The 115,009-nt window shown below is 64.0% G+C and carries 105 protein-coding genes and 1 tRNA gene (1 of these 106 cut by a window edge); 48 read left to right on the top strand and 58 right to left on the bottom strand.

Annotated elements, in window-relative coordinates; genetic code table 11:
* The first annotated feature begins 224 nt into the window (after window positions 1-224).
* On the top strand, window positions 225-2,075 hold the full coding sequence (locus LK535_RS01295; protein ID WP_227770096.1) for an ABC-F family ATP-binding cassette domain-containing protein: 1,851 nt from the start codon (window positions 225-227) through the stop codon (window positions 2,073-2,075).
* 148 nt (window positions 2,076-2,223) lie between these two features.
* Here LK535_RS01295 and LK535_RS01290 read toward each other — a convergent pair whose 3' ends face one another.
* Window positions 2,224-2,685 (bottom strand): DUF1465 family protein, encoded by a 462-nt coding sequence (locus LK535_RS01290; protein WP_227770095.1) that lies wholly within the window; start codon window positions 2,683-2,685, stop codon window positions 2,224-2,226.
* An 81-nt stretch (window positions 2,686-2,766) separates the two neighbouring features.
* Window positions 2,767-2,964, bottom strand: a complete 198-nt coding sequence (locus LK535_RS01285; RefSeq protein ID WP_227770094.1) for a YdcH family protein — start codon at window positions 2,962-2,964, stop codon at window positions 2,767-2,769.
* A gap of 184 nt (window positions 2,965-3,148) precedes the next feature.
* On the opposite strand from LK535_RS01285, the gene LK535_RS01280 reads away from it, so the two are divergent.
* A complete protein-coding gene (locus LK535_RS01280; RefSeq protein ID WP_227770093.1) occupies window positions 3,149-3,304 on the top strand; it encodes a YdcH family protein in 156 nt (51 codons plus the stop codon).
* Window positions 3,305-3,346: 42 nt separating this feature from the next.
* On the opposite strand, the gene LK535_RS01275 is transcribed toward LK535_RS01280, so the two are convergent.
* The 4 genes from LK535_RS01275 to LK535_RS01260 are packed head-to-tail and all read right to left on the bottom strand — an operon-like array spanning window position 3,347 to window position 6,208.
* Entirely contained in the window at window positions 3,347-4,756 is a 1,410-nt protein-coding gene (locus LK535_RS01275; protein ID WP_227770092.1) for a coniferyl aldehyde dehydrogenase, read from the bottom strand.
* 18 nt (window positions 4,757-4,774) lie between these two features.
* Window positions 4,775-5,218: a hypothetical protein gene (locus LK535_RS01270; protein ID WP_227770091.1), complete on the bottom strand. Its 444-nt coding sequence runs from the start codon at window positions 5,216-5,218 to the stop codon at window positions 4,775-4,777.
* A complete protein-coding gene (locus LK535_RS01265) occupies window positions 5,215-5,964 on the bottom strand; it encodes a prepilin peptidase (protein WP_227770090.1) in 750 nt (249 codons plus the stop codon). Before LK535_RS01265 ends, LK535_RS01270 begins: the two co-directional genes overlap by 4 nt.
* On the bottom strand, window positions 5,957-6,208 hold the full coding sequence (locus LK535_RS01260; RefSeq protein WP_227770089.1) for a hypothetical protein: 252 nt from the start codon (window positions 6,206-6,208) through the stop codon (window positions 5,957-5,959). Before LK535_RS01260 ends, LK535_RS01265 begins: the two co-directional genes overlap by 8 nt.
* Window positions 6,209-6,298: 90 nt before the next feature.
* On the opposite strand from LK535_RS01260, the gene LK535_RS01255 reads away from it, so the two are divergent.
* From LK535_RS01255 to LK535_RS01240, 4 genes are all read left to right on the top strand, one after another.
* Window positions 6,299-7,483 (top strand): acetyl-CoA C-acyltransferase, encoded by a 1,185-nt coding sequence (locus LK535_RS01255; RefSeq protein ID WP_227770088.1) that lies wholly within the window; start codon window positions 6,299-6,301, stop codon window positions 7,481-7,483.
* 3 nt (window positions 7,484-7,486) lie between these two features.
* Entirely contained in the window at window positions 7,487-8,242 is a 756-nt protein-coding gene (gene ppk2 / locus LK535_RS01250) for a polyphosphate kinase 2 (RefSeq protein ID WP_227770087.1), read from the top strand.
* Window positions 8,243-8,337: 95 nt separating this feature from the next.
* On the top strand, window positions 8,338-10,158 hold the full coding sequence (locus tag LK535_RS01245) for a flavin-containing monooxygenase (RefSeq protein WP_227770086.1): 1,821 nt from the start codon (window positions 8,338-8,340) through the stop codon (window positions 10,156-10,158).
* A gap of 140 nt (window positions 10,159-10,298) precedes the next feature.
* Window positions 10,299-11,423, top strand: a complete 1,125-nt coding sequence (locus tag LK535_RS01240; RefSeq protein ID WP_227770085.1) for a zinc-binding dehydrogenase — start codon at window positions 10,299-10,301, stop codon at window positions 11,421-11,423.
* A 20-nt stretch (window positions 11,424-11,443) separates the two neighbouring features.
* On the opposite strand, the gene LK535_RS01235 is transcribed toward LK535_RS01240, so the two are convergent.
* The 13 genes from LK535_RS01235 to LK535_RS01175 form a co-directional block, all read right to left on the bottom strand.
* Window positions 11,444-13,162 carry a glycogen debranching protein gene (locus LK535_RS01235; protein ID WP_227770084.1) on the bottom strand — a complete coding sequence of 573 codons (1,719 nt, stop codon included), beginning with the start codon at window positions 13,160-13,162 and terminating at the stop codon, window positions 11,444-11,446.
* Window positions 13,163-13,283: 121 nt separating this feature from the next.
* On the bottom strand, window positions 13,284-14,903 hold the full coding sequence (locus tag LK535_RS01230) for an alpha-D-glucose phosphate-specific phosphoglucomutase (RefSeq protein WP_227770083.1): 1,620 nt from the start codon (window positions 14,901-14,903) through the stop codon (window positions 13,284-13,286).
* The gene (gene glgA, locus LK535_RS01225; RefSeq protein ID WP_227770082.1) at window positions 14,900-16,333 is read right to left on the bottom strand and encodes a glycogen synthase GlgA; all 1,434 of its coding nucleotides are present in this window, start codon (window positions 16,331-16,333) and stop codon (window positions 14,900-14,902) included. Before glgA ends, LK535_RS01230 begins: the two co-directional genes overlap by 4 nt.
* A 130-nt stretch (window positions 16,334-16,463) precedes the next feature.
* Window positions 16,464-17,723, bottom strand: coding sequence for a glucose-1-phosphate adenylyltransferase (gene glgC, locus LK535_RS01220; protein ID WP_227770081.1), 1,260 nt, complete (start codon window positions 17,721-17,723; stop codon window positions 16,464-16,466).
* Window positions 17,724-17,823: 100 nt separating this feature from the next.
* Window positions 17,824-19,992, bottom strand: coding sequence for a 1,4-alpha-glucan branching protein GlgB (glgB, locus tag LK535_RS01215; RefSeq protein ID WP_227770080.1), 2,169 nt, complete (start codon window positions 19,990-19,992; stop codon window positions 17,824-17,826).
* Window positions 19,989-22,418, bottom strand: a complete 2,430-nt coding sequence (locus LK535_RS01210) for a glycogen/starch/alpha-glucan phosphorylase (RefSeq protein ID WP_227770079.1) — start codon at window positions 22,416-22,418, stop codon at window positions 19,989-19,991. Before LK535_RS01210 ends, glgB begins: the two co-directional genes overlap by 4 nt.
* Window positions 22,419-22,485: 67 nt before the next feature.
* A complete protein-coding gene (locus LK535_RS01205) occupies window positions 22,486-22,839 on the bottom strand; it encodes a HesB/IscA family protein (RefSeq protein ID WP_227770078.1) in 354 nt (117 codons plus the stop codon).
* On the bottom strand, window positions 22,839-23,309 hold the full coding sequence (locus LK535_RS01200; protein ID WP_227770077.1) for an SUF system Fe-S cluster assembly protein: 471 nt from the start codon (window positions 23,307-23,309) through the stop codon (window positions 22,839-22,841). The genes LK535_RS01205 and LK535_RS01200 overlap by 1 nt, the downstream gene beginning before the upstream one ends.
* 10 nt (window positions 23,310-23,319) lie before the next feature.
* The gene (locus tag LK535_RS01195; protein WP_227770076.1) at window positions 23,320-24,543 is read right to left on the bottom strand and encodes a cysteine desulfurase; all 1,224 of its coding nucleotides are present in this window, start codon (window positions 24,541-24,543) and stop codon (window positions 23,320-23,322) included.
* Window positions 24,540-25,619, bottom strand: coding sequence for a SufD family Fe-S cluster assembly protein (locus LK535_RS01190; protein WP_227770075.1), 1,080 nt, complete (start codon window positions 25,617-25,619; stop codon window positions 24,540-24,542). The genes LK535_RS01195 and LK535_RS01190 overlap by 4 nt, the downstream gene beginning before the upstream one ends.
* Window positions 25,616-26,359, bottom strand: a complete 744-nt coding sequence (gene sufC, locus LK535_RS01185) for a Fe-S cluster assembly ATPase SufC (protein ID WP_227770074.1) — start codon at window positions 26,357-26,359, stop codon at window positions 25,616-25,618. Before sufC ends, LK535_RS01190 begins: the two co-directional genes overlap by 4 nt.
* 64 nt (window positions 26,360-26,423) lie before the next feature.
* Entirely contained in the window at window positions 26,424-27,887 is a 1,464-nt protein-coding gene (sufB, locus tag LK535_RS01180; RefSeq protein WP_227770073.1) for a Fe-S cluster assembly protein SufB, read from the bottom strand.
* Window position 27,888: 1 nt separating this feature from the next.
* On the bottom strand, window positions 27,889-28,350 hold the full coding sequence (locus LK535_RS01175; protein WP_227770072.1) for an SUF system Fe-S cluster assembly regulator: 462 nt from the start codon (window positions 28,348-28,350) through the stop codon (window positions 27,889-27,891).
* A gap of 143 nt (window positions 28,351-28,493) precedes the next feature.
* Between LK535_RS01175 and LK535_RS01170 the strand changes: the two genes are divergently transcribed.
* From LK535_RS01170 to LK535_RS01160, 3 genes are read left to right on the top strand one after another with little or no spacing between them, the layout of a single operon-like run.
* Window positions 28,494-29,522, top strand: coding sequence for a quinone-dependent dihydroorotate dehydrogenase (locus LK535_RS01170; RefSeq protein WP_227770071.1), 1,029 nt, complete (start codon window positions 28,494-28,496; stop codon window positions 29,520-29,522).
* Between the two features lie 32 nt (window positions 29,523-29,554).
* The gene (locus LK535_RS01165) at window positions 29,555-31,297 is read left to right on the top strand and encodes a gamma-glutamyltransferase family protein (protein WP_227770070.1); all 1,743 of its coding nucleotides are present in this window, start codon (window positions 29,555-29,557) and stop codon (window positions 31,295-31,297) included.
* A 34-nt stretch (window positions 31,298-31,331) separates the two neighbouring features.
* A complete protein-coding gene (locus LK535_RS01160; protein WP_227770069.1) occupies window positions 31,332-33,125 on the top strand; it encodes an AMP-dependent synthetase/ligase in 1,794 nt (597 codons plus the stop codon).
* A 232-nt stretch (window positions 33,126-33,357) separates the two neighbouring features.
* Here LK535_RS01160 and LK535_RS01155 read toward each other — a convergent pair whose 3' ends face one another.
* Complete coding sequence (locus LK535_RS01155) at window positions 33,358-36,294, bottom strand: M16 family metallopeptidase (protein WP_227770068.1); 2,937 nt, start codon at window positions 36,292-36,294, stop codon at window positions 33,358-33,360.
* 165 nt (window positions 36,295-36,459) lie between these two features.
* Between LK535_RS01155 and LK535_RS01150 the strand changes: the two genes are divergently transcribed.
* Window positions 36,460-37,332: an aspartyl/asparaginyl beta-hydroxylase domain-containing protein gene (locus tag LK535_RS01150; RefSeq protein WP_227770067.1), complete on the top strand. Its 873-nt coding sequence runs from the start codon at window positions 36,460-36,462 to the stop codon at window positions 37,330-37,332.
* 11 nt (window positions 37,333-37,343) lie between these two features.
* On the opposite strand, the gene LK535_RS01145 is transcribed toward LK535_RS01150, so the two are convergent.
* Window positions 37,344-38,495 carry a winged helix-turn-helix domain-containing protein gene (locus LK535_RS01145; protein ID WP_227770066.1) on the bottom strand — a complete coding sequence of 384 codons (1,152 nt, stop codon included), beginning with the start codon at window positions 38,493-38,495 and terminating at the stop codon, window positions 37,344-37,346.
* A 99-nt stretch (window positions 38,496-38,594) separates the two neighbouring features.
* On the opposite strand from LK535_RS01145, the gene LK535_RS01140 reads away from it, so the two are divergent.
* The 5 genes from LK535_RS01140 to LK535_RS01120 all read left to right on the top strand — a co-directional run bounded on the left by LK535_RS01140 (window position 38,595) and on the right by LK535_RS01120 (window position 41,481).
* Complete coding sequence (locus tag LK535_RS01140; protein WP_227771026.1) at window positions 38,595-39,167, top strand: NifU family protein; 573 nt, start codon at window positions 38,595-38,597, stop codon at window positions 39,165-39,167.
* A gap of 96 nt (window positions 39,168-39,263) precedes the next feature.
* Window positions 39,264-39,857 (top strand): malonic semialdehyde reductase, encoded by a 594-nt coding sequence (locus LK535_RS01135; protein WP_227770065.1) that lies wholly within the window; start codon window positions 39,264-39,266, stop codon window positions 39,855-39,857.
* Between the two features lie 53 nt (window positions 39,858-39,910).
* Entirely contained in the window at window positions 39,911-40,528 is a 618-nt protein-coding gene (gene tsaB / locus LK535_RS01130) for a tRNA (adenosine(37)-N6)-threonylcarbamoyltransferase complex dimerization subunit type 1 TsaB (protein WP_227770064.1), read from the top strand.
* Entirely contained in the window at window positions 40,525-41,001 is a 477-nt protein-coding gene (locus LK535_RS01125) for a GNAT family N-acetyltransferase (protein ID WP_227770063.1), read from the top strand. Before tsaB ends, LK535_RS01125 begins: the two co-directional genes overlap by 4 nt.
* A gap of 57 nt (window positions 41,002-41,058) precedes the next feature.
* On the top strand, window positions 41,059-41,481 hold the full coding sequence (locus tag LK535_RS01120) for a Fur family transcriptional regulator (RefSeq protein ID WP_046411805.1): 423 nt from the start codon (window positions 41,059-41,061) through the stop codon (window positions 41,479-41,481).
* Between the two features lie 84 nt (window positions 41,482-41,565).
* Here the strand turns inward: LK535_RS01120 and LK535_RS01115 are convergent, their stop codons facing one another.
* Genes LK535_RS01115 through LK535_RS01105 form a run of 3 tightly spaced genes read right to left on the bottom strand, consistent with a single transcriptional unit; the run spans window position 41,566 to window position 43,476 of the window.
* The gene (locus LK535_RS01115) at window positions 41,566-42,105 is read right to left on the bottom strand and encodes a superoxide dismutase family protein (RefSeq protein ID WP_227770062.1); all 540 of its coding nucleotides are present in this window, start codon (window positions 42,103-42,105) and stop codon (window positions 41,566-41,568) included.
* Between the two features lie 52 nt (window positions 42,106-42,157).
* Window positions 42,158-42,610: a MaoC family dehydratase gene (locus LK535_RS01110; protein WP_227770061.1), complete on the bottom strand. Its 453-nt coding sequence runs from the start codon at window positions 42,608-42,610 to the stop codon at window positions 42,158-42,160.
* Window positions 42,610-43,476 carry a CDP-alcohol phosphatidyltransferase family protein gene (locus LK535_RS01105; protein WP_227771025.1) on the bottom strand — a complete coding sequence of 289 codons (867 nt, stop codon included), beginning with the start codon at window positions 43,474-43,476 and terminating at the stop codon, window positions 42,610-42,612. The genes LK535_RS01110 and LK535_RS01105 overlap by 1 nt, the downstream gene beginning before the upstream one ends.
* A gap of 139 nt (window positions 43,477-43,615) precedes the next feature.
* Here LK535_RS01105 and LK535_RS01100 point away from each other — a divergent pair, with 139 nt between their 5' ends.
* From LK535_RS01100 to LK535_RS01080, 5 genes are all read left to right on the top strand, one after another.
* The gene (locus LK535_RS01100; protein WP_227770060.1) at window positions 43,616-44,722 is read left to right on the top strand and encodes an inositol-3-phosphate synthase; all 1,107 of its coding nucleotides are present in this window, start codon (window positions 43,616-43,618) and stop codon (window positions 44,720-44,722) included.
* A gap of 17 nt (window positions 44,723-44,739) precedes the next feature.
* The gene (locus tag LK535_RS01095) at window positions 44,740-45,468 is read left to right on the top strand and encodes an NTP transferase domain-containing protein (RefSeq protein WP_227770059.1); all 729 of its coding nucleotides are present in this window, start codon (window positions 44,740-44,742) and stop codon (window positions 45,466-45,468) included.
* A 69-nt stretch (window positions 45,469-45,537) separates the two neighbouring features.
* Window positions 45,538-46,023, top strand: coding sequence for a hemerythrin domain-containing protein (locus LK535_RS01090; RefSeq protein WP_227770058.1), 486 nt, complete (start codon window positions 45,538-45,540; stop codon window positions 46,021-46,023).
* A 17-nt stretch (window positions 46,024-46,040) separates the two neighbouring features.
* Window positions 46,041-47,435, top strand: coding sequence for a UdgX family uracil-DNA binding protein (locus tag LK535_RS01085; RefSeq protein ID WP_227770057.1), 1,395 nt, complete (start codon window positions 46,041-46,043; stop codon window positions 47,433-47,435).
* Between the two features lie 117 nt (window positions 47,436-47,552).
* Window positions 47,553-48,185, top strand: a complete 633-nt coding sequence (locus LK535_RS01080; protein ID WP_227770056.1) for a DedA family protein — start codon at window positions 47,553-47,555, stop codon at window positions 48,183-48,185.
* A 51-nt stretch (window positions 48,186-48,236) separates the two neighbouring features.
* Here LK535_RS01080 and queE read toward each other — a convergent pair whose 3' ends face one another.
* The 7 genes from queE to LK535_RS01045 form a co-directional block, all read right to left on the bottom strand.
* Window positions 48,237-48,869, bottom strand: coding sequence for a 7-carboxy-7-deazaguanine synthase (queE, locus tag LK535_RS01075; protein WP_227770055.1), 633 nt, complete (start codon window positions 48,867-48,869; stop codon window positions 48,237-48,239).
* A gap of 1 nt (window position 48,870) precedes the next feature.
* Window positions 48,871-49,569, bottom strand: coding sequence for a 7-cyano-7-deazaguanine synthase QueC (gene queC / locus LK535_RS01070; RefSeq protein WP_227770054.1), 699 nt, complete (start codon window positions 49,567-49,569; stop codon window positions 48,871-48,873).
* Window positions 49,570-50,109: 540 nt separating this feature from the next.
* Window positions 50,110-50,454 (bottom strand): tetratricopeptide repeat protein, encoded by a 345-nt coding sequence (locus tag LK535_RS01065; protein WP_227770053.1) that lies wholly within the window; start codon window positions 50,452-50,454, stop codon window positions 50,110-50,112.
* A gap of 200 nt (window positions 50,455-50,654) precedes the next feature.
* The gene (locus tag LK535_RS01060) at window positions 50,655-51,083 is read right to left on the bottom strand and encodes an ExbD/TolR family protein (RefSeq protein WP_227770052.1); all 429 of its coding nucleotides are present in this window, start codon (window positions 51,081-51,083) and stop codon (window positions 50,655-50,657) included.
* A 23-nt stretch (window positions 51,084-51,106) separates the two neighbouring features.
* Window positions 51,107-51,592 (bottom strand): ExbD/TolR family protein, encoded by a 486-nt coding sequence (locus LK535_RS01055; RefSeq protein ID WP_227770051.1) that lies wholly within the window; start codon window positions 51,590-51,592, stop codon window positions 51,107-51,109.
* Window positions 51,593-51,680: 88 nt separating this feature from the next.
* Window positions 51,681-52,481 (bottom strand): MotA/TolQ/ExbB proton channel family protein, encoded by an 801-nt coding sequence (locus LK535_RS01050; protein ID WP_227770050.1) that lies wholly within the window; start codon window positions 52,479-52,481, stop codon window positions 51,681-51,683.
* Window positions 52,482-52,525: 44 nt separating this feature from the next.
* The gene (locus LK535_RS01045; RefSeq protein ID WP_227770049.1) at window positions 52,526-53,191 is read right to left on the bottom strand and encodes an energy transducer TonB; all 666 of its coding nucleotides are present in this window, start codon (window positions 53,189-53,191) and stop codon (window positions 52,526-52,528) included.
* Between the two features lie 243 nt (window positions 53,192-53,434).
* On the opposite strand from LK535_RS01045, the gene LK535_RS01040 reads away from it, so the two are divergent.
* A complete protein-coding gene (locus LK535_RS01040; RefSeq protein ID WP_227770048.1) occupies window positions 53,435-54,298 on the top strand; it encodes a hypothetical protein in 864 nt (287 codons plus the stop codon).
* 24 nt (window positions 54,299-54,322) lie between these two features.
* Here LK535_RS01040 and LK535_RS01035 read toward each other — a convergent pair whose 3' ends face one another.
* Window positions 54,323-54,694, bottom strand: coding sequence for a dihydroneopterin aldolase (locus tag LK535_RS01035; protein ID WP_227770047.1), 372 nt, complete (start codon window positions 54,692-54,694; stop codon window positions 54,323-54,325).
* Between the two features lie 102 nt (window positions 54,695-54,796).
* On the opposite strand from LK535_RS01035, the gene LK535_RS01030 reads away from it, so the two are divergent.
* From LK535_RS01030 to LK535_RS01015, 4 genes are read left to right on the top strand one after another with little or no spacing between them, the layout of a single operon-like run.
* A complete protein-coding gene (locus LK535_RS01030) occupies window positions 54,797-55,297 on the top strand; it encodes a GNAT family N-acetyltransferase (RefSeq protein WP_227770046.1) in 501 nt (166 codons plus the stop codon).
* Window positions 55,298-55,335: 38 nt separating this feature from the next.
* Entirely contained in the window at window positions 55,336-55,896 is a 561-nt protein-coding gene (locus tag LK535_RS01025) for a DUF1285 domain-containing protein (protein ID WP_227770045.1), read from the top strand.
* On the top strand, window positions 55,860-56,495 hold the full coding sequence (locus LK535_RS01020; protein WP_227770044.1) for a CoA pyrophosphatase: 636 nt from the start codon (window positions 55,860-55,862) through the stop codon (window positions 56,493-56,495). Before LK535_RS01025 ends, LK535_RS01020 begins: the two co-directional genes overlap by 37 nt.
* Window positions 56,492-57,673, top strand: a complete 1,182-nt coding sequence (locus LK535_RS01015; protein WP_265333962.1) for a CCA tRNA nucleotidyltransferase — start codon at window positions 56,492-56,494, stop codon at window positions 57,671-57,673. The genes LK535_RS01020 and LK535_RS01015 overlap by 4 nt, the downstream gene beginning before the upstream one ends.
* Here LK535_RS01015 and LK535_RS01010 read toward each other — a convergent pair.
* Both LK535_RS01010 and parC read right to left on the bottom strand, forming a co-directional pair.
* Window positions 57,643-59,328: a putative bifunctional diguanylate cyclase/phosphodiesterase gene (locus LK535_RS01010; protein WP_227770042.1), complete on the bottom strand. Its 1,686-nt coding sequence runs from the start codon at window positions 59,326-59,328 to the stop codon at window positions 57,643-57,645. The two genes, LK535_RS01015 and LK535_RS01010, sit on opposite strands and share 31 nt — an antisense overlap.
* A gap of 52 nt (window positions 59,329-59,380) precedes the next feature.
* Entirely contained in the window at window positions 59,381-61,636 is a 2,256-nt protein-coding gene (gene parC, locus LK535_RS01005) for a DNA topoisomerase IV subunit A (RefSeq protein ID WP_227770041.1), read from the bottom strand.
* Window positions 61,637-61,991: 355 nt separating this feature from the next.
* Here parC and LK535_RS01000 point away from each other — a divergent pair, with 355 nt between their 5' ends.
* The 4 genes from LK535_RS01000 (at window position 61,992) to purQ (ending at window position 64,625) form a co-directional block, all read left to right on the top strand.
* On the top strand, window positions 61,992-62,741 hold the full coding sequence (locus LK535_RS01000) for an alpha/beta hydrolase family protein (protein ID WP_227770040.1): 750 nt from the start codon (window positions 61,992-61,994) through the stop codon (window positions 62,739-62,741).
* Window positions 62,742-62,873: 132 nt separating this feature from the next.
* Window positions 62,874-63,653: a phosphoribosylaminoimidazolesuccinocarboxamide synthase gene (purC, locus tag LK535_RS00995; protein WP_066778739.1), complete on the top strand. Its 780-nt coding sequence runs from the start codon at window positions 62,874-62,876 to the stop codon at window positions 63,651-63,653.
* 79 nt (window positions 63,654-63,732) lie between these two features.
* The gene (purS, locus tag LK535_RS00990) at window positions 63,733-63,963 is read left to right on the top strand and encodes a phosphoribosylformylglycinamidine synthase subunit PurS (RefSeq protein ID WP_227770039.1); all 231 of its coding nucleotides are present in this window, start codon (window positions 63,733-63,735) and stop codon (window positions 63,961-63,963) included.
* Complete coding sequence (gene purQ / locus LK535_RS00985) at window positions 63,960-64,625, top strand: phosphoribosylformylglycinamidine synthase subunit PurQ (protein ID WP_227770038.1); 666 nt, start codon at window positions 63,960-63,962, stop codon at window positions 64,623-64,625. Before purS ends, purQ begins: the two co-directional genes overlap by 4 nt.
* A 101-nt stretch (window positions 64,626-64,726) precedes the next feature.
* Here purQ and LK535_RS00980 read toward each other — a convergent pair whose 3' ends face one another.
* Window positions 64,727-65,470, bottom strand: a complete 744-nt coding sequence (locus LK535_RS00980; RefSeq protein WP_227770037.1) for a queuosine precursor transporter — start codon at window positions 65,468-65,470, stop codon at window positions 64,727-64,729.
* Window positions 65,471-65,528: 58 nt separating this feature from the next.
* On the opposite strand from LK535_RS00980, the gene LK535_RS00975 reads away from it, so the two are divergent.
* Window positions 65,529-65,605 (top strand) — tRNA-Arg (locus LK535_RS00975).
* 501 nt (window positions 65,606-66,106) lie between these two features.
* Here the strand turns inward: LK535_RS00975 and LK535_RS00970 are convergent.
* Complete coding sequence (locus tag LK535_RS00970; RefSeq protein WP_227770036.1) at window positions 66,107-70,381, bottom strand: rhamnan synthesis F family protein; 4,275 nt, start codon at window positions 70,379-70,381, stop codon at window positions 66,107-66,109.
* 97 nt (window positions 70,382-70,478) lie between these two features.
* Window positions 70,479-71,972: a glycosyltransferase gene (locus tag LK535_RS00965; RefSeq protein WP_227770035.1), complete on the bottom strand. Its 1,494-nt coding sequence runs from the start codon at window positions 71,970-71,972 to the stop codon at window positions 70,479-70,481.
* Window positions 71,973-72,473: 501 nt separating this feature from the next.
* Between LK535_RS00965 and LK535_RS00960 the strand changes: the two genes are divergently transcribed.
* Window positions 72,474-73,568: a hypothetical protein gene (locus LK535_RS00960; RefSeq protein WP_227770034.1), complete on the top strand. Its 1,095-nt coding sequence runs from the start codon at window positions 72,474-72,476 to the stop codon at window positions 73,566-73,568.
* Window positions 73,569-73,624: 56 nt separating this feature from the next.
* Entirely contained in the window at window positions 73,625-74,512 is an 888-nt protein-coding gene (locus LK535_RS00955; RefSeq protein ID WP_227770033.1) for an FkbM family methyltransferase, read from the top strand.
* Here the strand turns inward: LK535_RS00955 and LK535_RS00950 are convergent.
* The 7 genes from LK535_RS00950 to LK535_RS00920 all read right to left on the bottom strand — a co-directional run bounded on the left by LK535_RS00950 (window position 74,509) and on the right by LK535_RS00920 (window position 82,966).
* Window positions 74,509-75,810, bottom strand: coding sequence for a glycosyltransferase family 4 protein (locus tag LK535_RS00950; RefSeq protein ID WP_415837050.1), 1,302 nt, complete (start codon window positions 75,808-75,810; stop codon window positions 74,509-74,511). The two genes, LK535_RS00955 and LK535_RS00950, sit on opposite strands and share 4 nt — an antisense overlap.
* Window positions 75,801-77,066: a capsule biosynthesis protein gene (locus LK535_RS00945; protein ID WP_227770032.1), complete on the bottom strand. Its 1,266-nt coding sequence runs from the start codon at window positions 77,064-77,066 to the stop codon at window positions 75,801-75,803. Before LK535_RS00945 ends, LK535_RS00950 begins: the two co-directional genes overlap by 10 nt.
* Entirely contained in the window at window positions 77,063-78,415 is a 1,353-nt protein-coding gene (locus LK535_RS00940) for a beta-3-deoxy-D-manno-oct-2-ulosonic acid transferase (RefSeq protein ID WP_227770031.1), read from the bottom strand. Before LK535_RS00940 ends, LK535_RS00945 begins: the two co-directional genes overlap by 4 nt.
* A 92-nt stretch (window positions 78,416-78,507) precedes the next feature.
* A complete protein-coding gene (locus LK535_RS00935; protein WP_227770030.1) occupies window positions 78,508-79,683 on the bottom strand; it encodes a lipopolysaccharide biosynthesis protein in 1,176 nt (391 codons plus the stop codon).
* Between the two features lie 52 nt (window positions 79,684-79,735).
* Window positions 79,736-80,551, bottom strand: a complete 816-nt coding sequence (locus LK535_RS00930; RefSeq protein WP_227770029.1) for an ABC transporter permease — start codon at window positions 80,549-80,551, stop codon at window positions 79,736-79,738.
* Between the two features lie 66 nt (window positions 80,552-80,617).
* Window positions 80,618-81,931 (bottom strand): glycosyltransferase family 4 protein, encoded by a 1,314-nt coding sequence (locus LK535_RS00925; RefSeq protein ID WP_227770028.1) that lies wholly within the window; start codon window positions 81,929-81,931, stop codon window positions 80,618-80,620.
* 12 nt (window positions 81,932-81,943) lie between these two features.
* Window positions 81,944-82,966 (bottom strand): glycosyltransferase family 4 protein, encoded by a 1,023-nt coding sequence (locus LK535_RS00920; protein ID WP_227770027.1) that lies wholly within the window; start codon window positions 82,964-82,966, stop codon window positions 81,944-81,946.
* Window positions 82,967-83,130: 164 nt separating this feature from the next.
* Between LK535_RS00920 and LK535_RS00915 the strand changes: the two genes are divergently transcribed.
* The 5 genes from LK535_RS00915 (at window position 83,131) to LK535_RS00895 (ending at window position 87,591) form a co-directional block, all read left to right on the top strand.
* Window positions 83,131-83,811 (top strand): ABC transporter ATP-binding protein, encoded by a 681-nt coding sequence (locus LK535_RS00915; protein WP_227770026.1) that lies wholly within the window; start codon window positions 83,131-83,133, stop codon window positions 83,809-83,811.
* Window positions 83,812-83,926: 115 nt separating this feature from the next.
* Window positions 83,927-85,072 carry a polysaccharide biosynthesis/export family protein gene (locus LK535_RS00910; RefSeq protein WP_227770025.1) on the top strand — a complete coding sequence of 382 codons (1,146 nt, stop codon included), beginning with the start codon at window positions 83,927-83,929 and terminating at the stop codon, window positions 85,070-85,072.
* Window positions 85,073-85,212: 140 nt separating this feature from the next.
* Window positions 85,213-86,223, top strand: coding sequence for a KpsF/GutQ family sugar-phosphate isomerase (locus tag LK535_RS00905; protein WP_227770024.1), 1,011 nt, complete (start codon window positions 85,213-85,215; stop codon window positions 86,221-86,223).
* Between the two features lie 13 nt (window positions 86,224-86,236).
* Window positions 86,237-87,043: a 3-deoxy-manno-octulosonate cytidylyltransferase gene (gene kdsB, locus LK535_RS00900; RefSeq protein WP_227770023.1), complete on the top strand. Its 807-nt coding sequence runs from the start codon at window positions 86,237-86,239 to the stop codon at window positions 87,041-87,043.
* Entirely contained in the window at window positions 87,043-87,591 is a 549-nt protein-coding gene (locus LK535_RS00895; protein WP_227770022.1) for a histidine phosphatase family protein, read from the top strand. Before kdsB ends, LK535_RS00895 begins: the two co-directional genes overlap by 1 nt.
* Window positions 87,592-87,600: 9 nt before the next feature.
* On the opposite strand, the gene kdsA is transcribed toward LK535_RS00895, so the two are convergent.
* Window positions 87,601-88,422, bottom strand: coding sequence for a 3-deoxy-8-phosphooctulonate synthase (gene kdsA / locus LK535_RS00890; protein WP_227770021.1), 822 nt, complete (start codon window positions 88,420-88,422; stop codon window positions 87,601-87,603).
* Window positions 88,419-88,712 carry a hypothetical protein gene (locus tag LK535_RS00885; RefSeq protein WP_227770020.1) on the bottom strand — a complete coding sequence of 98 codons (294 nt, stop codon included), beginning with the start codon at window positions 88,710-88,712 and terminating at the stop codon, window positions 88,419-88,421. The genes kdsA and LK535_RS00885 overlap by 4 nt, the downstream gene beginning before the upstream one ends.
* 21 nt (window positions 88,713-88,733) lie before the next feature.
* On the opposite strand from LK535_RS00885, the gene LK535_RS00880 reads away from it, so the two are divergent.
* Complete coding sequence (locus LK535_RS00880; RefSeq protein WP_227770019.1) at window positions 88,734-89,858, top strand: hypothetical protein; 1,125 nt, start codon at window positions 88,734-88,736, stop codon at window positions 89,856-89,858.
* Entirely contained in the window at window positions 89,855-91,252 is a 1,398-nt protein-coding gene (locus LK535_RS00875) for a cytochrome P450 (RefSeq protein WP_227770018.1), read from the top strand. Before LK535_RS00880 ends, LK535_RS00875 begins: the two co-directional genes overlap by 4 nt.
* A 59-nt stretch (window positions 91,253-91,311) precedes the next feature.
* Here the strand turns inward: LK535_RS00875 and LK535_RS00870 are convergent, their stop codons facing one another.
* The 3 genes from LK535_RS00870 to LK535_RS00860 all read right to left on the bottom strand — a co-directional run bounded on the left by LK535_RS00870 (window position 91,312) and on the right by LK535_RS00860 (window position 94,613).
* Window positions 91,312-93,180, bottom strand: a complete 1,869-nt coding sequence (locus LK535_RS00870; protein ID WP_227770017.1) for a putative bifunctional diguanylate cyclase/phosphodiesterase — start codon at window positions 93,178-93,180, stop codon at window positions 91,312-91,314.
* Window positions 93,181-93,278: 98 nt separating this feature from the next.
* Window positions 93,279-94,172: an ROK family protein gene (locus LK535_RS00865; protein ID WP_227770016.1), complete on the bottom strand. Its 894-nt coding sequence runs from the start codon at window positions 94,170-94,172 to the stop codon at window positions 93,279-93,281.
* A complete protein-coding gene (locus LK535_RS00860; RefSeq protein WP_227770015.1) occupies window positions 94,173-94,613 on the bottom strand; it encodes a MarR family winged helix-turn-helix transcriptional regulator in 441 nt (146 codons plus the stop codon). It lies immediately after the preceding gene.
* 77 nt (window positions 94,614-94,690) lie between these two features.
* Here LK535_RS00860 and hppD point away from each other — a divergent pair, with 77 nt between their 5' ends.
* The 5 genes from hppD (at window position 94,691) to LK535_RS00835 (ending at window position 99,067) form a co-directional block, all read left to right on the top strand.
* Window positions 94,691-95,728 carry a 4-hydroxyphenylpyruvate dioxygenase gene (hppD, locus tag LK535_RS00855; protein WP_227770014.1) on the top strand — a complete coding sequence of 346 codons (1,038 nt, stop codon included), beginning with the start codon at window positions 94,691-94,693 and terminating at the stop codon, window positions 95,726-95,728.
* A gap of 172 nt (window positions 95,729-95,900) precedes the next feature.
* The gene (hmgA, locus tag LK535_RS00850) at window positions 95,901-97,193 is read left to right on the top strand and encodes a homogentisate 1,2-dioxygenase (RefSeq protein WP_227770013.1); all 1,293 of its coding nucleotides are present in this window, start codon (window positions 95,901-95,903) and stop codon (window positions 97,191-97,193) included.
* Window positions 97,190-97,540, top strand: a complete 351-nt coding sequence (locus LK535_RS00845; protein ID WP_227771023.1) for a Rieske (2Fe-2S) protein — start codon at window positions 97,190-97,192, stop codon at window positions 97,538-97,540. Before hmgA ends, LK535_RS00845 begins: the two co-directional genes overlap by 4 nt.
* Before the next feature lie 10 nt (window positions 97,541-97,550).
* Window positions 97,551-98,426 (top strand): alpha/beta fold hydrolase, encoded by an 876-nt coding sequence (locus tag LK535_RS00840; RefSeq protein ID WP_227770012.1) that lies wholly within the window; start codon window positions 97,551-97,553, stop codon window positions 98,424-98,426.
* A complete protein-coding gene (locus tag LK535_RS00835) occupies window positions 98,423-99,067 on the top strand; it encodes a DsbA family oxidoreductase (protein WP_227770011.1) in 645 nt (214 codons plus the stop codon). The genes LK535_RS00840 and LK535_RS00835 overlap by 4 nt, the downstream gene beginning before the upstream one ends.
* Before the next feature lie 36 nt (window positions 99,068-99,103).
* Here LK535_RS00835 and LK535_RS00830 read toward each other — a convergent pair whose 3' ends face one another.
* The gene (locus tag LK535_RS00830; RefSeq protein ID WP_227770010.1) at window positions 99,104-99,736 is read right to left on the bottom strand and encodes a glutathione S-transferase family protein; all 633 of its coding nucleotides are present in this window, start codon (window positions 99,734-99,736) and stop codon (window positions 99,104-99,106) included.
* A gap of 14 nt (window positions 99,737-99,750) precedes the next feature.
* Window positions 99,751-102,894 (bottom strand): acetyl-CoA carboxylase family protein, encoded by a 3,144-nt coding sequence (locus LK535_RS00825; RefSeq protein ID WP_227770009.1) that lies wholly within the window; start codon window positions 102,892-102,894, stop codon window positions 99,751-99,753.
* Window positions 102,895-103,047: 153 nt separating this feature from the next.
* Between LK535_RS00825 and LK535_RS00820 the strand changes: the two genes are divergently transcribed.
* Entirely contained in the window at window positions 103,048-104,307 is a 1,260-nt protein-coding gene (locus tag LK535_RS00820; RefSeq protein WP_227770008.1) for an MFS transporter, read from the top strand.
* On the opposite strand, the gene LK535_RS00815 is transcribed toward LK535_RS00820, so the two are convergent.
* From LK535_RS00815 to LK535_RS00785, 7 genes are all read right to left on the bottom strand, one after another.
* Entirely contained in the window at window positions 104,294-104,830 is a 537-nt protein-coding gene (locus LK535_RS00815; protein WP_227770007.1) for a (2Fe-2S)-binding protein, read from the bottom strand. The genes LK535_RS00820 and LK535_RS00815 overlap by 14 nt on opposite strands.
* Window positions 104,831-104,860: 30 nt before the next feature.
* Window positions 104,861-105,031, bottom strand: coding sequence for a hypothetical protein (locus LK535_RS00810; protein WP_227770006.1), 171 nt, complete (start codon window positions 105,029-105,031; stop codon window positions 104,861-104,863).
* Window positions 105,032-105,043: 12 nt separating this feature from the next.
* Window positions 105,044-106,168, bottom strand: coding sequence for a CaiB/BaiF CoA transferase family protein (locus LK535_RS00805; protein WP_227770005.1), 1,125 nt, complete (start codon window positions 106,166-106,168; stop codon window positions 105,044-105,046).
* Window positions 106,169-106,323: 155 nt separating this feature from the next.
* The gene (locus LK535_RS00800; protein WP_227770004.1) at window positions 106,324-107,439 is read right to left on the bottom strand and encodes a CaiB/BaiF CoA transferase family protein; all 1,116 of its coding nucleotides are present in this window, start codon (window positions 107,437-107,439) and stop codon (window positions 106,324-106,326) included.
* A gap of 97 nt (window positions 107,440-107,536) precedes the next feature.
* Window positions 107,537-108,721, bottom strand: a complete 1,185-nt coding sequence (locus LK535_RS00795; protein WP_227770003.1) for an acyl-CoA dehydrogenase — start codon at window positions 108,719-108,721, stop codon at window positions 107,537-107,539.
* A gap of 149 nt (window positions 108,722-108,870) precedes the next feature.
* Window positions 108,871-109,224, bottom strand: coding sequence for a DUF6285 domain-containing protein (locus LK535_RS00790; protein WP_227770002.1), 354 nt, complete (start codon window positions 109,222-109,224; stop codon window positions 108,871-108,873).
* Window positions 109,221-110,237: a phosphotransferase family protein gene (locus LK535_RS00785; RefSeq protein ID WP_227770001.1), complete on the bottom strand. Its 1,017-nt coding sequence runs from the start codon at window positions 110,235-110,237 to the stop codon at window positions 109,221-109,223. The genes LK535_RS00790 and LK535_RS00785 overlap by 4 nt, the downstream gene beginning before the upstream one ends.
* 90 nt (window positions 110,238-110,327) lie before the next feature.
* Here LK535_RS00785 and LK535_RS00780 point away from each other — a divergent pair, with 90 nt between their 5' ends.
* The 3 genes from LK535_RS00780 to LK535_RS00770 form a co-directional block, all read left to right on the top strand.
* The gene (locus LK535_RS00780; protein WP_227770000.1) at window positions 110,328-111,695 is read left to right on the top strand and encodes an acyl-CoA dehydrogenase family protein; all 1,368 of its coding nucleotides are present in this window, start codon (window positions 110,328-110,330) and stop codon (window positions 111,693-111,695) included.
* A 158-nt stretch (window positions 111,696-111,853) separates the two neighbouring features.
* Complete coding sequence (locus LK535_RS00775; RefSeq protein WP_227769999.1) at window positions 111,854-112,849, top strand: NAD(P)H-dependent flavin oxidoreductase; 996 nt, start codon at window positions 111,854-111,856, stop codon at window positions 112,847-112,849.
* 80 nt (window positions 112,850-112,929) lie between these two features.
* Window positions 112,930-115,009 carry the 5' portion of a histidine kinase dimerization/phosphoacceptor domain -containing protein gene (locus tag LK535_RS00770; protein WP_227769998.1) on the top strand. Its footprint extends 59 nt past the window's final position, so only the first 2,080 of its 2,139 coding nucleotides appear in the window; the start codon lies at window positions 112,930-112,932; the stop codon falls past the right edge of the window.

The raw sequence follows: 115,009 nt of genomic DNA, 5'->3' as shown, positions 1-115,009 counted from the left end.
TTAGCCGGATGCGCCGCTTCGGTTCGGGCCGGAGCGGCAATCAAGTCCCTTAATGCGTCCTGGTAAATTGCCGTCGCGGTGGGGTGTTACCGGAACGCCCGAGACCTGCTAGGGGCGGCGCCATGCTTACGATCAACGGCATCCAAGTCCCTTAATGCGTCCTGGTAAATTGCCGTCGCGGTGGGGTGTTACCGGAACGCCCGAGACCTGCTAGGGGCGGCGCCATGCTTACGATCAACGGCATCACCGTACGCCTGGGCGGGCGTGCGATCCTCGACGGCGCCTCGGCTTCTCTGCCGCCGGGAAGCCGCGTCGGGCTGATTGGCCGCAACGGCGCTGGCAAGTCGACGATGGTCAAGGTCATCGCTGGCCAGCTTGAGCCCGACGGTGGCTCGATCGACATGCCGCGAGGCGCGCGCATCGGATATATCGCACAGGAGGCGCCCGCCGGTGACGCTACGCCGTTCGAGACCGTACTTGCGGCCGATCTCGAACGCGCCCGCTTGATGGAGCAAAGCGAGACTGAAGCCGATCCCGAAAAGCTGGGCGATATCTACGAACGGCTGATCGCAATCGACGCCTATACGGCACCGGCTCGAGCGTCGCAGATCCTGCTTGGACTGGGTTTTGACGAAGAGGCTCAGAACCAGCCACTGGATAGCTTTTCGGGCGGCTGGAAGATGCGGGTCGCGCTAGCTGCGCTGCTGTTCTCGCAGCCTGACCTGCTGTTGTTGGACGAGCCTTCGAACCACCTCGATCTCGAAGCGGTGATGTGGCTTGAGGATTTCCTGCGATCCTATCGCGCAACCATCGTCGTGGTCAGCCACGAACGCGATTTCCTGAACAACGTGGTCGACCACATCCTGCACCTCCAGGGCGGCAAGACGACGCTTTATGTCGGCGGTTATGATGCCTTCGAACGGCAGCGTGCGGAGCGGATGGCTCAGATCGCGGCGGCCAGAGCCAATCAGGATGCGCAGCGGGCCAAGCTGCAGGACTATATCGCCCGCAACTCCGCTCGCGCATCGACGGCCAAGCAGGCTCAGAGCCGCGCAAAGATGCTGGCACGCATGCAGCCGATCGCCGAGCTTGCGAACGATCCGACCCTGTCCTTCGCCTTCCCCGATCCCGAGCCGCTTCGGCCACCGCTGATCACGCTGGATCACGCGAGCGTCGGCTATGGCGAAACACCGATCCTGAGGCGTCTCAATCTGCGCATGGATCCCGACGATCGGATCGCGCTGCTCGGGCGCAACGGCAACGGCAAGACGACGCTCGCCCGCCTGGTGGCCGCGCAGCTCGCACCAATGGATGGCACGCTCGCGGCCAGCAACAGGATGCGTGTCGGCTATTTCACCCAGTACCAGGTCGAGGAACTAGACGCCGACGATACGCCGCTCGCCCACATGACGCGCGTTATGCCCAACGCCACGCCGGCGGCAGTGCGCGCCCAGCTCGGCCGGTTCGGCTTTTCCGGCGACCGTGCCACCTCCAAGGTCGGCAAGATGTCGGGTGGAGAGCGCGCCCGTCTCGCCCTCGCCCTGATCACGCGCGAGGCACCTCACCTGCTGATCCTCGACGAACCTACGAACCACCTGGATGTGGATGCGCGTGAGGCGCTTGTCCAAGCGCTGAACGATTACAAGGGTGCCGTCCTCATCGTCAGCCACGACCGCCATATGGTCGAGTTGACCGCGGACCGCCTGGTGCTCGTCGACGCTGGCACGGCACGCGAGTTCGACGGAAGCCTCGACGATTATGTCGCCTTTGTCCTTGCCAAGGAACCGAAGAGCGAAGGCAAGGCGCGCAAGGAAGACCGGAAGGCTGCGGCGGAAAAGCGCGAGAGTGACAAGGCCTGGCGCAAGGCGGCTAAGGAGGCAGAGGCAGAGATTGCGAAACTCGGCACCGAGCGTTCGGCCGTGGACCGCGCCATGTTCGATCCTGCAGGTGCCGAGAAGTCGCTTGCAGGGTTGACCATGACGGAGCTGATGAAGCGGCGGGCCACCCTGGTAGAGCAGATCGAGGCAGCCGAAGCGCGCTGGCTTGAGGCAACCGAGGCTTTGGAAACTGCCTGACGCCCGTCACCGCCGTCTGCGGACTGTTGCGCCAGCGGCCGCGTCCGGCTCGGTAATGCTCTAGTCGCTTCATCCGCACCATGGGCCGAGCAACAAGCAGCCTACCCGTGTGGGAACGGCAAGCCGTCTCCGTCACTAGTCGTCCCGATTAGAACGACAGGGCAAGCCGTTGAAGCATCTGACGTGCCGGGCTTTCGCCTGCCGGTCCGACCGCCTGAGCCTCATCAAGCCGTGCCACCCGGCGGTGCAGCTCAACGCTGGCGCCGACAAGTCGCTGCGCCCGCATCGGCAGTTCGGCCGCCACGGTCGGGTCCGTCTGCGGCGCCTCTCCAAGCCGTCGCGACGGATGCATCGCATCGCCGGACCTAAGCTCTCCGGCGAACATTGCGCGTTGCGTCAGTAGCCAGGCGATCACGTGCATCAGTCGGGTGGTGACCTTCAGCGACTCGCAGCTGAAGGTTACCCGCGCCATTGGCGACAGGCTGTCCCGCTCTTCGCGCCCACCATCGTCAAAATAACTGCGAGCGTCGTCGGCCAGCACCATCGCTTCCACATAGAGTGAATTGATCAAGCGCCTTTGAACGGGCGAATCCTGGATGCTTGCCTGCATCTGCCACTGTTATCCTGCCTCCTGGCCAATGGCACAGGATCTAGTCGCAGTGACTTCGTCGCCTTCGTCCCAAAGCGATACTCAGGCGATGATGTCCGGGATCAGCTGGTCTTCGATCAACGCAATTTCATCGCGCAGGAGAAGCTTGCGCTTCTTCAATCGCGCAAGCTGCAATTGATCCTGGGGTCCTTGGCTGGAAAGCGCCGTGATGGCCGCGTCCAGATCGCGATGCTCGGTCCGGAGCGCCCCCAGCCTCGCGATTAAGTGCGTATCGTCCACCACCTGGCCTCCCTTGCTCGGCTCCCTAGCAGAGACTCCACCGTCCAGCACCTTTATCGTTACACGCGCGAGACGTCCCGCATTGCGGTCAGCCGGTCGACCGTTAACCCTTTTCGCCCGCGACTTTTCGGCCCGTCAGTGATTTACTCCTGAGTTCCGTCAAGCAAGCAAGGAGGTTCCTGATATGCAGACTGCGCATCGTTCGGCTCTGGAGGCCAAGCATGCCCTGCTCGATCAGCGCATCGACGACGAACGGCATCGGCCGATGCCGGACACCATGTTGATTGCGGACCTCAAGAAGCAGAAGCTGCGCCTTAAGGAAGAGATTTCCGCGCACTGACAAAAGCCGGGGTTCGGCGCGGGCATCCCGCGCCGAGTTCCATCATCCCCCGATCTGACGTGCGACTGCTTTGCGAGTCGCGGCACCATATGGCGGCTTCAGCCCGGCAATCTTCGCTACATCGAGCTTCGACTGCTGGAAGACAGCCTTGGCGTGGCTGAAGGTACGAAAACCGTCCAGGCCGTGGTAGGAACCCATGCCTGAAGGCCCCACGCCGCCGAATGGCAGGTCTTCCATCGACACATGGAAAATCACGTCATCCAGCGTCACGCCGCCGGAAATCGTGCGGTCCAGCACGCGCCGGCGCTCCTGCTCATCCTTGCCGAAATAATATAGGCCAAGCGGGCGATCGCGCCGGTTCACCTCGGCAATGGCGCTGTCGATCCCGTCGTACCGACGCACAGGCAGGACCGGGCCGAAGATTTCCTCCTGCATCAGCGTCATGTCGTCCGTCACATTCCGCACAATATGGAGCGGCATCTTGCGGCTGTTGGTGCTGCCAAAATCCTCGTTGGCGGGGTTAACCACCTCGACCTGACCACCCTTCGCCCGCGCATCCTCAATCCAGTCGTTCAGCCGCTGATAATGGCGATCGTTCACGACGCTTGTGTAGTCGGGATTGGAGAGCAACGTCGGGTACATGGCGCTTGCCGCAGACTTCAGGCCATCAACAACCGCATTTTCCTGGTCGGACGGAACCAGCACGTAATCGGGGGCGAGACAGATCTGCCCGGCGTTCAGCATCTTGCCGACTGCGACCCGCTCGGCGACCTGCGTCACGTCCGCACCCTTGCCCACAATCACGGGTGATTTGCCCCCCAGTTCGAGGGTGACGGGCGTCAGGTTGTCAGCAGCGGCGTGCAGGATGTGACGGCCGATCCCCGTTGCTCCCGTGAACAGCAGGTGATCGAAGGGCAGCTCCGCAAATGCCTGGCCCACATCCGCACCGCCTGACACGAACGCCAGCTCAGTTGGATCAAAGTAACGACCGACGATTTCCTCGAACAATGCCGCCGTGACTGGCGTATATTCGCTCGTCTTCACCATCGCTCGGTTTCCGGCGGCGAACACGCCGGCGAGCGGCGACATGACGAGGTTCACGGGGAAGTTCCACGGCGCGATCACGCCGATTACCCCCTTCGGCTGATACTCCACCCACGCCTTCGCCCCGAGGAGCCCCAACGGGAACTGAACGCCACGCTTCTCCGGCTTGGACCATTTATCCAAGTTCTTCAGCGCGTGGTTGATGGGGCCAATGGAGCCACCGATGTCGGTGATCATCGACTGCTCACGGCTGCGATGCCCGAAATCCTCGCTGAGCGCGTCGCAAAAACGGTCCGCATGGTCACGGATCATTGCCGAAGCTCGCTTCAGGCGGTCCTTGCGGATCGAAAGTGGCTCCGGCAGCGCGGCCATGAAGCTCTCACGCTGGGCGGCCAATATCTCCTTCATCACGTCCTCTCCCCCTTGTTATGGTGTCTGGGTAGCGCAACCGATCAGGCCTGCAAGCGGCAGAATGATGGTGTCGTCGCCAGGACGATCCAGGCGCAGGGATCCTTGGTCGATAACGGCGCCCTGCGTCAGGTCACGCCGGTTCTGGACAGCTAGGTCGAGTGTCGCAGACATGCCCGCGCCCTGGTAGGTGGTGGTCGCCGCAAAGCCGTAGCCGGCGCTCCCGATCTGCGTGCTTCTGGCAAGATCAGCCGGCACACCATTGACTGCTATTCTCAGCGCACCGGCTTCGGCGCTCGCCATCGCGACAAGCGTGCGGGTCTTGCCGGTGCTGAAGAGATAAGCGGCGCATCCGCGAGCCGGAAGCGACTGCGGCGGCAAGCCCCCAAGCGGCAGGCCGTCGATCGACGGCGGCGTCGTTGGCAGGTCGGCAGCCGCGAGCGCGAGGAGCAACGCCATCATAAGCCGAGATGTATCATGAGGAGCAACGCCGGGTAAGCCGCCACGGCAAGATACGCGCCAAAGGGCACCGCATCGTCCCGTTCTACGCTGACTCCGCGAAGGAGACGCACGGCAACCACGCCAAGGCCGATCATCGCAGCAATCAACAGCACGGCCGGAAGCAGCCGCCATCCAAGCCAGAGGCCGATCGCGCCGAACAGCTTCGGGTCCGCGCCGCCAAGCCCTTCCCGCCCCCTCACACGACGATAGGCGAAGCCGATCAGCCAGAGTGAGGCGAAGCCCGCCACGCCGCCGATGAGACGGTCTGTCAGGGCGGGCGGCAGCATCGAACTGGCGAGAAGGCCAGCGGCGGCGAGTGTTCCGACGAGAGGGTCCGGGATCCACAACTCGGTGGCATCGAGCGCGGCGACGAGCACGAGTAGCCAGCCGAATATCGCGACGATCAATCCCGTGAAGCCGCTGGCCACCGCGCCCGCCAGCAAGCCCGCCGCTGCGCAGGCAATCTCGACCCGCGCATGGGTTGGGTCGATCGGCGCCGAGCAACAGCGTGCCCGTCCTTTGAGGAGGACTGCGCTCGCGATCGGGATCAGGTCACGCGCCGCCACCGGCTGGCCGCATCCGTCGCAAGTAGAGCGGCCGGTGAGCGACGACCGACCAGCGGGCCACCGCACCGCCACCGTCGCGAGAAAACTGCCGAAAATGGCGCCGAGAACGGAGAGCGCGAGCGGCCAAAAAAGATCAGACACCCTTTTTACGTATCAGATAGCGATAGACGCCGAACAGATTGATCCCGAACAGCACCGCATTCTGCGTGCCGAGCGCCCAGTCATCGGTCAGGGTGGCGCCGCTGATCCAGCAGATCGACGATCCCACGAACAGCACGAAGCCCCAGCCCGTAACGCGTCGGCCGAGGTCTAGGGATACCATGAAGGCTGCGATCATTCCGCTGATTGAAGCGGACCATTTGAGCACGTCGATGAGTGTGTCCATCGTCGCCCAACGCCGATCAGGGGCCTTTGTATTCGCGATTGTTCGTGACTAGATCGGGGCCAACACGATTTCCCGCGGAGCAGCATCGAAATGGCCACCGACCCCGTTGTTATCCTTTCCTACGCCCGTACGCCGATGGGCGGCATGCAGGGCGCGCTTGCCGACGTCTCCGCAACCGATCTTGGCGCGACGGCGGTAAGGGCGGCAGTCGAGCGCGCCGGGGTTGATGGGGCTGAGATCGAGCGCATTTACATGGGCTGCGTCCTGCCGGCCGGCTTGGGCCAGGCTCCCGCGCGTCAGGCGGCGATCAAGGCCGGGTTGCCGAAGTCCGTTGAAGCCACCACCGTGAACAAGGTTTGCGGTTCCGGCATGCAGACCGTGATCATGGGTGCGGAAGCGATCGCGGCGGGATCTGCCGACCTGATCGTGGCAGGCGGCATGGAGAGCATGACCAACGCGCCGTACATCCTCAAGAAGCATCGTTCGGGCGCGCGGATTGGTCATGACACTGCTTACGACCACATGTTCCTGGACGGGCTCGAAGATGCGTACGAGCAGGGCCGCGCCATGGGCACGTTCGCCCAGGACACCGCCAATGAGTATCAACTCACCCGTCAGGCACAGGACGATTATTCGATCGAATCGCTGCGCCGCGCTCAGGAGGCGATCAAGTCCGGCGCGTTTGCTGAGGAAATCGTTCCTGTCACCGTGGCCACGCGCAAGGGCGAAGTGGTGGTGGACACCGACGAGCAGCCTGGCCGCGGAATGCCGGACAAGATCCCGTCGCTGAAGCCAGCGTTTGCGAAGGATGGGACCATCACGGCTGCGACCAGCTCGTCAATCTCGGACGGTGCCGCTGCGCTGGTGCTGACAAAGGCCAGCGTCGCCGAGGCGAAGGGCCAGAAGCCGGTGGCACGTATCGTCGCCCACTCGGCCCACGCGCAGGAACCAGCTGCCTTCACCACGGCGCCGGTGGGTGCGATCGAGAAGCTGTTGAAGAAGGCCGGCTGGGCCATCGATGACGTCGACCTGTTCGAGATCAACGAGGCGTTCGCTTGCGTTGCGATGTTCGCTATGCGCGACCTCGGCATTCCACACGAGAAGATCAACGTTCACGGCGGCGCCACCGCGCTCGGCCACCCGATCGGCGCTTCTGGCGCGCGCATCATCACCACGTTGATCGCCGCGCTCAAGCACCGCGGCAAGAAGCGCGGCGTGGCAAGCCTGTGCATCGGCGGGGGTGAGGCCACGGCGATTGCTGTCGAGCTAGTCTGAACCGTGGGGGCGGATCACGAAAAGGAGGATCACGACCTCCAGGTTGCGCTGGTCCGCTACCAAGGCTGGGCCGCGACGGCGGGCGCACGGGCCGTTGTGATTTTCGAGGGCCGCGATACGGCGGGCAAGGATGGCGCCATCCGCGCCATCACTCGCCATCTCGCGGTCCGGCAGACGAGGGTCGTCGCGCTGCCGAAACCAACGGAGCACGAACGGTCACAGTGGTTTTTCCAGCGGTATGTCGCGCACCTGCCTGCTGCGGGCGAACTCGTGATCTTCAATCGCAGTTGGTACAATCGTGCCGGTGTCGAGGTGGTGAACGGCTTCTCCTCGCCTGAAGCGCAGGCGCGCTTCCTTGAGGATGTTCCCGGTTTTGAAGCGATGCTGCTTGCCGACGGGATCAAGGTCATCAAGCTGTGGCTCGACATCTCGCGCGATGAACAGGCTGCCCGGCTGGAGTCCCGCCGAAGTGATCCGTTGAAGGCCCTGAAGATTTCGCCGCTGGATGCCGTGGCGCAGCAAAAGTGGGATGCCTACACCGCCGCTCGCGACACGATGTTGACCCGTACGAGTACGCCGGTTGCGCCGTGGATCTGCGTTCGTGCCGACCACAAGAAACGCGCACGGCGGGCGATCATCCAGCATCTCTTGCGTGAACTGGCGCCTGAGGAAATCGGCGGCTTGATCCCGGCACCGGATCCCGACACGCTCTTCCTTTTCGAAGCGTCGGCGATTGGTGACGGCCGGCTGGAGCGATAGCTCACGACAGGCGCCGTCGCACAAAAATCGGGGCTACCTCTCCCTCCGGCACTAAGTCATAATGCGTTCTAAGAAAATAGAACGAGGAGAGGCGAATGACACTCGAGTCGCAGGCTCTGCACAGCGCGCCCGACAGCCAGTTCAATTTTGATCCCAAGGCGCTGAAAGCCAAGTATCTTTCCGAGCGGGACAAGCGACTGCGCGCCGACGCGAACGAGCAATATGTCGAGATGACGGGCAAGTTCGCCCACTATCTCGAGGATCCCTACATAGAGCAGCCGATCGAACGCGCGCCCCTGAGCGACGAAAAGGACGTCGTGGTGATCGGCGGCGGGTTTGGTGGTCTGCTCGCCGGTGCCAAGCTGCGCGAGGCCGGTGTCAACGATATTCGCATCATCGAAAAGGGCGGCGAGTTCGGCGGAACCTGGTATTGGAACCGCTATCCTGGCGCAGCCTGCGACATCGAAAGTTACGTCTACCTTCCGCTGCTCGAAGAAACGGGCTTCATGCCCGAGCGCAAGTACAGCCAGGGCCCCGAGATCCGCGCCTATTCACGTCGCATTGCGGAACGGTTCGACCTTTACCGGGACGTCCTGTTCCAGACCGAAGTCACCGACATGGCTTGGGACGAAGAGCAACGTCGGTGGACGGTGTTCACCAACCGCGGTGATGCGATCCGCGCTCGCTTCGTCGTAATGGCAAATGGCCCCCTGCACCGCCCCAAGCTCCCGGGCATTCCGGGCATCGAGGAGTTTCAGGGCCACACCTTCCATACGAGCCGCTGGGACTATGCCTACACCGGCGGTGATCAGAACGGTGGTCTGGACAGGCTTGGCGACAAGGTCGTCGGGATCATCGGCACAGGGGCCACGGCGGTCCAATGCGTTCCTCATCTTGGGGCAAGCGCCAAGGAGCTCTTCGTCTTCCAGCGTACGCCCTCATCGATCGACGTGCGCGGCGATCGTCCAACGGACCGGCAATGGGCTCAGTCCCTCACTCCCGGTTGGCACCGCCACCGGATGGAGAACTTCAACACGCTGGTGTCGGGCGGCTGGGCTGAGGAAGACCTGGTAAACGACGGATGGACCGACATCATCCGCAACCTTGGCATGATCGCCCGCATGAAGGCCGTAAAGGCCGGTGCCGAGAATCCAGACGAATTGGTGCAGCTCGCCGACTTTCAAAAAATGGAATCGATCCGCTCGCGCGTGGATCAGGTGGTGAATGACAAGGCGACCGCCGACGCTCTCAAGCCCTGGTACAACCAGTTCTGCAAGCGGCCGTGCTTCCACGACGATTATCTGGCGACCTTCAACAGGCCGAACGTTAAGCTCGTGGATACGCAGGGCAAAGGCGTCCAGCAGATCACACGCGATGGCGTGGTCGTCGCGGGCAAGGAATACAAGCTCGACTGCCTGATCTTCGGCACCGGCTTTGAAGTCGGCACCAGCTATGCTCGCCGTGCGGGTTACGACGTGCGCGGCCTGGGCGGACGGACACTCGAAGAAAAGTGGGCTGACGGCGGCCGCACGCTGCACGGCATGACCGTCAACGGCTTCCCGAACATGTTCATCTTCTCGGTTGTTCAATCAGGCTTCACCGCCAATTACCCCCACGCCCTTCTCGAGCAGGCCGGACATGCCGCGCACATCATCGGGGAGGCGATGCGGTCGCAGAAGTCTCGCGTGGAGCCGAGCGAAGAAGCGGAGGAGGCCTGGACACAAGAAGTCCTGTCGGCCGTGCTGGACCGGCGCAAGTTCCTCGAGGAATGCACGCCCGGCTATTACAATGGCGAGGGACAGCTGAGTCCCAAGGCGGCCAGCTTCTCCAGTTACGGCAAGGGGCCCAATGCCTTCTTCAACATCATCAAGGAGTGGCGGGAGGAAGGGAGCATGAAGGGTTTGAACCTCGCCTGAGGCTTGCTCCGAACCGAACTGACGGCGCGCCGGCGCCCGAACCACCGGTGTCGAGAGGCATGGCAGCGCTAAATCTCTCGACATTGGTCGGCGCGGGCGAGATGGCTACGGCATAACCATAGCCTTCAAGAGGAGCTGCCATGACTGACTTGCCTGAAACATACCGTCGCCTTGTGTCGACCGTGACCGCCGAGGGGCAGGTAAGGCTCTCGTTGCAGGACGTGCCGGTACCGACGCTGAACGATGAGGACGTTCTTGTTCGCGTTGAGGCAACGCCGATCAACCCCTCCGATCTTGCCGTCCTCCTGGCGCTAACCGACGGAACGGAGTTCACGCGGGAGGGCAACTCTGCCAGCGCACCGCTCAACCCCGCGGTTCAGCGTGCACTCTCCCCCCGCGCGGGAGTTGACGTTCCTGTCGGCAACGAAGGCGCAGGTCAGGTGGTCGCTGCTGGCGCCTCCCCTTCCGCGCAAGCGCTTCTGGGCAAGACCGTCGCGCTCGCCGGCGGTGGCTTCTACGCGCAATATCGCAAGGTACGCGCCGCCGATTGCATGATCGTTCCGGAAGGCACCAGCGCGGAAGAGGCAGCATCGTCCTACGTTAATCCGCTCACCGCACTTGGCATGGTGGGCACGATGAAGCGTGAGGGATACCAGGGCCTGGTGCACACCGCCGCTGCGTCAAACCTTGGCCAGATGCTCGTCAAGCTTTGCGCGGCAGACGGCGTTCCGCTCGTCAACATCGTCCGCAGCGAGGCGCAGGCGCAGCTGTTGCGTGACCTTGGCGCGCAGCACGTCGTTGACATGACGGCGGACGATTTCCTTCCCAAGCTGATTGACGCCATCGCTGCGACCAACGCCTTCCTCGCCTTTGACGCGGTCGGCGGCGGGAAGCTGGCCGGGCAGATCCTGACCGCCATGGAACAGGCTGCACTCCGCACGCAGCGCGCGGACGGGCCGTACGGGTCACGTCAGATGAAGCAGGTCTATCTCTATGGCGGCCTGTCCCCTGCCCCGACCGAATTCAATCGCGGGTTCGGCATGCGCTGGCGCATGGGCGGCTGGCTGCTGACCTACTTCCTCGAGGACATTGGCGCGGGCGCAGCAAAGGAGCTTCGCGATCGCGTCGCGCGTGAGCTGAAGACGACGTTCGCCAGCAAGTACACCAAGCGTATTGCCTTGGCCGAGATGCTCGATCCTGCGACCATCGCCGCTTACGGAAAGCGAGCGACCGGGGAGAAGTATCTGGTAGTGCCCCAGGCATGATCTCGGCCCTCGCTCCGGGATCACTCCCGGGGCGAGGGCGACAGGTCAACGCTCCGGTTGACCCGATCAATCCGGACCTCCGCACCGCCCGGTATCTGCATGACAAAGCCATGGGCGCGTTCCCAGTCTTCCGCCATCATCGCGCCGCCATCGAGGGTCGACCAATGAAGGTCGTGGCGGATCTCCGGGGCGCCGATCGCCGGATGGGCGCGCCGCCAAGCAGCCAGAGACGCCACATAGGCTTCCAGCGCATGATCCCGCCTATCCCAATCTAGCCAGCTGATCTCGTTGTCCTGCGCGTAGGCATTATTGTTGCCCGCCTGGGTGCGTCCGAACTCATCGCCCGCGGTCAGCATGATCGTACCGCGAGCGGCAAAAAGACTGGCCAGCAACGCGCGCACGTCTTCAGGCGCGCCGCGTCCCTCATTCCCGGCGTTCCAGCTCACTTCATCCGCATGACCGTCGCGGTTTTGCTCGCCATTGGCGTGATTGTGCCGGGACCGGTACGAGACCGCGTCCGCGAGCGTGAAGCCGTCATGCGCGGCGACAAAGTTCACGCTGCGCGTTCGCTCCTCGCCGAAAACGTCTGTGGATCCGGCCAGGCGGGTGGCAATCGCTCCGGCGGCGCCATCCCCGCGCCAGAACCGGCGCACATCGTCTCGGAAGCGATCATTCCATTCGAGCCAGTCTGACGGGAATGCGCCGAGTTGGTACCCACCGGGGCCAACGTCCCACGGCTCGGCAATCATGATGCGATCGGCCAGAAGTGGATCGGCACGCAGCTCAGAAAAGATCGGGGCTTGGGGATCAAAGCCCGGTGAACGCGCCACGATCGGCGCGAGATCGAACCGGAAGCCGTCCACACCCGCCTGACTGACGAAATGCCGTAAAGTTCGGAGCGTCATAGCTCGAACCCAGGGGTTCCCGAAGTCCAGCGTATTGCCGGTGCCAGCATCATTGATGAGAACGCCGGTCTCGGAACGCGCATAGACGTCGTTATCCAGCCCTCGAAACGAGAGCGTTGGACCCGCCAGGTCGCTTTCCCCGGTGTGATTGAACACCAGATCCAGGATCGTGCCGATACCGGCCTGCCGCAGCGCTTCCACTGTGGCCCGCAATTCCTCGATCCCGCCGGGGCACAGGCGCGGATCAAGTGCCATCGGCACAACCGGATTATAGCCCCACGCATTACTGAGGCCCAGCGGCGGCAGATGGCGCTCATCGATCCAGGCAACGATCGGCATCAACTCAACGGCATCAACACCGATGCGGGTCAGGTGGTCCAAGATCGACCGATGAGCTAGCGCAGCGACGGTGCCGCGCATCTCGCTCGGAATGTCCGGATGCCGCATGGTGAACGCGCGAACGTTCACCTCATAGATGAGGCCACCGGCCTTGAAGACGGGCTCTCGCGCGTGCAGCGGAGGTAGTGACCTCGTCAGAACAGCCTTCGGAACGAGGGCTGCCGTATCAAACCCCGGCTCGCTCAACCTGGGATCATAAGTGAATGGCGCGTCGAGGTGCGTCGCGTTCGGATCCAGCAGCAGCTTCGACGGGTCGAATGGGTGAGACCCAGCGGCGCGGAACCCATAGCGGGCACCTTCACGAACCCGCGCTTCACAGAACCACTCATCACCGTTCCGCGACATCAACCGGCGACTTTCCACCTCACCGTCAAAGAGGCAGAGCCAGACGTGAGTGGCGCGGGGCGACCGAACCTGAAATCGGTGCTCGAACATCGGAGAAGGGTCCGCTTTGGATAGCACGTCAAGACGCATGAACGACATCAAACATGCTGCCCCACGCGTGCGCAACCGGACGACCAGGGCTCGTCGAGGTCCAAGCCATGATCGACTGGGCTCAGGTAATCACGTCAGGCTGACGGCGGCCGGTATGCCGAACAATGCCGGCGATCGTGTCTGCCGCCGCGACAATCTCGGCGAGCATCTCCGTGGTGTTCGCATCCAGACGGCCCCCGACCGGTTCATATCGTTCGAGATAAACCCGTAGGGTCGCGCCCGAAGTCCCCGTCCCGGAGAGCCGGAACACTACTCTGCTGCCTCCGGCGAAAAGCACACGGATGCCCTGATTGCTGCTGACGGAGTCATCGGTCGGGTCATGGTAGGCAAAGTCATCCGCCGCCTCGACGGTCAACGTGCCGAAGACCTGCCCCGGCAGCTCACCCAGCTTGCCGCGCAATTCGGACATGAGCGCATCCGCCGCCGCACTCTCGACACCCTCATAATCATGGCGTGCGTAGAAGTTGCGGCCGTATTGGGCCCAATGCTCCTGTGCGATCTGCATCACAGTTTTGCCGGTTGCGGCAAGGATGTTGAGCCATAGCAGCACCGCCCAAAGGCCATCCTTTTCCCGGACGTGATCGGATCCGGTGCCGGCGCTCTCTTCACCGCAGATCGTCACCTCGCCGGCATCGAGCAAATTACCAAAGAACTTCCAACCCGTAGGCGTTTCATACGCCCGGATCCCCAGCGCCGCAGCCACCCGGTCCGCCGCCGCGCTGGTCGGCATTGAGCGAGCGATGCCTTTCAGGCCCCCGGCATAGGCCGGAGCGAGATGAGCATTGGCGGCCAGCATCGCCAAGCTGTCGGACGGTGTAATGAATATTCCGCGCCCGATGATCAGGTTGCGATCGCCGTCGCCATCCGACGCCGCGCCAAAATCCGGTGCGTCGGGCGACATCATCAGGTCGGAGAGTTCACGCGCGTGAACTAGGTTCGGGTCGGGATGATGACCTCCGAAATCCTCCAGAGGCGTACCGTTACGAACCGTGCCGGCGCAGAACCCAAGCCGTCGCTCCAGGATCTCCTTTGCGTAAGGGCCGGTCACCGCACTCATGGCGTCGAACGCCATCGTGAGGCCAGCACCACGGATGGCGGTGAAATCGAACAACTTCTCCATCAGGTCTGCGTAGGCAGCGACCGGATCGACAATCTCGACCGTCATTCCCGCAAGCTGCTGGGTGCCCAGCCGATCCAGGTCGATCCCTTCATCTGGGGCAATACAATATTGGCCGATCGAACGCGTCCGCGCGTAGATCGCGTCCGTCACCTTCTCCGGCGCTGGCCCGCCATTTGCGGCATTGTACTTGATCCCGAAGTCCTCGTCGGGCCCGCCTGGATTGTGGCTTGCCGACAGCACCAGCCCGCCGATCGCGCCCAACTGGCGGATCATATTGGAGGCGGCCGGCGTGGACAGGATGCCGCCCTGCCCCACCACCACGCGCGCAAAGCCGTTCGCCGCGGCCATGCGGATCGCCTTGCCGATCACCTCGCGGTTCAGGAAGCGGCCGTCCCCTCCCACGACCAGGGTAGCCCCGTTCTTGTTCTCCACCACATCGAACACCGATTGGATGAAGTTTTCGGCATAATGTGGCTGTTGGAAAACCTTCACCTTCTTGCGCAGGCCCGACGTGCCGGGCTTCTGGTCAGCAAAGGGCGTGGTCGTCACTGTCTCGATCATGTGTTGATCAATCCCCGATAGAGCGCAGCATAAGCAGCCCCGCTCCTCCCCCATGAAAAGTCGGCTTTCATGCCGCAGCGCTGAAGGCAGAGCCAACGCGCACGATCGGCATAAAGCTCGCAGGCACGTCGGAGCGCATGCAAGAGGCCGTCGCGCGACACCTCGCCGAACTGAACGCCAGTGGCGACTTGCGCATCGACGGCGGCAATGTTGGCATCAATGATCGTGTCTGCGAGGCCACCGGTGCGCGCGACAATGGGCACGCAACCATAAGCAAGCCCATATAGCTGGGTCAGGCCACATGGCTCGAACCGCGACGGGATGACGATGGCATCTGCCCCGCCTTGCAGAAGGTGGGAGAGCGGCTCGTCATAACCGATCCTGACCCCGATCCGCCCGGGATAACGCTCGGCCGCTCGGACGAACGCCTCTTCCAAGCCTGCGTCGCCTGAACCGAGCATCGCGAGTCTTCCGCCCATCTGCACCAGCTCGTCAACGCACTCGGCGAGCACGTCCATGCCCTTCTGCCAGGTCAGGCGGCTTACCACCGTGAAGATCGGCCCGTCGCCCGGCTCAAGCGAAAACTCGTGCTCTACCGCCCGCTTGTTTGTGGCCCGCCGTGCCAACGTCCTGGGGGAGTAGCGGACCGGCAATGCGACATCATGTTCCGGGCTCCAGATCGCCCGATCTATTCCGTTCACGATTCCCGAAACGCTTTTCGCCCGCTGCGCGATCAGGCCTTCCAGCCCCATGCCAAACTCCGGGCGCAGGATTTCCTGAGCATAGGTCGGGCTGACCGTCGTCACCGCATCTGCAGCCTGAAGGCCCGCCTTCAGGTACCCCACGCCGCCATAATATTCGACGCCATCGATCGACCAGGCCTCTTGGGGCAGGCCCAGATCGGCAAAGATCTCTCGCCCGAACCGCCCTTGGAAAGCGATGTTGTGGATCGTCACCACCGATTTGGTCGGCGACGCGCCATAGCGAAGATAGGCCGGGGCCAGGGCCGCCTGCCAGTCATGAGCGTGAAGGATGTCGAACGACAATCCCTTCACGTTGCCACTGGCAATATCGGCCGCTGCGCGCGCCAGGGCGGCAAAGCGGCGCCAGTTGTCGGGCCAATCTGCGCCGCTCCGATCACCATAAAGTCCGCCGTCGCGTTCGAAGAATGCAGGCGCATCCAGTGCGAGCAGCGGATGGCCGCCGATCTCTCCGCGAAGCAAGCGGGCCGGGCCACCGCCCAGCAGATCACGCCAACTATGGACCGCACGCCCGGCTGTCGCGTTCAGAACCGCCGGAACCCCGGGGAGCAGCGTCGTGGTTGCGATGCCATGGGTCGTCAGTGCCTGAGGAAGCGCGCCCACAACATCCGCCAAGCCGCCGGTCTTGACGAGCGGATATGCTTCGGACGCAACGGAGAGGACCTTCATCCCCTCCCCCCGCATGCGAGGCATATGGCCGGCTCGTCAACAGCGCGCGCCGGATGGCTACTCAGCCGCGCCGCCGCTCCGTGCCCGTTCGTTCCGGCCTTCCAGCGCACGTAGCGCGTCGCGGACACGCTCATACAAGCCGATCGATCATCGGCTTCGTTATAAGGCAGATCCCCTCTTCCGTCCGGCGGAAGCGGCGCGCATCGAGGGCTGGATCGTCTCCGACTACGAGACCGTCGGGGATCTGAACCCCGCGATCGATCACTACCTTCCTGAGACGAGCGCCCCGCCCGACTTTCACATAGGGCAGCACCACGGCCTCATCGAGCATGGCAAAGCTGTGCGTGCGCACCCCGGTGAAGAGCAGCGAACGGTAGATCGAAGACCCGGAAACGATGCAATCCCCTGACACCAGGCTCGCGACGGCGGACCCGCGGCGGCCGTCGATATCGTGGACGAACTTGGCTGGAGGTGTCAGCTCCGAATAGGTCGAGATCGGCCAGGATCGATCGTAAAGGTCGAGCGCCGGGACAACATCGGTAAGGTCGATGTTCGCTTTCCAATAAGCGTCCACCGTGCCGACGTCGCGCCAATAAGCCGAGGCTTCGTTGGAGGAGCGAACGCACGAGGTGCTGAACTGATGGGCGACGGCCTTGCCGTTCTTCACCAGCCACGGGACGATGTCGCGCCCGAAATCGCGGTTCGATCCGGGGGTTTCGGCATCTCGCCTCAGCTGGTCGATCAGCAAGGAAGTCTTGAAGACGTAGATGCCCATGGAGGCGAGTGCGACATCGGGTTTGCCGGGCATCGCCGGGGGGTCAGCCGGCTTCTCCACGAATTCAATGATCCGGCCGGTCTCGTCGACATGCATGACGCCGAAGGCCACCGCTTCCATTCGCGGCACTTCCATACACGCCACGGTAACATCGGCTTCCTGCTCGCAATGCTGCTGCAGCATCAGCTCGTAATCCATCTTGTAGATGTGATCACCAGCCAGGATCACCATATATTCCGGATCGTAGCTTTCGATGATGTCGATGTTCTGGAAAACGGCGTCGGCAGTGCCTTCATACCATTGGAATTCGCTGACGCGCTGGGACGCCGGCAGAATGTCAAAGCTCTCGTTGCGCTCCGGCCGCAGGAAATTCCATCCGCGCTGCAAATGGCGGATCAATGAATGGGCCTTGTACTGCGTCGCAACGCCAATGCGGCGGATGCCGGAGTTGATGGCATTCGACAGCGCGAAATCGATGATGCGGCTCTTGCCCCCGAAATACACCGCCGGCTTTGCGCGCGTATCGGTCAGCTCCGCCAGGCGGCTGCCTCGCCCGCCAGCCAGCACATAGGCCATGGCGTCTCGCGCAAGCGGCTGTCCCTTCCGGTGTTCCATCCTCGTTTCCTTCTCCCCTCGGCGCGAGAGGGCTTTGGGGAGGCCGCCCTCCCGACGTGTTATCTCTGGAGGACAAAGCCCCCTGTTGCAGCAACCGGGATCAACCGGCGATCTGCTGTTCCTCGTATTCGAACATGATCGTGGCCAAGGGCGGCAATGTCACCATGGCGAAGCCGTCCGCTGCCACCACTCCTCCAAGATTGCCGAGCCCGGACCCCCAATAGTCATGAGCGTCGGAATTCAGGATCTCTCGCCACAGGCCCGCGTGCGGCAGTGGGAGGCGGTACGGCGCCCTGGCAACCGGCGTCATATTGCAAACGACCGCGATCGGCCGTGCACCCGGTGCTTTGCGAAGCCAGACGAACACTGAGTTCTCGGCATCGTCGGCAACCAGCCACTCGAACCCTTCAGGCTCGCAGTCACGGGCATGGAGCGCCGGCTTTTCACGATAAAGGCGATTCAGATCGCGGACGAGCTTACGCACGCCCTCGTGCGCGGTTGAATGGCACAATTCCCAATCGAGTGCCCGATCCTCGCTCCATTCGCGTCGCTGCGCGAATTCCTGCCCCATGAACAACAGCTTCTTGCCGGGATAACCCCACATCAGGGCATAAAAGGCGCGCAGATTGGCGAACTGCTGCCAGTCATCACCGCTCATCTTGGTGAGCAGCGAACCCTTTCCGTGCACCACCTCATCATGGCTGAGCGGCAGAACGTAATTCTCGCTGAACGCGTATACCAGGCCGAACGTGATGTCGTTGTGATGGTGTGGCCGGTGCACCGGCTCCCGGGCCATGTACTTCAGCGTGTCGTGCATGAAGCCCATGTTCCACTTGAAGCCGAAGCCCAACCCGCCGTCGTGGGCAGGATGAGTCACCCCGGGCCAAGCAGTCGATTCCTCCGCCACGGTGAAGAAGCCGGGATGCGCACCATAAACTGCCCGGTTCATGGATTGCAGGAACGATGCGGCCTCCCAGTTCTCGCGCCCGCCTTCCGGGTTCGGGATCCACTCGCCCGCCTTTCGGCTGTAATCGCGATACAGCATCGACGCGACCGCATCGACCCGCAAACCATCGACATGGTAGCGCTCGGCCCAGAACAGCGCGTTGTTGACCAGGAAGGCTGACACTTCCCGACGGCCGAAATTGTAGATCGCCGTGTTCCAGTCTGGGTGATAGCCCAGTCGTGGATCGTCGTGCTCGTACAATGCGGTGCCGTCAAAGCGGGCGAGCCCATGGGCATCGGTCGGGAAGTGCGCCGGCACCCAATCCAGCAGCACGCCGATCCCGGCCCGGTGCGCGCCGTCCACGAAACGCGCGAAGCCTTCGATATCGCCAAAGCGGGCTGAGGGGGCATAAAGGCCTGTCGTCTGATATCCCCAGGACGGATCATAGGGATGCTCGGAGATGGGCAGGAACTCGATATGGGTGAACCCCATTTCCGCGACATAAGGGATCAATCGATCCGCCAGCGCGTCCCAAGTGAAAAACCAACCTGCCTCGTCGCGCTCCCACGATCCCGCATGCACCTCATAGATGCTGATCGGGACCCGGCGAGGATCAACCTTCGCCCAATGCGCGCGATGTTCGCCATCGCCCCATTCGTGATTGAGAGGCGCCGCCGTCACCGAGGCCGTGTGCGGGCGCAACTCCGAAGCGAAGGCATAAGGATCCGCCTTTAGTGGCTGTAGCTGCCCCTGCGGCCCAATGATCTCGAACTTATAGTGTCTGCCGGCGCCGAGATCGGGGATGAAGATTTCCCACACACCGACGTCCGTACGGCGGCGCATCAAATGGCGCTTGCCGTCCCAATCGTTGAAATCTCCGACGACGGAAACGCGTTCTGCATTGGGCGCCCAGACCGCGAAGTGAACGCCGGATGCGCCTTCGTGATCGATCAGGTGCGCACCAAGCTTGTCATGCAATCGAAAGTGCGTGCCCTCTGCCATCAGCAGATCATCGACCGGGCCAAGGACCGGACCGAAGGTATAAGGATCAGTGACCGACCATTCCGCCTGGCCCGCCCTGGCATGGTAACGCAACGGCTGCGGATCTCCGTCGATCAGCCCTTCGAATAGCCCCCGAGCGTCGACCCGGTCCAACGTGCCCAGCAACTCGCCGGAAAGGCTGTGTGCCTTCAATGTCTCCGCGCCCGGAACCAGCGCGCGCGCAAACGTCCCTTTCGGGCCGGCGTGGGTGCCAAGCAGAGCAAAAGGGTCGTTATGACGGCCCGCCAGCAAGGCTTCGATGGCGCCGGGCGGGGGCTTCACATGACGCCCCAGATCTCGCGAGCATATTCCGTGATCGTGCGATCGGATGAAAACCATCCCACCCGAGCGACATTCCGGACAGCCGAGCCCTGCCAACCGGCCTGATCGGCCCAACGATCGTCCACCGACCGCTGCGCTGAGGCGTAGCTGTCAAAGTCTGCGGCCACCATGAACCAGTCATGGTCATACAGACCGTTCATCAGATCACGATAACGTCCGGGATCATCGGGCGAAAACACGCCGGAGGCGATGGCATTCACCGCCTGAGACAGTTCGCGACTTCCCTCGATCGTCTCGCGCGGTTGATAGCCACCGGCACGCTTTGCCGCCACTTCCTCCGCGGTCAGGCCGAAGATCACTATGTTGTCGTAACCGACGTGATCCTTGATCTCGATATTGGCGCCGTCGAGCGTGCCAATGGTTAGCGCACCGTTTAGCGCAAACTTCATGTTGCCGGTGCCGGATGCCTCCATGCCGGCAGTCGAGATCTGCTCCGATAGGTCAGCCGCAGGAATGATCCGTTCCGCCAGGCTGACATTGTAGTTCGGGATGAACGCGACCTTCAAAAGGCCTCCCACCGACGGATCGCTGTTGATCCTCTTCGCCACGTCATTGGCGAGTTTGATGATCAACTTGGCATTGTGATAGCTCGACGCGGCCTTGCCGGCGAAAAGCTTCACTCGCGGGCTCCAGTCCTTTTCCGGATGGCTGCGGATCTGGTCATACAGGGCCACTGTCTCGATGATGTTGAGCAGCTGGCGCTTATATTCATGAATACGCTTGATCTGCACGTCGAACAGCGCGTCGGGGTCCAGCCGCAACCCCGTGCTCTCCTTGATGAAGTTCGACAGTCCCACCTTGTTTGAACGCTTTACCGCAGCAAAACGCTCCCGAAACGAAGCGTCCTCGGCAAAAGATTCAAGCGCGCGCAGCTCCGCCGCATCGTCGCAGAAGGCCGGGCCAATCGCCTCGCGAACCAGCGCAGTTAGCGCAGGGTTGCATTCCATCAGCCAGCGGCGCGGCGTGATGCCATTGGTCTTGTTGTTGATGCGATTGGGATACAGCCGGTGAAGGTCCGAAAACACGGTCTGCTTCATCAGCTCGGTGTGAAGCGCCGCGACGCCGTTGACGCTGTGGCTCCCCACGAATGCAAGGTTCGCCATCCGCACACGGCGCTCGCCATTCTCGTCGATCAGGCTGATCGCTGCCACCGAATGGTCGCTCGTCCCTTCGGCCTTCCGCGCTTCGCGCAGGACACGGGCATTGATTGCATAGACCAGTTGCATGTGGCGCGGCAGCAGCCGTTCGAACAAGGGCAGCGGCCAGCTTTCGAGCGCTTCCGGCAGGAGCGTGTGGTTGGTGTAGCCGAACGTGCGGCGTGTAATGTCCCAGGCTTCGTCAAACGGCAGGTCATGGTGATCCACCAGGAGGCGCATCAACTCCGCCACCGACACGGCAGGATGGGTGTCGTTCAACTGGATCGCCGCTTTGTCCGGCAGCGTACGCACGTCGCCGAAATACTGGACGTGCCGGCGAACGATGTCCTGAATGGACGCCGACGAGAAGAAATACTCCTGCCGCAGCCGCAGTTCCTGGCCTGCCGGACTGGAGTCCGAGGGATACAGCACCCGGACGAGGCTCTCGGCACGTGCCTGACCTGCCAGGGCGCCGATATGATCGCCGGCGTTGAACGCCTCCAGCCGGATGGGATCAAACGCGCGGGCACTCCACAGGCGAAGCGTATTCACGCGCTTGCCCCGCCAGCCCACCACTGGCGTGTCATAGGCTACCGCCTCCACCGCCTCCGCCGGCTTCCAGTGCACATGGCCGACTTCATTGCCGGTGACTTCGCCGCCAAAGCCAATGAAATACGCACTTTCGCGGCGCTCGAACTCCCACGGATTGCCGTGCGCTAGCCACGTCTCGGGCAGTTCGACCTGCCAGCCATCGTCGATGCGCTGGCGGAACATGCCGTTCACATATCGAATGCCATAACCGTAGGCGGGCAATTCCAGGGTGGCCATGCTTTCCATGAAGCAGGCCGCCAGGCGTCCAAGGCCGCCGTTGCCGAGTGCGGCATCAGGCTCGATCTCCTCGATTTCGACCAGATCTACACCCAAGGAGGCAAGCGCGGCCCCGACCTCAGCATTTCTGCCGAGGTTGGACAGCGCGTCGCGCAACAGGCGACCAATCAGGAATTCGAGGCTGAGGTAATAAACCCGCTTCGCTCCTGCGGCATGGGCCGCCCGAGTCGACGCCATCCACTTGTCGATAATCTCGTCGCGCAGCGTCAGGATCGTGGCCGCAAGCCAGTCGTGCTTACGCGCAGCGCGTTCGTCCTTGCCGATGCGGTGGATGAGGGTGTCGACGATGCGGTTCGCCAGCGGCGAGCGGTCGACAGTAGGCGCAGAATGGGCGTCGGTCATCGACCCGCGAGATTAGCGCCAGCGGCGCAGGAGTCACGCGGGATGCTGCAGTGCAGCTTGTCTCAAATCAGACGGTGAAGCTCTCGCCGCAACCGCAGGCGCCCTTGGCATTGGGGTTGTTGAACACGAAGCCGGCGGTGAAATCGTCCTCTACCCAATCCATCGTCGATCCGATCAGGTACAGGATCGATCCGCCATCGACGTACAGCGTTCCGCCGTCTGTCTCGATCTTCTCGTCGAACGGCTTGGCCTCGGTCACATAATCAACCGAATAGGCCAGCCCCGAACACCCGCGCCGCGGCGTCGACAGCTTCACGCCGATCGCCCCGTCCGGCGCCTTCGCCATCAGCGATGCGATCCGCGCCTTGGCGGTGTCGGTCAGGATCAGCGCCGCGGGGCGCTCACGAACAGCAGTCGCCATCACAACATCCCCAGTTCGAGCCGGGCCTCGTCGGACATCTTGGCCGGGTCCCACGGCGGATCCCAGACGAGGTTCACATCCACGATCGACACGCCCGGCACCGATCCGACGCGCAGCTCGACCTCGGCGGGCATCGATTCGGCGACCGGGCAATGCGGCGTCGTCAGCGTCATGGTGACCACCGCATGGCCGCCATCCGTCACCTCGACATTGTAGATGAGGCCCAGCTCGTAGATATTTACCGGGATCTCGGGATCGTAGATCTCTTTCAGCGCATCGATGATCGCCTCATACAATGCGCCGCCCGGCTCATGGGCCGCGTCACCCTGCGGCTTTTGCGCCAGGAAACCGTCGAGATAGTCGCGCTGGCGACCCCCCGTCTCCCCCGGCGTTTCCACCGCATCCTCAACGCGCGCGCGGGGCGGCTTCGTCTCGGCTTCCACTTCCTCGATCCGGATCGGCTCGCTCATCCGAAAATTCCTACCCAAAAATCCGACTCACTCGTTCAATGCCCTTGGCCAGCGCCTCGACGTCGGCCGGACCGTTATAGACGCCGAAGCTGGCGCGGGCGGTCGCCTCGACGCCCAGCGTCTCCATCAGCGGCTGCGCGCAATGATGGCCGGCGCGGATCGCGACCTTCGCCTCGTCCAAGATGGTGCCGATGTCATGCGGATGCACCCCCTCGATCGCGAAGGAGACGATCCCGGCGCTATCCTCCGGCCCGAACAGGCGCACCGAGTTGATCGCCGACAACGCCGCGCGCGTCTGTCGCACCAGCGCAGTCTCATGCGCATGGATGCGATCGAGACCGATCCCCTCGACGTAATCGATCGCGGCATTAAGCCCCAGAACGCCGACGATATGCGGCGTCCCCGCCTCGAACCGCGTCGGCGGCGGGGCATAGGTGGTCTTGGCAAAGGTCACGCGATCGATCATCGACCCGCCCCCCTGATAGGGCGGCATCGCGTCAAGCAGCTCCGACCGGCCCCACAGCACGCCAAGGCCGGTCGGCCCGTACAGCTTGTGCGCGGAGAAGACGTAGAAATCACAATCCAGGTCAACGACGTTGACCGGCAGCCGCGGCACCGCCTGGCAGCCGTCGATCAGGATCTTCGCGCCGACACCGTGCGCCAGCGCCGCCGCGCGCTTGGCGTCGAGCACCGAGCCAAGCACGTTCGACACATGCGCCAGTGCGACCAGCTTGTGCGCGGGCGTCAGCATCGCCGCCATCGCATCCAGGTCGATGCGGTGATCCGCGGTCAGCGGCACGACGTCGATCGCCGCGCCCACCCGTTCGGCCACCATCTGCCACGGCACGATGTTGGAATGATGCTCCAGCGCGGACAACAGGATGCGATCGCCCGCCTTCAGCTGCGTTCCCGCCCAGCATTGCGCGACCAGGTTGATTGCCTCCGTCGCCCCGCGAACGAACACCACTTCCTCTTCCGCACCGCCGATGAAGCGCGCCACACGCCGCCGCGCCGCCTCATACGCCAGCGTCATGTCCGCCGACCGCTGGTACACGCCGCGGTGAACCGTCGCATAGGTCGTGTCATAACCGCGCGTGATCGCGTCGATCACCGGCCGCGGCTTCTGCGCCGTCGCCGCGGTGTCGAGATAGGCCCAGCCCGCCGGGATTGCCGGAAAGTCGGCCAGCACGTCGAGCGGGCGGGCAGCGTCGAGGATGGTGTCCGCCTGGGTCACTGGAGCGCCGCCTCCAGCCACGCATCGGCATCGGCTTCGAATGCCGCGCGCACCGTCTCGTCGCCGATCCGCTCCAGCGCGTCGGCGACGAACGCCCGCGTCAGGATCGCCTCGGCACGCGCCCGCGGGATTCCGCGGCTCTGCATGTAGAACATCGCCCGCTGATCGAGCTCGCCAACCGTCGCGCCATGCGCGCACTTCACGTCGTCGGCAAAGATCTCCAGCTCGGGCTTGAGGTTTACCGTCGCGGTACGATCGAGCAGCAGGCCGCGCAGGCTCTGCTCGCCATCGGTCTTCTGCGCATGACGCGCGACCTCGACCGCAGCGGCCAGGCTGACCTGCGACCGATCCGCCGCCACCGCCCGCCACACTTGGCGCGAGGAGCCATTGGGATGCGCATGGTTCACGCGCACCGCACATTCCTGCTTCTGGTCAGCTGACGTCAGCAGCGCGCCGCCATATTCGGCAAAGGCGCCGTCGCCCGCCATGGTCAGCTGCGCGTCGATCCGGCTCCCCTGCCCACCGGCACCCAGAAACACGGTGACGAGGCTCGCCGCCTCCCCGATCTCCGCCGCCTCACGCAGGGACACGAACCCGGCGGGCTGGAGCAGCCGAACCGACCGCATCAGCCGCGCGCCCTTGCCCAGCCGCGTGCGCGTAAAGCGGTTCTGCCAGCCAGCACCGACGAACGTCTCCACCACCTCGGCTGCGGCATCGTCGGCAAGGATGATCTCCGCCGGCACATGGTTCTGCCGCCCTGTGGCGACATGGACGATCTGCACCGGATCGGCAGCCGCCTGCGCATCGAGGTGGAGCGACCAACCGGTGCCACCAGCGCGGCGGCCGAGCGGGTGATCGTCCGCGGCAAGCGTGCCGATCGTCACGCGATGAAGGTCGCTGCGCGCTTCATCGAGCACGCCGTCGATGAACAGCAGCTTCGCACCCGGAAGGTCGAGGAAATCGGCCTCCGGCGCCGCGATCGGCGCCAGCGCCGCTGCCGCCGCCAGCCCGCCGAGATCGGCCCAGCGCCAGGCCTCCTCTCGGGCCGAGGGCAGATCAAGCACGGCGTCGCTCACGCCGCGACCTCCGCATAGCCCTCACGCTCGAGCTGATGCGCGAGCTCCGCGCCGCCCGAGCGGGTGATGCGGCCATCGGAGAGGACGTGGACGAAGTCCGGCTTCACGTAATCCAGCAGGCGCTGATAGTGAGTGATCAGCAGCACCGCCTTTTCGGGCTTGCGCATGATGCGGTTGATGCCGTCGCCGACAATGCGCAGCGCGTCGATGTCGAGGCCGCTGTCGGTCTCGTCGAGGATCGCGAACTTGGGATCGATGATGCCCATCTGAACCATCTCGTTGCGCTTCTTCTCGCCGCCGGAAAAACCGACGTTGACCGGGCGCTTCAGCATCTCCTGGTCAAGGCCAAGCGCATCAGCCTGCGCCCGCGCTAGCTTCAGGAACTCGCCGCCTGACAACGGCTTCTCGCCACGGCCGGCGCGCTGGGCGTTCAGGCTCTCACGCAGGAACTGGACATTGGACACGCCGGGAATCTCGACCGGATACTGGAAGCCGAGGAATAGCCCCGCCGCGGCGCGCTCATGCGGTTCGAGCTCGAGCAGGTCGACACCATCAAAGGTGACGCTGCCCTCGGTCACTTCATAGCCCGGCCGACCGCCGAGCACATAACCGAGCGTCGACTTGCCGGCGCCGTTCGGCCCCATGATCGCATGCACCTCACCCGCATTCACGGAGAGGCTGAGGCCCTTGAGGATCGGCTTGCCGTCGATCTCGGCGTGGAGGTTTTCGATTCTGAGCATGGTCATTCCGAAATGAAGGCGGTCGGAGCGGCCGACCCGAAAAGGTGAGTGACGGAAGCGCCGGTCATCCGACCGAACCCTCAAGGCTAATGCCGAGCAGCTTCTGCGCCTCGACGGCGAATTCCATCGGCAACTGCTGCAGCACCTCGCGGGCGAAGCCGTTGACGATCAGCGCCACGGCGGCTTCCTGATCGAGGCCGCGGCTCATCGCGTAGAACAATTGGTCTTCGCTGATCTTCGACGTGGTCGCCTCATGCTCGATCTGGGCCGATGGGTTGCGCACCTCGATATACGGCACGGTATGCGCGCCGCACTGGTCGCCCAGCAGCAGACTGTCGCACTGGGTGAAGTTGCGCACGCCCTCCGCAGTCGGCGCGACACGCACCAGCCCGCGATAGGTGTTGTCGGAACGACCGGCGCTGATCCCCTTCGACACGATGGTTGAGCGGGTGTTCTTGCCGAGGTGGATCATCTTGGTGCCGGTGTCCGCCTGCTGGCGGTTGTTGGTCACCGCGACCGAGTAGAACTCACCCACGCTGCCATCGCCCAGCAGCACGCAGCTCGGATACTTCCAGGTCACCGCGCTTCCGGTCTCGACCTGGGTCCAGCTCACCTTGCTGTTCTTGCCCTGGCACAGCGCGCGCTTGGTGACGAAATTGTAGATACCGCCAAGGCCATTCTCGTCACCGGGATACCAGTTCTGCACCGTCGAATATTTGATCTCGGCATCGTCCAGCGCGACCAGCTCCACGACCGCGGCGTGCAGCTGGTTCTCGTCGCGCATCGGGGCGGTGCAGCCCTCGAGGTACGACACGTACGCGCCCTTGTCGGCGACGATCAGCGTGCGCTCGAATTGGCCCGTATTCTCTGCATTGATGCGGAAATAGGTGCTGAGCTCCATCGGGCAGCGCACGCCCTCCGGGATGTACACGAAGGTGCCATCGGAAAAGACCGCGCTATTGAGCGTCGCGAAGTAATTGTCGTGCTGGGGCACGACCTTGCCGAGCCACTTCTTCACCAACTCGGGATATTCGCGGATCGCTTCCGAGATCGACAGGAAGATGACGCCCGCGGCCTTCAGCTCCTCACGGAATGTGGTCGCTACCGAAACGCTGTCGAACACCGCGTCGACCGCGACCTTGCGCGCGCCCTCGACTCCGGCGAGCACTTCCTGCTCGGCGATCGGGATGCCCAGCTTCTCATAGGTGCGGCGGATTTCCGGATCGAGCTCGTCGAGCGAGGCGATCGTCTTCTTCTGCTTCGGCTCCGCGTAATAATAAGCGTCCTGATAGTCGATCGGCGGAATGCTGAGCTTCGCCCAGTCCGGCGATTCCATCGTCAGCCACTTGCGGAACGCCTTCAGCCGCCAGTCGAGCATCCATTCGGGCTCGCCCTTCTTTGCGGAAATGTAGCGAACAGTGTCCTCGTTCAACCCCTTGGGCGCGAAGTCCTGCTCCACCTCGGTGGCGAAGCCCCATTCGTACTTCTTGGATACCGCGGCGAGCGCCTCGGCGTTCTTGGTGGCCATGTCAGGCGTCCACTTTCATTTCGGTCATGGCGCGCCCCTCGGCGGGGACGAGCGGCGTGGTGGCGGCAAGTTGCGTCAGCGTGATGCCGGCAAGCGCGCCGCGCACCGCATTGTTGACGACCGCCCAATGCGGCTTCACGCGGCAGCTGCCGTCGAGCGCGCAATCATGCTGCGCCGTATCGACGCAGGTGGTGAGCGCGATTGGCCCCTCCACCGCCTCGATGATGTCGGCCAGCGTGATCGTCGCCGGCGGGCGCGACAGGCGGAAACCGCCGCCGGTGCCGCGCGTACTTTCGATCAGCCCGGCGGAGGACAGCCGGCTCACCAGCTTTTGCGCGGTCGGCAGCGGCACGCCTGTCTCCTGCGCCAGGCTGGTCGCATTGACGCGCGCCAGCCCGCCGCAATGGCGCGCCGCGGCCGTCATCATGACGACGGCATAATCGGCAAGGCTGGACAGGCGCATATTGCGAGCGGTTCTCAAATCGGACTAAATCAATCTGATTGCCAAATGGGCTCGCGGGACGGGGAAATCAACCAGCGATTTTGCACGCGCGAAGGGCCTTCCCGCCCTTGATCTTGCGGGTGGTTCGGGGGCACCGCTGCGCCATGAGTTTTCCGATCCGCCCCGCCTTGTTCGCCCTCGACGCTGAACGCGCCCATCGTCTGACGATCAGGGGCCTCGCCTTGTGGGGCCGCATGGGCGCGCCCGGAGGCCGATCCATATCCGATAGCAGGCTGGCGACCCGCGTGGCGGGGCTGGACTTCGCCAATCCGTTGGGCCTCGCGGCCGGGGTCGACAAGGATGGCGAGGCGGTGACGGGACTCCACGCGCTCGGCTTCGGCTCCGTCGAGGTCGGCACGCTGACCCCCCTGCCCCAGCCCGGCAATCCCAGGCCGCGTCTCTTCCGCCTCGTCGAGGATGAGGCGGTGATCAATCGCATGGGGTTCAACAATGGCGGGCTCCACGCCGCGCTGAAGCGGCTTCCGACAAGGCGCAGCGGCGTGCTCGGCCTCAACGTCGGTGCCAACAAGGACGCCGCCGATCGCATCGCCGATTATGTCGCCGGTGTCTCGGCCGCAGCGCAGGCGGCGGATTATGTCACGATCAACGTCAGCTCGCCCAACACCCCCGGCCTGCGCGATCTCCAGCATGGCAGCGCGCTGCGCGACCTCCTCGCCGCCACCCGCGCCGCAGCGGGCACGCGCCCGCTGTTCCTGAAGGTCGCGCCCGATCTCGATCATGCCGCGATCGACGACATCGCCGCCGCGATTATCGACCATCGGCTGGACGCTCTCATCATCGGCAACACAACGATCTCGCGCCCCCCGCTCACCTCGCCGAACGCCGGCGAAGCAGGCGGCCTGTCGGGCGCACCGCTGGCATCACTCGCCCGCCAGAAGCTCGCGGAATTCCGCACCGCAACCGGCGGCGCCATTCCGCTGATCGCGGTCGGCGGCATCGGCAGCGGGGCGGAGGCCTATGCCCGCATCCGCGCCGGTGCGAGCCTCGTGCAACTCTACAGCGCGATGGTCTACGCCGGCCCCGGCCTGCCGATCCGCATCCTGAAGGATCTCGCCACACTCCTTCGGCGCGATGGCTATGGCTCGATAACCGAGGCTGTCGGCGCCGGTTGACGTCGCCAAAGCGGCCGATAGGGTCGCCCGCCATGAAGAACCTGTTGGCGCTCACCGCTCTGCTCGCTCCCATCTCCGCCCTCACCCCGCATTCGGCGGCGGCGCAGGGAATGGTGACCTCCGCCGATCCTCGCGCGACCGAGGCGGGTCTCGAAATCCTGCGTGCTGGCGGATCGGCGGCTGACGCCGCGGTTGCGATGATGCTTGCTCTTACCGTGGTGGAGCCGCAGTCGAGCGGCATCGGCGGCGGCGGGTTCATGCTGCACCAGTCCGCGAACGGCCCACTGGAGACGATCGACGGGCGTGAAAAGGCACCGGCGGCCGCGACGCCGCAGCGGTTCCTTGGCGCCGATGGCAATCCCCTGCCCTATATTCAGGCATTCCCGGGCGGCAAATCCGTCGGCGTTCCAGGCAACATCCGTCTGGCGGCTCTGGCCAACAAGAAGTGGGGTAAGCTGCGTTGGAAGGCGTTGTTCACCCCTGCCATTCGGCTGGCCGAGGGCGGCTATAAGGTAACGCGCCCGCTCGCAGCCGCGAGCGCCAACCTCGTCCCTTTGTGGAGCGGCGGCAGCACAGCCGTCGCCGGTCCGGAAGGTGGCACTTCTACCGGAACTGGCTCGGCAAGCGGGCGCTTCCCGGAGGCGGCAGCCCTTTACACCAGGAACGGCAAACCGCTGGTCGAAGGAGACACCGTCACCAACCCCGCCCTTGGCAAGCTGCTGCGCAAGATTGCTGCCGAGGGGCCGGACGCCTTCTACAAGGGCCAGAACGCAAAGGCGCTGATCAACGCAGTAACGGCAACCAGGATCGCGCCGAGCGACATGACCATCGCCGATCTTGCCGCTTATCAGGCGAAGGAACGGGCGCCGGTGTGCGGCACGTATCGCAGCTACAAGATCTGTGGAATGGCCCCCCCCTCCTCCGGCGCGACTACCGTGCTCCAGATGCTGGGCATGCTGGAGCGGTTTGATCTCGCCAAGCTGGGCAAGGATTCACCGGTCGCCTGGCACCTCATCGGTGAGGCGATGCAACTCGCCTACGCCGACCGGGAGATGTATCTCGGTGACGCCGATTTCGTTGACGTGCCGGTCGCCGGGCTGATCGACAAAGGCTATATCGCCCAGCGCTCTGGGCTGATCTCCGAAACACGCGCACTCGGCACCTATGAGCCGGGGACGCCTCCGGGAGCGAAGCCACGCACCTACGCGCCTCAACAGGAAGTGCCAGGCACTACCCACTTCGTTGCGATCGACGCCAAGGGCGATATCGCCACCATGACCTCAACCATCGAAGGTCCGTTCGGTAGCCAGCTGATCGCCAACGGCTTTGCGCTCAACAACGAGCTCACGGACTTCAGCCTTGCACCTGAAAAGAATGGCGCACCGGTGGCAAACCGTGTGCAGGGTGGAAAGCGGCCGCTTTCGTCCATGGCACCCACCATCGTTTACGATTCGAGCGGCGCGCCGATCTTCACCGTTGGCGCGGCCGGCGGAAAGACGATCCTGATGCAAGTGACCAAGGCAATCATCGCTCATCTCGACTGGAAATTGCCAGCTCGCGAAGCGCTTGGCCTTGGCCTGATCTACTTCAACAAGGACGGTCTGGTGCTGGAGCAGGGCACCAGCTTGCCCGCCATGAAGCCCGCGCTGGAGGCGCTGGGTCACAAGGTATCCGTTGGAAAGTTGGGGTTGAAGGCCAACGCAGCCGAGAAGACCGCATCCGGCTGGGTCGGAGCACCCGACCCGCGCAGTGTCGGCACCGCGCTCAACCAGTAAGCCGCCCAGCGCACAGCGAGCGACGGAGAGGATCATGGCGGCACGCTATCTCGAGCACTTCCCGAACCTGGTGACGATGTTCTTCACCCGCGCGGAGGAAAAGGGTGACGCACCCTTCCTGTGGGCGAAACGGGATGGTGCCTGGCGCGCGACCAGCTGGGCCGAGTCGGCGCGCCAAGTAGCGAGCCTCGCAACCGCCCTCAAATCCTTGGGTCTGAACCCCGGTGACCGGGTAATGCTGGTGAGCGAGAACCGCCCGGAATGGTGCATCAGCGATCTCGCGATCATGGCTGCTGGCTGCATTACAGTGCCGACGTACATCACCAACACCGAACGCGATCACGCCCATATCATCGAGAATTCCGGTGCGCGCGCGGTGATCGTGTCGACGCAGAAACTCGCCGATACGCTGCTAAAGGCAGTGCTGCGCACCACCCATATCGAGGCAGTGATCGCTTTCGACCAGCTCCGGCCGCGCCCCTCTGGTGTGCGCAGTTGTAGCTGGGCTGGGCTGATCGAGGAACATGATACGCCAGCGGCCGTGATCGCTGCGGGTGCAAGCTTCGCGCGAGAAGACACTGCCTGCATCATCTATACGTCGGGTACCGGGGGCGCACCGCGCGGCGTGATGCAGCATCATGGGGCCATCCTCCACAATGCCGCTGGCTGCGCTGACGTCATCTCGGAGGACATGGGCTGGGGCGACGAGGTATTTCTCTCATTCCTGCCACTTAGCCATGCTTATGAGCATACCGGCGGGCAGATGCTGCCCATCGCGATGGGTGGGCAGATCTATTACGCGGAGGGGCTGGAGAAGCTCGCTGCCAACATGGAGGAGGTGCGGCCCACCATCATGTTCGTCGTGCCGCGTCTGTTCGAGGTGTTGCGGGTGCGGATCAGCAAGGCGATCGAAAAACAGGGCGGGCTTTCCCAGCGCCTGCTCGGCGCCGCCCTCGACATCGGGGCAAAGCGAGACGCGGGTACATTGCGCTTCAGCGACCGACCTAAGGCGCTGATGGTCGATGCCGTGTTCAAGCCGAAGATCGCCAAAAAGTTCGGCGGGCGCATGAAAGCGCTGGTGTCCGGCGGGGCGCCGCTCACTCCCGAAGTGGGCATCTTCTTTCAGTCGCTGGGCATCACCTTCCTTCAAGGCTATGGCCAGACCGAAGCCGGGCCGGTCATTTCCTGCAACCGCCCGAAGGTGGGCGTGACGGTCGATAGTGTGGGGCCACCACTGCCGCGAACGGAGGTCCGCCTGGCCGAGGATGGCGAGATCCTGGTGCGCGGCGAACTCGTGATGCACGGTTATTGGCGCAATCCTGCCGAAACCGCGCGGGTGCTGCAGGACGGATGGCTACATACCGGCGACATTGGCGTGATCGACGATGCCGGACGCATCAAGATAACAGATCGCAAGAAGGATCTGATCATCAACGACAAGGGCGACAACGTCGCTCCGCAGAAGGTTGAAGGCATGCTGACGCTGCAGCCTGAAATCATGCAAGCGATGATCGCTGGTGATCGCAAGCCGCATATGGTGGCAGTGATCGTACCCGATCCTGATTGGACACGGGAGTTCTGCGTGGCAAACGGCGTGAGAAACGATCCGACCGCCCTAGCGGACAACGCGACCTATCGGTCAGAGATCGGCAAAGCTGTTGAGCGCACGAACAAGGATCTGTCGGTCACGGAACGCGTGAGGCGCTTCATGCTCGCCGATGAGCCTTTCACCATCGAGAACGAGCAGCTGACGCCGAGTCTGAAGATCCGTCGTCACGTTCTGCGCAAGGTGTACGGCGAGCGCTTGGAGGCTCTCTACAAGGCTTGATCGAGCGCGCGCGGCGCCGCCTTCTGCTGCTGCACGGTCCACCGCCTACCCAGGTCGGATCGCGACGCGCCCAGCTCCGGACGCAGGAGCCCGCCAGTCCATCGCGGCAACATACAGAATCCTTAAGCCGCCAGCCGGGGAATAGTCGACAGACTGTCCTGTCGCCGCGTTTTCTCGACAGTTTGCGCCGCAGCCGCCGCTGACCGGCAGCTGCAGCTGCGACGCAGAACTCTTATTTGGCGGCGCTCTTCGGCAGAACCGTGAGAGTCCAGTCTTTCTCTGGGCCCAGATACTTGGCAGCTGTCGCCTGCAGTATCTGCGGCGTGATCGACATATAGTCGCTCACGAGCGTCCTGGCGCCGTTCAGCCGATTGGGATCATAGGCGCCGCCGCTTACCTGAAGCAGCCAGAACTGGTTGCCCGACGAGGCGCGCGCCAGATACTGCATCATCGGCCCGATTGCCCGGCGGAGCTCATCTTCGGTGACCGGCGTCGACACCAGCTCCGCAGCTATTTCTCGGCTCAGCTTGAAGAACAATTCGACGTTCTCAGGCGCGACCTGGCCAACGGCAAGCACCCGGCCGCCGCTTTTCAGCCCGAGCGGCCACTGGCTCACGGCGCTTGGGCTGTAACTGGCGCCGGCGACCGAACGCAGGCGATCAAACAGGCGGTCACCGAAGATTGCCGCCAGGATGTCCAGCCGGCGGCTTTCCGCGATCCCATCAGTGCCGCCGCCGGTCGGCCATGCGATCACCGCAGCCGCCTGCGTCTCCGCACCTTCGTGGCTCAGCACCTCGGGTCGGCGATTGTGCGCCGGGAAAGCCGCATCGGGCGCCACCACCGGCGCTTCGGTGCGCGGCTTGAGGGCTCCGAAGGTGCGGGCGACCGCCGCGATCGCTTCGTCCGCCTTTACATCCCCGAACACGTCGACTTCGATCGGCCCCGTCGCAAGCAGCGGCTCCCACAGGCTGCGGAACGCCTGCGGCGTCAGTGCCTCTATCTCCTCGCGGGTAGGCGGCCCCCAGCGAGGATCACCCGCGCGTAGCTTGCGTTCGAGATCGCGGGAAAGGACGCCGTCGGGAGAAGAATCGAAACCGGCATATCCAGCCAGCGCGCCGGCCTTTGCTCGCAGTACCGGTGCGGCATCCCAGCGCGGCGCTGCCAGCTTTGCCGCCATCAGCGCCAGATTGTCGGCATAATCGCCAGGCGTGGTTATGGCATTCAGAACGAACGCGTCGTCGGTGATATCGAAGCCTAGACCCATGCGCCGGCCTGTCGTCAGGACATCCAGATCGCCCTGGTTCCATTTGCCGATCCCGCTTTGCACAAGGGCGCTTTCAGCGGCCCATGCGGCGGTGGGCCGATCAGCCGGAAGGGCACCATAACCGCGGCCGAAGCGCACGCGCAGATACACGCGGCCCGTCTCGGACGAGTTCGCATACATCAGCATGCGGACGCCATTGGAGAAGGTGACCTTCTCGATCCCAGGATCGGCGATCGCTTCTCGGGAAGCGACCTTACCGGGGGAACCCAGCTTCGGCAGATCCTTGAAGTCGACCTTCGATTCACGCGCGCGGCGACCGGCGAGCTTGGAGACGTCCGCGGTTAGCGCGGCCGCCAGCTTGGCCGCGGCGCCGGCATCCGCGGCGCGGGTGTTCACCAGCGCTCGCTCCGCATCTCCCTTGAAGACCCGGCGCGTGGACTCCAGCACGGCCGCAGCAGAGAACATTCCCTTCTTCTTGGCCTCGAGGAAGATGTTGTATGATTCCTTCGGCCCCGCCACCGTTTCACGAATGTCGAGCGCCTGAACCATGTCGTCCGCCTGCTTGGCGCCAGCCTCGACCCGCGCCGTTTCGACATCGTTGCGCATCGCGCCTTCGAACTCGGCGGTTTCGCGATCGACCTCCGCCTGGCTGGGCGCGGATGCCATCGCATCAGCGATCACGGCACGCACGTCCTTCAACGCCGCTTCCCAATCGTCTCCAATCGGCAAGATGCTAACGAACGTGCCGTTGGCTGAACGAGCGACATCCTCAAGGCTCACACCGGCCTGAAGGAAGCTACCGCCCTGACGCGCTCGATCTTCCAGCCGGCGATTGATCACGCGCATGGCGACCAGATCAACCAGCCGCTTCTGATTGAAGATGACGGTATCGTCGCGATAGATCCAAGGGCGAAGAACGGCCGTGATGACGAGCGGCGGAATGGACGGCTCGTTGATCGCGGCCGTTGGCGTGCCCTTGGGATCGGGCTTTCCGAAATCCGGGTCTGCCGGATCTGGACCGGTGCCTTTCCACCCCCCGAAATTCTTGACGACAAGCCGGGCCGCGGTCGCGGGATCGATGTCGCCGGAAATGATCACCACCGTGCGGCCGGGACGATACCAGCGCCGGTGGAAGGCAAGCACGCTGTCTGGGGTCGCAGATTCCAGCGTTTTTACGTTACCGATCGGGGAGCGGTCGGCCAGCGGTTGCCCCGCAAAAAACAAGCCATTGCGGGCATCTGAGAGCCGCACCTGCGGGCCAGGCGCCTCGCGCTGCTCGGCAAGCACTGCGGGGCGCTCAGCGGCAAGCCCCTGCGCGTTGATGCCCGGTTCGGACATCATGCCGGCGAAGATTTTCAGGCTCTCGTCAAGGTTCGCTTCCGTCGCCGCGGGGAGATCCAGCTTGTAAACCGTCTGGGTCGGCGTCGTTTGTGCATTGGAATCGGAGCCGAATGTTGCCCCGAACCGCTGCCACACCCGCTTCGCTTCCCCATCCGGAACGTATTTGGAGCCTCGGAAGGACAAATGCTCGATGAGGTGCGCGTAACCGCGCTCTTCATCGGTTTCGTTGAGCGAACCGGCATCGATCCGCACCCGGACGGCCACCTGGCCCGGCGGCACGCCATTCTTGCGAACGGCATAGCGCAGACCATTCGGGAGCGCGCCAAAATTCCACGCCGGATCGGGCGGGATGTCCGAGCCCTTGAATAGCCAGGGCGCGTTATCAACCTTGATCGTGGCCGGATCGACGATGGTGCCGGGTGCCGTCGGCGCCTGCGGCGCGCGGGCGCCATTGGTCGTGGCGGGCTTTCGCGAAGACTGCTGTCCGATGGCCGGCACGGCGACAATGGCGAGAAGCGGGAGAGCGGCGAACGGCGCAGACAATGCGCGCGGGAAGCGGATCATGGTGCCGCTTCTAGCCTGCCCGGCGCAGTGCCGCCACACCTGGAGACGATCTTTCGATTACCGCTCTGCCGCCATGTTTTGGACCCGAATCGCGCCTAGATTTTCGCCCGATCCGCTGCGCCGGCGACAGTTGTCAGCGCGCGAAGAAGAAAACGGACAGGCCACGTGGAGACCATCACCCAGACCAGGAACGAGGTGCGGCAGGACTATGGCCGCCCGGTCGGCGCGATGGCTGCGAACGTGATCGGCGACCGGCCGCCGCTCAGCGTGTGCCCCATCCCGAACGCCGCGCCTTCGCAGATGAAGGCAGATCCAAACCGTCCCTTGATCATCCGGATTGGCAAGCGTCTGCGCGGGGCATTCGATCGCCTGATCGCCTCGTCCTCGCTCGTTCCCAACGACCCGGTGTTGGACGTTCGCACATTCCCCTGGACGCAGCTGCTGCGGGACCATTGGCAGGAAATCCGATCTGAGGCGATGGATGTGGCGCTTGAGGGCGATGCATCACCCAGTCTCGCGACGATCTCCCCTGACCATCGCTCCATTGCACAGATGGGCATGTGGCGATCGTTCTTCCTGTGGGGCTATGGCTATCGCATTGATGAGAATGCGATGCGCTGCCCGGTCACAAGCGCGCTGGTGAAGCAGATCCCCGGCCTGAACAGCGCCTTCTTCTCCATCCTGGCGCCAGGCACCCACATTCCTTCGCATCGCGGCGTGTCCAAGGGGCTGATCACCTGCCACCTCGGCTTGATCGTCCCGCGAAATGGCGACGTGCGCATGCGTGTGGATCGTCGAGTCGTTCGGTGGTGCGAAGGCGAAACGCTCGTCTTTGATGACACCTATGATCACGAGGTCTGGAACGAGACCGACGGTACCCGGGTGGTACTGCTAATTCAGTTCGAACGCCCCCTGCGCAATCCGGGCAAGTGGATCGCGGACCTGTTCCTCGGCGTGGTTCGCCGATCACCTTTCGTGCAGGAGGCGCGTCAAAACATCGCAGCGTGGAATTCCGCGGTAAGGCAGCTGGAGGGGTGACGCCCCCTACCCTACCGCTCCACGACCCCCAGGCCGAGCCACCCGGCCATGGTCTCAAGCTCAAGCTCCAGCCGCGCGCTGGTCTCACCGGGAGCACCAGGCTCCAAATGGCAGGAGCGGACCACCAACCGGCCACGTTCCCGGTCGGCCTTTAAGTCCACGCGGGCCACGATGCGCTCGTTCAGCAGAAACGGCAGCACGTAATAGCCGTACCGACGCTTGTCTGCCGGCACATAGATCTCGATCCGATATCTGAAACCGAACAACCGTTCAGTACGGGCCCGCTCCCAGATCAGCGGATCAAAGGGCGCCAGCAAAGCATGTGCCTCGATCCGGCGCGGCCTCTTGGCGTCCCGGTGAATATAGGCCGTCGGCCATCCGTCCACTGACACGGGCCGAAGCACGTCTTCTGCGATCAGGCGGGCGATCGCTGCAGCCGCATCTGCTGGTGCCAATCGGAAGTAATCGCGCAGTTCAATCGCGGTCGCTATCCCAAGCGCCCTTGCTGCTCGCTCCACCAAGCTGGCCTGCGCGGTCGCCTCATCAGGCGTTGGTTGCTCGAGGATCTCGCTCGGCAGAACTCTTTCGGGCACATCATAGACACGTTCGAAGCCACGCCTGCGGCTCGCCGTGGTGACATGACCGGCATAGAACAGCCATTCCAGCGCCGTCTTGGCCCCGCTCCACTCCCACCAACCGGTGCGGCTGCTCTCCACGTCCGAAGCGGCCAGCGCGCCGTCGCAGCGAATCCGGTCCAGCAACGCCATCGCCTCCCCCCTGCGCTCAGTGGCAAAGCGCCTCATGCCGGCAGAGCGCAGAACGCCGCGGTCCGCCCGTTCCATGCGCCAGCGCAGCAAAGGATGAAGATCAAGCGGCAGCAACGAGGCTTCATGGGCCCAATATTCGAACATGCGCCGGTGCGATCGAGGCCCCCATGCGGCTCGGTCGAACTGCTCCAGGCCATAGCTTCCCAGGCGAGAGAAGGCGGGCAGATAGTGAGCGCGCGCAAGCACGTTGACACTATCGATCTGGTGCAGGGCGAGCCGATCCAGCGTTCGTCGCAGGTGCGCGGATGTTACGTGCGGCGGCCGGCGCACGCCAAAGCCTTGCGCGGCCAGAGCGATGCGGCGTGCCACGTCTGGCGAGATCCGTTCGGGCTCCATGTACCCTCGCTATCGAACAGAGGAGGGCTGCGCGACCGGAAACCTTTCCTTTCCACCCCCGCGCTTGATCGGCCCGGCAGCTCACGCCACATGGATGGCATGCTGATCGAGACCGAACCTACGCCGAACCCGGCTACGCTTAAGTTCCTGCCAGGCCGCATCGTCATGGACGCGGGCACACGCGACTTCGCGACCCCGGAAGAGGCAGAGGCTTCACCGCTCGCCACTGCCCTCTTCGATCTTGGCGATGTCAGCGGCGTATTCTTTGGCCGCGATTTCATCTCGGTGACCATCGCGCCGGGAAGCGACTGGCGAGACGTGAAGCCTGACGTGCTGGCCATCTTGATGGATCATTTCACGGCGCAGATGCCGCTGTTCCGGATGGCGTCCGCCGGTTTTTCAGTCCCACCTGCGGAAGAGGAATTCGCCGACGACCCTGCGGATGCGGAGATCGTTGCGCAGATCAAGGAATTGATCGACACCCGGGTTCGCCCGGCAGTGGCGAATGATGGCGGTGACATCGTTTATCGCGGCTTTGACAAGGGTAAGGTCTACTTGCGGATGCAGGGCGCCTGCTCCGGGTGCCCCTCGTCCACGGCAACGCTGAAGAACGGCATTGAACAGTTGTTGCGCTACTACGTGCCGGAAGTCACCGAAGTTCGGGCGGTCTGATCCACCTAGGCGACGTGCCGGTCCACAACCGGCGCGCCTGTCGAAAGCGCAACCGCTTGGGGTTGCGCCACAACAACCAACAAAAGGGATCTCACGATGGCGACGCCGCTTGACGATGTTGCGCTGGACCAGCTGTTCCGCTCCGGGCGAACGTATAACGGCTTCACGGATCAGCCGGTGGGCGAGGATCAGTTGCGGGCGATCTGGAATCTCATGAAAATGGGCCCGACCAGCGCGAACCAGCTCCCGGCCCGCCTCGTCTGGTGCGTCAGCCAGGAAGCCAAGGAGAAGCTGGCTGCCTGCGCGAGCGACAGCAATGCCGACAAAATCCGCAAGGCGCCCGTTTCCGTCGTGATCGGCATGGACGTGAATTTCCACGAGTATCTGCCGGAACTGTTCCCGCATACGGATGCGAAAAGCTGGTTTGACGGGAATGCCGAACTTCGGGAGGCTTCAGCGTTCCGCAACTCCTCGCTTCAAGGCGGCTATTTTATCCTGGCGGCACGCGCGCTCGGCCTCGACACCGGACCGATGAGCGGGTTCGACGCAGGACAAGTCGACAAGGCGTTCTTTGCAGATCAGCCCGGCGTGCGTACCAACTTCATTTCAACCCTCGGCTATGGCGATCCTTCCACCATTTTCGAGCGCAGCCCGCGTCCGGCATTCGGAAAGTTCAACCGCATCGCATGATCGCCGGCTGATTTAAGGGTTGAGCCGCATCGCGCTGATGGCAAAGGGACGCGATGCCGCGCACCCTTGTTATCGACACCGCCACCGCCGCCTGTTCCGTTGCCCTGCTGGACGACGGCCGAGTGCACGCGGCCATCCATAATGTCGTGGGGCGCGGTCACGCCGAACGTCTGGTCCCGATGATCGCGGACCTTCCAGGCGGCGGCCGAGCGGACGAAATCATGGTTGATGTGGGGCCGGGCAGCTTCACGGGCATTCGCGTCGGCATCGCCGCAGCGCGGGGGCTAGGCCTCGGCTGGAACGTACCGGTGCGTGGCTACTCCTCCCTTTCCCTGATCGCGGCAGCGGCCTTCGCAGATGGTGGAAATGCCCCGCTTGCGGTCGTGCTTGAAGGCGGGCACGGTGAGGTCTTCATGCAAGGGTTCACCGCCTCGCCCCTGGTGCCCACCGAAGCTCTGGCCTCACTCCGGCCGGATGCGGCACTTGCGGCCCTCGGCGGCCGGGTGGCTGTTGGAAACGGCGTGCGCTGGCTGACCCAATTGGATCCTACTCTTGCCGCTCGAGAAGCGCTTCCCGACGCATCAAAGGCGCATCTCCTCCCGGCCGACCTTGCGAACTTGCCGCCACGTCCGCTCTACGGGCGTGCACCCGACGCGAAGCTTCCATCATGAGCACGCGGCTGCGCATCGTTGAATTGGCGAAGGGCACAGCCGCGGACATCTCGGCCGTTGAACAGGTCATGGAAAGCGCTTTCGACCCAAGGTTTGGAGAAGCCTGGAACCGCAGCCAGCTGCTTGGAATCTTGGGAATGCCCGGGGTGTGGCTGACCTTGGCGCGAGTGGATGGCCACGTGGCCGGCTTTGCCCTGTCTCGCGCCATCGTCGATGAGGCGGAACTGCTGCTGCTCGCCACTGCCCCAGCCTACCGCCGGCGGGGTGTCGGATCGGCGCTAGTTCGCAGCATCCTGACGGACGCTCGGGAGCGTGGCGTGGTTCGAGTCCATCTTGAGGTCCGGGCGGGCAATGCTGCTGTCGACCTGTACCGTTCCAACGGCTTCGCGAAATGTGGCGAGCGCCGCGGCTATTACCGGGGCAAGGCCGGGGAGGTCTATGATGCTCACAGCTATTCGGTCGCGCTGAGCTGACGTTGTTGCGAGTCGTTTACGCTTTTCGCAACTGGCTCGCGGGACTACACGGTTGGCATGCCACGCAAGATCGACCTTGAAGCGCTCTGCCAGGAAAAGGGCCTGCGCATCACCGAACAGCGCCGGGTTATTGCCCGCGTCCTTTCCGAGGCCGACGACCATCCCGACGTGGAAAAGGTGTACGAGCGCGCGTCCGCGATCGATCCCGGCATTTCGATTGCGACCGTCTATCGCACGGTTCGCCTGTTCGAAGAGGCCGGCATTCTTGACCGCCACGATTTCGGCGATGGCCGCGCCCGCTACGAACCGTCTCCCGAAGCTCATCACGATCACCTGATCGATGTTGAAACGGGCAAGGTTATCGAATTTGTAGATCCGGAGCTGGAGCTTCTGCAAAAGCAAATTGCCGAGCGGCTTGGCTTCCGCCTCGTCGATCACCGGATGGAGCTCTACGGCGTCAGCCTTAACCGCAAGGACTGATTGAACGACGCTTCCATGAACTAGCCCGGAACACGCAAGGGCATGATGAAGGGGCTGGCGGAAAGGCGCAGCCCCTTTCTTGTTTCAGGATGCTTGGAACACGCCGCAGGCGATACGGCCGCCGCTGTTACCCGAAGGATCGGTCTTCAAATCGTCTTGTCCTGCATGGATGACGAAGGCGGCGCCGTCTGTGTCGAGCAGCCCAGCCATGGTTGCGCCCGGAACAGTTGCAGCCACGGTGCCGCGCCCACCGGAATCGATGATCAGGTTCGGGATGTCTCCTTGATGCGGGCCCTGGGGGTTCATGGAACCATGCTTCATGTTTGTCGGGTTCCAGTGCCCGCCCGCGGTCTCGAAACCAGGCGCATCACAGCGGCCGGTCGTGTGGATATGTGCGCCGTGAGTACCAGCAGGCAGATCCCGCACGTCCACTGTGACCCGCAATCCGCCGGACACCTCTGTGGCCGTAGCCCTGCCGACCTCCGCCCCAGCCGACGTGCGCAAAGCTGCCACGGCGGTGGCGCCACCGGCAACCGGGGCGCCCGTTTCCAGCCTGTCCTCGTTGCAGGCCCCCAGCGCGAGCGCACAGGCCCCAAGACCAGCAGCCATCGTCAAGCGAATCATGTACGTCTCCCGTTTCGTAGACGAAACGGCAACATGGATCACTGGTTCCCGGTCAAGCGGGCTTCGCCATCATCAAAGCGGCACGAACGGTACGACAGACGACATCATCGTGTTGGTTCAGCCCGACATGTTCAAAGGTGACGATCCCCTGCCCCGGTCGGGACGAGGATGGACGGAGCGCCTTCACTTCCGTTTCTACCCGGATCGTGTCCCCAGCAAAGACCGGCTTCGGAAACACGGTTTCGCTCATCCCCAAGTTCGCTACCGTGGTTCCAAAGGTGGTGTCCTGCACGCTCAGTCCGATCACGAGGCCCAGCGTGAACAGGGAGTTCACCAGCGGCTTTCCGAACTCGGTGGTCGCGGCATAGGCGTGGTCGATGTGCAGCGCTGCCGGGTTATAGGTGAGCGCGGAGAACAGCATGTTGTCCGCTTCGATCACCGTTCGGCGGATTTCATGAACGAAGCGCTGGCCGACCGAGAATTCTTCAAACCAAAGCCCAGCCATCAGTTGCGCCCCCGGCCAATCAGATCAACCAAACGGCGGCACTGCGCATGCTGACGCGCGATGCCCGTGACGAGCAGCAGGTTTAGCAAGGTGATCTCCACGAGAAAGAACCAGAGGGGGCTTCCCGCGAGCATGCTGAGCCCCAGAATAATGGTCCGGGGGTTCGCGCCGAGCATGCCGGGGAGCGACAGGAAAGAAGGCCCCGCCTCTCGGGCCAGGCGGGCAATCCGCTGCCGCTCCGTCGGATCGACTTCGGCGCTCGCCACCAGCGCGTTGATGCGGGAGGTTGCCCCTACCAGCACAGCCGACGCCGCCAGATAGATCCGGCCCAAGGCGCCGCCGATGCCGGCAGGGCGCGCTCGATTGTGCTGGAGCCATGGCACCCCATAGGCCCACCATTGGTAGCTGCGGCGAGAGCTTTCGGCGAAAACCGACTGGGCAATTCGCGAGGCGCCTGCCGCAACGGCAAGCACCCAGGCCGCGCCGCCGAGCGTATCGTCCAACGTGCTGCCGAGCAGCAGATACAAGGCAACGTGACCGCCGTAATCGCACAGGCCGTCCACCACTTCGCCATTTGCACTGGCGCGCCCGGTCAAGCGCGCCAGATCGCCGTCAGCGCCATCGACGACGTGCCATAGCAGGTGAATAGCAAACCCGGTGAGAATGGCCCCTGCCGTGCCAACCTTCGCGTACAGCACGCCCGCAGCGATCACCATCACGGCACCGAATACGGACACCATATTGGGCGTCACCCGCGTCGGAACCAGCGCGTTGGCCAGCCGGCGGGCAGCAGGATGATAGACGGTGCGATTCAGAAAGCCTTGCAGCTCGCGCGGCTTTCCGGTCACTGTTGGTCGCACTTCCATCGTCGTCACGTTTCGCGTCCCCTTGCTTCGGCCCCTAGCATCCACACGGGTCGCTTGACAGAAGTCTCGCATCTGTCACCACGCTGCAAATCAATTGTCATGGCCAGGGCTTATCTCTGGCACTTTGGGGTTCTACAGAATGGCGACGATCAAGGTGGCGGTTATCGGGATCGGCAACTGCGCATCCAGCCTGGTACAAGGCAAATATCATTATGCCGCCAGCAACACCGCGCACGGCCTGATCCACGAGGAGATCGGCGGCTACCGCGTGTCGGACCTGGAGTTCGTGGCTGCATTCGACGTCGACTCCCGCAAGGTGGGTCTTGATCTCGGCAAGGCAATTTTCGCCAAGCCCAACTGCACCAAGGTGTTCCACGCAGACGTTCCCGACACCGGCACGATCGTGAAGATGGGCGTGCGGCTGGACGGCGTTGCAGCCCACATGCTGACGGCTGCGAACGATCGTGGGTTTGAAATGGACGATACGCGCGACGCGACCAAGGCGGAGATCGTTCAGGCACTGAAGGATTCGGGCGCTGAAATCCTGGTGAACTTCCTGCCGGTCGGCAGCCAGGAGGCGACGGAATTCTACATGGAGTGCGCCCTTGAGGCGCGCGTGGGCGTCGTCAACTGCATGCCGGTGTTCATCGCCAGCCGCCCGGAATGGGAAAAGAAGTTCGCGGATGCCGGCCTGCCGATCATCGGCGATGACGTAAAGGCTCAGGTCGGCGCGACGATCGTCCATCGCGTTCTGTCTAACCTGTTCAACCAGCGCGGCGTGACGATCGATCACACCTATCAGTTGAACACTGGCGGCAACACCGACTTCATGAACATGCTCGATCGCAATCGCTTGTCGAGCAAGAAGGAGTCGAAGACCGAGGCGGTGCAGGCCGTGCTCTCCGAGCGCCTTGCGGATGAAAACATCCACGTCGGTCCGTCAGACTACATTCCGTGGCTGCACGACAACAAGCTGTGCTTCCTTCGCCTTGAAGGCAATCTATTCGGCGATGTGCCGATGAACCTTGAACTTCGCCTGTCGGTGGAGGACAGCCCCAATTCGGCAGCCGTCGTCGTGGACGCCATCCGCTGCGTGAAGCTGGGCCTTGAGCGCGGGCTCGCAGGCGCGCTCACGGGTCCGTCGGCATTTTTCTGCAAGCACCCGCCTGAGCAGTTCACCGATGATGTCGCTTCACAAATGACTGACGACTTCATCCACGCGGACTCGCGGCTCGCCGCAGAGTAAGCAAGGGCGCATTTGCCTTGAAAGCATTGATCGTCGCAGCCGGCTTCGGCAGCCGGCTGCGCGAAGTCTCACCCTCCAAGCCTCTTACCAATGTCGCGGGAACGCCGATGATCGCACGGGTCATCGCTGAGGCGCGCGCCGGAGGCGCAACCAGCTTTGTCGTGGTGACCGGGCACGAAGGGCAACGGCTAACCGCCTATCTTCAGGGCCTCGACCCCGCGATCACGTGCGTCCCAACTGCTGACTGGAACCTCCCGAACGGCCATTCCGTGCTGACCGGCGCCGACGTGATCGGTCCGGAACGACACCTTCTGATGATGGCGGATCACCTCTTCGATCCATCGATCGTTGCCCGCGTCATCGCTGGGCCGCCAGCGCCGCTGACGCTGGCGGTCGATCGCCGGCTCGATAACCCGCTAGTCGACCTGGACGATGTCACCCGCGTTCGCACGAATGGCGACCGCATCGTCGCTATCGGCAAGCATCTTGCAGAATATGATGCGTTCGACTGCGGCGTCTTCGCCGTGGACGGCGGCTTCCACGCCGCGCTCCGTCAAGTCATCGCGGCCGGTGGATCGGGCTCAATTTCCGCCGGAGTGGAGGCGCTTGGCGCTGACGGCCGAGCGGTCGCCGTGGACATTGGCGATGCTTGGTGGCTGGACGTCGACGACGCGCGTGCCCTCGCTCAGGCGGAGGCGGCCATGCGGGCGCAGCCCGCGCCTACAGGCACCGCGCTTCCCGCCTGAAAACTGATCGCAAGAGCAACCTGCGCTCACGTCGCCTGTTCTCCCGGACAGAGCGAGGAGCATCACATCATGTCCGAACCCGAGATCTACCGCGCGTTGAAGGCGGATCACGACAAGCAGCGGTCGATGCTGAAGCAGTTGAGCGAGCTGAACGGCGATACGGAAAAACGCCGCGCGCTGTTCGAGCAGTTCCGCTTGGAGTTGCAGAGTCATGCCGCCGCCGAGGAGGAGTCGCTTTACGCGGTGATGCTCGCCAACCCGGAGCTACGGGACGACGCACGCCACTCCGTGTCGGAGCACAAAGAGGTGGACGATCTTCTGGGCGAGATGATCGATCTGCCATTCGGGTCGAAGGAGTGGGAGGAGCACTTCTCCCACATACGGCACCGCTACGAACATCACATCGATGAGGAAGAGGAAGAGATGTTCCCGGCCGCGGACCAGGAACTGGACGACGCGACCGAGAAGAAGATGGCCGCTACCTACGAGGAGCGGAAGCCTGTGGAACTAGAGATCGCACGCGACAACCCGCCCGGCAGCGACGAGCGCGACTAAGCGCTCGTCCGTCCGCGATGCATCTCATCACCCTCCCGCAGCCTGACGATTTCGAGGCATGGCGTGATGCGGCGCGCGGCCTGATCGGCGCCAGCGTGCCTCCAGATGACGTTGTGTGGCAGGTCGGCAGCGAACCCGGCGACCTGTTCGCGGCCACGGCCGCGGTCCCGCCCCTTCACGATCCGGTGGATGCCGGCTTCAAGGTGCCGCGCGCGTTCCTCGATGTGGCTCGAAATGCCATCCTCCACCGCGATCCCGAGCGGTTCGCGCTCCTCTATACGCTGCTGGCGCGACTGCGCCGGGAACCGGGGTTGATCGAGGATCACGCTGACCCCTTGGTTCGTCGCCTCGAAGGCTTCGCCAAACAGGTGCGACGCGACATCCACAAGATGCGTGCTTTCCTGCGGTTTCGGGAAGTGCCCGAGGATGACGGGAGCCGCTACGTCGCGTGGTTTGAGCCCGAGCATCATATCGTTCGCGCCAATGCCGCCTTTTTCGTTAGTCGCTTCGCCAGCATGCGCTGGTCCATCCTAACTCCCGAAGTTGCGCTGCATTGGGACGGTGCCGCGCTCCGCGAAGGTCCAGGCGCGACCAAGGCGGACACGCCTGACGGTGACCCGACAGAGGAAGTCTGGAAGACCTATTATGCCTCCATCTTCAATCCCGCCCGAGTGAAGGTCGGCGCGATGCTGAAGGAGATGCCTCGCAAATACTGGAAAAACATGCCGGAAACGGCGTTGGTGCCTGAATTGCTGGCGACGGCGCAGGCACGGGAGAGCGGGATGATCGCGAAGGCACGCGGCGCGCCAGGCGGCAACAGCGAGATCGCCTGGGAAGCATTGCGGGAAGAGGCGATGAGCTGCACCCGCTGCCACCTCTACAAGCACGCAACGCAAACCGTGTTCGGCGAAGGTCCGGTTTCCGCCAGCATCATGTTCGTCGGCGAGCAGCCCGGCGATCAGGAGGATCTCGCCGGCCACCCGTTCGTCGGCCCGGCGGGACAGCTCTTTGATCGCGCGCTTGGCGAGGCCGGCATCGACCGAGCGCAAACCTATGTCACCAACGCGGTTAAACACTTCAAGTTCGAGCCGCGCGGCAAGCGGCGGATCCATGCGAAGCCCGACGGTGGCGAGATCGAAGCATGCCGCTGGTGGATTGAGCAGGAGCAGATGCTTGTCCGACCGAAGGTAACGGTGGCGCTGGGAGCCACGGCGGCACGATCGCTGTTCGGAAAGGTGATGACGATCAGCCGGGAACGCGGGCGCGCCCAGCGGCTACCCGGAGACGGCGGAGAGGCCTGGATCACCGTTCATCCCAGTTACCTCCTGCGGCTTCCGGATGAAGCTGCACGGACGAGCGAGTTTACCAGGTTCGTCGAGGATCTTCGCCTTGCAAAGGCTGCCGCGGCCTGAGCGGGAGCGTGGCGCCGCTGCTATGCCAACTGACCCCACCAAGACGGCGGGCCGACTCGCTCTGCCGAGGCGATCCACGATTGACCGCCCGCCCCTCGTCCCGTCAGAGCGGGCGCCATGTTCGAGAAGATCATCGCCGCCCTCGCTATCTTCACCGTCGGGGTCATCCGCGCTGGCGGCTATTGGGGCATCGTTCTACTGATGGGGATCGAGAGTGCGTGTATTCCGCTGCCCTCCGAAATCATCATGCCGTTTGCTGGCTATCTCGTCTCCACGGGCGAGATGAACCTCTTCCTCGCGGCGACGGCGGGCGCGCTTGGCTGCAACTTGGGTTCTATCGTCGCCTATGAGATCGGAAAGCGCGGCGGCCGGCCACTGGCAGAGCGTTGGGGCAGATACGTGCTGGTGGGCCCGGGCGAGCTCGACATGGCGGACCGTTTCTTCAATCGCTGGGGCGCAGCCGCGATCCTGATCGGTCGTATGCTACCGATCATCCGCACCTTCATCGCCTTTCCAGCGGGTGTTGCGCGAATGAAGCTGCTCCCCTTCCATGTCTATACGTTCCTGGGATCCTGGCCGTTTTGTTACCTGCTCGCTTGGATCGGGGCTCAACTCGGCGAGTCGTGGAACAATGATCCGCGATTGAAGGCGTTCTTCCACCAGGCGGATCTTGCCATTGGCCTCGTGCTCGTGGCCGGTGGCGCCTTCTATCTGCGGCACAAGATCCACGGTCTCAGGAAGCGCACCTGAGGCCGCCTGTCGCCGCGACTCAGGACAGTGGCGGCTTCCACGCGTCGCTGATCACCGCAGGCCCAACAGCTTGTGGGTCTGTAACGAAAGGCGCCAGCGCGGGCGCTCCATCACCAGCGCCATGGCCGCCTCCTGATTGTCGGCTGCCTTGGCATCGTCCAACGGCTGGATCAGGAAGTGCTCGAATTGCCAGCTTTCCATGGCTGCAACGTCGCTGCCAGGCTGAGGCCAGACCAGCTTCAACTCGTTGCCGGAGCGCTGCACCGTTTCGCTGCCGGCCTTCGGACTGATGCATACCCAGTCGATCCCGGGATGAACCGACAAAGTGCCGTTGCTTTCAATCGCGATAAAGAATCCGGCCGAATGCAGCGCGTTGATCAGTGGGTCATCCACCTGAAGCATCGGCTCTCCGCCGGTAAGCACAACGAAGCGGTCCGCTTCGCCACCGCTCCACATCTCCACCACGGCGTCGGACAGGGCCTGCGCATCTGCAAAGCGCCCGCCTCCCAGCCCATCCATGCCAACGAAGTCTGTGTCGCAGAAGCGGCAGATCGCACTTGCCCGATCCTGTTCGCGGCCTGACCATAGGTTACAACCGGCGAACCGTACGAACACCGCCCGCCGCCCAGCCTGCACGCCCTCTCCCTGGAGCGTGAGGAACATCTCCTTCACGGCGTAGCTCATGTCAGGGCGCCGGCGGAGTTACGGCATAGATCGTCGGATCAGTGACACCCGCATCGTCAAAGCCCTTGTGACGGAGGCGGCAGCTGTCACACAATCCACAGTGTGTGCCGGCGGGTGTCGGATCATAGCACGACCAACTAAGTCCCAGATCCAGGCCGAGCCGTGTTCCCTCCCGAACGATATCCGCCTTGGTCATGTGCTGAAGCGGCGCATGGATACGGAAGGCTTCACCTTCCACCCCTGCCTTGGTCGCGAGTTCGGCAAGCCGTTCGAAGCCGGTGATGAACTCGGGCCGGCAATCGGGATAGCCGGAATAATCAAGGGCATTGACGCCGATGAAGAGCGATCTTGCGCCGGCAGCCTCTGCCCAAGCGAGCGCCAAGCTGAGGAATACCGTGTTTCGGGCGGGCACATAGGTGATCGGGATTCCGGCGCCGACACCATCCTTGGGTACTTCGATGTCCGCCGTCAGTGCCGACCCGCCGAACGCGGAGAGATCGATCGGCAATATGACGTGCCGAACCGCGCCTAAAGCGCTGGCGATCCGCCGTGCCGCTGCCAGCTCAACCTGATGCCGCTGGTTGTAGTCGATCGAAAGCGCGAAGATCCTGTGCCCGGATTCGCGCGCAAGCGCAGCCGAGATCATCGAGTCGAGGCCGCCCGATACGAGGACGACGGCGGAAGGCTGATCGCTGGACATGATCGCGCGCCCGCTAGGCGCATCGGACGACAGATGCAAGAAACTGCCCGAAAGAAAAAAGGCCGTCCGGGCAAGCGGACGGCCAAGTAGCCCTGGCTAGAGGGCAATAACTAGGGAGAGAGGTGCTCGGCTAGAAGCACGACATCGGTGGTGGCACCGAAAGGTAAAGAACGCGTCAACGATCCGCGGTTGAGCGCCTCACGGTTCGCGTGAATGCCGTCCGCACGACACACACCGCCACGGACATCGTAGCTTCCCGCACCGTCACGGCAGCGGTCCGATGAGGCGGCGACACTCCGACAGCGACCCGCCAAGGCTACAACCAAAGGTCCGTGATGTCGGGACCGCCGATCTCATTGGTCTCCAGCGCCCGCGCAGTCGCGACGGCTTGAACACAGCCCATCTCAAGGGGCCGCGAGTTCGTTCGAGATCATACCAGGCGGTGACCGCGATGGCACGACGGCGAACCTCAGCGTGGCCGTCCGGCGACTTCTGCCGCCAAGCCGATAAGCAGCTCTGAAGACGCCAGCTAGCGGATGGCTACCGTCGTGCGAGCGACACCCCCCCAAGGCTGTCAAGTCCACGCTGCGCAACTGTACGCGAGGACGCGACACCGCCGTCCGGCAAAACCATCTCTACCGGCGCAGTATTTAATGCCGACCGATAAAGGTTCGCGGCCTCTGCCAAGCGCCCCGTCCGAGCATAAACGGTAGCAAGGTTGATCATCAGTTCTGGTCGACGCGGAAAGATGCGGCGCTCCACAACCAACCGCTCTTCCGCCTTCTGATAATCACCAGCAGAGATAGCCAAGAAGCCGGTACGATCACTCGCCAACGACGGCGTAGCAAGCCCGGCCGCCAGTGCCAGAAAAAGCATGGTCCGCATCACCCATCTCCCACATGACAATAACGCTACGTTGACGTTACGCTTTTGTGACAGCGGTATGTCATGCGCACGGTGTTGTTGCAACCATCCACCAACGCGGCCGAACCTCTGGATCCGGGCTCATCTGTCCACGTGAGCTAGACAGGACAAAAAAAGGGCGACCCTTTCGGGCCGCCCGTTACACGTTTGATCGCTGACGATCAGAATTCGCGGTAATATTGCTCGTTGCCGATGAAGCCGAGCTTCGTCACGTTCGAACGACGGATCACCGCAAGCGTCTGGTCGACCACATCGTAGCGGACCTGTGGGTCGGGCTGGAAGTGCAGCTCCGGCTCCGGGTTCATGGCTGCCGCCACGTCCAGGTACTGGCGCAGGCGAACCGCGTCCACCGGCGCGCCATTCCAGCTGGTCGTGCCATCCACCGAAATCGTGATCTTGTTCTTCTGCGGATCAACCGGCGACTTCTGCGCAGTCGGGTCATTGACCGGCAGGTCGACCTTCACCGCATGGGTCTGGATCGGGATGGTGATGATGAACATGATGAGGAGAACGAGCATGACGTCGATCAACGGCGTCGTGTTCATCTCCATCATCGGCTCGCCATCGTCCTTGCCGCCACTCATTGCCATATCGATTACTCCTGGTGGCTTGCTTACAGACGCTCGGTGTTCGAGCCCGGCGGCGGTTCGGAAATAAAGCCGACGCGCGCGAAGCCTGCCATCTGCATGTTGTAAATCGCGCCTGCCACACACTTCCACGGCACATTCACGTCACCGCGCACATGCGCTTCCGGCAGTTCGAGGCCAGGGGCGTTCGGGCCGCCCTGACGATCGATCTCGGCGCGCAGCTTGGCCACGGCGCGATCGAGGAGCTCCTCGTGCGTCACCGGCGTCATGCCCCAATAGACAGCGCAGGCGCCGTCCGGCTTGGTCGTGATCGAGAGGGAAACGTTCTCGGGCTTGGTGGTGGTCGGGTCGAAGCGTACGCTCGGCAGCTTCACCGGAACCGTTTGGATCACGACCGGCACCGCGATCAGGAAGATGATGAGGAGCACCAGCATGACGTCCACGAGAGGCGTCGTGTTGATGTCCGACATCGGGGTTTCTGCGGCGGAGTCTCCACCAACGCTCATCGCCATAAGTCAGGCTATCCTATGTCTTCGTTCCCGCCGGTGATCCGGCCGGGAAAGGTCGCGGGGCCACCATCTGGCGACCCCGCTTTCCCCATTACGAGCGGGTCTGCACGCCACCGGCCTGACCGGCCGTGGTGGTTGCAGCAGCCGGCTTAGCTGCCGCCGGCTTCGCTGCACCGGCAACGGTCGGACGAACCGCACCGTTGGAGGCGAGGTAGCCGAGCACGTCGTTCGAGAAGGCCGACAGGTCTTCCGCGATCGACTTGTTGCGACGCTGCAGCCAGTTGTAGCCGAGCACCGCCGGAACAGCGACGGCGAGACCGAGCGCGGTCATGATCAGCGCTTCACCGACCGGACCGGCGACCGCGTCGATCGACGCCTGGCCAGCTGCACCGATCTTGATGAGCGCGCGGTAGATGCCGATAACCGTACCGAACAGGCCGATGAACGGCGCCGTTGCACCCACGGTCGCGAGGAACGCGAGGCCGGTGCCCAGCTTCGAGTTGATCATTGCTTCCGAACGAGCGAGCGAGCCGTGCAGCCAGTCATGCGCTTCGACCGGATCGGTCAGCTTCGAGTGCTGCTCCTGAGCCTGCAGGCCGTCGTCGACGATCTGCTTGTAGGCCGAGTTCTTCTCCAGCTTCGCCGAACCTTCGCGCAGCGAGTTCGTCTGCCAGAACGAGCCGCGGATGCGCTTCGCCTGGTTGATGATCTTCTGCTGCTCGAAGAGCTTGGTGAACATGATGTAGAACGAGACAACCGACATCAGCACGAGGATGCCGAAGGTGCTCTGGGCAATGATGCCGCCCTGCTCGAGCGCGGCTGCCAGGCCGTACGGGTTGTCGCCGCCGTGGGCGGCCGGGCCGGCGGCCGCGGCGAGGATGGTGGTGATCATTCGATTAGTTTCCCTCTGAAAAGCGCGATTCTGTTAAGCCTGGATCAGTCCCGGGGCAGCTTCCACACGACGCGGCGCGTCTGAGTGGTCGCGATCGGGTTGCCCGCTGCGTCCGTTGCCGGCGTGTACCGGGCCCGGCGCTGCAACGCACGGCATGCTGCCTGGTCAAGGGCGTTGGAGCCACTCGACTCGGTAGTGACGCAGTTCTCCACCCTACCCTGGGCGTTGATTGTCCACTTGATCACGGTCGTGCCTTCTTCCTCAGCACGGATCGAGCTCGGCGGATAATCGTCGGTCGTGATCCAGTCCGCAGGATTGCCCTTGGCACCCGCAGCCTTGCTGACGACCGGCGGAGCCGGCGGAGCAGGAGGCGGAGGCGCAGGAGGCGCAACCGGCGTCGGCACATAAACCGGCGGCGGCGTAGGCACAGTGGCGATCGTCACCGGAGCCGACGGCGCAGACACGATAGGCGGCGGCGCCACAACGGGCGGCGGCGTCATCGGAACGTCAGGCGGCGGTGGTGGCGGCTCGTCCGGCGGCGGGGGCGGTGGTTCCTCAACGTCGAACGTATTCAGCTTCTCCGACACCTTTTTCACGTACTGGAACGCGAGGCCGGTGACGAAGGCGTAGCCGAGAGCAGCATGGATGAGCGCCACGATCACGATCGCGACAACCTTGCTCCCGCTCATCTTCTGGTCAGAGTAGGCCATTCAGCAAAAGCACTCCCTAATCCCTATGGCCCGAAGGGGCCGGGCGGCCTGCCGCGGCCCCCGCATAGGCGGAGTGGGCGTGCCGGTCCGTTCGGCAAGGGCTAAACGGAACCCTTGCACAGCGCGACTCCTAACTTGCGCCTTAACGACACGCAAACGCTTTGTCGGACGCAACAAACGTACAATCGCCCTAAAAGAGATTTATTTCTGTATCAGCAGAGGCTGATCGGATAACCGAAAGGCATGCCCTTTCGTACAATTCGTAACTCCGCGATGGCGATCGCGCTTCTCGCCATCACTCCGGCCTGCATCAACGCCGAACAGGCGGATTTGCCAGCAACAGTGATCGCGTCAGCGCCCTCCTATGTTGAGATAGCGGATCTTGTGATCGCTGCGCCGCTGGTTGTGGACGCAACCATCGCCAGCACCACTCGGATCAAGGGAGCGGAAGCCGCAAACGTGCCGGCCGGGTTCGTGCGCTATTATGTTGAGGCCGATGTCATGGCGCTGATCCGCGGTCCGGGCGCCATTCCACCGCGCATCGGTTACATCCTCGACGCGCCAATCGGTCCGGACGGCCGGCAGCCTCGTTACAAGAAGTCACGCGTGCTGCTCTTCGCGCGCACCGTCGGCGGCAGCGCTCGCCAAGTGCAATTGATCGGCCCACAGGCGCAGCAGGCGTGGACGCATGAACTAGACACACTCACCCGCCGCATTGCGGGCGAGGTACTTGCGGCCGATGCGCCACCGGTCGTGACCGGGGTCGGCAACGCATTTCACGTGCCGGGTTCCCTTCCGGGCGAAGGGGAAACGCAAGTGTTCCTGACCACCAGGGACAATCGCCCGGTATCGCTGAACATCCTGCGGCGCCCCGGCGAGCAGCCGCGCTGGGCAGTCGCCCTTTCCGAGATCGTGGACGACTCCGCCGGTCCGCCGAAGCGCGACACGCTATTGTGGTATCGCCTCGCCTGCAGCCTTCCGCGCCAGCTACCGGCCCGCAGCACCCAAGCCCTGGAGCCAGCAAATGCGGCCGTGGCCCAGGAGGATTATCGTTTCGTTCTCGAGCAATTGGGCCGATGCGAACGAACGCCGCCTGCCGGCGCGTAAGCCGCCGGCCAGACGGGTCGGGCTTCAGCGGCGGTGCCGAACCAGCGTGATGCCGATCGATTCGCCTTCTTCAGCGATGGCCAGCTTGACGATCTTCACCTTGACTCGACGCACCCGCTGATCCTGCAGGAACAATGTCTCAGCGATGTGATCCGCCACCCCTTCGATCAACGTGAAGTGCACGCCGGGTGGCAACGCGGACGTCGCGGCATGTTTCAGATCGAGGTAGTTCTTCGAAACCGACAGCGGCGTGTCTGGCGCAAAATGGGCGGGCGCATCGAGCAGAACCGTCAGCGAAATACGCAGCGGCTGCGGCAGGTGCGTTTCCTCGGAGTAAACGCCGGTCAGCACCGGCACTTCGAGGTCGTGCACTTCGAGTTCAAGCATGTCTTCCACGCCACGCGCTTAGCGGCACATCGACGTCGGCGCCATGCCACTTGCGTTACAACTGCGACTCGGTAGAGCGCCCCACCCCATTGGTCGGGGCGGGAGACGTCGGTGATCGAACTGCTCGGGCTTGAACGGGTGGAAAACAGCGCGGTCGAAGAGCTACTGGATCGAGCATTCGGTGCTGATCGGCATGGTCGGACTGCCTATCGCCTGCGTGAAGGTGTTCCTGCTCTCACCGGGCCTAGCTTGGCGGCGGTCGAAAACGGCGCATTGTTGGGCACGATTCAGCTGTGGCCGGTGCTGTTCAGCGGCGACGACGGCCGCCGTGTTCCGCTGGTGCTCGTCGGCCCGGTCGCGGTTGTCCCTGAACGTCAACGGGACGGGATTGGGCGCCAATTGGTCGCCGGCGCATTGGCGCGAGTAACCGATGCGCCGCTCATGCTGATCGGCGACCCAGAATATTATGGCCGCTTTTTCGGCTTCAGCGCGGCGAGCACTGCAGGTTGGCGACTGCCCGGGCCGGTCGAGCGCCGCCGACTGCTCGCGCGCGGTGAGGGCGTCCCGGATGGACAGGGTTCGATCGGCCCTCGCCATCCATTGATCGCCTGATCCTTTACGCAGCCGCCGCCCTTCCCTACGTCGGGGACATGCCGATGGCGCCTGCACCCGACTTCGAAACGCTGACGATTGCCGACATTGCGCGCCTCTCCGAGGCGGACCGCCTGCCCCCGGTCGATCGCTGGAATCCCGATCATTGCGGTCATAGCGACATGCGCATCAGCCGCGATGGCACCTGGTACCATCAGGGGTCGCCCATTGGCCGCCTGGCCATGGTTCGCGCCTTCAGCCGAATTCTCCGGCGCGAACCTGACGGTGGCTATGTGCTCGTCACGCCGGTCGAGAAGCTCGACATTGATGTCGAGGATGCGCCCTTCGTGGCTGTTGAGTTGAAGGCAGAAGGCGAAGGACGGGAGGCCAATTTGGCATTTCGCCTGAACACCGGCGAGCTGGTGACGGCGTCCGCGGAACACCCGCTTCGCTTCGTCGAACACGAGGATGGACCGCATCCTTACGTGCACGTGCGCGGTGGGCTGGAGGCGCTGATCGCTCGCTCGGTCTATTATGAGCTCGCGGAGCGGGCGTTGGCCGGTGACGACGAAACGCCAGGCGTATGGAGCGCCGGCACCTTCTTTCCGATCGCGTCGTGACCTCGCTGGTGGACCGGCTGGGCCGGGCGCTGACCGAGGGAATGGCACAGCAGACGATCCTCCTGGACAGCGATCATGGTGACGTGGCGCTTGCTACTGGGGGCACCCTGACGCCCGCTGCGGTTCTGGTTCCCGTAACGGACCGGCCCCGTCCGGGCGTGATCCTTACGCAACGAACCGAAACCCTTCGACGCCATGCCGGACAGGTGGCGTTCCCAGGCGGGCGCCTCGACCCCGGCGAGGACGCCGTAACTGCTGCATTGCGCGAGGCGGACGAAGAGATCGCGCTTCCCCCGTCGCTGGTCACCGTGGTGGGAGAGGCAGATCGCTATCAGACCGTAACTGGCTATACCGTCACCCCGGTGGTGGCTGTTGTTCCGCCGGATCTGACGTTCCGCCCGTCCGAGGCGGAGGTCGCGAGCGTGTTCGAGGTGCCGCTCGATTTTCTGCTGGACACTGCCAATCATGTCGAGGCGCGGACGCAGTGGGAAGGTCGCGAACGCCGTTATTACGAGATCATGTGGGATGATCGGCGGATCTGGGGTGCCACGGCAGCGATGATCGTGAACCTTGCGCGGCGGCTGCGGTGGAGCGCATGATCCTGCCAGCCGCATCCTGGCGGACCCGTCCTGGGCTGGACGCACTCGCCGCCGCGCTCGGCGCGTCGGAGGGCGCGGCGCGTTATGTTGGCGGCGCGGTGCGGGACACGCTGCTCGAACTCCCGGTCGCGGACATCGACATCGCCACCCGTCACACGCCCGCCGAGGTGATCGCCAGGCTCAAGGCGGCCGGGATCAAGGCCATCCCGACCGGCATCGCTCACGGCACCATCACCGCAGTATCCGCCGGCACCGTCGTGGAGGTCACGACTCTACGACGGGATGTCATGACCGATGGGCGCCACGCGCAGGTGGCGTTTACCGACGATTGGGAAGCCGACGCAGCACGGCGGGACTTTACGATGAACGCCCTCTACGCCGATCCGATCACCGGCGAGCTGTTCGACTGGTTCGGTGGGCTACAGGATCTTCATGGGCGCCGCGTACGGTTCATCGGAGACCCCTACCGGCGGATCGCCGAGGATCACTTGCGCATCCTGCGGTTCTTCCGCTTCCATGCCCGTTTCGGCGACGCGCCTGATGCGGCAGGGCTGGACGCGTGCACTGATCGTGCGAACGACCTGATGGCCCTGTCGCGCGAACGGATCGCCGCGGAACTGCTCAAGCTGCTGGTCGCCAAGGGAGCGGTGCCGGTCGTCTCCCTGATGGTCGAGCGCGGCATCTTTCGTCCGGTGCTGCCCGAAATCGCCGATGTGCCGGCGCTGGCAGCGTTGGCGGAGGCCGAGGCGAGCGCAGGGTTGCCGCCCGACGCAATCCGCCGGCTGGCCGCCCTGATCCCGGCTGATAGCGCGGAGGCGGTCGGGGCCAGGCTTCGACTATCAAACGCCGATCGCAAGCGGCTGATCGCGGCGCATGATGGGGTCGGCACCGAAGGTGCCCGAGCGCTTGCGTATCGAGTCGGTCCAGTCATCGCTCTCGATCGCCTTCTGCTTGCCGGGGCGCCCGTCGACGAGCTTCTCCATTGGTCGCCCCCTCGCCTTCCAATTGGCGGCGGCGATCTGGTGGCGCGCGGCATCGCGCGTGGCCCAGAGGTTGCCCGTGCGCTTCGGGAGATCGAGACCCGCTGGATCGCTGAGGGTTTCCCGAACGCAATGCGGACGGCGGAGATCGCGGATCTCGTTACCGGTCAGCTACTGGACGCCACCAGCAACTCATAGGCTTGCTCGGCCGGCAGTGGCCGAGAAAAGTGATACCCCTGCCCGTAGGTACAGCCCAGGGCGGAAAGTGTCTGCGCCACGGCCGAAGTCTCGATTCCCTCGGCCACGGTCGCCATGCCCAGCGCGGTGGCGAGGCTAAGCACCGCGCGCACAATGGCGATCTTGTCACGATCCGCCATCATGCCGGTAACGAAGCTCCGGTCGATCTTCAGCGTGTCGATCGGCAGCTGCTGAAGATAAGCGAGATTTGAATAGCCTGTGCCGAAATCGTCCATGGCGATGGTTGCGCCGGTCGCCTTCAGCGCGCGCAGGATCTCCGCATTGCCATCGGGATCGGCAATCAACGCGCTTTCCGTCAGCTCCAGCTTCAGGCGACTGCCAGCCAGCCCGTGCGCAGCAAGCGCCCCGGTCACCAGCGGCGGGATGCGATCGCGTTGCAACTGGATCGGGGAGACGTTCACCGCCATCTGCACGTCGAGCTTTCCACCCGAGCGTGAGTCCCAAGCCGCCAGCGTGCGGAGCGCCTGGTCGATCACCCACCGACCCAGCGGCACGATAAGGCCGGATTCCTCGGCCACGGGTATGAAATCGGCCGGTGCGATCTCGCTGCCATCCTCTGCCGTCCAGCGCGCCAGCGCTTCGAACGCGACAATGCGGCCGGTCGCGAGATCACAGATCGGCTGGTAGTGAAGCTGCAACTGCTCCGCCTCAATCGCACGGCGTAGGGCGGTTTCCATGCCGAACCGCTCCCGCGCGCGATCCAGCGCCCGGGTGTCATACGCCTCCGCCTGTCCCGTCTCCTTGGACCGCCGCACCGCAAACTGGGCGTTGCGGATCACGTCCTCGGCGTCGTCGGTCTCTTCCGCACCAAAGGCGATCCCGATCGCGCAAGTGATTCGAATCTCGAAGTCGCTGAGGCGCACGGGGGTGGAAAGCAGCTTTTGAATGCGCCGGGCGACCCGGCTAGCCTCAGCACGATCGCCGCCCGTTTCAAGGAGCACGCTGAACTCGTCCCCCCCGATCCGACCCAGCACGTCGCCCCCGCGCAACGAACCCTTGATGCGCCGCGCGACCGTGATCAGCATCTCGTCGCCCGCCATGCTGCCGAGACAGGAATTCACCCGGCCAAAACGGTCGAGGTCAATCACCAGCACGGCATAGTTGGTCAGCCCGGTCCCGATCCGCGCTTCCAGCAAATCTCCGAAGCCGGCGCGGTTCGGCAAACCCGTCAGGCTATCGGTGCTCATCTCCCGCCGCAGGCTGGCTTCGGTCCGCATACCTCGGGTCTGGTCGACAAGCGTGACCAGGCACCGAGGCGAATGTCCGTTATCGATCCGGGCGAAGGTCACGTCGAACCAGCGCTGCTCCACGGTGTCACCCGTACGCCAGCCACGCTGCTCACGCGGGCTGTCGCCGTTCAGAAAAGTGACCAGTGCGTCGCCGAGATCTCGGGTCAGGGCGCAATGGATCGGTTCCGTCCCAAGCCCCAGACGCCGGAACGCCACATTGGACAGGGTAATTTGAAGCCCGGTCGGCCCAAGCGCCACCACGGCTGCGGCGATCGGCAGCAGATCCATCGCCACCTCGGCCGCATTCCTGTCGAACGCAGGCGCGGGCGGCTCTTCAACGATCTTCAGCGCAGCAAAAAACGGCATCACGCTGCACCTAGCGGTGCCTCGTTAACTTTCATTGAATTCGGAATGGCGGTCAGGCGAAGCGATTGTTCCGGGGAAATCCGGTCGGCGGCATCCTGCCCGCTGCTCCGCGCGCCGCGCGCCATGGCGAGACGTCTGCCTCGGTCCGTGTGCGTCCCGTATCACCTCCCATGGGCCAGCTGATCCCCTCCGAATAGCGGAAGGTGATTGCATCACTAAGGCCGCCATCGCGATATCGCTGCAACTGCGCGCCTTGCCCCCGCGTCATTTCCGGCAGTTCGCTCAGCGGAAATACCACCATCTTCCGATTGTCGCCAATCGCGGCGACATAATCGTCCTCGGCAGCGACCGGGCGAACGAGCGCCAACTTCGCACCAGGGCGCGGCGTTACAACCGTCTTGCCCTTTCGGGTCTCCGCCAGCACCTCATTCACCGGCACGACGAAGCCGCGTCCGTCGCTGGCCGCAACCAGCAACTTGCCGTCACGTTCGGCGCGAAGCAGCCGTACGATGCCAAGCCCGCCATCAAGATCGATGGTAGCACGCACCGGCTCACCAAAGCCGCGCCCCCCCGGCAATTTGTCCGCCGCCAGTGTGTAGAACCGGCCATTTTCCGCGGCGAGCAGCAGCTTGTCGGTCGTCTGCGCATGGAAGGCGAAGGCAGGTCCATCCCCTTCCTTGAACTTTAGCGTCTCGGCGGAGGCCAGTTCGACATGCCCCTTCATCGCGCGGATCCAGCCCCGCTGGGACAGGATCACGGTGATCGGCTCGCGTTCGATCATCGCTTCCAGCGGGATCTCGCGCGCCGGCGCGGCTTCCTCGATCGTCGTGCGCCGCTTGCCGAGTGTCGTCTCCGGGCCATAGCGGTCGCGGACCCTCTCGAGATCCTTCTTCATCCGCGTGCGCTGCCGCGCGTCCGATCCCAGCAGCAGCTGCAGGCTCGCTTGCTCCTTCTCCAGGGCCGCCTGCTCACGCTTCAGCTCCATCTCTTCCAATCGGCGCAAGCTACGCAGCCGCATGTTGAGGATCGCCTCGGCCTGACGGTCGGTCAGCGCGAACTCCGACATCATCACGGCCTTGGGCTCGTCCTCCGTACGGATGATCTCGATCACGCGGTCCAGGTTGAGGAAGGCCGTGATGTAACCCGCAACTAGCTCCAGCCGGTCCGCGATGTTGCCCAGCCGGTGCTCGGTGCGCCGGCGAAGCACGATGAATTGGTGCTCCACCCAGGCCGACAGTGCCTCAGCGAGGCTCATCACCCGGGGCGTACGACGTGCATCCAGCACGTTGAGGTTCAACGGCACCCGCGTCTCGAGATCGGACATGCGGTAAAGCCCGTCCATCAGCACCTGCGGGTCGACGGTCCGACTCCGGGGCTCCAGCACCAGGCGAATTTCCGCATCTGATTCATCGCGAACGTCCGCCAGAATCGGCAGTTTCTTGTCGTTCACCAGGCCAGCGATCTGCTCGATCAGCTTGCCCTTTTGCACGCCATACGGAATCTCACTGACGACGATCTGCCAGCCGCCGCCCTTTTCCTTCTCCACCGTCCAGCGGCAGCGGACGCGGAAGGCGCCGCGCCCGGTGGCATAGGCCTCACGGATGATCGCCGGCGGATCAACCAGCAGGCCGCCGGTGGGGAAGTCCGGCCCCTGAACGAACGCCAGCGGATCGGCGGCAGGATCGTCGATCAGCGCGATTGCCGCGTCGAGAAGCTCCGCCGCATTGTGAGGTGGAATACTGGTGGCCATGCCCACCGCGATACCGCTAGCGCCGTTGGCAAGAAGGTTGGGGAACAGGCCCGGAAACAGCTCCGGTTCCTGCTCCTCGCCATTGTAGGTGGGGCGGAAGCCGACGGCATCCTCGTCGAGCCCGTCCATCAGGTCGATGGCGACCTGCGTCAGCCGGGCTTCGGTATAGCGGTAGGCGGCGGCGTTATCGCCATCGATGTTGCCGAAATTGCCCTGCCCGTCGACCAGCGGATATCGCAGGGCGAAATCCTGCGCGAGGCGCACCATGGCGTCATAGACCGACTGATCGCCATGGGGATGGTACTTGCCGATCACGTCGCCAACGACGCGGGCGCACTTCTTGTATCCCTGCGTGGGATCCAGCCGCAGCAGCCGCATTGCCCACAGCAAACGGCGGTGAACGGGTTTCAGACCGTCGCGAACATCCGGCAGCGAGCGCGCGGTAATCGTGGACAGCGCATAAACGAGATACCGTTCCGACAGCGCTGAATCGAACGGTGCATCGAGCACGCCCACGGGCGGATTGTCGGGTGGCAGCACGGTCGCGTCGGTCGGCATGGCCCGCCTGCTAGCAGTATGCGCCCTTGTTCCACAACCGTTCCGCTTACCCCTGTCCTACATTCGCGCCGCATGCCACACCCCGAAAATGACCTTGCACCGCCACGCCGCCGCAGCCGCGTCCTCGCCTCGATCCGCTGGTCCGTTGCCACGAACTCGAACCTCGCGGTTGTCTCAACTTTCTCAACACTCGCGCCGGATCCTGCTTGCCTGTGCCCTGCTGTCGGCGCCATGTTCCGCCACCATGTCCTTCGCCGAACCCGCAACAACCCCCTTCAAGCCTCTGACTTGGGATGATCTTTCCAGCCGGCCCCGCCCTACACCGGACGCAACGATCACTTACGGTGACGATCACATGCAGAAGGTCGATGTCTGGGTTCCGGCCGGGTCCGGCGCCCATCCGGTCGTGCTCATGGTTCATGGCGGCTGTTGGCAGACCTCGATCGCCGATCGAAAGATCATGGACTGGATCGCAGGCGACCTTCGAGCAGATGGCATCGCGGTATGGAACATCGACTATCGCGGCGTAGACCGCGCCGGCGGGGGCTATCCCGACACCTTCCTAGATGTTGCGAAAGCTGCCGATCAACTTGCGGTACATGCGGCACATTTCAGGCTCGACACGCGCCGCGTCGTAGCCGTTGGCCATTCGGCTGGCGGACACCTCGCGCTTTGGTTGGCGGCTCGGCGCAGGTTACCGACTGGCAGCCCGCTTCACAGCACCGATCCACTGGCACTCAGCGAAGTGATAAGCCTTGGCGGGCTGCCCGACCTGGAGGCAACCGCCAGGAGCCCTGACAATGGCTGCGGCATCGCGGTGGTCGAAAAGCTTGTCGGGTCAGGACGCGCAGACCCTTATGCCGATACGTCCGTGCCCCGGCTCTTTCCTCTCGGCATGCCGCAAACGCTGGTCAATGGACGAGAGGACCGCATTATCCCCTATCGAATGGCCACGGATTACGTTGAGCGCGCACGGGCTGCCGGGGACGAGGTAGATCTCGTCACGGTGCCTGCTACCGGCCATGTGGAGCTGGTCACGCCTGGCACCGACGCTTGGCTGCGAACCAAACAGCTGATCCGCACCGCGCTGAAGCTTTCGCAATAGTCGGCGTGCCCGGGAAGAATGCTCGCGTGATTGCACCGCAGCGACCCTTCCCTTATACGGCTCGCCATTCCCGCCCCGGCCGCGCCGCTATCCGTCGCGTTCGCCGGGGCTGTCCATTTCAGGGGTGATGCAATGGCGCGGCGCCGGCAGATCTACGAAGGCAAGGCGAAGATCCTCTATGAGGGGCCTGAGCCCGGCACCTTGATTCAGTATTTCAAGGACGACGCAACTGCTTTCAACGCCCAGAAAAAGGGTACGATCAACGGCAAGGGCGTCCTGAACAATCGCATCTCGGAGCATATCTTCACGCTCCTCGGCAATATCGGCGTTCCGACTCACTTCATTCGCCGGCTGAACATGCGCGAGCAGTTGATCCGGCAGGTGGAAATCGTGCCCATCGAAGTGATCGTGCGCAACGTGGCTGCGGGATCCCTCAGCAAGCGTCTCGGCATTGAGGAAGGTACGCAGCTGCCGCGAACGATCCTGGAATATTGCTACAAGGACGACGCGCTCGGCGACCCGATGATCTCGGACGAACATATCGCCGCCTTCGGCTGGGCCAGTCAGGACGAGATGCACGACATCGCTGACCTGGCGATCCGGGTGAACGACTTCCTGTCAGGCTTGTTCGCCGGCATCGGCATCCGCTTGGTCGACTTCAAGCTCGAGTTCGGGCGCATCTGGGACAATGACTACGGCCGGATCATCCTGGCTGACGAGATTAGCCCGGACGGCTGCCGGCTTTGGGACATGACCACTAACGAGAAGCTCGACAAGGATCGCTTCCGCCGTGATCTGGGCGGCGAAGTTGAGGCATATCAAGAGGTTGCACGCCGTCTTGGCCTGCTGCCCGAAGGTGGCGAGACGGCGATCCTCGACATGGCCGAGCATCGGGAACGTCGCGGAAAATAATGGCAGATCCGCTTGCGGCTTCGCCGCCTCACGCGCGAGGAGGTTGCGATCCGTGGGCGGTTGGAATAGCGGGCACCTCATGAAGCTGCGCATCTACGTAACGCTAAAGCCCGGTGTCCTCGACCCCCAGGGCAAGGCGATCGAACACGCCCTGTCCGGCCTCGGCTTCACCGGCGTTGAAGGCGCCCGCGTCGGCAAGCTCATCGAGCTCGACGTTGCTGACTCGACGGACGATGCACAGATCGACGCCATGTGCCGCCAGCTGCTGGCGAACACGGTGATCGAGAACTACCGGATCGAACGCGCATGAAATCCGCGGTCGTTGTCTTCCCCGGCTCCAACTGCGATCGTGATCTCGCCGTGGCGCTGGAGGAAGTCACCGGCAAGAAGCCGGACATGGTGTGGCATGGCGACGCGGAACTTCCCGATGGCGTGGGTTTGATCGCGGTCCCCGGGGGGTTTTCCTACGGCGATTACCTGCGCTCGGGCGCCATGGCAGCCCGTTCTCCCATCATGCGGGCGGTGGCGGACAAGGCGGCTGCCGGCGTTCCGGTCCTCGGCGTGTGCAACGGCTTTCAGATCCTCACCGAATCAGGCCTGCTCCCTGGCGCGCTCATGCGCAATTCGGGGCTCAACTTCGTGTGTCGGGACGTCGCTCTGACGGTGGAAAATGCTCAGAGCACCTTCACGAGTGGTTACGCGGCCGGGGAAACGATCAAGATCCCAGTCGCTCACCACGACGGTAATTACGTCGCCGATCAGGAGACGCTCGATCGCCTTGAGGGCGAGGGCCGAGTCGCGTTTCGCTATGCCGAAGAGGTCAACGGTTCGGCCCGGCGGATTGCGGGCATCCTGAACGACGCTGGCAATGTGCTTGGCATGATGCCCCATCCGGAACGTCGGATCGAGGGCGCGCATGGCGGAACCGAAGGGCGCCGCCTGTTTGAGGGATTGCTAGATCTCGTCAGCTGATCGAGGGCGCGCGCGGGTCAGCGCGCCTACGGGATTGCTCACCAGAACGCGCTCCCGCCCTGAGCTCAGCATCTCGATCAAGATCTCTGAGCGACCGCCAATCAAACGCGAGTGCCAAACGGGTTGAAGTCCGTTCCCTCGTCGAAGACGTCCACGCCTTCCGCTCGCTTCAGAGATCCAACGACCACATAGGTGAATGGCGTCAGGAGCACCTCCCATGACACTTTCAGGACCCATTGAGTAAAGAGCACCGTCACTACGAGGCCGGTAGTCCACCCCTCCGCACCAAAAAACGCGAGCGGATAGAATATGAGGCTGTCGACTCCTTGCCCCGCGACGGTTGATCCGATGGTCCGCATCCACAGGTGCCGCCCGCCCGTCGCCACCTTCAGCCTGGCCAGAACATACGAATTGACGAACTCGCCCGCCCAGAATGCGCACATGCTGGCAAAAACGATTCTCGGCACCTGGCCGAACACCGCCTCATAGGCCTGTTGATTGGTCCAGTCCGGCGCGGGGGGCAGAGCAACGACCACCCAGGCCATCAACGCCATGAACACGGCCGCCGCGAAGCCGGCCCAGATCACGCGCCGCGCACGGGCATAGCCGTACACTTCGGTCAGCACGTCACCGATCACGTAACTGACCGGGAAAAACAGGATGCCCGCGCCGAACGGCCAGTATCCGACCCCAGGCAACCAGATCTGCGCGACCTTGCCAGCCCCGAGCACGTTGGAGAGCAAAAGCACTGCAACGAACGCCGCCATGACAAAGTCGTAGTATCGCAGGCTTTGCCCACGCAGCGTACGTGCCGAAACGCGGTTCGGTTTTGCCCCCTCGGTCATTCGAAGATCATGCCGACGGTTTCGCTTGCCCGCAATCCACGCTAACACGCCCCGGTGCGCGCCCGTAGCTCAGTTGGATAGAGCACGAGCCTTCTAAGCTTGGGGCCGCTGGTTCGAATCCAGCCGGGCGCGCCAAACGCGACTTACCCTTTCCATCCGCAATCGCCACGCATCGGAATGGATGTCAGCGACGGCCAAGTGCCGCGGGCTATCGCCATATACCAGCTATAAAGTTCGCTTCCCGCTCTTGCGTATGACAGCTCACCAGGCCAGTCTGGAAAGCATAGGACCGGAAAGCCGGCGATTTAAGGAGAGGGTTATGGAAGCAGCAAATACGGTTCTGTTCGCCGCGGCTGGCATCGGCGCGGTAGCAACGATGAGCAGCATCCTTTTTCTCGCACGTCGCGCCAGATAGCTGACTCAACCCGGACGAACGACTCTCCTGTAGAGAGCGACGCCTACAACCATTGCAAATAGAGCAGGCGGCAGGAGCCGAGCCTCCGTCCGCCACCGCCGCCCAAGCTGATCGGGAGCGAATGCCTCGCTCCCGACATGAAGCGACGCGCCTCTCCCGAACGCAACACGCTGAACCGCGATGCGGCTTCCACGTAGAGGGAGACAGTCGAGGTTGCGCCCTCAAACGAACCAATCGCCTGCGCCGACAGAGGGCGTCAGGTCCAGCATATCGCGACGCATACGGCGAGGGAGCGCCGGATCATCGCTCAGCCAATCGTTCCAGCGTGCGAGGAACAGCGCCAACTGCTCCCCAGGTGGCACCGTTACGCCGCGAGATTTCTTTTCCGAATGAATGAGCTCAGCGGAAGGATTGTACACGATCCGATATCCCTGCTGCCGCATCTTGAGGCAAAGATCCGTGTCGTTGAACTCCAGACTGAACCTTTCATCGAACCCGCCGACAGCCGCAAGAACGCTGCGGCGAGTTGCCAGCACCGCCCCCGTTACCATGGAGACTTCGCGCTGGGTGATCGCCCAATCCTGGTACGTCGGGCTCGAAGCCCGTGCTCCCAACCACGCGTGAACGCTGGTACCAAGGACGCCGCCGTAGATCCCAGCGTGCTGAATCGTGCCGTCATCGTAAAGCAAGCGCGGTCCTACCGCGCCCACGTCTCGGTCCATTGCAAAGCCGGCGAGAGCCCTCAGCCAGCCTTGGTCGAGCGCCACGACATCATCATTGAGCATGACGACCAGTTCGCTGTCAGCAGCCTGCCACAGCTGGTTCATCTTGGCGGCAAAGTTGAAAGGTTCATCCTCACCTCGCAAAGTCTCGATCCTCTGCAAAGTGAAGGGCCAGTCGGTGAGCGCCCAAGATGGGGTGCCGGAAACGTCGTCTCCAACCAGTACCGTCATGCGGCCGGCCGCCCATTTCACTTCGGCAAGACTCAGGAGCAACCGCTCGATGTACGTGCCCGCGCCATCCTCTACGGGTGTACGCTTGGTCGGGATGCACAAGGTGACATGAGGAAACTCGCGCTTAAAACGCGCTGAGAGCTGCAGTGATTCAGGAGCGCGCCCATCGGTCACCGAATAGCCGGCGTAGAGCGGCGACCGCTCAAGCAAGGCGCGGCGGGCGGATGCCGGCGCAGCACTGCGCCGACCGCCCTGCACCATCAGTACGTCTGATATGCCGCCGATCGACAAGCCGTTCTCGGCCGCCCGCAGTACCAAGTCATACACGGCCGCATCCCCAAGCTCCGGGCGCAACCCGCCGACATCGTGCAGCGCCGAACCCCGGATAAATACCGGTGCACCGATATAGTCCTGAGCGGCAAACAGGGTGCGGTCGAAGGCAGGCTTCAGACGAACCTGCTGAAGCAGCGTGGCCTCGCCAAAAGCGACGTCGTCGGCATAGAAAAGAGATACGTCGGGCCGGGCGGCAGCGTGCCGTGCGATGATAGTGCCGGTTCTTGGATGAAAGCTCGCATCTTCCGGAGCGATCAACAACCAGACATTGCGGTCATTGGGGATGTGGGCGAGGCCGTCACTCGCTGGGGTGAGCGATCCTGCCGCCAGCGACAGCACCTGGAGCGCACTCGTACCCGCCTCCCCACGGCCGGTCAGGTCGGACAGGGGCGTACCTGATACGCCTTCCTCTATCCTGGGCAGCGGATGACGAACGGCCTCAGCGCCAGAAACCACTGCATCCAAGCTCTTCGCGATAGCAGCGCCAACTGCTTCGATCGAAAGCGTTTCGGCGACGCGCGCGCGCGCAGCGTCTCCGATGGTTCGATCGCCCGCATCCACGCGTTCTGCGGCAACTACTAACGCCTCCGCCAGTGCGGCCTGATCCACACGCGCCCAAGTTCCGCCGCGCGAGTAATGTCCGAAATCTTCATCCAGCGTCCACGTTTCCGCGCGGACGGGGAAGCCGCATGAGCCGTCGAGGAACTGCCTTGTGCCGCTATAGTCGGTTGCCACGACCATCCGTCCGGCCGCCATCGCCTCGGCAACCGTCAGCCCGAAGCCCTCCGAACAATGCGGCGAAGCATAGATGTCGCACGACGCGATCAGGTCAGACAGTTCATGACTCGTCAGCGATCTATCAAGCAGGATGACGCCGTCGGTCGCCTCGGCAAGAGCGGCCAGTGCCCGTCCCTCGCCAGGACGATCCATAAGGTGCTTGGTCTTGAGAACGAGAGTCCAGCCGCGTGCGGACAGGCCGGACGCCGCAAACGCATGGACGAGCGCGGCCGGGTTCTTTCGAACGAGGTAACTCGCGCCGTCGAACACGTACAGGATCAGGCGGCGATCTGCTGGAAGCTGCAACGTCGTGCGAATAGATGAGACAGCGCCGAGGAAGTCACCAGCGACCGGCACCACATGGGGGATCACATCAACGGGCGCTTGCTCTTCCGCCGCAAAGACCTCGGCATTGTAGCTGCTGGGAGCCCAGATCCGGTCAACAGATGCGAAGTCCTGGTGCCATGCCGCAGGCAGCTGCTCCATCTCCCATACCCAATAACCAACGCGATGCCGGGCCTGGCTGACGTCCCTTCGCTGATCGTCGGTCAGCAGGTGCCAGGAATCAGGATTTAGATGAACAATCGCGACGTCGGCCGGGCCGGCGAAGTCGATGACGTCGTGCGGCGGAACGAGCGGCTTATGAACGTGGAACGCTTTGCGGATCGGATGCAGGTTCAGCCGCACGCCCGCTTGGCGAATGGCAGCGATGATGCCCCTGCTCGCCGCTCCCAGGCCATTGTCGTAATTCCAGGGGCCATAGAACGCGACTTTATATGGCTTGCTGGGCACATGGCTGCCCCCACCACTCGGCACGGGCCGGGCGAGTAATGGATAGCCGGCACCGGGAAGCGGCTCGTCTGTGTAATAATCCGAAGCCGCTTCGATCATGTCGCCATCAAAGCCGGCGCGCCTCAACTCACTCTCTAGACCGTCGGTGGAAACGTGCGCAAACCCGTTCCGCAGCAGGGAGCATTTCACGAACGGGAACCCGGCTTGAAGAAGCCGCTTCCAGGCAAACAAGGTCGGGTTGCGAGCCTGGTCGACCTTGAAGATGCTGTCGGCGGAGAAACCGGCTTCGCAGACGCGCTGCGCGAGCGGCACCTCATATCGGTTGATGATGGCGTCCTTGTCCGAGATCACCTCAACGGAGTTCACGAACAATTGAAAGGCATAGGAGGCCAATAATGGCCCGCTGACACGCAGGAAGTAGCTTTGCAGATGCCAGCCACGCTCAAGCGACTCTGTCAGGCCAAGTAGATCAACAGAACTCTTCCGTATCCGCCCGATCAGCTCGGCAAAGCCGGCCTTGCTACTCGGACCTACGATACTGTCATTGATGATGTACAGGCATTCCGCGGCATACAGACGCGGCTCCAGCCTCAGCATGTGCGCCCACGCGCCGAAATCATAACCTTTGTTTTCGCGGACCACGGCGCTGGACACCGTCTCCAGCAGTTCATCATCAAGGACCATCGGCCGATCGCAGTTGACGACCAGCGACACCGAAATACCTTGTTCGCGCAGAATCCGCAAAAAGCCGCGCACGAACGGCTGAAGCATTCCGGTTGCGGCGTAAGCCACGAAGATCGCATGTTCGCCGCCGACACCGACGAGCGGCTTGGCGACGACGTGGCGGGCGGCAGTGACGTGCCGAGCCAAGTCCGCTTCCACAGAGCTGGGAAACGTGATCGTCAGAGGGGAGCCATCCAGGAGGTCGCCCGTCGAACGCAGCCGCACATCTGCGCGCACTGCCTCACCAGCGAGGTCCTCCGCATCGACGAATATGGTGAACCCGGCCGGCCCGTCCGTGAAACCAGCGTCCGTCACATCTGCGCGAAACTGAGTCGCCGTGCCCGAGCCAATGACTCGCCCATCCAGAGTTACAATCTCGATTTCGGCAGGCCTACGCGCCGGCTCGGGCTCCACGGCCCAGCCACGCACCACCTGCCCCTCGACCCGGTCGACGCTGCCCACCATGCGTCTTCCGCCCCGTCCACGCTGAGCGGCAAGATTGCGTTCAGGCGTTATCCCGAGCGATTCCAGCTCGGTACGCGCCGAGAGATTTCCGTCGATCTGAAAACTGCGCGCGTAATATCCTTCTGCTTCGCGCAGCTTGCGCAAGGACTTCATCAAATGCCCGAGGTTCAGCGCCAGGTCGGAGTCGTCTGGCTGCAGAAGCTGTGCTTGAAGATAGGCCTCCTCTGCCCCCGCTGGGTCGCCTGACTCCTTCAACGCGTGGCCAAGCTGCACCCAGATCGCAAAACTGTTCGGATCCGCCTCCAAGTACGACCGATAATGCCCTGCGGCCGATGCCCAGTCGCCATGGTCGCGCGCCTTGTCGCCCAGCAGCCGATATTTGGCGTTCGCTGGCGATCGGCCGCCCGGCAGTCCGAGCACCGCCGCCGCACGCGCGAAATAGCTGCGGACCATTATTCCCCCGTTCCCGTCGACTGCCCCCTCATACGAGCTAATCGATATGTGCTATGGTGTTAAGCGGCCTTCGAGTGTCGCGGCGGGGGAAACGGGTTCATGTCGGGGCAGAACGATGCACCTGCCAGGGATGGCGACTGGCGCTCCGATCGATCTGCTTCAGAATTTCGCGGATCGTCGGCTCTCTCAACAATTCGAACGGTTTGTCATCTCTCCGCCAGTACGGACTGATGCCGGGGTCATCGGCCAACGCCTCTCCCCAACGATCGAGCAGGTCCAGGCGCTCACCTTCGTCCCATGCGATCGCAGCCTGCGTCTGGTTGCGACCTCGCGTAGCCCCCTCGTGATGGATGGCTTCGATCGCCGGGCAGTAAAGGATGACTCTCCCGAGTTCGCGCAGTCTCAGACATAGGTCGACGTCACTGTGCGCCACCATCAGTCGAGCCGCGTCGAATCCGCCGAGTTGGTTGAAGTCGGAACGCCGGACCGCGAGAAAGGCCCCGGTGAGTGCGCATACGGCATGGGTGACCACGTAGCGGCGCCCAGGCCCTGGATCTGCCGCTGGAACGCCCCTTCCCTCATGTTCGGTTCCGCCAGGTCCAAACCCGAAGGCAATGCCTGCGTGTTGGATGGTGCGGTCTGGGTAGAGCAGCCGAGCGCCTACTGCGCCGGCGTCGGGACGGCTCAGGCCATCGGCGACGAGATCATCCCAGCCGGCCGACAACATCTCCACGTCATTGTTGATGAAAACGATAAGCGGAGCGTCACTCGCCGCCGCTCCCATGTTCGATGCCAACGACCAGTTGAAGGGCGAGTCGAATCGCAGGACGCGCGCTGCACCATCCGCCGCCAGGCGATCGAACAAAGCGGCGGTGTCCGCCTTCACGCTGCGGTTGTCGACCACGACGATATCCAACCGGTCCGGCTGCCGTGCGGTTGCTCGCAGCGTATCAATCGCGCGACCGAGCAGGCCGGCGTTATCTCGGGTAGGGATGACGACCGCGATCCGATCGCTTCGGGGTGTGGGCGTAGGGCGGATTGCTGGGGAATGCACCTCGGGAGAAAGTCGGCCCGGCCTTGCATCTTCCGGCTCGGCGCGCCCGGTCCTGGCGATCAGGGGCAAGCTCACCTGCGTCGCAAGCAAACGGGGAACATGGGCAACCCTGCCGCCGCGGGCGACATCGAGCAGAGCCCGCTTGCGAAGCTCCGCCCCACCATATCCCATATCCACCACCGGCGCGGCGAGCGCGACGACGGCCGGAACGATGCCTTCGGAGATCAGGGCTTCGTCATACGTGCCGAACAGCACCGGGTCCGCGCGCAGCATGCGCAACCCCGGATCCGCCACGCCGTGATCATGGTCGGCGTAAACCGCCCCTGCTCCAGTGCGGATCAACGCGAATGTCAGCCACGCCAGCGCTTCGGGATCAAGGACCGTGCCCGCATCCAGGAGCACCAGAGGGCCGGCACCGGCGGGCGCGACTGCATCGCCACTCACGAACTCTATCCTGGGGTCCGTTTCTGCAAAGGACGCGACGGGCCCCTCGCCCAATTCCGTGGACGCCAGCACCCGGGCCGACCAGTCACTCACCGACTGATCCTGCAAGCTTCGCAACGTCGCACGCAACAGAAAGGGAGCAGACCGCCGTGCATCCACAAGCACGGTGACCGGGGGCCGCCGCCCTTCTATCGGAGGGGGTGGGCGTATCGCCACGTCCCGACGGAACTGATCATAAGCCGCAACTGGATAGGCCAAACCTGCAGCGAGTGTCTCTTTCGCAAAGCGCTCACTCGCAAGCGCCTCCGCTAGCGCCATGATCTTCTGCCAGCGCTCAGCCGGTCGAAGCTTCTCCTCCACCTCGGAAAGCTGCTCGGACCGATTCCGCGCGCGCTTTGGCGCCACATGATAGCCCGCCTGCTCCGGCAATGGCTCAAGGGCTGGCACGACCGCTTGTAGGTTTGCTCGAGGATCTCGTCGTGCCCAGCGCGTCATGATCGCTCCCACATCGCTTGTGCATGGCCCAGCCGTTATGAGGTGACAAGGCAGCTCCGACGATTGCCACCGGATCATTCGCTCGCCTACGGTTCCAGCATGACCGCCCAGACGCTCGATCCCTTTGGCTACTGGCCGGCCAAGCGCAGCCGCATTCGCTCGCTCGGCGGACGTGAGAAGAGCGACGATGCGAATTACGTCTTCCACACCTCTTATGTGTCGGTACCCACCGGGCCAGCGGTGGCCGAAATCTCCTTTGATGATCTTGTTGCGGATACCGGCATGATTGCGGTCCGCATCTTTCAGCACTTCCCAGCCGGAAAGCCGGCGGTGACCGAGCGCGGGAAGGTGACCGCGCTTCTCCCCTCCTTGGCGAGAGCGCCTCGGACCATCAAGCTACCTTTCGACGCGGTGGCGGGGGCCACCTACGCCATTACGGGATATGTGTTTGGCGAATGTGACGCGCACGCTCACGGCATCGCTGTTGCCATCGCCGGACGACAGGGCGAACGCGATGACCCATCCCGGGCGCGCAGCCTGTTCGGGCGTCTCAAGGCGCGCCGGGCGAGTGCAATGATCAGCAGCGACTCACCGCAGCTCGCCTGGCCAGTGTCTCAGGGCTTCACGCCGGATCAAACGCGGGAGCCAGACTTTCATCGGTTAAGCGCCCTGCTCACCAATGGCGGAGCGGTGATCGAGCGCTGGGAATCAGCCTATATCCTGCGCGTCCTGGAACAATACGGGCGGCTTGAAGCCGGTGCGCGGGGACTCGCCCTGTCCGCTGGACCCGACCCAGTCGCCGCAGTCGCGCAAGACGCGGGATGCATCATCGAGACCGTCGCCGTAGGCTCGGGCGCTACCATTGAGTCCGCCTGCGCCGCTCGTTTCAGGGCGCCGGAGGAAGGCGTTGGCTTCGACTTCATCTACGCACGCAGTACGGTGCTTGGGTCGTGCGGCTCCGCGCAGGCGCTCGCAACGATTGAGGACATGCTGGCCCGTTTGCGGCCGGGCGGCCTGGCCCTGCTGATCGTCAACACCGGTCCGCACTTGGACCAGCATGGTCTAAATCGGATTGTTTTAGGCATTGCCGCCTTCGGCCATATTGCTGCTCAGCTACGCCACGGCGACACAGCAGGCGGGTCGGTCCCGTTCGGTCTGGTGGTCCGCTCTTCGACGGAGAACGTGATCACGTGACGCCAACGGGCACACTTCGTATTTCCGAAGTTCCGGCCGCGAGCTAAGGACGAGCGATGCGCTTCCTGGATCACCAAGCCAGCCCCGCGGACATTCGCCGCCAGGGCGAAGCGCAGGGCGCCATCTTCGACATCTGGGCACTACGATCCGGCGATCGCTGGCGGCACGAAGCGGTCATCCGCGGCTTGTGCCAAACTGCCTATCTGGGCGATCACATCGCGATCTGCCGCATTCTTGGCCGCTACAAGATGTACGTCGACACACGGGACGTGGGTGTCGCCAGCCATCTAATGCTCGATGGCTATTGGGAGATGTGGAACACCGAAGCCATTGTCGGCTTGGTCAAACCAGGCATGACCGTGCTCGATGTCGGCGCCCATTGCGGCTACTTCTCCGTGCTGATGGCCGACCTCGTCGGACCGCAGGGCAAACTGCTGTCCTTTGAACCCAATCCGCCCATTGCAGAGCTGCTCCGCCGCACAGTTGCGGTGAACGGCTTTGACAGGCGCACCACGGTTTTCGAAGTCGCGCTCGGCGATAAGACCGGTTCCGCCGTGCTGGACGTTCCGCGGAACGAGCCCAAGAACGCCCATGTCGTGCAAGGCACGCGCGGGCCAGGAATGGTGGAAGTCGCGCTGAAACGTGCGGACGAGATCCCTGGCGCACTCAACGCAGATTTCATCAAGATTGATGCGGAGGGAGCGGAGCAGGAGATCTGGAAGGGACTAAGCGGCATCCTGTCGCGAGAACGTCCGCTGACGATCCTGCTGGAATTCGCGGCTGTCCGCTACAATGACCCTGCCTCATTCCTCGAGGAAATACTCGGGCACGGCTTCCATCTCGCCGAGGTTGACCTGGTAGGTGGTATCCAGAGCCGCACCCGCGAGGAGGTTCTGAATGCCTCGCCCGTGGACGACCAGATGCTGCTTCTCACCCGGAACTAAGCGCTCGCTTGCCTCCGGTGATCGGCGACCGAGTCGACGACGTCCAGCACGATGTTCAGGTGGCGGTCCCAGCTCATTGGAGCCCATCCGCGCATCCGCTCGCATTGCGCTGCCCGCATCGCTGAGTTCGGCTGTGCATAATCAAGGATCGTTCGCAGCCACCCCATGCCGTCTAGCGGATCCAGGTAGTCGGGCAATTCACCCCCCGCCTCGCGGAGCGCGCTTATATCGCTACAGATTACTGGAACGCCCGCGGCCAGAGCTTCCGCAACCGGCATACCATAGCCCTCTGCAAAGGACGGCAGCAGCACCGCACGGGCGCCGCCCAGCAAACGCGTAAGCTGCCGATCGTCCACATCCGGTTGCTCGATTACATGACCACGTAGCGCTACCGAGCGCTCCAGCAGATCGATGACGTTTTCATTCTCCCAACCGCGCCGTCCGATCAGGATGAGGCGCGGCGCCGCATCTCCCATGCTCTCGGCCATGCGTCGCCAAAGGTTCAGGAGCAGCAGGTGATTCTTACGCGGCTCGATCGTGCCGATACAAAGAAAATAGGGCTTCTCCTGCGCATTATCCGGCGCGGGCGGGACGGGATCACTCCACTCGCAGCCTAAATGCGCGACGCGGGCCAATCGCCCTGGTCGCGCGGTTAGATGTGGCTGGAGAGCATCAAGCGTGGCTTGTGAGTTCGCGATGATGCCGTCGGCAAACCGGTCGATCGTACGGATACGTCGCGCATGTTGCGCCGCTCCGTTCGGCCGCGCGAATTCGGGATAGGTCAGCGGGATCACGTCGTGAACCAGGTTCACGAACCGTGCGCGTTCGGTTTGAAGGATGCTGCGCACGAGCTTGCCGTCCTCCAGGTGGTGCGGCGATGCCTGGAGGTACACACGCGGCCCGAGCGGCACCGGCACCGCTCGGGGTCGAAGGGCGAAGAGATGCCGAATGGCCTGGGCTCGCACCGCTTCCGCTTGCGCCTCGCCCCGCGCCTGCCATCTTGCCTGGGTAAACGCCAGAAACTGCCGCACCGCGCCGATCTCCAGCCGCCCGTAATAGCCGCCCGCGGGATGCACCGCGGCGAAGCGCAGCCGCTCCGGCACTCGCCTCAGCAGTTCGACGGCATAGGCATATTCGACTCGGTCGATGCCGGTCGGCGTCAGGTGATAGGCACGGCTCAGCAGACGCGACAGATCGAACACGATTGGCCGGTGCGCACGCCGGCTGTGCCGGCCAGTACCGGGCAGCCCCTTGCTGAAAAGCATCTGCGCCGGCGCGCGGAAAGGCTTCAGCGCCAATGCGCAATCCGTGTCACATTATCGACGCGAGCGGTGACAGGGGTCGCCGCCGTCAAGCGCGGGACCGCGTTTTCGACCAGCATCGCCAGCCCCTCTTCGCTCAGGAACCCACCATGTACGAGCGATCGATTGACGAACACCCGGCGCACCGCGGCCCATAACTCGGCGTCAGGCGCTGGGGGATCGGGCCAGAAGTCGTCCAGCGCGCCGCGGTGCACGACGCCGTCGACATCATAGACGGCATGGCCAAGCACGGCGACGGGCACGCCATGATTCAGCGCCAGCGTGCCGACCGTGCTGTTTACCATCACCGCACCGACAGCAAGCGGCAGCAGCTTCGCGACGTCGCCCTCGGAAATGTAGAAGATCCGGTCCTCCACTCCGTAGCGCAGCGCGAGCTTGCGCGTGATCCGCCGCCACGGAGTCAGGCCGTTGTCCAGAGGGTGCCGCTTCACCAGCAGTCGGCTGTTCGCAGGTGCCCCCCGTGCGAAGCTCTTGATGATGAAACGCAGCGCAGCACGCATATCGCCAAAGGGCGAGTGGACGCGCAACTGGTAATCGGAGTTGAGCTGAAGCGGCGCTAGAAAGATCGGGTGCTGTTCTCGCTCCGGCAGGACCTTGGCCAAGGTTCGCTGCGATAGCCTGCGCTCGCGTTTGTTGTTCGCTGCCCATAGGGCCCAGCCGGCGGCCTCGACCAACGCGTGATTGGGCCGGTGCGTGCGATAGAATGGATAAGCGGGGGCCAGCAACATCGTGGCGAGCAGATGGCTGATGGTTTCCTCTGCCCGCCGACGGAAGCTGGATGGCACCGGCTCATGGTCCGGCTCCGGCGGCAGGCGCGTCGCCTCCGCCCGAAACCACAGTGGATCGCGCGGCATGCGCGAATGACCGTTCACCCCACCCTCTTCCAGGGTCACATAGTCCGGGCGGATATAGCCTTCCTCAAGCACGTGGACGCGCAGGCCACGAACCTTGGCCATGCCGTGCGCACTCGAGTGATGAGGACGACAGTCGCCAAACAGCACCACGTCCGTGATCGCGTGATCGACGATGAAATCATCGAAGAACACGGGCCAGTAGCGCAGGGTACCTCGATAATCGACCGCAGGCCCCGGCCAGTCCAGCCGATCCCCACCGCACAGGTTGATTCGGAACACGCTATGTCCAAGCGCTGTCAAGGCACCGCCCAGCCGTGCGAAATAGGACCCGTGCGGCCCTTGCAGGAACAAGAAGCGGCGCTGCTCCCCCCCGGTCATGAACGCCCCCTTGCAACATGCCGCGCTGCCAGCCGCGCTGCGCCATAGGCGCGCCGAAAGCCCGTAAGGGCGCTGTAAGCAGGCTTGTTCGTCTTGGCGAGACGTTCTACGATGACTTCCGCAGAACAGGGCAGCCCAGTCTCCGGATCAAGATATCGCGGCGCGAGGATCAAAGCCCCTGCTACCAACGCATCGATTGAAAGCGGCCGCCCGCGGCGCGCGGGAATGTCAGCGAGATCGCGCGTCAGCCCCCATCCGGCGTAGAATGGAACGCCATGAACGGTCACCGTCACGCCGCGCAGCAATGCTTCGAATCCGGCCTGCGAAGAAAAGACGTGGACACCCTGCACCTTCTCCAGCAAGGCAAGCAGGGATCCGCCACCAGCGATCAGATCCACGTCTTCTGAACCCGGCAGCACGCCGTCTCGCAGGCCGGCCATTACGTCGGGATGAGGGCGGTAGATGATGAAGGCGTCCGGCTCGCATTGGCGGACACGCCGCAGAAAGCTGCTCATCCCTCCGTCGCCACTACACAGCACTGACAGATCGTCCGCGACCTGACCAATCGCCAGCACGATGCGCCGGCCAGTCGGCAAGTTCGGCAGCGGCGCGTCTTTGTCGACGCCATATTTGCAAAGCCGCGCTGCAACGATCCGCTCGCGTAACGCCTTCGCCCGTTGCAGCAATGGCTCGTCGAAGTGGTAGGTTGCGAGCAAGGTCTCGATCTCGCTCAGACCATTCGGATCGTAGTGAATACCCCCTGTACGATCCACGATGATCGACAATGGGGGCCGGCACTCCGCACCGAGCCCCGAAGACCTCAGAAAACCATCTTCGATCTGCCAGGCGGCCACTCCTGCCTGCTTCGCTTTTGTTGAAAAGTCCGCGGGTGTGCGAGACGGCCAATAGGCAATTGCTTCCCCTGCCTTGGCGGAACTGAGCGCACGCTCGACCGAATGAAACGGCGGCTGCTTTTCACCATCCCACAGGAAACGCCCGATCGCCTCTCGCTTCCAGGCGCTCATGCCCGCTGCAGCAACGATCGGGCGGTTGGCGCTTAAGGTGCGGCGCCAGTCGGCCAGGATCTTCACGGCTTCATGTGCATCGCACGGCGCACCGCTGAACGGATTGCGATAGCAAGCCGCTTCGACTGCCCTGACCGCCTCCATTCGGCGGTCGGGCTCGCCGGGTTCGCGAGCTATCCACCGCAAAATGCCGCCTTCCGAGGCATCCGCGGCCGCACCTCCGGCCGCAGTGCTCAGCCAGAAGGAGCCGCCGACGCCGTTCTCACGCATGGCGGCAAAGAGCCGATCGGGATCGCGAAGCGTGGACTGGCCGGGCCGCGACACCGCAGCTACTTGTTCCCCCACCCAGGGGAAGGGCGGAGATCGAAGCAGGGGGGCGGTCGATGTCGCGACCACAGCTTATCCTCCCTCCTGCCTCAGGCCGCGTGCTCGCGCACGCCAGCCGCGATCAGCCAGCCGATCGCATAGACCACCAGCAGGGCGCACAGCACGGTGACCAGGGTCAGTGCACGCTTCGGATAGAGCGACTTCACCGGCATGTTCGGCTCGACGACGCGAACGACATACAATTGTTGCCGCACCGCATTCTGCCGCGCCTGCTGATAGGTGGCTGCCGCCGCCTCGTAGCGCTTGGCAAGCAGTTCCTGCTGAATGCGCAAGCGCTCATAGCCGCCCAGACCCTCCGCGATAGTGCTCGCACCGCCTGCAAGGCGGCCGTTCTGCGCCGCCAATTGCCCCTCCAGGCTCCGGATCTGCTGCTTGAGTGCCTGAACCTGCGGGCTGTCCGAACCGATCAGCGATTGGGTGGTTGCCAGCTGCGCGCGCGCTGCCGACAGTTCCTGTGACAGGCGGGAAACCAGGGCGATCTGTGCCTGCGCGGTGCCGGCGGGGTCCACGTCGCGCCCGGTCTGGCGAAACCGCGTAAGCTGAGTTTGCACGTCGCTCAACGCCCGCTCGGCTTCATCGAGCTGACGGCGTGACAGGGCGACCGCGTCGGAGAAGCCGCGGATGTTCATCTCGTTCACCCGCTGCTCGCCCAGCGTCAGAAGCGCGCGAGACAAATTATACGCGTCGCCCGGACGGAAGGCCCGCGCCTTCAGCGTGGTGATGCCGGTGTCGGTGTCAAAATACACGTCGACCTGCTGCTGATAGTAGCGCAGCAGGAATTCCGGTGTTGGCTGGGCCACCGTCAACCGGCTGACGAGATCGGCCTCCGGACGACGAAACAGCGCCACCAGGTTGAGCCGCTTCTGAAGAGTGGCAACGACGTCATGCGAGGTCAGGTAATCCGCCACGCTCTGCGCCTCGGTGGACGCAGCTCCCCCGCCCCCGGCCCCGCCAAAGCCGAGCGCGGCTGTGATACCACCCACCGAGGGGGCAGGATTGTTGCCGCCTTGCGTGCGAACGATGAAATGCGCTTCCGAGACATATTGATCGGACGCCATGGCATAGAGGTAGGTCGCCAGAAGCAAGGTCGGCGCGACCACCACCACCGCAAACCACTTGTACCGCTTCCACAGGCGGCGAGCACGCGTGCTCAGGGGCGGCGCGGCCTGAACTTCCGCATCAGCCGGCGTCATGAAACCGTGCACGCTTAACTCCCCCTCATCGTGCAACCCACAGTGCTTTGTGTATCCACGCCGGTCACGGCATGTGGATACGCTTCCGGGTAACCGAAAGCAAAAGAAGCCCCAGCAAAATCAGGCCTAAAATCCATCCACCAAGGTACGCAAGATCAATGTAAACGGACTTGGCAGACTTGAACCAGCCGTAGCGCATCATCTCGTAACAATGCGCCAACGGGATCGAGAGCAGTACGTCGCGAACCTGTTTCGGCAAGGCGTGCATCGTGAAGAAAGCCCCGGACAAGGGCATCAAAACGTAGATGAGCGGATGTATCACTCGGCCGAGTGTGCGGCGCTCATGCGTAATTGCGCACACTACCATGGACGTACCCCAGGACAGCAGGAACAACGCAGCGACACCCGCGACGTAGATCAGCGGTCGCTCCGGTGGATTGGCAATGCCGGTGGCCATCGCCACCCCCATGAGCAGGCAGAAAGCTACCAGCGTCCCTGCCTGTTCGAGCAATCCACGCGACAGGAGAACATCGAAAGGCGTGATGGTGCGATGGTAAAACAGCGACACGTTGTTCTCGAGCACACCCTCGGCTCGGCTCACCATCGAGCGGAACGTCATGAAGTTGCAGTATCCAATCAATGCAGCCGGCACAGGCTTGATGTCGCCACCGAAATGGTTCGGGCTACGCGCGTGGATCAGCCCAACTGCCGTGGCGAGAAATAGCGGCTCGAGGATGAGCCACAAATATCCGATGTTCTCACGGCCGTAACGAGTATGAAGCTCGCGCATCATCAACGCGCCGATGACGCGGCTCTGGATACGCAACCCTTTTCTCATCACGCCGGGCTGCGATCGCAAATCCTCGCTGACGCTTGCCATGATTCTGCCCCGAATTGTGAGATGTCGCTAGCGGAAACCACGTAGCGCGTCGAGGCAACCGCGCAGTCATCGCGGGGGCGTCGCCAGCACCTTGCTGTAAAGGGCATGGAGATGCCGCCGATGCTCGTTCAGCGAGAAGCGAACCGCCTGTTTGCGCCCCGCCTGCGCCAACGTGGCCCGCAGATCCGGGTCGCGGTCGACGCGCGCGATCGCCGCGGTCAAAGCGGGAACATCATAGGGATCAACGATGATCGCGGCGTCTCCTGCCACCTCGGGCAACGATCCCCGGTTCGACGTAATCACGGGGGTGCCGAGTTGCATCGCCTCCAGCACCGGTAGCCCGAACCCCTCATACAAGGACGGGAACAGGACTGCGCGGGCGTTGCGCACCAGGTGCATGACCAGCCGCCGCGGCAAGTAATCCAGCTGGATGATCCGGGCACCGGCCTTGCCCGCACGACGGCTCATGGCGTCAATCAGGCGAAGTTCCTCATCCTTCTGCCAACCGCGCGCGCCGACCAGAACCAGTGGGTGCGGCGTGTCGGTGGACAGATAGGCTTCCGCCAACCTTGCCACGTTCTTCTTGGGCTCGATGGCGCCAAAGTACATGAAATAGCCGCCGGGTCGCACGCCGAAGATGGCTTCCACGTCCGCCATCTCGCTGGCCAAACCCTCCGGCATTGGAGTGTGCTGATACGTGTTGGTGACGTGATCCTCGGGCGCGCCAAGCAGTTCAATGATGTCGCGTCGGCTGGATTCGGACACAGTGACGATATGATCCGCGTCCCGGACGCAACGCTCCACGAGCCGGTGGTAGAACCGCTTTCGGTCAAGGGTTGCGAACGGCAGTTTCAGAGGGACCAGGTCATGCAAGGTGTACAGGTTGCGGGCGCCCGCAAGACGGACTGGTATCGGATAGGTCCAGTGCATGATGGACGGCGGATTTGGGACCTTCAGCTCCAGGAAGCGCCGCGTCCGCCGGAAGTGCTGCTCGGCATGCTCGAAGAGGTGAGCGCTGCTCAATAACCGGTCGAACTGCGGCAGCCTGTCAACAAAGCCCGCGCTTTCGATCCGACCGCTTTCCGGAACCTGCGACACCCGCAGCCCCCGGGCAACCGCTGCCCAGTGCAGGATCGGACGCAGCCACGCCGGCCCGCGCCTTGGCGGCAGCCCCCGCCCCATCGCCTCGTAAAACAGGATCTCCTGCATCCGAGCGTCGCGACCAACCGGAACGGAAAACAGGCCTTCCACAGAGAGGCCCAGAGACCGAACTGCTTGGGCTAGCGCAAAGCCATAGGTCGCCACCCCGGTTCCCTGTGGCAGCGCCAGGTTGAACCCGTCGATGCCGACGCTTGCGATGGTCGTACGCTCGTCCCCCATGCAGCCGAAGGACTAAACGTCGAAGCGAGAATCGCTAGTGAATTCGTCGTGCAGACGGCGGAGGCGCGCTCCGAAGCGTTCGGGGGTGAAGTTCCCCGCCCGTTCGAGACCACGCATCATCAGGGTTGAACGCAAATTGTCGTCCTGGTCGAGGCGAATGATACCCTGTGTGATCGCGCCTTCATCAACCGGATCTACCAAAAGCGCAGATCGCCCCGCCACTTCGGCCAAAGCGCCGTTATTGGCGGTCAGAACGGGAGTACCAAGCGCCATGGCCTCCACCACCGGCAGGCCGAAGCCCTCCGCCAAAGACGGGAACAGCAACGCTCGCGCGTTGCGGAGCAAGTCCACCAGCGCAGGCCGCGCCTGAAAGGGCAACAGCACGAGCCCGGCTTCCGCCTGCGCCCAATCATGATCAGGGCCGGTCAGGACCAGCGGACGGGTTGTACCACTGTTGCGCCAGGCAGCGATCAGCCGCGGCAAGTTCTTGCGTGGTTCGGCGAGGCCGCAGAACAGATAATATTCCTGCGCTATCAATCCGTCAGGCAATTGCCCAGGTCCATGAGCGAGCGCCGTAACCGCCGTCCCGCAATTGCTGACCAGCGCTGCTGGGAGTTGAAGCGCCCTGAGAATTTCATCGCGAGCGGCGTCGGAGACTGTGAGAAAGCGGTCCGTGACTGATGCCAGAGCGCGGATCCTTCGCGCGAGCGACAGCGGCTCTACGTTCGACAGTTCCGGTGTGATCAACGGGATTGCGTCATGGATCGTGTAAAGGTTCACCCACCCCCTGATCCACGCTGGGATGGGATAGGTCCAGTGCATGATCCCGGGAGTACCCGGCGCATCCAGTATCAACACTTTACCCGTCCCGGCAAAACGCGCGTGCGCCAGACGGAAGACGTCGGGGCTATAGAGTCGCTGAGCATCGCGAGTGAGCAGCAATCGACGATGAAGCGTTCCCCGAACGCGTCGCCCGATCACCTCCGACAGCGGGGCTCTCGCACCGAACCGCCCACGCTGATCGTCTTCGAGCATGAGAGGGGCCGGCCCTGTGGCCGCAAGGGCATCTCGCATGGCCCGCGCGTAGGAGGCGACGCCGGTACCCTCTGAGGCGGTCAGGCGCCCGTCGACACAAACTGGCACCTGTCGCGCGCGCATATCATCCTCTAACATCCGGCCGACACTGGCACGGGGTGGGAATGATTGTCCTCGACAATGTTTCAAAGGTCTATCGAGGCCATAATGTGGACAATGAGGTGCTGCGCGGCGTTCACCTGACGATCCCGCGCGGCGACTCCATCGGGGTGTGTGGCGCAAACGGCGCTGGCAAGTCCACGTTGATGAAGCTGATCGCCGGCGTGGAACGGCCGACCACCGGCAAGGTGACGCGGACCATGAGCGTGTCTTGGCCGATCGGCTATTCTACCGCTTTTCACCCCCATTTGACGGGGGCCGACAACGCCAAGTTCGTGGCGCGCATATATGGTGCTGACGAACGCGACCTACTCGCCTTTGTCGAGGATTTCGCGCAACTTGGCTCCTATCTAAATGAACCGATCCGGACCTACTCGGCCGGCATGGCAGCACGGCTCGCGTTCGGCGTGTCCCTTGCCATCAAGTTCGACTGTTATCTCGTGGACGAGGTGACCGGCGCCGGAGACGAACGCTTCAAGGTACGCGCGGAAGAAGCGCTGCACGAGCGTCGGGAAAATGGAACCCTGGTGATGGTGTCCCACGATACGGGAACGCTGTTCCGTTACTGCAAGCGCGGGGCAGTGGTGTATGGCGGCAGCGTCACGCTTTACGACACAATCGCGGAGGCGGCCGACGTCCATCATCGACTGCAGAGCTTAGGCGCACGAGTGGGCCAGGCAGCTTAGCTGTCGGTCAGCGACAACTGCCGCCGTTCCCGCGGCTGCCGGATTGTCTTGGCCGGGCCGACACGATAACTCGCCGCTCGCGCGCCGTTTTTGGCTGCGCTTCCGGGGGAATGGTATGCGGAAGGGCTTGGTCGGATCATCGCGGCTGATCATGGCGGCGCTGGTCGGAAGTGCGCTGGCCGGCTGCTCCACCTTGCCAAGTGCTGGACCGACCGCGGCCCAGATCAACCGGGCACTGCGCCACGACAATCAGACCGGTTTCACGATCGTCGACATCGACGCGGCAGCCGCACCCTCCCTCGCCTTCACGCCGCCTCCGATGGGTGGTCTCGCCAAGCTTGATCGGGTCGGGCGGATCGACACCGTCGGGCCAGGCGACCTGCTTGAAATCAGCATCTTCGAGGTTGGCGTTACCCTGTTTACCGGGGCAAGCACCGACAGCCCGGCCCAAGGTGGCGCGTTCAACCCCTCCGCCAGGGGAACCCAGCTTGGCACGGTGAAGGTGGACAGCGCCGGCGACATCCAGCTTCCCTACATCGGCCGGCTCGCCGCCGCTGGGAAGACGACGAGCGAAGTCGAGCGAATGATCGAGCGCGGGCTTCGCGGGCTTTCTCAGCGGCCGCAGGCGCTGGTCTCTGTAAAGGACAATGCGCACAACGTCTTCTATGTGTCCGGCGACGTGCGTCAGCCCGGGCGGTACACGCTGGGCCTGCCGCGCGAGCGCCTGCTCGACTCGCTGGCACGCGCAGGCGGCACCGTGAACCAGCCTGACGACATGGTTGTGCGCGTGACCCGCGGCGGCGTTTCGGAGGAAAGCCGGCTTTCCGCAGTGGATGCGTCCGGAGCCCAGAACATCGCGCTGCTCCCCGGCGACCGGATCGAGTTGTTTAACCGGCCGCGCACCTATCTGGTGTTCGGCGCGAGCGACAAGGTGAGCCAGGTTAATTTCGGTGCCAACAACGTCTCTCTGGCAGAGGCTCTGGCGCGAACCGGCGGCCCGAGCGAACGCCTTGCCGATCCGGCCGCCGTGTATCTTTTCCGCTACGCCGCAGCATCGGGTGAGGCATCCGGCGGTCAGCCGGTGATCTACCGCCTCAATATGATGCGACCCGACAGCTATTTCCTCGCGCAGCGGATCGGCATGCACGACAAGGACGTCATCTACATCGCCACCGCTCGCGCCAATGCGCCCGGCAAGCTGGCGCAGATCCTTGGCCAGCTTTTCTCGCCCATTCTCGCGGTCCGCGCCGTCACACGCTGATCGTCACTTCTTTGCTTCCCACTAAGATCATTTTGGTTTCAGTTGCTTGATGCGGCGGAATCCCTGGCGACTAAGACCTCGTGGAGAAACGTGATGGCGAGCATTGACCAGCCCGCATCGCTCCACGAGAAGGCGATGAGATGACGATACAGCCAGGCGGGATCATCCCTCTTCCGCTGCGTGATGAGGCGACGTCCGTCGCCGCGCGCGCGGTTGCTCTCGCGGGGGATGGCATTGCTGCGCTGCAGGCCTGCTTCCGGGATCCCACTTTTTCCTCGAATTTCGAGCGTCTGGTGAAGCTGATCTCCGGATCGCGTGGGCGCGTGATCCTCGCCGGTATGGGGAAAAGCGGGATAATCGCGCGCAAGGTCACCGCGACACTGACGTCCACCGGCGTGCCTGCCACTTTCCTGCATCCTGCCGAGGCGGGGCATGGCGACCTTGGCATGATCACGCAGGACGATGTGGTGCTTGTTATCTCCCATTCGGGCGAGAGTAGCGAGCTGGCTACGATCTTCAGCTACTGTAAGCGCTTCGCCATCCCGATTGTCACGATCACCGCACAGCCGGAATCAACCGCCGCCAAGGCCGCCGACTTCCACATCCGCCTGCCGGCCGTGCGCGAGGCGTGTCCGATCCAGCTCAGCCCCACCACATCGACCACGGTCCAACTCGTGTTTGGCGACGCGCTCGCCATGACCCTGATGGCCGGCCGTGGTTTCTCCGCCGATGACTTTCACAGTCTTCACCCGAACGGCCGCCTCGGCGCCCGCTTGCTGAAGGTGCGGGACGTGATGGCCAAGGGCGCGGACGTGCCGCGGATCACGCCGGACGCATCCTTGCTCGATGCCACCATCGAAATGACCAGGACGCGGCTCGGCGGCACCGCCGTGGTGGACACCCAAGGCCGCTTGGTTGGTGCCTTCACCGACGGCGACTTGCGACGAACCGTAACCGTTGAGCGAACCCTCACTGATTCGGTAAGCAAGTATATGAGCCGCTCCCCCTTGTGCATCGGGCCGGGAGAGTTGGCGTCCGAAGCGGTGCGGCTGATGCACGAACGCAATGTGATGCTGTTGTTCGTTCGCGAGGGCGAGGGGCTGGTCGGTGTCGTTCACATGCACGACGTTCTCCGCGCCGGCGTGGTCTGAGGCAGCCCGGCCCATGTCGCTGCTCGTCGTCATTCCTGCCCGCGCGGAGTCGAGCCGCCTGCCGCTGAAGCCGCTGCGGCCGATTGCCGGCATCAGCCTGCTTCACCGAACGATCGCCTTTGCCCGCCGCGCGCTCTCCGACGTCCCCGAAGCGGATCTGGTCGTCGCCACCGACGACCCGCGGATCTTGTCCCATGCACAGGAGGCCGGCTGCGACGCCGTCATGACGGATCCCGCCATTGCCTCCGGCTCGGGCCGCGCCCTCGCGGCGGCACGGGCGGCGAGAGAGTTGCCCGACATTATCATCAATCTTCAGGGTGATGCACCATTTCAGCCCCTCAGCGCCCCATCGGCCATCATCCGCGCCTTCTCAGCCGGTGACGGGGACGTCGCCACGCCTGTTGTTCGGCTGACCTGGGACGCACTCGACGCCATGCGCGACCACAAAAAGCGCGAGCAATTCAGCGGCACCACCTGCGCGCGCGCTGCCGACGGCCGTGCGCTGTGGTTCTCGAAGATGATCATGCCGGCCATCCGCAACGAGGACGCGCTTCGTGCGTCCGGGGAACCTTGCCCGGTCTGGCGCCACATCGGCCTATATGGCTACCGGCGTCATGCCCTCGAGCGGTTCGAGGCGGCAGAACCGACCGAGCTGGAGCGGCTGGAGGGCCTTGAGCAATTACGCCTGCTGGAACTCGGCTTGCGGATCGAAACCGTTCAAGTGTCCCCGGCCCTCTTCGACATCTCCGGGATAGACACGCCCGCGGATATCGTCAGAGCGGAGGCGCTCATTGCGGCGCACGGCGACCCGCATCATTGATGCGCGCGATCATCGTTCGCCACGGCAATACCTTCGCGGAAGGGGAGCCAGTCCGCCGGATCGGCGCAAGGACTGACCTTCCCCTGGCGGCTAGCGGAAGGGCGCAGGCCGAAGCGCTCGCGCTCAATTTCGCCGACACGAAGATCGACCGGTGCCTGGTATCGCCCCTGCGCCGCACCCGCGAGACTGCGGCGATCCTTGCGCCGCACCTCTCGCCTGAAACCGCTGCCTGGCTGCGCGAGATCGATCATGGCCCTGATGAGGGCATGATGGAGGAAGCCGTCGTGGCGAGGATCGGCGCCGAAACATTGACGCGTTGGACCGAAGCTGCGCTTCCGCCGCCCGGCTGGATCGTCGACGCACCTGCACGCATCGCGGCCTGGCGGGCCTTCTTCAGCGAGGCCAGCGGCACGGTGCTGCTGGTGACGAGCAACGGCGCAGCGCAATTCGCGCGACTTGCCCTGGAGCTCTCCCCTGCCCGGCTGCGCACGGGCGCTTATGGGGAGATTATCGGTGGCAATCTCACCGCATGGGATGTGCGCCCCTGAGCACCGCTCCTATCTAGCCCGCTTGATCACCGCATCGACGCGCCGCAAATCATCAAGCAACCCCGGCAACCAACCAAGCGGCAGCATCACCGGCCCGTCAGAGGGCGCGCGGTCCGGATCTTCATGCGCTTCGGCGAATATCGCCGCTGCACCCACTGCCAGGGCGGCGCGCGCCAATGCCGGGGCAAACCGCCGGTCCCCACCAGACGATCCGCCCCTCCCGCCGGGCGCCTGAACCGAATGGGTGGCATCGAACATCACGGGACAGCCGGTTTCGGCCATGATCGGCAGCGCACGAAAGTCGCTGACCAGCGTGTTATAGCCGAAGCTGGCGCCGCGATCAGTCAGGATGATCCGTTCATTGCCGGTGGATCTTACCTTAGCCGCTGCCGCTGCCATGTCCCAAGGTGCAAGGAACTGCCCCTTTTTTATGTTGACGGCCGCACCCGTTTCACCTGCCGCGATCAACAGATCAGTTTGACGAGAGAGGAAGGCCGGGATCTGGATTATGTCCGCCACCTCAGCCGCAGCTGGCGCCTGCTCGGGCGCGTGAATGTCCGTCAGAACCGGGCAACCCACTGCGGCTTTCACGTCTGCCAACACCCGCAAACCTTCGTCGATTCCGACACCTCTTTTGCCGGTGATCGAGGTGCGGTTGGCTTTGTCGAACGAAGACTTGAACACGAACGGCACGCCCGCCGCCGCCGCCATCCGCGCGATCGCCTCAGCCAGTCGCAGCGAGTGATCACGGCTCTCGATCTGGCATGGGCCGCTCACCAGCACGAACGGCCGGTCATTACCGAATACGATATCGCCAACCTGCACGTTCATCGCGGGGCTTTCACAAACCGGCGCAGCAGCTGTCCCCGCCATGGCCAGACGCCTGAATGATAGTTCCAGAAGAACCAGCCGAACAACAGGCACGCCAAAAGCGCCGGCAAGGCCATAGGATCACCCTGCGCCTTCATCGTGCGGTAGAATTCAAGATCAACGGCCCAGCGCAGTCGCTCCGTTCCTCCGCCCGCGATCCCGTAGAGATTGTCGTGGCGGCGGCAGCCAATGTTACGATTGTATTTGCGATGGTCCAAGAAAAGGCAGTAATTCCGTTCCCGCTCGGCCATTCCATCGTGTAGGCAGTGGGCATGGCGGGGTTCAAGCGGAAAGTCTTCTATGTCGGCGGCTTCGATCCGCGCGGCGTCCGCTTCTATCACGCGCTCGCTGCGGAACAGCTGGACCGATACGGCAAGCTGACCGGAGAGCCAGCGACAATATCCACTCGTCGCAATGCCGGGCCGTTTCGCACGGATTGGTCCATCCTCAATCCAGCGCAGGGCGTCTCCACCGAATACAGCTTCCTTCGCTGGGACGATATCGTCCGCAAGGCCTGGATCCGAAATCCTCTGTCGCTTGGGCTGCGGGCGTGGCGTGCCTATCGCGCGAACATCAGGCATCTCGATTTCGAAACCGGGAAAAAGCTGGGCAAAGGCCCGCTCATCACGCTGTTCTACCCGCCGATCCTTTCCACCGCGCTACCGCTGTTGCTCACTCTCCTGATCGGCGGCGTGGCTGCCATCGGGTTGCCGACGGCTGTCGCTTTCCTCATCGGCCTGGTCGCCGCCATCGCGATTTCAGCGCCGCTTCTGAAGAAATGGCATGCTCCCTGGTTGTTGCGGTTCTTCGTTTTCAACAGCGAGCTCGGCGGAGGCGAAGCGCACCCGGAAATAGAAGCACGGCTGGACAATTTCGCGGAGGAGATCTCCGCCAGCTTCGACGATCCCTGGGATGAAATCATCCTCCTCACCCACAGCAATGGGTCGATCCTGTCGGTGCCGCTGATGGTGCGCCTGCTTGATCGCTGCGGCGGGACGATGCCTCCCAATTTCGCCTTGGTCACCATGGGCCATTGCATCCCATTGGTGGCATGTCGGCGGGACGCCACGCGTTTTCACGATCAACTACGCCGTCTTGCGCAGTCGGACTTCCGCTGGATCGACATCGGTTCGCCCCCGGACGGTGCGGCATATTTCGGGGTGAACCCGATGGCGATCGTGGCACCCGATCCCCGGCCTCGGATGGAGCTGCTCAGCCCCCGCTTTCACTTGTTCTATGATCCCCATACCTATCACAAGGGATATGCGAACAAGTATGAGATCCACTTCGACTATCTGCGGATGGGCGATCGGCGCTCTCCGCTAGACTTCCCCAGCCTGATGACGGCGGCACGGCCGATTGACGCGTCCATTGCCGAGTTCCGGGCTATTCAATGAGCCTGCCAAACATCGGCGGAGAGCATGTGGACGGCCTCTTCGTTCCGCCCTTCCCCGACCCGCATCCGAAAAAGTCCTCGTTGTTCTGGCGGTTCGTCCGAGGTTGGAATTCGTGGATCCATGTGCTCTTCGAAAAGAGCTACACGATGAAGATGGGCGAGATCCGGACACCGGGTCTCCACATGTACATCGCCAACGAACTGCCGCTGGTGAAGCGGATCATGAGCGACTGGCGCGGCTTTCCGAAGCACCACCTGCTCGTTCGAACGCTCGGCCCGGCGATCGGCAACAGCGTGTTCTCGGCCAACGGCGACGATTGGGCGACCCAGCGGGAGATGATCAACCCCGCCTTCCAACAGGCCGCCCTTGGTCGCACCTTGCCGATGATGCGAGATGCCGCCGATGCGCTGGTCGAACGTGTCCGGCGGTCGGATCTTGACCGTCCAATCGACGTCGATCCACTCATGACACACGTCGCCGCCGACGTGATCTTTCGGACGCTATTCTCCTCACCTCTCAGCGAGGGTGATGCGCGGCGGATCCACGACGCTTTCAACCGGTTTCAGCGGCACGCCCAATCCGCATCGATGCTCCGCTTCTATCGAATGCCAACCCTGGGCTTCTTCCATTGCTCGCGCCGCGCCGCCGCCGATATCCATGGCGTGTTCGCACACATCGTGCAGCGGCGGCTCGACGCCTACCGCGCGACCGGTGATCTCGGACCGTCCGACATTCTCGCATCCTTGATGGAGGCGCGGCATCCGAAGACCGGGGCGCCATTTTCGTTCACGGATCTGATGGGGCAAGTCTCGACGATTTTCCTCGCCGGGCACGAAACGTCGGCGAGCGCGCTCAGCTGGGCATTGTACTGCCTCGCGGAAGAGGCCGAGACGCAACGGATCGCGCGCGACGAGGTATTGTTCGTCGCCGGAACCAGGCCAATCCAGGCCGAAATGATCCGCCGGATGCCCATCATTCGGAACGTCTTCCGCGAAACGCTTCGGCTTTATCCCCCCGTGGCGTTCATGCCGCGGGAGGTCAGCTGCCCCACGCAGATGCGCGACAAGCAACTCGCGCCGGGCGCGATGGTCGTTGTCTCCCCATGGCTGATCCAGCGCAATCCGGAGCACTGGCGCTGCCCCCACGCCTTCCATCCCGCCCGCTTCGATGATCCCGATGCGAAAACCAAAAGCCGTGAGGCATGGCTGCCGTTCGGCGCGGGTCCGCGAATCTGCGTCGGTGCAGGCTTCGCAACCCAAGAGGCCGCGGTCGTACTCGCCACCCTGCTCAGGACGTTCACGATCCGCGCCGTTCCGGGCGAGACACCAGAGCCGGTAAGCCGCTTGACCTTGAGGCCAAAGCGCGGGGTTAAGCTGTACTTTTCCCTTCGATAGCGTCCGCCGAAGGCCCAGAGCGTCGACTTGTAGGCCGCGCCGACGACCTGCCACCCGCCTCAGGCCACCTCATCCGCCATCGATCCCACCAGTCCGCCCGGCCGATCAACAAAGCCGGCGTTTGCGAGCGCTTGCGCGTCATTGGCCCCGATTGCATGTGAGAAAAGGAAACCTTGCAAGTGGCTTGCCCCCGCCGCGCGGAGCAACGCAACCTGCCCCCTCGTCTCCACTCCTTCGGCAATCACCTCGAGGTTCAGGGCTCTACCGAGCTGAACTATGGAGCGAACAATTGCCGCAGACTCGCGCTCCCTTTCCAAGCCATCGATGAAGCTGCGCTCGATCTTGAGGCCATCCAGTGCAAACTTGCGCAGGTTGTCCAGACTAGAATAGCCGGTTCCGAAATCGTCGAGCACGACCCGGAACCCCATTTGGCGCAGCTTGTAGAGCGTATCCGCGGCACGCTCCGCGTCGTCGAAAATGGCTGTCTCCGTAATCTCAATCTGCAGGCGCTGCGGATCTATGCCCGCTCGCTGCACCCTCTCCACGATGTTTCCGACGAAGTTCGGGCGTCGAAACTGCCGCGGCGAGAAGTTCACCGAAACATATTGTTCCGGCCAGCCTTTCGCCGCTTCAAGGGATTGGATCAGCGCCCAGTCGCCAAGTTCATGGATGAGGTCGGTTTCCTCCGCGATAGGAATGAACGTGCCGGGACTAATCGGGCCGAACTCATCCGTGTACCAGCGCATCAGCGCTTCGAACCCGACAATCTCATATGATCCATTCGCTACGATGGGCTGGAACAGCATCGTCAATTCACCGCGAGCGATGGCCCGGCCCAGACCACTTTCCACGGCTCGGCGGACGCGGATGCCCTCGTCCATCCGCGGTTCGAACAGCCGTGCCAGGTTCCGCCCGCTGCGCTTTGCATCGTTGAGAGCGAGATCCGCTTGCCGCATCAGGTCGACAGGATCGCGGGCACCGCTTTCGGGCGCCACCACCACCCCGGCAGAGGCAGACACCTGCACCTTGTGACCGAGAACCCGCATCGACGCACCGGTTGCCACCACCATCCGTTCGCACACCATGGCGGCGGCCTCATCGCCAGCGGCATCGAACAATAGGCCGAATTCGTCTCCGGCTAGCCGGGCCACCATCCCGCCCTCGGGGATGACAGACTTCAAGGTGCGGCATGTCTGTCGAATGACTTCATCGCCGGCCAAATGGCCGAGCGAGTCGTTGATCAACTTGAACCGGTCGAGGTCCAGCGCGGCGACAGCAAACATCCCGGGCTGGCGGCCGCGCTCCCCCAGAGCGCGCAAGAAGGCAAGGCGGTTGGGCGCATCGGTCAGCGTATCGTAGCTGGCAAGATGACGCGCGCGGCCCTCGTTCGTAGCAAGCTCCGCAACATGCTGTTCAAGCGCAGCGACCTGAAGCGAGAGCGCTGTTCGTGCCGCCGCCAGCTCGCGGTCGATCTCCCACCGTCGGCTCAAAGCCCGCGTGATTTGAACGATCTCCGCGCTCTCGGTGGGGCCGACGAGATAGAAGATCTTGTCGGGTGGTCCGGCGAGGGTTTGAAGTTCTGGAGGTGAAAGGCGTCGATCGTTGGCGACCAGTACCAGATTGATGGATGGGTCGAGTTCACGAATTCGCCCCACCCACTCCTTCACATCCAGATCAGCCGATACACCGACAAACGCCACGGCAAAGGGCGAGTCCGTTACAACCGACCGCTGAACTTCTTCCACGGCGCTATCGCCTACAACGTGAAAAACGCATTCGAGGCTAACAAGATCGACCCCAGGCTCTTCGCCACTCAGTGCTTCGCCATCAAGGCAATCTTCAGGGTCCACGTCGCCTGACAGAATTCGAAAACTGCGTTGGTAAGCATCATGGTTCGCCGGATCTTGATCCATGATGAGCAGCCGCATCGACGTTCCTTTCACCTACCGGTACGAAGACGTCCTCAACTGCTTACCCAAGAGTAACGGAACACAGTTAACGTTCGAAAAACGATCCTTGCATGCCCTCAACGGCCTTCCAGTGCCTGTTGCCCCAGAACAATTGCTCCCAGCGGACCGGCATTGTGGCCGAGCGCCGGCGGTACGATGAACGTGTCGACATCCTCAATATCAGGGATTGCGACATAGCCGTTCAAGGAACGCCGAAATGCCTGCCTGATCCGCGGAAAGAGGAACTGGCTGCCGACCATCACCCCACCACCCATCACGATCCGTCGCGGCACACCGGTCAGGGTGATCGTGTGCAGAAGTTGCGCAAGCGCGTGCACGACCCCTTCCCAAGCCGGATGGTCGGGCGGCAGATCCTGTCCCTTCACGCCCGTTCGCGCAGCGATCGCCGGTCCCGACGCAAGCCCCTCGATACAGGAGCCGTGAAATGGGCATACCCCCGTCCAATCGTCACCGCTCGACCGCTGCGGCCTTATATGGCCGAGTTCACTATGCGTCAGGCCGTCGACGGGCCGCCCATGGCCGATCAAGCCCACGCCGATCCCGGTCCCGACCGTTACATAGGCCAGGTCCGCAAGTCCTGCCGCAGCTCCCCAGCGCGCCTCGCCCAGCGCCGCTCCAACGACGTCACTGTGGAAACCGGCCGGGACGCCGTACCGTGCCCCTAACCGTTTGGCGACGTCGGTGCCTGCCCAACCCGGCTTGGGCGTCGAGGTGATGAAACCGTAATCTGCCGCGCTCGGGTTGATCGACACCGGGCCGAAACTGGCAATGCCCAAGGCGGCAAACCCTTGCCATTGATCAATCGCCCGCTCTGCCGCAGCCAGTGTCTCCTCCGGGGAAGTCGTCGGGATCTCCACCCGTTCGTGGATCGCGTCCGGTCCCTGCGCCAGGATAACCACGCACTTCGTTCCGCCGAGTTCGATCCCGGCAATCAGCGGGTCCTCAGTCATTCAGGCCTCCAATGCTGCAGTGTCGATCCGCCGCAGCATGGCGACAAACCCATCCAGTTCCTGTTGTGTAAACCGCGAGAAGATCTTGCTTTCCAGCTCCAGCGCCTTCGGAGCGACACTCGCGTAGAGGTCCCGCCCCGCAGGGGTAAGCGACAAGTGATGAGAGCGCTTGTCTCCCGGGTTTGGCGCCCGGGCCAGAAGTCCCCGCTCAACCAGAGCAATCGCGGCGCGGCTGACCGTCACCTTATCCATTCGCGTGCGCTCGCCGATGTCCGCCTGGGTGACCGCTTCCACCTCCGCGATGACTGCAATCAGCCGCCACTCAGGAATGGTCAGACCAAAGAGCGATTCGTAAATTCGCGCGATCCGGTCGCTGACGAGATTGGACGTAATCGACAACCGATACGGCAGGAACCGGTCGAGCACGAGATGGTTCGTCATGCCGCAGTGGTAGCATTTGACACGAATGCCTCAACCCGCGATCATAGTATCAAATGTTACTGGATGAGGATCCACTCATGTCGACCGACAATCCCCTGGGCCTCAACGGCTTTGAATTCGTGGAATTTACCTCGCCCGATCCCGAGGCTATGGCGAAGCAGTTCGAGCAACTCGGCTTCGTGCCGACGCACCGTCACCCGACGAAGAACATCACCCGCTACAAGCAGGGCCGAATCAACCTGATGCTGAACCGCGACGAAGCGGGACGGGTGAAGCAGTTCCGCAACGAGCATGGCGCCTCCGCCAGCGCGATGGCGTTCCGCGTCGCCGATCCGAAGAAGGCGCTCGAATGGGCGCTCGCCAACGGCGGCAAGCCGACCGAGGAGGACGACACCGTCATCATGGGGATCGGCGGCTCGTACCTGTATTTCATCCAGGACGGCATCGACCTGTATGAGAACTGGGCCGAATACCCCGGCTGGCGCGAGGCAGAGGCGAAGAACAGCGTCGGGCTCGACCTGCTCGATCACCTCACCCACAATGTCCGCCGCGGGCAGATGCAGGTGTGGAGCCAGTTCTACCGCACGCTCTTCAACTTCGAGGAGCAGAAGTATTTCGACATCAAGGGCAAGGCGACGGGCCTCTTCAGCCAGGCGATGATCGCACCCGACAAGGCGATCCGCATTCCGCTGAACGAAAGCCAGGACGACAATTCGCAGATCGAGGAATTCATCCGCGAATATCAGGGAGAAGGCATCCAGCACCTCGCGCTGACCACCGAGGACATCTACGACACGGTCGAGCGCCTGCGCGAGCGCGGCGTCAGGCTACAGGACACGATCGAGACCTATTACGAGCTGGTCGACAAGCGCGTCCCCGGCCACGGCGAGGATATCGATCGGCTGAAGAAGAACCGCATCCTGATCGACGGTTCGATCGAGAATGGCGAAGGCATCCTGCTGCAGATCTTCACCGAGAATATGTTCGGCCCGATCTTCTTCGAGATCATCCAGCGCAAGGGCAACGAAGGCTTCGGCAACGGCAACTTCCAGGCGCTGTTCGAGAGCATCGAGCTCGACCAGATCCGTCGGGGCGTGATCAAGGTCGATGCCTGACCGATGATCGAGGCGCCTGCCTTGATCGAGGTGCGGCGCTCTGGCGCCGCCATCGACCGGCCAGCGCGGCAAAGCCGGCGCACAAGGCGCGGCTTTGCCGCGTCTGACGCGCCGGCGAACCACACCAAACACCATCCCTGACTAGCCCAAAACAAAACCCGCCGAGGTGAGGATGCCCACCGACACTGCCACTCCCGCCTACACCCCCGGCTTCGGCAATCATGTCGCGACCGAGGCTGTCCCCGGGGCCCTCCCGATCGGCCGCAACTCGCCGCAAAAGCCGCCCTTCGGCCTCTATGCCGAGCAGCTTTCCGGCACCGCCTTCACCGCGCCGCGCCACGAGAACCGCCGCTCCTGGCTCTACCGCCTGCGCCCTTCCGCCGAGCATCCGCCCTTCACCCGCTACGAAGGTGCCACGCGCTTCGCGCCCGGCACCGTCAAGGAACCGCTCGCGCCCAACCGCATGCGCTGGGATCCGGTTGCGGGCGACACCGGTGTCGACCTCATCGACGGCATGACGACAATGCTGGCGAACCGTGATCCGGCGGACCTCGAAGGCGTCGCTATCCACCTCTATGCCGCCGATCGCGACATGGAGAACCGCGTCTTCGTCGATGCGGACGGCGAATTGCTGTTCGTGCCGCAGGAAGGCCGCCTGGCGCTGCTGACGGAGCTTGGCCGGATCGACATTTCCCCCGGCCAGATTGCGCTGGTCCCACGCGGCGTCCGCTTCCGCGCGCTGCTGCCCGATGGCTCGGCGCGCGGCTATGCGCTGGAAAACCACGGCGCGATGTTCCGCCTGCCCGATCTCGGCCCGATCGGCGCCAACGGCCTCGCCAATCCGCGCGATTTCGAAACGCCCCATGCCTGGTTCGAGGATCGCGACGAGCGCTTCGAGGTGATCCAGAAATATCTCGGCAGCCTGTGGCGGACCGAGCTTCATCACTCGCCGCTCGATGTGGTCGCATGGCACGGCAATCTCGCGCCGTGGCGCTATGATCTGGCGCACTTCAACACCATCAACACCGTCACCTTCGACCATCCCGATCCGTCGATCTTCACCGTGCTGACCTCGCCATCGGACGTGCCGGGCCGCGCCAACGCCGATTTCGTGATCTTCCCGCCGCGCTGGATGGTGGCGGAGGACACGTTCCGCCCGCCCTGGTTCCACCGCAACATCATGTCCGAGGCGATGGGCCTCATCACCGGCGCCTATGACGCCAAGGCGGAAGGTTTCCGCCCCGGCGGCCTCTCGCTCCACAATCTGCTGAGTGGCCACGGGCCGGACAAGGCGACGTGGGACGCGGCCTCCAACGCCGATCTGAAGCCCCACAAGATCGGCGGCACCATGGCCTTCATGCTGGAAAGCTGCTGGCCCTATCGCCCCACGGCGTTCGCGCTGGAGCACGCCCAGCCCGATTACGACGCCTGCTGGGCCGATTTCCCCAAGGCGAAGCTCCCCTGACCGAGCGTCTCTCCGCCACGCCGGCCGGCATCGCGCTCGGCCCGCTCGATCAGATCGCGGACGGTGCCGCCCGCAGCTTCGTCATCGAAATGCGCGCCGGCCGCTTCCACGGCTTCGCGGTGCGCCGCGGCGACCGGGTGTTCGGCTATGTCGATCGCTGCCCGCACATGGGCCTGCCGCTCGCGCAGAAGCTCGACGATTATGTCGCCGCGGATCGCATTGCGTGCAGCTGGCACGGCGCGCTGTTCGATATCGCAAGCGGCGCGTGCCTTGGCGGCCCCTGCCCCGGCACTGCCTTGACGCCATGGCCGCTTCGGGTGGAGGCTGGTGCGATAATCACCGCCTGAAGGAGAGGCCATGAAGGCGCGCGCGAACGGCATCGAGCTGGAATATGAGTCGTTCGGCAATCCCGCCGATCCCACCATCCTCCTCATCATGGGCCTTGGCGCGCAGCTGACGCTCTGGCCGCTCCCGTTCGTCGAGGCGCTGGTAGAACGCGGCTTCCACGTCGTCCGCTACGACAATCGTGACGTAGGCCTTTCGACGAAGCTCGACCACGCCCGCCCGCCGCGTATTGGCATGCTCGTGCTCCAGCGCCTGCTTCGCCTGCGCCCGCGGGTACCCTATACGCTCGGGGACATGGCGGCGGACGCTGCCGGCCTGCTGGATGCGCTGGGGATTGAGAAAGCGCACATCGTCGGCGCCTCGATGGGCGGAATGATCGCGCAGATCTTCGCCGCCACCTATCCCGATCGCACGCTATCGCTCACCTCGATCATGTCCACCACCGGCAATCCCAGGCTGTCGCGCGCCTCGCGCGCAGCAATGGATGTGCTCGTCAACCGCCCGAAGACGGACGATCTGGAGGCGCTCGTCGCCCATGGCGTCCGCGCATCGCAGGTGCTCGCCGGCCCCGCCTTTCCCGTCGCGCCCGACGTGCTGGAGGCGCGCGTCCGCGAAACGATCCAGCGCTCGAACTACCCCGATGGCTTCGCGCGGCAGCTGGCGGCGATCGTCGCCGACGGGGATCGGCGCCAGCGGCTGAAGGCGATCACCACGCCCACCGTCGTCATCCACGGCAGTGACGATTCGCTGGTGCCGCTCGACGGCGGGCGCGATACCGCCGCAAGCATCCCCGGCGCGCGGCTTGTGGAGGTGCGCGGCATGGGCCACAATGTGCCGGTGGAAGTCATCCCGCAGATCGTCGACGCCATCGAAAGCATCGCGCGATGACCGGCCGCGCGCTCCGCATCGATTTCGTCTCCGACGTCGTTTGCCCGTGGTGCCTGATCGGGCTCGCTAACCTCGAACGCGCGCTCGCCAATCTGGGCGACGAGGTGCCGGTGGAACTTGTCTTCCACCCGCTTCAGCTCAACCCCGGCCTGCCGCCAGAGGGGGAGCCGGCGGCCGACAATATCGCCCGCAAATATGGCATCACGCCCGATCAGGCGCGCAGCCGCGGCGGCGGGGTGCGAGCCGCGGCCGAGGCGGCCGGCGTGTCGATGGCTGGCCGGCCGGACCGGCTTTACGACACGTTCGACGCACATCGCCTGCTTCATTGGGCGGCGCGCGAGGGCCGGCAACTGGCGCTCAAACATGCGCTCCTGCGTGCATATTTCGACCAGGGACGTGCAATTTCCGACCATGAGGTGCTGGCCGATGCCGCTGCTGGTGCAGGATTGGACAGGGAAGCGGCGCTCCAGATCCTCGCCCGCGGCGATTTCGCCGGCGAAGTGAACGACGACGAGATCGAGTGGCGGTCCGAAGGGATCGCTTCCGTCCCCACCATGGTGATCGACCGCGAGTTCGTCATCAACGGCGCTCAGGAACCGGATCGCCTCGAACGCGCGCTGCGCAAACTCGCGGCTCGCTAGCCCAGTGTTCGGTCGATCATCGCAGGGACGCGGGCGTCAGAACGGCGCCGCCCCGGCCTTCTGCGCCTCTTTCGCTCGCGCGAACCCGTCGCGCTCCTTCAGCCGCTCCCAGTAAGCGGCAACCTGCGGCGGAAAGCCATTGTCGATCTTCAGGCTCTTGGCGAGCAGCAGCGCGTAACCCACGGAAATGTCTGCCACCGTGAAACGCCCGCCGACCAGGTATTCGCGATCGCCCAGCGCCCGCTCCACATGCCGAAGCCGCGAGTGGAACCACTGCGCATAATCGTCCGCCGCCTGCGGCAGGCGCCGCTCCGGCGGCTCCAGCATGCGATATCGCAGCACCAACGTCTGCGGGAAGGTCAGCGTCGCCTCGCCGAAATGCAGCCAGTTCAGCCACACGCCATAGTCGGGCGAGCCAGGCTCCACGACCAGTTCGTTCGGCCCCGCACGGGTCGCGAGATACTGAACGATCGCAGCCGATTCCGTCATCCGCGTCTCACCGTCCACCAGCAGCGGAATGGTGCCGAGCGGATTGACGTCGAGGTACGATGGTTCGCGCACGCGCGGCGGAAACGGCAGCAGGTGGAGCTTATAGTCGAGGCCAAGCTCCTCCAGCGCCCATAATGCGCGGAAGGATCGCGCATCGGCGCAATGGTACAGTTCGATCATCGTGTCCCCCAAAATCACCACGTATCGATGTAGCGGCCAGACCGGCGCGCCGGGGTCGAGGCGAGCCCGCGCAGCAGCCAGGTGCGTGTATCCGCCGGATCGATCACCGCGTCGATCTCAAGGAACTGAGCCACTGACACAGCTTTGCCGCGCTCGTAGGAATGCGCGACAAGCTCCTGATATCGGGCCTCTCGTGCCTCGGCATCCTCGATTGCCTCCAGCTCCTTCCGGTAGCCAAGCCGCACCGCCCCTTCGAGCCCCATGCCGCCGAATTCGCCGGTCGGCCATGCGACGGTGAATGGCCCGGCATGAAGCGATCCGCCCGCCATTCCCTGCGCACCGAGCCCGTATGCCTTGCGGACGACGACGGTGAAGATCGGCACCGACAGCGCCGCTCCCACCACGAACATGCGCGAGGCACGGCGTATCGGCGCGGTCTTCTCCGCCTCCGGGCCCACCATGAAGCCCGGCGTGTCGCACAGCGAGACGATCGGCACGCCGAACGCATCGCACAGCTGGAAGAAGCGCGCCGCCTTGTCCGCACCTTCCGCGTCAATTGCGCCGGACAAGTAGCGGCAATCATTGGCGATCACGCCCACGGCACGGCCGTCTAGCCGTGCCAGCCCGGTGATCATCCCCTTCGCCCAGCCACCGCGCAGCTCGATGAACGAACCAGTGTCGAACAGCCCGTCGATCGCACGGCGAATGTCGAACACGCGCAGCCGGTTCTCCGGCACCACGTGCCGCAACAACCTTTGGTCCGGCGCGTCGCCGCCTGCCACGCGCCCCTGGAAGAACGACAGCAGCCGCCGCGCGAGATCGGTCGCCTCCGCCTCATCCTCGGCCAGCACGTCGATCGCGCCGTTCGACCAATGTACCTCGACCGGGCCGACTTCCTTGGGCGAATAGACGCCAAGCCCCCCGCCCTCGATCATCGCCGGCCCGCCGACGCCGATATGCGCGTCGCGCGTCGCGATGGTGATATCGCAACTGCCGAACAGCACCGCATTGCCCGCGAAGGAATAGCCCGAGGTGATGCCGATCCGCGGCGCGACACCGGAAAGCCCGGCGAAGCGGCTGAACGTCGGCACGTCGAGCCCCGTGGCGCCGACCGAATCAACGTCCCCCGGCCTGCCGCCGCCGCCCTCGGTATAGAAGACGATCGGCAGCTTCAGGTCCCCCGCAATGCCGAGCAGCCGATCGGTCTTGCGGTGGTTCATGTGGCCCTGCGTGCCCGCCAGCACGGTATAGTCATAGGCGAGGCCGAGGCACTTGCCCGCTTCCTCGCCATGATCCGCGGCATTCACCGTGCCGATCCCGCCGATCAGGCCGTCGGCGGGCGTGTTGCGCATCAGATCGTCGAGGCTCCGCCGCCGCCGCTGCGCCGCGATCGCCAGCGCGCCATATTCGATGAAGCTGCCGGCATCGAACAGGTCGTCGATATTCTCACGCGCGGTGCGCTGATTGGTCCGCCGCCGCCGCTCCACTGCCGCGGGGCGATGTTCGTCCAGCCCCAGCGCATGGCGTGCCCGCACCTCTGCAAGATCGTCGCGGATCAGGTCGAGGTCGAGCGCTGCAGCTTCGGCCGCCACGCCCTCGTCACCATCCACCGGCTCGATCGAGACGAACACCGCGCCCTCGTCGATGACCCGCCCCGGCATCGCGGTCACCGCACGCACCACGCCGCCGTGTGTCGCCACCACGGCATGCTGCATCTTCAGCGCCTCGATCGTCCCCAGTTCGGCACCGCGCGCCACCCGATCACCCGGCTGCACGCCGATCGCCACCACCACGCCCGCCAGCGGCGCGACGATCGCCTGCGCGTCGACCGGGGCGGCCGGGGTCGCGGCCGCCGCAAAATCGCCGACGTTGCGATCAAACCAGCCGGTGTCGACCGCGCCCGCCGCCACCTCCTCGCGTGCCAGCAGCGCGGCGTGGAGCGGAAGGTTCGTGGCCACACCCGCGATCTCGAACTCCGCCACCGCACGCCGCGCCCGCGCCAGCGCTGCCTCCCAGTCGGGCGCATGGACGATCAGCTTGGCGAGCAACGAATCGAACCGCGGATTGGCAGCCATCCCGGCCTTCAGCGCGCCGTCGATGCGGATACCCGGCCCCCCCGGCGCCTCGACGTTGCTGATCGAGCCGCCGGGCGCGCGCGGCATGCCGTCGGCACCGATCGTCTCGGCATTGATGCGCAGCTGGATCGCCACCCCGCGCGCGCCCGGCCGCTCCGCCGGCACGCTGCAGCCCTCGGCAAGGCGCAGCTGAAGCGCCACCAGGTCGAGCCCGGTCACCTCCTCGGTCACCGTATGCTCCACCTGAAGCCGCGGGTTCACCTCCAGGAAGGCGAAGGCCTCCGGATCATCAGCGGCGCGCTCCTTGTCGACCAGGAACTCCGCCGTCGCGAGACCCACATAGCCGGTATCTTCCAGCAGGCGCTCCGCCGCACGCTCGATCCGTTCGGCAAGCGCCGGATCGATCGTTTGCGCCGGCGCGATCTCGATCAGCTTCTGGTGCCGTCGCTGCACCGTACAGTCGCGCGTGCCCAACGCGATCACGCGGCCGGCAGCGTCGGCGGCAAGCTGCACCTCGATATGCCGCGCCGCCGGAATATAGCGTTCGACCATCACCTCGGCCGATCCGAACGCCGCCAGCGCCTCCGCCCCCGCCGCCTCGATCTGCGCCGCCAGCGTCGCCGGGTCGTGCACCACGCGGATGCCGCGCCCGCCGCCGCCGGCCAGCGCCTTCACCACTACCGGCCCGCTTGCCTCTGCCCCCTCGGCCAGTACCGGCACGCCCACCGCACGCGCATGCCGCTTCGCTGCTGCTTTGTCCCCAAACAGGCTCAAGAGATCAGGATTGGGACCGACGAATGTCAGCCCCGCGTCAGCACAGGCCCGCGCGAGCTCAGGGTTTTCGCTGAGAAAGCCGTACCCTGGGTGAACCGCTCCGCACCCCTCGGAAACCGCCGCTGCGACAATCGCATCAACCGAAAGATAGGCTGCCGGGCCTTCGCCGCTCAGCGCAACCGCGCGGTCCGCCGCGTGCACATGCGGTGCGCTCTCATCATCGGCAGAGTACACCGCGACCGTCTTTAAACCCAGCGATGCGGCGGCACGCGCGATGCGGATCGCGATCTCACCGCGATTTGCGATCAACAGGCTTTCGATGATGCCTCTCCCTCTTTTTTATGTCCTTTCAGGCCAGTGTCGTGGCGCATCAACCCCTTTTCCGCGAGCGGCAGCTGTGGCTAAGCCCTCGCGCCAGCCGCGTCGGCGTGGATCATCGGTTAGGTGAAGAGCGATGTCAGCATGAACCCGCGCCTCAAGTCGATCATCGGCGGTTCCACCGGCAACCTCGTCGAATGGTATGACTGGTACGCCTATGCCGCCTTCACGCTCTATTTCGCGCCGCACTTCTTTCCTGAAGGCGATCAGACCGCGCAGCTTCTGAGCGCAGCCGCGGTCTTCGCGGTGGGCTTCGTCATGCGGCCGATCGGCGCCTGGGTGATGGGCGTCTATGCCGATCGCCGCGGCCGCAAGGCCGGCCTCACGCTTTCCGTCACGCTGATGTGCGCCGGATCGTTCCTGATCGCGATCACGCCGGGCTATGAGACGATCGGGGTCTTCGCCCCCGCCCTGCTGGTCGTCGCCCGGCTGATGCAGGGGCTGTCGGTCGGCGGTGAATATGGCGCCAGCGCGACGTACCTGTCGGAAATGGCCGGGCGGGATCGCCGCGGTCTCTTCTCCAGCTTCCAATATGTCACGCTGATCGCGGGCCAGCTCACCGCGCTCCTCGTCCTTCTGGTGCTGCAATCGGTGATGAGCGAGGCCGCGCTCGACGCCTGGGGCTGGCGCATCCCGTTCGCGGTCGGCGGCGTGCTGGCGATCGTCGTCTTCCGCATCCGGCGCGGGCTCGCCGAAACCGAAAGCTTCAAGCGCGCCGAAGGGCCAAAGTCGGGCTTCTGGACGCTCGTCACGCATCACCCTCGCGAAACGCTGACGGTGATACTGCTCACCGCCGGCGGCACGCTCGCCTTCTATGCCTACTCGATCTACATGCAGAAGTTCCTGGTCAACACCAGCGGCTTCGATCGCCAAACGGCGAGCCAGATCAACGCCGCCACGCTCTTCGTCTTCATGTGCCTTCAGCCGCTCGCCGGCGGCCTCAGCGATCGCATCGGGCGAAAGCCGCTGATGATCGGCTTCGGCGTGCTCGGCGTGCTCGCCACCTATCCGATCTTCGCCACGCTGGAGACGGTGCGCAGCCCGTTCGTCGCCGGCCTTCTCGTGATGGCCGCGCTGGTGATCGTCACTGGATACACTTCGATCAACGCGGTGGTGAAGGCGGAGCTGTTCCCGGCCAACATCCGCGCGCTTGGGGTCGCCCTCCCCTATGCGCTCGCCAACACCCTGTTCGGCGGCACCGCGGAATATGTCGCTTTGTCGTTCAAGAACGCGGGCTGGGAACGCGGCTTCTACTGGTATGTCACCGGCATGATCGCGGTGTCGCTGGTGATCTACATCCGCATGCGCGACACGCGCATGACGAGCCGGATCACCGAGGACTGAGCGCCGGCACGCTCTTCGCCGCCTCCGCCGGGTCGATCCCCGGCCGGGTGGCGGTCGGCAAGGTCTCGTCGCCTCGCGCGGCGCTAGCCGCGCGCTGGATCGCCTCCACCAGCCTGGGATAGATGCCGCAGCGGCAGATGTTGGTGATCGCGCGGCGGATCTTCGCTTCCGACGGATCCCGGTCGTTCTTGATCAGCACCGCCGCCGCCATGACGATGCCAGGAATGCAATAGCCGCACTGGACGACGTTGCCGGCCAGCAACGCGGCCTGCACCGGGTGCGCGCGCTCCCGCGACAGCCCTTCCACGGTGGTGACGAAGCTCCCCTCCACCTCCGCCAGCGTCACCTGGCACGATCGGACGGCGCGCCCGTCGACATCGACGGTGCACGCGCCGCAGCTTCCGGTGCCGCAGCCATATTTGGCGCCCGTCAGGTTGGATGCATCGCGCAGCGCCCACAGCAGCGGCGTGGCCGGGTCGAGGCGATATTCGATCGCCTCGTTGTTGACGGTCAGTCTCGGCATGTTCCCGCTCTACCCGAACCCGGGCCGCGCTCAATCCAGATCGAGCGGGTCGTCCGGCGAGATGATCGTCACGCGCACATGGTCGCTGAGGCGGAACAGGTCCGCCACGTGATGCGCCGTCGCATCATCGTCGGCGCGCACGACCCAGACGTTGCCGTCACGATCCTCGGCGGAGGTCAGGTAGTGCGCGCTCGCGGCCATCGTCTCTTCCCCTCAGTAACCCAGCGCCGCCACCTCGGCATCGTCGAAGCCGAGTTCGCGCAGGACCTCCGCGTCCTGCCGCTCGCCGCCCAGCGTCGGCGCCACGGTCTCGCTCTTGGAATAGCGCGGCGCCGGCGCGGGCTGCTTGATCCCGTTCACCTCGGTGAAGGTGCCGCGCGCCTTGTTGTGTTCGTCATTGTAGGCGTCGTCGAAGCCGAGCACCGGCGCGAAGCACACGTCATGCCCCTTGAACGCCGCGACCCATTCGTCGCGCGTCCTGGTCTTGAACAGCGCGGTTAGCTCGTCCTTCAGCGCCGGCCACTGGCGGGCGTCCATCTGCGCGGCCCATTTGTCGTCGCCGAGGCCCATGACGTTGCGGAACTCGGCGTAGAATTGCGGCTCGATCGCGCCAAGTGAGATGAACTTGCCGTCGCTCGTCTCATAAGTGTCGTAGAAATGCGCCGCGGTATCGAGCAAATTGGTGCCGCGCTCGTCGCTCCACCGGCCCATACCGCGGAAGCCCCACATCATCGTCATCAGCACGGCCGACCCGTCGGTCATCGCGGCGTCGACCACCTGCCCCTCGCCCGTCCGCGCCGCATGGAGCAGCGCCGCGAGCATGCCGTAGGCCAGGAACATGCCGCCGCCGCCGAAGTCACCCACCATGTTGATCGGCGGCGTCGGCTTCTCGCCCTTCCGCCCGAAAGCGTGGAGCGCGCCCGAGATCGCGATATAGTTGATGTCGTGGCCCGGCTCGGGCGCCATCGGGCCATATTGGCCCCAGCCGGTCATGCGGCCGTAGACGAGCTTCGGATTGTCGGCGAGCAGCACGTCCGGCCCGAGGCCAAGCCGCTCCATCACGCCGGGGCGATAGCCCTCGATGATCGCGTCCGCGCCCTTCACGATCTTGCGCACCGCCTCGATCGCCTTGGGGTTCTTCAGGTCCATGCCGATCGACTTGCGGCTGCGCAGCAGCGGGTCCTTGCTGTCGATCGAAATGCCGCTGCCGCCCTTCACCGGGCGATCGATCCGGATCACTTCCGCGCCATGGTCCGCCAGCATCATGCCGGCGAACGGGCCAGGGCCGATCCCGGCGAACTCAACGATACGAATGCCGGCGAGTGGCGCGTTGCTCACGATGTCTCTCTCCTGATTGATTTGCCGGCAGGCGTATCGCGCGGAGGCGGCGAGCACAACAAAAGTTATGCCGCGTTCGGCAACCGCTCGGGCTGACCCTGCCGAAGCCCGCGCCAACTGGCACCCGCGGTCCCGTCTTGTGTCGTAGCGTCCGACTATCCGCGGCAGAGCGGCGGCGCGCCCTTGTCCAGCGCCAGATCCGCGTCCGAGAATTGGATCGGCGTGCGCAGCCCCGCAATCGGCCGCGTGTCGTTCACCGGCAGCACCATCCCGCGTGCCTGCACCTGCGGATCGTTCAGCGCCTGCTCGACGGTGTTGATCGGCCCCGCGGGCACCCCCGCCACCTCCAGCTTCGCCAACAGGTCGTCACGCGTAAACGTGCGGCAGCGCTCCTCGATTAGCGCGAACAGCGGCACACGATGCTCGATCCGGCCGGCATTGGTGTCCCAGCGCGGATCCGGGCCGATGCCGACGATCGCGGCAAAGCGGTGATATTGCGCGTCATTGCCCACCGCCAGGATGAACCAGCCGTCGCTGGTCGGAAACACCGCATAGGGGCTGACGTTCGCATGGGCATTGCCCATCCGCGCCGGGTTCTCGCCGCTGGCAAAATAGTTCGCGGCCTGATTGGCGAGCACCCCGACCATCGTGTCGAGCAACGCACAATCCACCTGCTGCCCCCGCCCCGTCCGAGCACGCATCATCAGCGCCGCCTGAATGCCGATCGTCGCATACAGCCCCGTCATGATGTCGGCGAAGGCGACGCCGATCTTCTGCGGCGCACCGTCCGGCTCCCCGGTCAGCGACATGATCCCGCCCATCCCCTGGATGATGAAATCATAGCCGGCGCGATGGGCATAGGGCCCGGTCTGGCCGAAGCCGGTGATCGAGCAATAGACGAGGCGCGGATGATCCGGCGCGAGGCTGGCATAGTCGAGGCCGTATTTGGCGAGGCCACCGACCTTGAAGTTCTCGATCACCACGTCGGCATCGGCGATCAGCGCTTTCACCCGCGCGACATCTTCGGCCTTGGCGAAGTCGGCGACGATGCTCGTCTTGCCGCGGTTACACGCATGATAATAGGCCGCCGCCCGGTCGCCATCATGCTCCACGAACGGCGGCCCCCAGGTGCGCGTATCGTCGCCCGCGGGGCTCTGCACCTTGATCACCTCGGCGCCGAGATCGGCCAGGATCTGCCCCGCCCACGGCCCCGCCAGGATGCGGGCAAGCTCGACCACCTTGATGCCCTTGAGCGGTGTTTCCTTGGTCATCTCTCGTCACCCCGGCCTTGAGCCGGGGTCCCGCTCACCCTTCTTCCCGGCACATGAAATAGAAGCGGGACCCCGGATCACCTCCGGGTGACGACACTCAGAACGCCGCGATTCCCGTGATCGCGCGGCCGAGGATCAGCGCATGCACGTCATGCGCGCCCTCATAGGTGTTCACCGTCTCGAGGTTCATCACGTGGCGCATCACCTGATATTCGCCCGAGATGCCGTTGCCGCCGTGCATGTCACGCGACACGCGAGCAATATCCAGCGCCTTGCCGACATTGTTGCGCTTCACGATCGAGACCATCTCCGGCGCGAACCGCCCCTCGTCCATCAGCCGCCCGACGCGCAGTGAGGCCTGCAACCCCAGCGCGATCTCGGTCTCCATGTCTGCCAGCTTCTTCTGATACAGCTGGGTCGCCGCCAGCGGCCGCCCGAACTGGTGCCGATCGAGGCCGTACTGACGTGCGGCGTGCATGCAGAATTCCGCCGCGCCCATCGCGCCCCAGCTGATGCCGTAGCGCGCCCGATTGAGGCAGCCGAACGGCCCCTTCAGCCCCTGAACGTCGGGCAGCAGCGCGTCCTCACCCACCTCGACATCATCCAGCACGATCATGCCGGTGATCGAGGCGCGAAGGGAGAGTTTGCCCTCGATCTTCGGCGCCGACAGCCCCTTCATGCCCTTCTCGAGCACGAAGCCGCGAATGCCGCCGCCATGCGCATCGCTCTTCGCCCACACGACGAACACGTCGGCGATCGGCGCGTTCGAGATCCAGGTCTTGCTGCCACTGATACGGTAGCCGCCGTCGGTCTTCACCGCGCGGGTCTTCATGCCGCCGGGGTCGGAGCCGGCATCCGGCTCCGTTAGCCCAAAGCAGCCGATCCACTCGCCGCTGGCGAGCTTGGGCAGATACTTCCGCTTCTGCTCCTCCGAGCCATAAGCATGGATCGGATACATGACGAGGCTCGACTGGACGCTCATCATCGAGCGGTAGCCCGAATCGATCCGCTCCACTTCGCGCGCGACCAGGCCGTAGGAGACATAGGAGGCGCCAACGCCGCCATATTCCTCCGGGATCGTCGGCCCCAGCAGGCCGAGCACACCCATCTCGCGAAAGATCGCGGGATCGGTCACCTCGTTCGCAAACGCGTCGATGATCCGCGGCGCCAGTTTCTCCTGCGCATAGGCACGTGCCGTGTCGCGCACCATCCGCTCGTCTTCGCTCAATTGCTCGTCGAGCAGAAACGGATCCGCCCAGTCGAACGCGCCCATGCCGGCCATAATCTACTCCACCATAGTGCCAGGAGCGAAACGCTCCGCCCCGTCCGGGCTAAGCCTGTCGCGGCCCGTGCCAAGCAGCATCGAGCCGAACGACACGCCCTTCGACAAACTCAGGGCGAACGGAGATGATCGTTATGGCCTATAGTGCTTCAGGCGGGCGCGCCAAGCGTATGGGCATATTTGGGCTGGTCGATCGCGATCGTGTCCAGCGCCGTCGCCTTGAGATGCGCCACCAGAGCAGGGTCGTCAGGGGCGATCGCCCCGCTGCGGATCGCCTCCACCAGCGCCTTGTCCAGCTCGTCACGCGTGCCGTCCCGGTTCAGCAGCGCGCGCATCCGCCCTACCGCGCGCGCATCCGCAGTCGGGCTCATCGCCATGTCGCGCGCCGCAATCTCCAGCGCATTTCGCGCCACGCGAAGGCCAAAGACGCTCGCGCTGCCATCCACCGGCAGCCATTGCGCGACCCCTGCCACCAGTTCCTGCGCCGTAGGATGCGTGATCATGCCGCGTTCCTCTCGATGATCGCCACGATGTCTGCCTCCGTTTCGGACAGCCGGCGCCCGATCACGCCGCGCTCCGGCCCGGCGCTGGGGTCGGAAGCAAAGCTTGCGTACATGCCCATCGTCATGACGCCCCATTTGAGGCTGCCGAGCATCGACCAGAAATCGACTCGCGCCGCGTTGATCGGTTCGCCGCCCGCCTCGGCATAGCCATCGAGCAGGTCCTGCACGTCGCCGAAGCCCCCGACATACCGGTCGGGCCGGCCGAACTTCCAGCTGTTGGTGCACAGCCAGCCCAGGTCCTCCGCCGGGTCGCCGACGTGTACCAACTCCCAGTCGAGCACCGCGACCAGCCCCTCGTTCGGGTCGACCATGATGTTGCCGTTGCGGAAATCGCCGTGGACGAAGCGGGACGTCACCTTCTCCTTGGGCAGTCGCTTCTCGAGCCAGCGGAATGCCGCCTCGATCGTCGGGCGGACTGCGCCGGTCGCGCGCCACATCGCCTCGTAGTTGGCGAGCGTCGTCTCCGCATCGGTCTGGTCGAGGCCGCCCAGCGGCGCCACCGAATGGATGCGGGCGAGCGCGGCGCCGCATTGGCGGGCGAGCTTGCCGCGAGCCGGCTCAAACGCGGGGTCACTGGTGATCTTCTTACCGAGCGTCTCGCCCGCGACGCGGTGCATCACATAGGCCTCGTCCAGCCCGTCCGCCTCCTCGTCGCAGACATAGGTCACGATGGGCGCGGGAACGCCGGCCTCAACAGCAAGCGCGATGGCCTCCGCCTCGCGGCGGAGCGGCGGTTTCGAGACGGCGGAGTTCATCACCATCCGCGTGCGGCGCCGCAAGATCAGCGGAGTCTTCGCCTCCCCCGCCCCCGCCGCGTCGAACGCCCATGTCTCCATGCTGGCGCCGCCGGTCAGCCGTACCAGATTCTCGACCCGCTCCGCCCCGGGGGCCATGCGCGGTGCAAGCACGGACAATCGCCGCGCCAACTCGTCTTTCGAAAGCCTCTCCGCCATCGCCCCTCGGCTTGTTTGAATTAGGGGCTTTAAAATCCGTGAGAGGCCGCTACGCAAGTTAAAAGAGTCGACTTAATTCGGGAGAGGGCCATGGATTTCGGTTTGCCGCAGGATCTGCTCGACTATCTGAAGGAGCTGGATGCGTTCATCGAGGCGGAGATCAAGCCGCTGGAGGATGCCGACGATAACGTCCGCTTCTTCGACCACCGCCGCGAATATGCGCGGACCGATTTCGAGAATGACGGGCTGCCCCGTCACGAGTGGGAAGAGCTGATGCGCGAGGCAAAGCGCCGTGCGGACAAGGCAGGGCATCTGCGCTTCGCCATGGATCCCAAGTTCGGCGGCAAGGGCGGATCGAACCTGTGGATGTGCGTCATCCGCGAATATCTCGCCGCCAAGGGCCTCGGCCTCCATAACGATCTGCAGACCGAGCACAGCATCGTGGCGAACAACCCGTTCGCCAAGATGTTCGACGATTTCGGCACCGAGGAGCAGAAGGAAGAGTTCATCACCGGCACGCTGAACGGCACCCGCCGGGTGACCTTCGGCCTGACCGAGCCGTATCACGGCTCCGACGCGACCCATATGGAAACGCGCGCGGTGCCGGAATCGCGCAATGGCGTGCCCGGCTACGTCATCAACGGTGAGAAGATGTGGACGACGGGCATGCACGTCGCGACGCACTGCGCCCTCTTCGCCCGTACCAGCGGCGAGGACGGCGCGGCCAAGGGCATCACCTGCTTCCTGGTGCCGACCGACGATGAGGGCGTGAAGGTCGAGGAATATCTCTGGACCTTCAACATGCCGACCGATCATCCGCGCGTCAGCTTCAAGGACGTGTGGGTGCCGGAAACGACGATCTTCGGCGATCCGGAGAACGGCCTGCCTGTCGCCCAGGCCTTCGTGCACGAGAACCGCATTCGCCAGGCGGCGTCATCGCTGGGTGCCGCGACCTACTGCATCGAAGAGTCGATCCGCTACGCGCGCCAGCGCAAGCCCTTCGGCGAGGATCTCGCCCGCAACCAAGCGATCCAGTTCCCGCTGGTGGAGCTCGCCACCCAGGCCGAGATGCTGCGCCTGCTGATCCGCAAGACGGCGTGGGAAATGGACCAAATGCCGCACCACGAGGTGGAAAAGCGCCTTTCGGACAAGGTTTCGATGTGCAATTACTGGGGCAATCGCCTGTGCTGCGAGGCAGCGGATCGCGCGATGCAGGTGCATGGCGGCATCGGCTATTCGCGCCACAAGGCGTTCGAGCACATCTATCGCCATCACCGCCGCTATCGCATCACCGAAGGCGCGGAAGAGATCCAGATGCGCAAGGTGGCGGCCTTCCTGTTCGGCTACCTTGGCCCCCGCCGGCAGGAGTTCAAGGAACTCGACTGGAGCGACGTCGACTATCGCAACAGCCAGATCCGTCCGCGCTCGGGCAAGCAGGCGCTGGGCAGCGTCTTCTGATCGGCGGCCCGCCCCGCCCCAGCCGCCGCTTGCGCATCGGTGCGCACGGCCGCTGACGGGGCGGCCAACCGCACGCCGAGCGGACTTGCGGCCCTGCCGAGATCGGCATAACATCTGTTACGTTAGCGCGCCCGACGAGGCGCCCATGGGAGAGGGAAATGCTCAAGACGCGGTTCACCGAGGCGTTCGGAGTTGAATATCCAATCGCGCAGGGCGGCATGCAGTGGGTCGGTAAGGCTCACCTAGTCGCCGCGGTCGCCAATGCAGGTGCACTCGGTTTCGTCACGGCGCTCACTCAGCCGACGCCGGAGGATCTGGCGAAGGAAATTCAGCGCACCAAGGATCTGACGGACAAGCCCTTCGGTGTGAACCTGACGATCCTGCCGACCATCACGCCCCCGCCCTATGCCGAATATCGCCGCGCGATCATCGAAGGCGGGATCAAGGTGGTCGAGACCGCCGGCTACAAGCCGCAGGAGCATATCGACGATTTCAAGGCGCACGGGATCAAGGTGATCCACAAGTGCACCGCGGTTCGCCACGCTTTGTCGGCCGAGCGGATGGGCGCAGACGCGATCTCGATCGACGGTTTTGAATGCGCCGGCCACCCGGGCGAGGACGACATCCCCGGCCTGATCCTGATCCCGGCAGCGGCAGACAAGATCAAGGTGCCGATGCTCGCGTCCGGCGGCTTTGGCGATGGACGCGGCCTCGTCGCAGCGCTGGCGCTGGGCGCCGACGGCATCAACATGGGCACGCGTTTCTGCGTCACGCAGGAGGCGCAGATTCCCGACAGCTTCAAGCAGCAGATGGTCGAGAATGACGAGCGTCAGACCGATCTCATCTTCCGCACGCTACACAACACCGCTCGCGTGATGAAGAACAAGGTCAGCCAGGAAGTCGTGGCCATCGAGCGCAAGGGGGGTGCCGAGTTCAAGGACGTCCAGCATCTCGTCGCGGGCGCTCGCGGTCGCGCCGCAATGGAGAATGGCGACACGCAGGACGGTATCTGGTCGGCCGGCATGGTACAGGGCCTGATCCACGACGTACCGACCGTAAAGGAACTGGTCGACCGCATCATTGCCGAGGCGGAGCAGATCATCGAGGGCCGCCTCCAATCCATGATTAGCCGCTACGCCGAAGCGGCGGAGTAAGCGACGGGCCTGACATCAAATAGTTGCGCGGCACGTTCATCTGGGCCATTCCCCTCCTCCAGTCGCACTGAGGGAGGGCTATGGCGAGCCTGAATGAGCGGGCCGCGCCCGACCTGACCGCATGCGATCGCGAGCCGATTCATATCCCGGGCGCGATCCAACCCCGCGGATTGCTCCTTGTTGCTGATCACGCCAGCCTCGCGGTTGAGGCTGGCGCGGGATCGCTGGAGTCGGCGTTTGGCCCAGGTTGGCTCGGCGCCTCGCTTTCGGAATTGCTTGCGCAGGACGTGTCGGCCCTGTTGCAATCTGTTCCCTCAGCCGGCCCGGGCGGGTCGGTCCGCGGCGCTTCCGTCGAGATGGCGGGGCAGACGTTCGACGTCACGCTTCACCGAACAGGCGATCACTTGGTCGTCGAGCTAGAGCCTGCGTCCGAACACCCGCTGCTCGCCGGTGAGATGCTCGGCTGGATGGACGCGATCGCCGCCGGCTTTGAACGCGCGCCCAATCTCCGCACGCTTTGCGCTCGGGCGGCGATCGCCTTTCGGACGCTGACCGGCTTCGATCGAGTGATGGTTTATCGGTTCCTTGATGACGATGCCGGCCGCGTGGTCGGGGAAGCTCGCGACGAGTCCCTCGATAGCTTCATGCACCACCACTTCCCGGCTGCCGACATACCGCGTCAGGCGCGGGCCCTGTATGTCCAAAACAGGGTGCGCGTTATCCCGGATGTCGGTTACGAACCGGCGCCACTGCGCCCGGCGCGCTACGAGTCGCTTGACCTCAGCGATGTGTCGTTGCGGAGCGTTTCGCCGATACACCTGCAGTATCTTCGCAACATGGATGTCGGCGCATCCGCCTCGATCTCGATCGTCAAGGACGGGATCCTCTGGGGCCTGATCGCCTGCCACCATCGCACCGCAAGGGCGATGCCCCTGGATGTCCGTCTCGCCGCGCTCGCTCTCGCGGGCGGTCTGGCGCGCCAGATCCGCGCTCGGGAAGAAGCCGATAGCTATCGTGAGCGGCTGTCGCTTCGGGCGGCCGAGGACTCGCTGGTACCCGCGTTCAAGCCGCCGCTCACCAGCGCCGTGGCAAGCCGTCACGATGATCTTCAGCGAATGATGGACAGCGATGGCGTGGCGGTCATCCACCCCGGCGGCATCGATCGCTATGGCCACTGTCCGGACGATGCCGCTATCGCCAGCATCGGAAATTGGCTGGCGGAGCGGAACACCACCGACGCCTTCGTCACCCACCATTTAGCCGGCCATCTCCGGGAAGCGGCAGAGTTCGCCGAGAAGGCGAGCGGAGTCATGGCGCTGCCGGTGCCGGAAGAGCAGTCGATCCTGCTTTGGTTCCGCGCCGAGCAGGTCGAAGAGATCGAATGGGCGGGCAATCCGCACAAGGGCGTCCAGCACAATCCCGACGCCATTTTGACCCCGCGCACATCCTTCGAGACGTGGCGCGAAACCGTACGCTGTCGCTCACGGCGTTGGACACTGGAGCAGACCGAGTCGGCGCATCGCCTGCGTCGGGCGTTGCGCGCAGCCAATGAAGCCAGGGAGCGCCAACGCTTGTTTCGCGAATTGGAGCGAGCCGTTACGGAAAAGGACCTCGCCCTGGCGCAAAAGGACGTGCTGATGAAGGAGGTGGACCACCGGGTTCAGAACAGCCTTCAGCTCGTGTCCGCCTTCCTCTCCTTGCAGGCGCGCGAGGCTGGTCCCGGGCCGGTGGCGGACCAGTTGATCGAGGCCCGGTCCCGGCTCTCGTCCGTAGCATTGGTTCACCGCCGGCTTTATCGCGATGACCAGATCGAGACGATCGACCTGGCGCGTTATCTCGAGGAGTTGGTCGGAGACCTGAAGGGCTCGCTGGGCGAGGAATGGTCATCTCAGATGACGGCTGATCTTACACCCATGCTAATCCCGACCGATCGCGCGGTCAGCGTTGGCCTGATCGCATCGGAACTTGTCATCAACGCCACCAAATATGCTTACCCCGGCGGCACCGGGCCGATCGATATCGCGTTGGAGCAGCACCGCAATCGTTTCCGGTTGATCGTGGCGGACCATGGTGTCGGCATCACGGGGGAGCGAAGCGGGTTCGGCAGCCGGATGATGCAGGCGGTCATGGCTCGCCTCAACGGAACGCTCGACCATGCCG

The sequence above is a fragment of the Sphingomonas sp. IC4-52 genome (assembly GCF_020707225.1).
In the GTDB taxonomy this organism is placed as follows: domain Bacteria; phylum Pseudomonadota; class Alphaproteobacteria; order Sphingomonadales; family Sphingomonadaceae; genus Sphingomonas.
The sequence above is the reverse complement of the archived record's forward strand: the minus strand, read 5'-3'. Positions and strand labels throughout refer to the sequence as shown.

Bases quoted from the DNA above. Each gene is read 5' to 3' on its own strand.
- LK535_RS00815 (WP_227770007.1), bottom strand. From the start codon at position 104,830: ATGCCGAGACTGACCGTCAACAACGAGGCGATCGAATATCGCCTCGAC.
- LK535_RS00870 (WP_227770017.1), bottom strand. From the start codon at position 93,180: ATGCGGCTGCTCATCATGGATCAAGATCCGGCGAACCATGATGCTTAC.
- LK535_RS01245 (WP_227770086.1), top strand. From the start codon at position 8,338: ATGACACTCGAGTCGCAGGCTCTGCACAGCGCGCCCGACAGCCAGTTC.
- LK535_RS00920 (WP_227770027.1), bottom strand. From the start codon at position 82,966: ATGCTCGAAGACGATCAGCGTGGGCGGTTCGGTGCGAGAGCCCCGCTG.
- LK535_RS00875 (WP_227770018.1), top strand. From the start codon at position 89,855: ATGAGCCTGCCAAACATCGGCGGAGAGCATGTGGACGGCCTCTTCGTT.
- LK535_RS01160 (WP_227770069.1), top strand. From the start codon at position 31,332: ATGGCGGCACGCTATCTCGAGCACTTCCCGAACCTGGTGACGATGTTC.
- LK535_RS00970 (WP_227770036.1), bottom strand. From the start codon at position 70,381: ATGGTCCGCAGCTATTTCGCGCGTGCGGCGGCGGTGCTCGGACTGCCG.
- LK535_RS00830 (WP_227770010.1), bottom strand. From the start codon at position 99,736: ATGATCGAACTGTACCATTGCGCCGATGCGCGATCCTTCCGCGCATTA.
- purQ (WP_227770038.1), top strand. From the start codon at position 63,960: ATGAAATCCGCGGTCGTTGTCTTCCCCGGCTCCAACTGCGATCGTGAT.
- LK535_RS01010 (WP_227770042.1), bottom strand. From the start codon at position 59,328: ATGCCGTTTTTTGCTGCGCTGAAGATCGTTGAAGAGCCGCCCGCGCCT.
- LK535_RS00885 (WP_227770020.1), bottom strand. From the start codon at position 88,712: ATGGCCGAGCGGGAACGGAATTACTGCCTTTTCTTGGACCATCGCAAA.
- LK535_RS01115 (WP_227770062.1), bottom strand. From the start codon at position 42,105: ATGATTCGCTTGACGATGGCTGCTGGTCTTGGGGCCTGTGCGCTCGCG.
- LK535_RS01020 (WP_227770044.1), top strand. From the start codon at position 55,860: ATGGAGCGCCGGCACCTTCTTTCCGATCGCGTCGTGACCTCGCTGGTG.
- LK535_RS01135 (WP_227770065.1), top strand. From the start codon at position 39,264: ATGGCGACGCCGCTTGACGATGTTGCGCTGGACCAGCTGTTCCGCTCC.
- LK535_RS00780 (WP_227770000.1), top strand. From the start codon at position 110,328: ATGGATTTCGGTTTGCCGCAGGATCTGCTCGACTATCTGAAGGAGCTG.
- LK535_RS00800 (WP_227770004.1), bottom strand. From the start codon at position 107,439: ATGACCAAGGAAACACCGCTCAAGGGCATCAAGGTGGTCGAGCTTGCC.
- LK535_RS01205 (WP_227770078.1), bottom strand. From the start codon at position 22,839: ATGGCGACTGCTGTTCGTGAGCGCCCCGCGGCGCTGATCCTGACCGAC.
- parC (WP_227770041.1), bottom strand. From the start codon at position 61,636: ATGCCGACCGACGCGACCGTGCTGCCACCCGACAATCCGCCCGTGGGC.
- LK535_RS01050 (WP_227770050.1), bottom strand. From the start codon at position 52,481: ATGATCACCACCATCCTCGCCGCGGCCGCCGGCCCGGCCGCCCACGGC.
- LK535_RS00945 (WP_227770032.1), bottom strand. From the start codon at position 77,066: ATGACCGGGGGGGAGCAGCGCCGCTTCTTGTTCCTGCAAGGGCCGCAC.
- LK535_RS01165 (WP_227770070.1), top strand. From the start codon at position 29,555: ATGAAGAACCTGTTGGCGCTCACCGCTCTGCTCGCTCCCATCTCCGCC.
- LK535_RS01260 (WP_227770089.1), bottom strand. From the start codon at position 6,208: ATGGACACACTCATCGACGTGCTCAAATGGTCCGCTTCAATCAGCGGA.
- LK535_RS01085 (WP_227770057.1), top strand. From the start codon at position 46,041: ATGCATCTCATCACCCTCCCGCAGCCTGACGATTTCGAGGCATGGCGT.
- LK535_RS00910 (WP_227770025.1), top strand. From the start codon at position 83,927: ATGCGGAAGGGCTTGGTCGGATCATCGCGGCTGATCATGGCGGCGCTG.
- LK535_RS01290 (WP_227770095.1), bottom strand. From the start codon at position 2,685: ATGCAGGCAAGCATCCAGGATTCGCCCGTTCAAAGGCGCTTGATCAAT.
- LK535_RS00905 (WP_227770024.1), top strand. From the start codon at position 85,213: ATGACGATACAGCCAGGCGGGATCATCCCTCTTCCGCTGCGTGATGAG.
- LK535_RS00930 (WP_227770029.1), bottom strand. From the start codon at position 80,551: ATGGCAAGCGTCAGCGAGGATTTGCGATCGCAGCCCGGCGTGATGAGA.
- LK535_RS00775 (WP_227769999.1), top strand. From the start codon at position 111,854: ATGCTCAAGACGCGGTTCACCGAGGCGTTCGGAGTTGAATATCCAATC.
- kdsB (WP_227770023.1), top strand. From the start codon at position 86,237: ATGTCGCTGCTCGTCGTCATTCCTGCCCGCGCGGAGTCGAGCCGCCTG.
- LK535_RS01105 (WP_227771025.1), bottom strand. From the start codon at position 43,476: ATGGAAGTGCGACCAACAGTGACCGGAAAGCCGCGCGAGCTGCAAGGC.
- LK535_RS00785 (WP_227770001.1), bottom strand. From the start codon at position 110,237: ATGGCGGAGAGGCTTTCGAAAGACGAGTTGGCGCGGCGATTGTCCGTG.
- LK535_RS00960 (WP_227770034.1), top strand. From the start codon at position 72,474: ATGACCGCCCAGACGCTCGATCCCTTTGGCTACTGGCCGGCCAAGCGC.
- LK535_RS01120 (WP_046411805.1), top strand. From the start codon at position 41,059: ATGCCACGCAAGATCGACCTTGAAGCGCTCTGCCAGGAAAAGGGCCTG.
- LK535_RS00915 (WP_227770026.1), top strand. From the start codon at position 83,131: ATGATTGTCCTCGACAATGTTTCAAAGGTCTATCGAGGCCATAATGTG.
- LK535_RS01090 (WP_227770058.1), top strand. From the start codon at position 45,538: ATGTCCGAACCCGAGATCTACCGCGCGTTGAAGGCGGATCACGACAAG.
- LK535_RS00810 (WP_227770006.1), bottom strand. From the start codon at position 105,031: ATGGCCGCGAGCGCGCACTACCTGACCTCCGCCGAGGATCGTGACGGC.
- LK535_RS00865 (WP_227770016.1), bottom strand. From the start codon at position 94,172: ATGACTGAGGACCCGCTGATTGCCGGGATCGAACTCGGCGGAACGAAG.
- LK535_RS01255 (WP_227770088.1), top strand. From the start codon at position 6,299: ATGGCCACCGACCCCGTTGTTATCCTTTCCTACGCCCGTACGCCGATG.
- LK535_RS00880 (WP_227770019.1), top strand. From the start codon at position 88,734: ATGGCGGGGTTCAAGCGGAAAGTCTTCTATGTCGGCGGCTTCGATCCG.
- LK535_RS01100 (WP_227770060.1), top strand. From the start codon at position 43,616: ATGGCGACGATCAAGGTGGCGGTTATCGGGATCGGCAACTGCGCATCC.
- LK535_RS01155 (WP_227770068.1), bottom strand. From the start codon at position 36,294: ATGATCCGCTTCCCGCGCGCATTGTCTGCGCCGTTCGCCGCTCTCCCG.
- kdsA (WP_227770021.1), bottom strand. From the start codon at position 88,422: ATGAACGTGCAGGTTGGCGATATCGTATTCGGTAATGACCGGCCGTTC.
- LK535_RS00840 (WP_227770012.1), top strand. From the start codon at position 97,551: ATGAAGGCGCGCGCGAACGGCATCGAGCTGGAATATGAGTCGTTCGGC.
- LK535_RS00790 (WP_227770002.1), bottom strand. From the start codon at position 109,224: ATGATCACGCATCCTACGGCGCAGGAACTGGTGGCAGGGGTCGCGCAA.
- LK535_RS01145 (WP_227770066.1), bottom strand. From the start codon at position 38,495: ATGGAGCCCGAACGGATCTCGCCAGACGTGGCACGCCGCATCGCTCTG.
- purC (WP_066778739.1), top strand. From the start codon at position 62,874: ATGGCGCGGCGCCGGCAGATCTACGAAGGCAAGGCGAAGATCCTCTAT.
- LK535_RS01015 (WP_265333962.1), top strand. From the start codon at position 56,492: ATGATCCTGCCAGCCGCATCCTGGCGGACCCGTCCTGGGCTGGACGCA.
- LK535_RS01295 (WP_227770096.1), top strand. From the start codon at position 225: ATGCTTACGATCAACGGCATCACCGTACGCCTGGGCGGGCGTGCGATC.
- LK535_RS00925 (WP_227770028.1), bottom strand. From the start codon at position 81,931: ATGGGGGACGAGCGTACGACCATCGCAAGCGTCGGCATCGACGGGTTC.
- LK535_RS01055 (WP_227770051.1), bottom strand. From the start codon at position 51,592: ATGGCGATGAGCGTTGGTGGAGACTCCGCCGCAGAAACCCCGATGTCG.
- LK535_RS00980 (WP_227770037.1), bottom strand. From the start codon at position 65,470: ATGACCGAGGGGGCAAAACCGAACCGCGTTTCGGCACGTACGCTGCGT.
- LK535_RS01200 (WP_227770077.1), bottom strand. From the start codon at position 23,309: ATGAGCGAGCCGATCCGGATCGAGGAAGTGGAAGCCGAGACGAAGCCG.
- LK535_RS01240 (WP_227770085.1), top strand. From the start codon at position 10,299: ATGACTGACTTGCCTGAAACATACCGTCGCCTTGTGTCGACCGTGACC.
- LK535_RS01170 (WP_227770071.1), top strand. From the start codon at position 28,494: ATGAGTTTTCCGATCCGCCCCGCCTTGTTCGCCCTCGACGCTGAACGC.
- LK535_RS01275 (WP_227770092.1), bottom strand. From the start codon at position 4,756: ATGAAGGAGATATTGGCCGCCCAGCGTGAGAGCTTCATGGCCGCGCTG.
- LK535_RS01270 (WP_227770091.1), bottom strand. From the start codon at position 5,218: ATGATGGCGTTGCTCCTCGCGCTCGCGGCTGCCGACCTGCCAACGACG.
- hppD (WP_227770014.1), top strand. From the start codon at position 94,691: ATGTCGACCGACAATCCCCTGGGCCTCAACGGCTTTGAATTCGTGGAA.
- LK535_RS01025 (WP_227770045.1), top strand. From the start codon at position 55,336: ATGCCGATGGCGCCTGCACCCGACTTCGAAACGCTGACGATTGCCGAC.
- LK535_RS00795 (WP_227770003.1), bottom strand. From the start codon at position 108,721: ATGGCCGGCATGGGCGCGTTCGACTGGGCGGATCCGTTTCTGCTCGAC.
- queE (WP_227770055.1), bottom strand. From the start codon at position 48,869: ATGAGCTACGCCGTGAAGGAGATGTTCCTCACGCTCCAGGGAGAGGGC.
- LK535_RS01045 (WP_227770049.1), bottom strand. From the start codon at position 53,191: ATGGCCTACTCTGACCAGAAGATGAGCGGGAGCAAGGTTGTCGCGATC.
- LK535_RS01080 (WP_227770056.1), top strand. From the start codon at position 47,553: ATGTTCGAGAAGATCATCGCCGCCCTCGCTATCTTCACCGTCGGGGTC.
- LK535_RS01140 (WP_227771026.1), top strand. From the start codon at position 38,595: ATGCTGATCGAGACCGAACCTACGCCGAACCCGGCTACGCTTAAGTTC.
- LK535_RS01210 (WP_227770079.1), bottom strand. From the start codon at position 22,418: ATGACCGACGCCCATTCTGCGCCTACTGTCGACCGCTCGCCGCTGGCG.
- LK535_RS01230 (WP_227770083.1), bottom strand. From the start codon at position 14,903: ATGATCGAGACAGTGACGACCACGCCCTTTGCTGACCAGAAGCCCGGC.
- glgA (WP_227770082.1), bottom strand. From the start codon at position 16,333: ATGAAGGTCCTCTCCGTTGCGTCCGAAGCATATCCGCTCGTCAAGACC.
- LK535_RS00835 (WP_227770011.1), top strand. From the start codon at position 98,423: ATGACCGGCCGCGCGCTCCGCATCGATTTCGTCTCCGACGTCGTTTGC.
- LK535_RS01040 (WP_227770048.1), top strand. From the start codon at position 53,435: ATGCCCTTTCGTACAATTCGTAACTCCGCGATGGCGATCGCGCTTCTC.
- LK535_RS01235 (WP_227770084.1), bottom strand. From the start codon at position 13,162: ATGTTCGAGCACCGATTTCAGGTTCGGTCGCCCCGCGCCACTCACGTC.
- LK535_RS01280 (WP_227770093.1), top strand. From the start codon at position 3,149: ATGCAGACTGCGCATCGTTCGGCTCTGGAGGCCAAGCATGCCCTGCTC.
- LK535_RS01125 (WP_227770063.1), top strand. From the start codon at position 40,525: ATGAGCACGCGGCTGCGCATCGTTGAATTGGCGAAGGGCACAGCCGCG.
- LK535_RS01060 (WP_227770052.1), bottom strand. From the start codon at position 51,083: ATGGCAATGAGTGGCGGCAAGGACGATGGCGAGCCGATGATGGAGATG.
- sufB (WP_227770073.1), bottom strand. From the start codon at position 27,887: ATGGCCACCAAGAACGCCGAGGCGCTCGCCGCGGTATCCAAGAAGTAC.
- LK535_RS00955 (WP_227770033.1), top strand. From the start codon at position 73,625: ATGCGCTTCCTGGATCACCAAGCCAGCCCCGCGGACATTCGCCGCCAG.
- glgC (WP_227770081.1), bottom strand. From the start codon at position 17,723: ATGGAACACCGGAAGGGACAGCCGCTTGCGCGAGACGCCATGGCCTAT.
- queC (WP_227770054.1), bottom strand. From the start codon at position 49,569: ATGTCCAGCGATCAGCCTTCCGCCGTCGTCCTCGTATCGGGCGGCCTC.
- LK535_RS00895 (WP_227770022.1), top strand. From the start codon at position 87,043: ATGCGCGCGATCATCGTTCGCCACGGCAATACCTTCGCGGAAGGGGAG.
- LK535_RS01110 (WP_227770061.1), bottom strand. From the start codon at position 42,610: ATGGCTGGGCTTTGGTTTGAAGAATTCTCGGTCGGCCAGCGCTTCGTT.
- purS (WP_227770039.1), top strand. From the start codon at position 63,733: ATGAAGCTGCGCATCTACGTAACGCTAAAGCCCGGTGTCCTCGACCCC.
- hmgA (WP_227770013.1), top strand. From the start codon at position 95,901: ATGCCCACCGACACTGCCACTCCCGCCTACACCCCCGGCTTCGGCAAT.
- LK535_RS01175 (WP_227770072.1), bottom strand. From the start codon at position 28,350: ATGCGCCTGTCCAGCCTTGCCGATTATGCCGTCGTCATGATGACGGCC.
- tsaB (WP_227770064.1), top strand. From the start codon at position 39,911: ATGCCGCGCACCCTTGTTATCGACACCGCCACCGCCGCCTGTTCCGTT.
- LK535_RS00820 (WP_227770008.1), top strand. From the start codon at position 103,048: ATGAACCCGCGCCTCAAGTCGATCATCGGCGGTTCCACCGGCAACCTC.
- LK535_RS00860 (WP_227770015.1), bottom strand. From the start codon at position 94,613: ATGACGAACCATCTCGTGCTCGACCGGTTCCTGCCGTATCGGTTGTCG.
- LK535_RS01065 (WP_227770053.1), bottom strand. From the start codon at position 50,454: ATGCGGACCATGCTTTTTCTGGCACTGGCGGCCGGGCTTGCTACGCCG.
- sufC (WP_227770074.1), bottom strand. From the start codon at position 26,359: ATGCTCAGAATCGAAAACCTCCACGCCGAGATCGACGGCAAGCCGATC.
- LK535_RS01000 (WP_227770040.1), top strand. From the start codon at position 61,992: ATGCAGAAGGTCGATGTCTGGGTTCCGGCCGGGTCCGGCGCCCATCCG.